We start from the raw sequence: 115,343 nt of genomic DNA, 5'->3' as shown, positions 1-115,343 counted from the left end.
GTTTAAACAGCAAACTACTTTTAGGTGCAACGTGGGAAACGCTTTACATGGTTGCGGTTGCCGGATTAGTCGGCTTTGCCGTGGGTATTCCATTAGGCGTAATCCTCCATATTACTAAGAAAGGCGGCCTACTTGAAAACACCAAACTAAATAGCAGCTTAGGCGCTGTCGTTAACATTGGTCGTTCTGTGCCATTCCTCGTCCTGATGGTTGCGATTATTCCAGTGACAAAAATGCTAGTTGGAACCTTTATCGGTACAACCGCAGCAATCGTCCCACTGACTATTGGTGCCATTCCGTTTGTTGCACGTCTTATTGAAGGTGCTTTGTTAGAGGTACCAACAGGCTTGGTGGAAGCGGCGCAGTCAATGGGGGCGACACCAACACAGATCATCACAAAAGTTCTACTACCTGAAGCAATGCCGACTATTGTTAACTCAGTAACGATCACCTTAGTCACTCTCGTTAGCTACTCGGCCATGGCGGGAACGGTAGGCGGCGGCGGCCTCGGCGACGTAGCCATCCGTTACGGTTTCCACCGCTATGATGTAACTATCATGGCCGTGACTGTCGTGATGTTGATTGTTCTAGTACAGATTATTCAGTCTATCGGTGACGCAGTGGTGCGCCGTGTAGACCACAGATAAGCATTGAAAATACAAATTATAAGGAGATAAAGATGAAATTTAGCCTTAAAGGTCTTTTGACTGTAGCAACAGCCGCTTCTGCTCTTGTTCTAGCGGGTTGTGGCGACAAAGAAGTAGACGTAAATAAAGTAAAAGTTGGCGTTATTGCTGGTGCTGAAGCACAAGTTGCCGAAGTGGCAGCTAAAGTAGCAAAAGAAAAGTACAACCTAGACGTTGAATTAGTAACATTTACCGATTACGTAACCCCAAACGCAGCTCTGGATGATGGTTCAGTAGACGCGAATGCGTTCCAACATAAACCATACCTAGACCAACAAGTGAAAGACCGCGGCTACAAACTGGCTATCGCGGGTAACTCATTCGTTTATCCGATTGCTGGCTACTCTAAGCAAGTGAAGTCAATCGATGAAATCCAAGATGGCGTACGCATCGCAGTTCCAAACGATCCAACGAACCTAGGTCGCTCACTACTACTTCTTGAGCAACAAGGTTTGATTACGCTACGTGATGGCGTTGGTCTACTCGCTACAGTACGTGACATCGTAGGCAACCCTAAAAATATCGAAATCATTGAGTTAGAAGCGCCACAACTTCCACGTTCACTGGATGACGTAACGCTATCTATCATCAACACCACTTACGCAAGTTCTATCGACCTATCGCCAGAGCGTGACGGTGTGTTTGTTGAAGATAAAGACTCACCATACGTAAACCTAATCGTCGCTCGCGAAGAAAATGTTAATGCGCAAAACGTACAAAACTTCGTAAAAGCTTACCAAACGGAAGAAGTTTACGAAGCGGCAAAAGAGCTGTTCAAAGGCGGTGTTGTGAAAGGTTGGTAATCCCACTTTTCAAAACATGACCGAAAACAACGTTCTAAACATAAAAGGGCTGATGTGAAAACATCAGCCCTTTCTATTTGTCTATCTACCCATTTAAGTAGCTTCAATTCGCTACTTAAGGTGGTCCCAAGAGATGTTCGACACGATTCGGCAGTCATCACACTTAAAATGAAATATGTCATGTAGTGGCTCATCGAGTAGCCACTCTCCACCGCATTTTGGGCACTTGCGCGCTTTCTCGCTCTCCAGCGACTGACCACCGACACGATACTGGTAATAGTACGTAGGAATCTTCGTGATGTATTCGATACGACCTCGCAAATCCCAACCGCGGCGGAACAACACGCTGTCTACATCGCAAATCTCGTGCAGCGCCGCATGCTCTGCACGGCACCCGCCAGCCATTTGGATTTCATCGCACGCTTGCCATTCTGTCTGCCATTTGATGACGGCTTTATGGTCACCATTTAGCGTCGGCTCATTGCGATACAAAGGAATCGGCAACAACGTTTCCCCACTGCGCAATGGCGAACACGTATGAACATAAGTCGTGTACAACACTTGCCAGCTAGGTGTCTCTTCTTCGGCCGCTTGTTCTGAATTTAAATCACGGCCAAGCATACGCATTTTCGGTGCAAGCAAAGACGCGTCTGACAAACGGTTCATGCACACTTTGACAAAATCTGAGTGATAACGTGGATGCAAACTGTCTTGCTCTGGGCAAACGACACGAACATAAAACTCGCCATCTCCCATCACTATCGGGAATTCACGGCCTAGTACTTGGCCGTTGTAACGCAACGCATCCATCAAGCCATTAATGGCTTTGTCTACCGCGCTGACGGTGGTGTTATCAAAACACTCAAACTGCAACTCAACAACGTACATATTTAGACAGCGGCCTCTAACTTGCTCAAGAACTCAGCCAATGAATCCGCCAGCACATCGCGTTTAGACGTACCTAAACGCTCTAAAATCACATTACCAGTGAGGTTACAAATAGAGATTACATCCATTTCCTCATCTGTCGCCGCGATAAATACCGTTGGTTTAAGTTTCAGGCGACGTTGCGTCACCAAATGACCAAGAAGATTTTCTTGTAGGCGCACAAAATCATCATCGCTCCACACTTGCAGCAGCGTCAACGAATTACCTTGCCAAGTTGCCTCCATATCAGCGCTGTATTGAGAACCATAAAAGGCTTTTACATCATCTTGCAGTGACAACTCAATCGCATTTTCCACATTAGTGAAATCGGCCATTTCATCACGTGCGACCGCTTTCCAAAGCACCTTTCCATCACGCTTCTCTTCGACACAAGGAGAAACAAGATCTGCAAGCTCTTCACTGCTTGGCAACTCATTATATTTAGCTTGCCAAGCTTGTTGGTAGCGCAGGCTGAACTCTTGTAGCGCCTGAGTAACGTTTTGGGTCATGAAGGTCTCCTCATTCCTTATTTATCAGATAGCCGTGTTTGCCGGATGGCAATTGACCAGCGGATTCAGTAAAATTCTCGCCATTCTAATCGAAAACGACCACAAAGTATGAGCAAATATTCTGACGCTAAAGAGCTTGCTGGCCTAACACTAGGTAAAAAGACCGAGTATGCGAACCAATACGACCCAAGCTTGCTGCAACCAGTTCCTCGTAGCCTAAACCGAGATGACCTTCAGTTAGGCGACAGCCTTCCTTTTATGGGCCACGACATTTGGACGCTGTACGAGCTATCTTGGTTAAATAGTAAAGGCTTACCACAAGTGGCCGTTGGCGAAGTATACATTCCAGCCACCAGTGCAAACTTGATTGAGTCGAAGTCTTTCAAACTGTACTTAAACAGCTACAACCAAACCCGTTTTTCAAGCTGGGAAGAAGTTGAAGAGCGTTTAACGCAAGACCTATCTGAATGTGCCGGTGAAAAGGTGTTGGTCGAGGTGAACCCGGTTACTCATTACACCAATCAACCTATTGTGACAATGGAAGGCGAGTGCATTGATGACCAAGACATTGACATCACCAGTTACGATTTTGATGCCGATTTGCTTGAAGGCGCTGCAGGTGAAGAGCAAGTGGAAGAAATCCTACATAGCCACCTATTGAAGTCAAACTGTTTGATCACCAATCAACCCGACTGGGGCAGTGTAGAAATTCGCTACCAAGGTGCGAAAATAGATCGCGAGAAACTGCTGCGTTACTTGGTATCTTTCCGCGAGCACAACGAATTTCACGAACAGTGTGTTGAGCGTATTTTTACGGATCTAATGAAATACTGCCAACCAAACAAACTGACCGTATTCGCCCGCTACACACGCCGTGGTGGCTTGGACATCAACCCGTACCGCTCTACGGAACAAGACAAGCCAGATCACAACCACCGCATGGCTCGTCAGTAATCGCGTTAGTGACAGAAATAAGTTCGGTAATCTAAAGGGTTACCGGACGTTTTTATTCTCCAAGCATGTTACTATATCAAATGGCTTCAACCTGCATTTAAGGGGCTTGTTGAGGTCTTTTACCGTTATCCGCCATATCTAAAAACAGTTCGAGGGAACGAAAGGATGTTTTGGGACAGTTCGCGTCTATTCAAGTTGATTGGCTTTCTTTGCTTGCTGTTTGTACAGCCGCTTCATGCGACTATTTTATCGTCCGCGTTACTCAACGAAGCACAACAATTGGCGGAAATAGAGCCATCACAAGCAAAACAAGCGGCAACCAACTACTTGTCACAACGTGAGCTAACGGAACGCAAAGAGAGTGACAGCCCTTCTGCGATGTCTCGTGACGAGACCGATCGTAGCGTTCGCACACCAAGCAGCACCATCGAAGCACACAAGATTATCGCTCAGGCAGACTACGCCATGGGTAACGTTCGTTCAGCTATCGAACACCTAAACAAAGCCGAGCGCTTAGCGCAAGAATATCAATTGCCGTACATGGATTTAGATCTCCAGCTGATGCGCAACCAAATGATTTGGATGTACGACAAAAACTACTCAAAAGCGGAAGACACGCTTAACCAAATTGAGCAGCAACTCGATGAAGCTGATGCGGTATTGCAACGTACCGACAGCGTTCGCTATCGATTAGTAATGCAAAGAGCGCTCCTCGCTTCACATAGTGGCGATCTGATTAAAGCGGAAAGTTTGTATTCTCAAGCCAAAACTATGCTTGAAGACAGCCGATCTGACTTAGCCTTGATCGACTATTACACAGCCGTCGGCGAGTTTTATCTGAATAGCAAGAAATACAATTTGGCTTTGTCGGAACTGCTTTACGGTTATTGGCAATCTATTGAGAGTGACAGTGGCGCAAGGTTAGCAAAAGTTAATCGCCTGTTGGCGAGGCTCTTCCAAGAGCGCCGAGTTTACGACAAAGCGATCGAATACTTATCTCAAGCCGCAGACTTCTATGACTCCTACCCTAGCTCTCCCATCCTAGCGGATGTCCTTGAGCAAATGGGTGACATTTATTTTTACCAAGGCAAGTTTAACCTTGCCTTGGTGCACTACTTCAACGTGCTGGACCATGAAAGCACCAGTAAGAACATTAATCGGATCATTAAGATTCGCTTAAGCTTGGCGGCTACCTATCTGCAACTCTACAATTACGCGCTAGCAGAACAATACCTAGACCGATCTAAAGAGCTTTTAGAATACACTGACATTCCTAAGCTTGAAGCAAAGGCAGCATTGCTTCAGTCAGGCCTGGCTTATCATCAAAACGACAGTAAAAACGTCATTACCAATGCAAAGCTGGCGTTAGCACTTGCTGAAAAGTCACCTGAAAATAACAACTTCATTAAGCAGCAGTCTTACCGCTTACTCGGGCTTGGTTACGAGCAGGCAGGCGAATACCAACTTTCTCTGCAGGCTTATAAGAAATACACCAACCTTGTGCGTTTAGAGCAAAAACAGCTCAACCAAATCAGTGAGGATGCATTCCGCCAACAAAAAGAGTTTGCTGAACAAACCATCCACTATATTGGTCAATCGGAACGCCTTGAGCAAGTGGAAAGGGAACACCGCAAATTCCAGAAAATCTCATTCGCATTGTTTATTACTGTGTTGGTGATGTTTTTGTTCATTATGCGCCGCGGCGTGATCATGCAGCGCCAAGCAAGTGAAATCGAAAAACTGCGCAATGATCTCTTCACTCACTCTCGTTCCCGTTTGCGTAACTTGCGTATGCTGAACGTTAAGCTGTCTCGCTCATTGAAAAAGTCGAGCGAAACTTTCGAGCAATGGCAAATGGGCGAATTGATCCACGAGCCACTTAACGATCGCCTGCGCTTTGTCATGATCGACTTGCCATTCCTACGAAGCATGTACGTCCATAACGGCTATAAGGCTGGTCTGGAACTAGAACGTGCATTTGGCGACTTCCTTGCGGAAAAAATAGAAAAACCGTCGCGTCTTTACCATTTCTCCGATGCAAACCTACTCTACATAGAACCGAACGCTGACCGTGATGCTTCTGCCGAAGTCATGTTCGAGAAATTCCAGACTTGGGTAGATGAGTTCGCTCAGCAGCACAACGTCAACCGTATTATTCGCATGGGTATCAGCGATTATCCGTTCTTACCACGAGCCTACACTGCAATTAACGACGAGGAATTACTCGATCTATTGCTGCTTGCGACTCACATTGCGCGAGAAGTCAGCTTGAAGGATAAGCAAAGCCACTGGGTTTTCTTGAAAGCCATCGATAACGCGCCCGCCGCGAGCTTTGCAACGGGTAACATAAGAACCGCCTGTCAGCATGCCATTAGCCAAGGCCTGATTAAGATCCATTCGTCCTACAAGAATGAGGACGACATCAAGAAAATATTAAAAAATGGATAATTAAACGCCTGTTAGACATAATAACTAATGACGCTATAACGTTTTTTGTTATTATCGGATAATTGTCAGTAGTACATGGACTTAACCGTAGTCACTTCATGGGAATCTTGGAATCCGATATTCAGTCGCAGCTTCATCAGCTGAGTTGTCAACTTGACCAACTCAGACTGACACATCGTGATACTTCACTCAAATTCAAACGTGAACAACAAGTTCTTAAACGCGTTGTGGCATCATTGTCTTCAGCTTGCCAGGGTTCGAATACCCAGGTATCCAATTACCTGTTTGAAATCCAACAAGAGCTGCAACATCAAAAAGATATCAGTACTCTTATCCCACGTTTAGCGGTATTAGAGAGAATGCTCAAACAGCAGTCGAAGACGATGGACAAACAGAACGGCTACTTAGACGAACAAATCAAACACAGTGGTGAAACACTCCAACGTGTCACAGGGTTACCTGCGCAGTTAAAACGTGAACTACGGAACTTAATGAGTTTCTCAGAAGCTCATGCCAGCAATAAAGCCGATCAAGCCACTAAGCTACTGAGCATTTACGAACGCGCTCTGAAAATCATCACTTCCAACTCGCGTTTGCATCTCAGTGAGTTTGAGAATAATCCTGATAAGTCTCAACTTGAGTGCTTAGCCAGCGATCTACAACATACCATCACCGAGCTGGATTTTGAGGGAGAAACGGGAGATCGATTGCTCGATATTCGGGCTAAGCTGCTTCTTGGCGTGAGTGCAGAATCTCTCATTGAGCTTACGCTCTCAACGCTGAAATTGGTTGTCGAAGCAACAAAATTCGAGCGCGAAGCGTCTAGCCAATTCCTTGATCAGTTGAACACTTCTCTCGCAAGTAACCTAAAAACCGTTCATCAGAACGTCGACCAACATCATACCTACTTTGAGCACCGCCAAGAGCTCAACACAGAAATGAACAGTCTGGTTGAATTGAGTCAACTATCGCTCGACCAAGCTCAAGATCTAGCGGATGTAAAAAAAGAAGTCGCCCCGTTACTTGCGAAAATGGCGTCGCTGACAGAGCGACTTAAAATGACGGAAGAACGAGAACAAGCGCTGCAAGAGCGTTTGAATTACAGTAAGAACCAGCTCGAAGCCGTGTTTGAAACCACCCAAGATCATCGTCGACGCTTAGATGACCAAGCTCAGCGCATGTTGCTAGACCCTCTGACTAAAGTCTATAACCGCACCGCATTTAATGATCGACTAGAGCTAGAGTATCGGCGTTGGATTCGCTCTCAACAGAATCTGCGTGTAGTGTTGTTTGACGTTGATAACTTCAAAGCGGTGAATGACAGCTATGGCTATACGGCTGGTGATAAAGCGTTGAAGATCATAGCTCGCACCATTAATAAACGCGTATCAGAAACTGAAATGGTAGCTCGCTTTGGTGGCGAAGAGTTTATTTTACTCGTTCCAGAACAATCTGAAGAATACACACTGGATCTCATTAAACATATCCAGCGTGATATTAGCCAATTACCATTTAAGTTCCGTGAGCAAAATATCATGATCACCCTAGCGGCTGTGTCGACCTCTTTTAAAGAGTCCGATACGCCAGAGTATGTACTCGATCGACTCGGCAAGATGCTTGCGGACGCTAAAAAACGTGGAACAAATCAGCTTAACTGGAGCTAGATTTCGTACAAAAAGCGAACAAACAAACCAGAATTGGCGCAATTTACGCTTTATAACCACCCATTTTCAACGAGTTATCACATTTCTTCCCTTTCAGTCTGCTAAGCTGTAAAAACCCAAGTCACTTCAAGATGATGCATTTACAGAACGCGAATGTACCATCTTGAGGTTGCTTGGGAGTCAATAACCATAAAACCAAATCGGCCAACTGCCTTTCATCAAACCATACGTATAACCCAAAAAGGTGAGTTGGTACTTTCCCTCAAAATAATGCAACACAAGGAGGCGTTATGATTACCCATATAAGCCCCGCTGGTAGCATGGACTTGCTATCTCAATTAGAAGTAGAGCGCTTAAAAAACACGGCCTCGAGTGAACTTTATCAACTGTACCGCAACTGCACGTTAGCGGTGTTGAACTCCGGCAGTCATACCGATAACTCGAAAGAGCTGCTCGATAAACACCAGTCGTTTGATGTCAACGTAGTGCGCCGCGAGCGTGGTATTAAGCTTGAGCTGACTAACCCACCTGAGCACGCCTTTGTCGATGGCGAGATAATTAAAGGTATCCAAGAGCATCTGTTCTCCGTGTTACGCGATATCGTTTATGTCAATATGCATTTAGCAGACGCACAACGACTCAACCTGACGAACCCAATTCACATCACTAACCTCGTGTTCGGTATTCTGCGTAATGCCAGAGCACTCACACCAGGTATCGAGCCAAACCTCGTCGTGTGTTGGGGTGGTCACTCTATCAATGGCGTGGAATATCAATACACACGTGAAGTCGGTAACGAGCTTGGCTTGCGTGAACTTAATATCTGCACGGGTTGTGGTCCTGGTGCGATGGAAGGGCCAATGAAAGGTGCCGCTATCGGACATGCGAAGCAGCGTTATACTCAGCAACGTTATCTTGGTTTAACCGAGCCTTCGATTATTGCAGCCGAGCCACCAAACCCAATAGTGAATGAGCTGGTTATCATGCCGGACATCGAAAAGCGTTTGGAAGCCTTTGTACGTATGGCGCATGGCATTGTGATTTTCCCTGGTGGTCCGGGCACTGCAGAAGAGTTGCTGTATATTCTTGGCATTATGATGCACCCAGACAACGCCGATCAGCCAATGCCTATCGTGTTAACAGGACCAAAAGAGAGTGAAGAGTACTTCCGCTCTATCGACGAGTTTGTTCGCGATACACTTGGCGAAGAAGGTCAAAAGCATTACGAGATCGTCATTGACGATCCGGCAGAAGTGGCACGTATCATGAAGCGCTCAATGGACTCTGTACGCCTTCACCGAAAAGAAAAAGGCGATGCTTATAGCTTTAACTGGTCATTAAAAATCGAGCCTAACTTCCAGTTACCATTCGATCCAACTCATGAGTCGATGGAGCAATTGGATTTAAGCTTAGATCAAGAACCTCAAGTCTTAGCGGCCAACCTGCGTCAAGCCTTCTCCGGTATCGTGGCTGGTAACGTAAAAGCCGAAGGCATTCGAGAAATCGAACGTCGAGGCCCTTTCACCATTCACGGTGATCCTGTGCTAATGAAAAAGCTCGATAAGTTACTACAAGACTTTGTCGAACAACACCGAATGAAATTACCTGGCGGGTCAGACTACGAACCGTGTTATCGCATCGCTCACCCAGAAATTGGTGGTCGATAGTCAGGCTAGCATTCGTTACACTAGGGGCATTACGCCCCTTTTTTATTGCTAAGTCATTATGTCTATTCATCTTGTTATTATTGATGCCCTAAACCTGATCCGCCGTGTGCACTCTGCACAACCGGATCCAACCGACATAGCAAGAACCATCACCACGACACAAAGAACCCTCACTCGCATTCTGTCAGAAGCCAACCCGACACACATCATCGCGGTTTTCGATCACCATGAACAAGACAGAGGGTGGCGAGCTGAGATTCTCCCAGACTATAAGCAAAATCGAAAACCAATGCCGGAACCACTGATGCTAGGTCTAGATGCGATTCAGCAAGCATGGTGGGAACAAGGTATTGATTCATTGCTTTCTGAAGGCGATGAAGCGGACGACTTGGTTGCGACTCTCGCGACTAAAGTGGCCAGTCATGGTGAAAAAGTCACCATCGTTTCTACGGATAAAGGCTACTGTCAGCTGCTTTCTCCTACCCTACAGATCCGTGATTACTTCCAACATCGTTGGTTAGATGAACCGTTTATCGAAAAAGAGTTCGGCGTAAAACCGAGCCAACTGGCCGATTATTGGGGGTTAACGGGGATCAGCTCTAGCCAAGTGCCGGGGGTTCCGGGCATTGGACCAAAAGCGGCGAAAGAGATTCTTACTCAGTTTGAGAATATTGAAGCAGCCTACGCCAGTGAAGACCTCGCACCGAAATACCGTAAAAAATTAGACGAGCACATTGAGTCTGCACGCCTATGTAAACGCGTCGCGGCTTTAAAGTGCGACATTGAACTCGGCTTTAACTTACAGGACATTCGCTTTACAGGACCAAATAAAGCGGAATAGTGTCTGATGATGGTTTCAAACCATAAAGCTCTCAGACAATAAAAAAGCGCCATTTGAAGGCGCTTTTTTCTATTCTCGGGACTATCCCCAAATGACTCGGAGATAAAATTAGTACGGTGAAATGTTCGATAGACACTGGATATGAATCGTGATTTCTTCACGATCATGATACAAATGCTTAGCTTGTAGTCTGAACTTTACCTTATTATCAATCAGGAACTGCTTCAGGTTTTCAAGGTCTTGCAGCACCTCGTCATAGCGGCCTTTCATTGGCAGCTTAAGGTTAAAGATTGCCTCTTTCGCCCAACCTTTTAACAGCCACTGGCCCATAAGGTGAGCAACACGAGCTGGCTTTTCTACCATGTCACAAACAATCCATGTTACGTTCTTACGGTCTGGTTCGAATTTAAAACCATCCACCATATGATGCTTGATCTGGCCGGTTTCCATCAAGCTGTCTGCCATCATGCCGTTATCGACACAGTGAACGAACATCGAGCGCTTCACCAATTGGTACGTCCAACCGCCTGGACATGCCCCTAAATCGACCCCCCACATTCCTGGAGCTAAACGCTCATCCCACTCTTCACGTGGAATAAAGACGTGAAATGCTTCTTCCAGTTTAAGCGTTGAACGACTTGGGGCGTCTGCTGGGAACTTAAGGCGAGGAATACCCATGAAGAACTGAGAGTTATTGTCTGTGTAAGAATAACCGACATAACAGTGGCCAGGCTCCACAAAACAAATGTGCAGTACTGGCTTCTTCGCGTTGTCTTTGTTCAACATTAAACCTTTACCGCGCAACGCTTGACGCATTGGGACAGTAAATTTACGGCAGAATTTCAGTAGCTCTTTCGCTTCATTCGTATCCGGAGTTTCAATTCTCAAATCCCCACAGCGAGGAAACGCTTCAATGTCTGCTAGCTCATTCAAAATTGGGCTAATGCGGTCATCACTTGGCAGCGATTGAAACTCAGCCGCTACCGCAAACATTTGGCGAGCGAAGATTAACGACTTAAAGTCCAAACCTCTAGCAAGTTTGTCCGCATCTCCATCTTGGTAACACTCGAAGACAACATAACCTGAGTTTCTCTTCACACGAGGGAAGCCATACACTTCCAACTGTGTCGCTTTGTCCTGAATTTCACCAGCACACTCTTTCTCAAAGCCAGAACGGCAATAGAGCATTAGTTGTTTCACTTGGAGACCTCTTTGATATTGAACGCAGCAAAAAAGAACAGACACCAACCAATCATGAACAGTAATCCTCCCATTGGAGTAATGGGCCCAAACCACTTAATGCCTGTCAGCGCCAGCGCGTAAAGACTGCCGCTAAAACAAAAGATGCCGATGATAAAGCAAATCGCTGCAATGAAAAAATATTTTTGTGCTTTTTGTCCCAAATTCAATAGCAATAAAACCGCACAAAACACAATCGCCAGCGTGTGAATAAATTGGTACAACACTCCGGTCTCAAATACGCCAAGCAAATACGGAGCCAGCTGAGCTTTTAACCCATGTGCAGCAAAGGCACCTAAAGCGACAGAAACCAGCCCAGACAGACCAGAAAATGAGAGTAACCACTTACTTTTCACGGTACACCTCTTTGATAAACGCCGCTAACTGCTCTACCGCGAGCTCGATGTTACCCGCCTCGGTATGGCCTGAGCTCTTGCGCGGTTTAAAGCTGTGGTCACCATCGGGTAAAAAACTCACCTTGACTTGTGATGAAAGGACAAAGTCATCGAACTCCTCACGCTTACCAAAGGTGTCTCGCTCCCCTTGCAGAATCAGCGTAGGTTTCTCGATATTCGCTAAGTGATCGCCTTTGAACTTTTCTGGCTTTCCCGGTGGGTGAAATGGAAACCCTAAACAGGCAATGCCCGCCACCAGCTCATTTTCAGCCAGTAAACTCGACATGCGGCCACCCATTGACTTACCACCAATGACAATAGGTTGAGAGGTAAAGTGAGCAATCACTTCTTCATAGGCTTCAAGCAGCTTTGGCGCACGATCTGGTGGACGCTTTTTCCCATCTTCCGCTCGCTTAATCATATACGGGAAGTTAAATCGCACCACGCGAATTCCTTGCTCAACTAATCCTTTGGCAACGGCGGCCATGAAATCATGTTCCATCCCCGCTCCAGCGCCATGGGCAAAGATAAATAGAGGACCGCTTTCAGGTCCCTCAACTATCCATTGGCTCATCTAGTACTTCCTCTTGCTCTTTTCTCGCGGTCGCTAACATCCAGTCTCTAAACGTTGCGATTCGGCCCATATCTGCCTGCTGTTCATGACACACCACGTAGAATGCATTCTTGGAGATCAACACCTCGTCGAATGGCGCGATGAGTCGTCCAGCTTCCATTTCTGGCTTGGCGAGTACGTTGTTACCAAGCGCAACCCCCTGACCATGCGCAGCAGCCTGTAGCACCATCGTCGAGTGACTGAAAATAGGACCGTGGTTTACATTGATACCTTCGATGTTGTAATGACGCGCAAACTGCTTCCAGTCTTTACGCGAAGTATCATGTAACAAAGTGTGTAATTTGAGGTCACTTAGAGATTCTAATGGTTTGTTGCCTAAAAGTAACGAAGGTGAACAAAGTGGGATCAGAAACTCTTGGTACAATTTATCCGCTCGCAAACCCGGCCAATTCCCACGGCCATAGTAGATAGCCACATCTACATCATCAGTCAGTGAACCTTCATCCATATCCACAGCTTTAATACGTACATCGATATCTGGCTCTTGAGCATTAAAATCGGCCAAACGAGGCACCAACCATTGGATAGCAAAACTCGGCGGTAGACTGATCGTCAATGCCCCTTTTTCACTACGTTCCAATACCTTATCTGTCGCCTCGGCAATCGAGGTGAAAATATCTTTGATGTCGAGAAAGTAACTTTGTCCTTCTTCTGTCAACAATAGCGAACGATTACGGCGACGAAAGAGCTTCAACGATAAGAACTCTTCGAGTGCTTTAATCTGGTGACTGACCGCGGCTTGAGTAACAAACAACTCTTCTGCCGCTCGCGTAAAACTGAGATGACGAGCAGCCGCTTCGAAGACTCGAAGCGAATTTAATGGAGGCAATCTGCGAGACATATGGGACCTCAAATAGGATTAGTTTTTTTAATCTGAAACATTATAAAATGTCCGTTGTCGAACAGCCAGATAAATTCTATATTTCACCCCGTAACACGAGCCTGAACGGCTTGATTTCTTTGGAAATCAATTGGCTTCGTTGTTGCGATGTTGTGTTTGCAAACTCGTATTTCGAGTTAGGTAGATTTCTACCATAATGTTTTGTCCACACTCCCTGTGACAAAACATATACTTCCTGTATTTATTTTTGACCTGTCTGTCAAATTTGTTACACCGCCTAAATTAGGCGGTGTTTTTTTATCTATCGAAAATCTCATCCGCATATCTGGCAGCAACATCACTTTATTACTCTTCTTTCGGATTAATTATCGTTATATCAACACAAAGTGTATGGCTTTGCGATAAGCCTCAACATTATGCTAAGTAATGATTAGCTGTAACGCGATCAAAAACAAAAAAGGCGCAAATTGATGTCTCAATTTGCGCCTTTTAACGTCTTTTTATCAGTCAACTATGGGCGGTAAACTTTTACGTTATTGAAGCCTTGCTCTTGCAAGTAAAGTGCTTGTAGACGGCTCATCACCCCACGGTCACAGTACAATAGATATGTCTTAGATTGGTCTAAATCACCAAACTGTGTACCCAACTTGTAGAATGGGATATGTTTCACATCCACACCTTCGATTTCGAGCGGGTTATCGTCTTCCTCTTCAGGACTACGAATATCTAGCACAACCGCGTGCTCTTCTACCGCTTCAACCTGCTCGACTTCTGGTGCTGCTTGCTCAGACTCTTTCGCGATATCACGAATGTCCATCATGCGTGCATCACGAACTACTTGCTCAAGAATGCTAAAGTCAAACTTCTCTTCTTCCGCTTCTAGCTTCGCTTTAATCGCTTTTACTGTCGGCTTCTTAGAAATAACACCACAATACTCTGGCATAGTCTTCGCAAAGTCTTCTGTGCCGATTTCGCGTGCTAGGTTAATGATGTCTTCTTTATCCCAGTTGATAAGTGGGCGCAGAATCAACGTGTCCGTTACGTTATCGATATGGCGGAGGTTAGTTAGCGTTTGGCTCGATACCTGACCGAGCGCTTCGCCAGTCACCAATGCTTCGATCTTCATCTTCTGAGCGATCATGCCTGCTGCACGCATGAACATACGCTTCAAGATAACCCCCATTTGGCCGTCATCGACTTTCTCTAGGATTTCCGCAACCACAGGTTCGAAATCAACTGAGATGAAACGTACTTTTGCTGAAGAGCCGTATTTGTTCCATAGGTAGTGAGAAACCTGCTTAACGCCGATTTCGTGCGCTGGACCACCTAGGTTAAAGAAACAGTAGTGTACTTTTGAGCCACGTTTGATGTGCAGATAGCTAGAAACACCAGAGTCAAAACCACCAGAGATCAAGCTCAACACGTCTTCTTGCGTGCCCAGTGGAAAGCCGCCTAAACCTTTATGACGAGCCAGCACTTGGTTTAGCTTATCATTCGAGACTTCCACCTTGATCGTCACGTCTGGGTTTTGCAGCTTAACTCTTGCGCTCTCAATAGCTTGGTTTAAACCACCGCCGACATAACGCTCTAGTTCGATAGAGGTAAAGTCGTGCTTACCGCGACGCTTCGCACGTACAACAAAGGTTTTATTTTCGAGTGCAGAGCGATTTAGCTCCAGTACTTGTTCGAAGATATCGTGCAAATCTTTAAATTCGGTCTGCTTCACTTCCAGTACGTGGTGAATGCCTGGTGTATGAGTCAAAACCTCAAGAACTTCAGCGTGGAATTCGTTACTCTCAGAGGTCACTTCAATGTGATCACGACGGTTGAATACCGCGACAGATTCCGTGCGGCTCTTAATGATGTTACGAATGTTGCACTCTAAAATCTTTGTGAAGCGCTTACGCACAGATTCACTTTTTACAAAAATTTCTGGATGGGGCTTTACAATAAATTTCATAGTCTAATTCGCAGGTTAGTTTCGCAATCAACAAAGAGTGACACTCAACTTCAATACTTCATACGCAGTAAAACCGCGTTTCAGTCACAAAAAGTAGTCTGAGCTCACTTTTAAGGCGCAAGATTATACACCCAAGCGGATTGGAAAAACAAAAAAAGCGAGCAATCTGCTCGCTTTCTTATCTCTCTACTGACTTAAAACCAAAGTCTAGTTATTGAATTACAGGCACTTCTTCACTGTATAGTGGCTCGCCTTGCATGATGCTGATTTCAACCCGCCGGTTAAGCGCGCGATTTTCATCAGAATCATTCGGCAACAATGGTTCAGTATCTGCCATGCCTCGCACTCTCAAACGTTGATGAGAGAAGCCTCTCACCTTCTCCATCTCTTGTGCAACCGATACGGCGCGCTGAGAGGAGAGATCCCAGTTAGAACGATAAAGCTCTGAGTCTAACGGTCGGTTGTCCGTATGACCAGATACTCGCACAATGCCTGGCACGTCTTTTACTAACTCTGCAATTTGTCGAACTAAAGGGCGGAATTTAGGCTGCAAGAAGGCCGAACCTTCAGGGAATGCACCTTTTTCACGCATGCGTATAACAATCTGTTGGCCAAGATTTTCAACTTCAATGGCACCTTGTTCAATCTCTCGCTCTAAGGCTTTCTTGATGCTTTCCATCAAGGTTTCCATCTCTTGCGACATCTCTTCAGATTGCTGCTGTTGCATGTCCGCTTCTGCAGATTGATTGTTTTGCGTTGACGTTTCTGGCGATTGGCCCCCCGTTAACTTGCCTTCATCACGCTTTGTGCCACCAGCTCGGTCAGACTCCCCTTCATGAAATTCGAGCGTCTGCTGAGTGATGTCCATGGTTTGCTGCATGATGACATCAATCGGCGTTGGTTCTGGTCGGCCCGGTCGAAACTCTTGAGCAATGATGCTGGTACCTTTGGGAATGTCTTTCACTTCAAGTTGATTTTGTACACCGAAGGCAAATTTCATTGATCCCGCGATCTGTTTGAACTTCAGCACGTCCATCTCAGAAAACGAGAGCAGAAGAACAAAGAAACACATCAGTAACGACATTAAGTCCGCGAATGTCCCCATCCATAACGGGAGACCAGGTGGCGGACAATCGCATTTGTTATCTTCATCATCCATCACTACTCTCCAAGTTACTCGTCAATCTCAAGAGCACGTTTACCTTCGTTGAGGTAGTTCTTCAAGTAGCTATCAATCACTCGCGGGTTTTGACCATCTTGAATCGCTAATACACCATCCATGATCAAACGGCGGTTTAGCGTTTCTTGATCACGGCGCAGAGAAAGCTTATCCGCAATAGGGAAAAACACCATGTTGGACAGGATCGCGCCATACAATGTGGTTAAGAGTGCAACCGCCATTGCTGGTCCAATCGCTTTTGGATCATCCATGTTCGAAAGCATTGCGACTAAGCCAACCAAGGTACCAATCATCCCCATTGCAGGGGCAACGTCACCAAAGGCGCGAAATACGCCAGTGCCTTGAGTATGTCGTTCATCCGTAAGCGCAATGTCTTTTTTTAAGGCCGCTCTTACCACGTCGGCATCATGGCCATCAACAAGCAAATCAATGCCTTTTTGCATAAAAGTGTTATTAATTTCCATCTCTTCAAGAGCAAGAAAACCACCTTTACGTGCCGCATCGGCCATTTCCACAATTTTTGCGATCAAGTCTTCCGGTTCATCCGCTTTAAACATGAAGGCTTTGCCTGCGATCTTTGTTGCACCAAAGAACTGTCCCATTGTGAACTTCATCAGTACTACAAATATTGAGCCACCAACGACAATAAGGATCGACGTGACATCGACAAACATGCCGATGCTGCCACCAAGCACCATCGCCATAATGACGAATGCAAAACCACCAATCAAACCTAATAGGGTTGCTAAATCCACAAAGCACTCCTCACGCTATACTCAAATACTGCCATTGGGCGGATTATTACCTGTATCGACAACTCGCGCAGAATTTTTAGAAAAATCTTAGCTAATGGATCACAAATTAGACTTAACAACCTTAACCAAAATATGGGGTTTCAGCGCTTAGGCTCGTTTAACGCTAATTTTGTGACAATTATATAAGGTTAAATTTGACCAAGTTACTAGGCTAAGGTAACTTTCGTGCATCTTCTCCAAGGCTTGATTAAGGCAGAAAAAAGATGGCGGTCAAGAAACCAGAAAACATGACCTTCGAAGCAACCATTGAAGAGCTTGATAGCTTGGTTGATCAATTAGAAAATGGCGATCTTGCCCTAGATGATGCTCTACGTAAGTTTGAACGAGGCATTGCCTTAGCTCGTGCTGGCCAAACTAAACTTAGCGACGCCGAACAGCGCGTAAGTATTCTTCTCAGCGAAGATGATGAAGCACCACTGAGTGACTTCAAACCAGATTCAGAATAACCATCAGTAGTGAGCAATGTGATGCAACAGACATTGACGTCTTTTCAACAAAGAAACAATCAGCAATTGAACTTGTGGCTCGATCAGCTTCCATATCAAGAGCAGCCATTGATTCAAGCAATGAAATACGGCCTTTTGCTAGGTGGAAAACGCGTTCGCCCTTTTCTTGTTTACATCACAGGTCAAATGCTCGGCTGTAAACCAGAAGACTTAGACACTCCTGCCGCTGCTATCGAATGTATACATGCCTACTCACTCATTCATGATGATCTGCCAGCCATGGACGATGATGAGCTGCGTCGAGGTCAACCAACTTGTCATATTAAGTTTGATGAAGCAACCGCAATACTGACAGGTGATGCACTACAAACTCTCGCCTTCACCATTATTGCCGATGGTCAATTAAACCCGACAGCCGAGACTCAACGCATCAACATGATCAAAGCGTTGGCGCATTCTTCTGGCGCCAACGGCATGTGTGTTGGACAAGCCTTAGATTTAGGCGCAGAAAATCGCCAAGTTTCTCTTGAAGAAATGGAAGAGATACACCGTAAAAAAACCGGAGCTCTGATTGATTGTGCGGTAAAATTAGGTGCATTAGCTGCTGGTGAGAAAGGTATCGAGGTTCTACCTCACTTGGAGCGCTACTCAAAAGCAATTGGTTTGGCGTTTCAGGTTCAAGACGATATTCTTGATATCATCAGTGACACAGAAACACTGGGTAAGCCTCAAGGTTCCGACCAAGGTCTGAATAAGAGCACTTATCCTTCCCTGCTGGGTTTAGAGGGAGCCATAGAGAAAGCTCACACTCTGTTACAGGAAGCACTTCAAGCATTGGAAGCTATCCCATACAATACTCAGTTACTCGAAGAGTTCGCCCGATATGTCATCGAGCGCAAAAATTAACACTATAAGCGCGCATTTATATGACTCTTGATATTTCAAAGTACCCAACACTGGCGTTAGCAAATACACCGGAAGAATTACGTCTCCTTCCGAAAGAAACATTACCAAATCTGTGTGATGAACTGCGAACGTATCTGCTAAATTCAGTGAGCCAATCAAGCGGACACTTAGCGTCTGGCTTAGGCACCGTGGAGCTAACTGTCGCTCTGCATTATGTTTACAACACCCCTATCGACAAACTGATCTGGGATGTTGGTCATCAGGCTTACCCGCATAAAATCCTCACCGGACGTCGCGATAAAATGCCAACAATTCGCCAAAAGGATGGTCTACACCCTTTCCCTTGGCGTGAAGAAAGTGAATATGACACCTTATCTGTCGGTCACTCTTCGACATCTATTAGTGCAGGTCTTGGCATGGCCATCAGCGCACAAAAAGAAGGCAAAGGTCGTAAAATCGTCAGTGTGATTGGTGATGGCGCAATTACAGCCGGCATGGCATTCGAAGCTATGAACCACGCTGGCGACGTTCATCCTGATATGTTGGTGATTTTGAACGACAACGAAATGTCTATTTCAGAAAACGTCGGCGCCCTGAATAACCACCTTGCGAAAGTACTTTCTGGCAGCTTGTACACTTCTATCCGTGAAGGCGGTAAAAAAGTGTTGTCTGGTGTTCCACCTATTAAAGAGTTGGTTCGCCGTACGGAAGAGCACCTAAAAGGCATGGTAGTGCCAGGCACTCTGTTTGAAGAGTTCGGCTTTAATTACATTGGCCCGATTGATGGACACGACGTCAATGAACTCGTCAAAACGCTAAAAAACATGCGTGAGCTCAAAGGCCCTCAATTCCTGCACATCATGACCAAGAAAGGCAAAGGTTATGAGCCTGCCGAGAAAGATCCTATCGGCTACCACGGTGTTCCTAAATTCGATCCAACGCATAACTGTCTACCGAAAAGCAGTGGCGGTAAGCCAACTTACTCAAAGATCTTTGGTGACTTTTTATGTGATATGGCGGCCCAAGATCCTAAGCTAATGGCAATTACGCCAGCAATGCGCGAAGGCTCTGGTATGGTACGTTTCTCAAAAGAATATCCAGACCAATACTTTGACGTGGCGATTGCTGAGCAACACGCTGTGACACTTGCAACAGGTATGGCAATTGCTGGCGATCATCCAATCGTAGCTATCTATTCGACTTTCTTGCAACGTGGTTATGACCAACTGATCCACGATATCGCGATCATGGATTTACCAGTAATGTTCGCTATCGATCGTGCAGGTCTCGTTGGTGCTGACGGCCAAACTCACCAAGGCGCATTCGATCTAAGCTTTATGCGCTGTATTCCGAACATGGTGATCATGGCGCCAAGTGACGAAAACGAATGTCGACAAATGCTTTACACTGGCCATAAACATACTGGCCCTAGTGCGGTTCGATACCCTCGCGGTAGCGGGATGGGCGTAGAAATCGAAACTGAGTTTACGGCTTTAGAAATCGGTAAAGGACGAATGGTTCGCCAAGGTGAAAAAGTTGCTATTCTGAACTTTGGTACTTTCTTGGGTAACGCGCTAGAAGCGGCAGAATACCTTAACGCCACTGTTGCTGATATGCGCTTTGTGAAGCCGCTCGATGAAGCATTAATTCGTCAATTAGCCGCAGATCATGATGTGCTCGTGACGTTAGAAGAAAATGTTATCGCAGGTGGTGCAGGTGCTGGTGTCGTTGAGTTCATGATGAAAGATAAAATCATTAAACCTGTGTTGAACCTAGGTTTACCAGATGAGTTTATTCATCAGGGAACACAAGATGAACTGCATGAAGAGCTTGGTCTCGATGCAAAAGGGATTGAACAATCCATCTTGGATTATTTAGCAAAATAGAATTTAAAAAGGGATGCTCATGGCATCCCTTTTTTATGTCCAACGTTTAATTCATCCAGCCTGCGTATTTTGCGACTAGAAACAGGGCAACACCGGCCATAATTCCCGCCACGATATCATCAACCATAATACCCAGCCCACCGTGAACTCGCTTATCTAGCCACCCAATTGGCCACGGTTTTACCATGTCGAAAAAACGGAACAAGATGAAACCAGTGAGCAACCACTTCCACTCGGTCAACGGAATATTTAGCGCAGGAACGATGCTCATCGTAATCCAAAAACCCGCAAATTCATCCCATACGATTGAACCATGATCATGTACTTTCATGTCTGCAGACGTCACTTGGCAGATTTGAATGCCGATCACACACGAAATCAGAACAACAATGACATACGCCGTAAATGGCAATTGCGCCAACAACAAAAAGAAGGGCACGGCCGCCAGTGTCCCCATTGTTCCTGGGATAAACGGGGATAATCCACTGCCAAAACCCGTCGCCAATAGATGCCACGGGTTCTTTAATGAAATCAGAGAAAGAGGGTTGGTCATATCCTTAAACCTATACTGCTAGTTTGGTTTCAATCGTCATGCCTGCGAGTTGCTCAATAGTAACAGGCTCTGGCTAGAGCTTAGCTCAGATCATTTAAAGTGGTCGAAGCCACTTAAGTCCCAATCAAGTGGTTGATTGTTATCATGCAGCTCGAAGGTTCCATTTGGTCGAATTTGACCAATACATGTGACCTTACAGCCAGTATGAGATAAAGCGCTTTGTAGCGAGCCTCGATTTTGCTCCGGCACGGTAAAACACAACTCGTACTCTTCGCCACTTGCTAAAGCATACTGCTGCGCGCTGATCTTATCATCTAAAAACTGGACTAATTCTGAAGAGATCGGTAGCTGAGAGACATCAATACTCACCCCAACCTGAGATCGCTGTAAAATGTGCTTAATATCAGAGATTAAACCATCTGAGATATCAATCGCCGACGAGGCTAAGCCAACCAGAGCCTGACCAGCTAGCACACGAGGCGAACTAAGGTAATGAGCGCGCTCTAGTGCTTCCGCGCCAGCTCTGCTGCGTAGAGAGCCATCTAGAATCACATCCAAGCCAGCTTTTGCATCGCCAAGGTTCCCCGTTACGTACACCCAGTCCCCTGACTTTGCTCCGGAACGTGTGAGAGCTTTACCTTCAGGCACAAAACCTTGCACCGTCAGAGTCAGACACAATGGCCCTTTTGTGGTATCACCGCCAATTAACTGAATACCATAGTAATCAGCCAATTCGAAAAATGCATCACAGAAAGGTGCAAGCCATTCTTCATCTGGCTCGGGCATCGTTAATGCAAAGCTCACCCACGCTGGCGTTGCTCCCATCGCTGCTAAATCACTGATGTTAGAAGCCAATGCTTTGTGCGCTACCCATGCGGGGTTCGCATCGGCTAAGAAATGCGTTCCCGCCACCAATGTATCCGTACTAATCGCAATCTGAACATTAGCCGGCGCTTTGACGAGTGCGCAGTCATCACCAGCCGCTAGGTGGACATCTTTACGTTGGCTCTGACGATCGACGAAGTATTTGTCTATCAGATTAAATTCACCAGACATAATTCACTTACTTTTTGATGTAAAAGCTTTTGATACAAAAAAGGTCAGCATGTGCTGACCTTTTCATTGAAGAAATCGTTATTTCTTACGAATGTGAGGTGCTGCTTTATCAAGTACACCGTTCACAAACTTGTGGCTATCTTCTGCTGCGAAGACTTTTGCAAGTTCAATCGCTTCATTGATAACAACTTTGTAAGGAACATCTTCGCGACGAGTCATCTCGTACATAGCAAGGCGAAGAAGAGCAAGTTCCATCATATCTAAATCCTGCATAGGACGAGAGATGTATGGACGAATTTTGCTATCTAGCTCAGCGTGGCTAAGTACAACACCGCTTAGTAGTTCACGGAAGTAAGCTACGTCTGTTTCTGGAGCAGCAAGCGCTGGCTCAGATGCATGAAGTTCTTCTTCATCGTATTTGTCGCCAGACAAAAACTGTTCTTCAATCTTGGCAACATTCTCTTTAGTAATTTGCCATGAGTAGATCGCCTGTAGAGCGAATTGACGTGCGTTACGACGTGCGGCTGGTTTCACACTGGCCCCCATTAGGAATCAATTTCAGATAGTACATTAATCATTTCAAGTGCGCTTAGTGCAGCCTCTGCACCTTTATTACCAGCCTTGGTTCCTGCGCGTTCAATCGCTTGATCGATCGTATCAACAGTCAAAACACCAAATGCTACTGGAATGCTGAATTCCATAGACACTTGTGCTAGACCTTTGTTCATTTCACTACAAACATAGTCAAAGTGAGGCGTTCCACCGCGAATAACAGACCCTAGAGAAACAATAGCGTCGAATTTGCCAGTTTTAGCAACACGCTGAGCTACTAGAGGTAGTTCTACGGCACCTGGACAACGCACAACCGTGATGTTGTCTTCGCTTACTTGTCCGTGACGCTTTAGTGTATCGATCGCACCAGAAAGTAGGCTTTCGTTAATAAAACTGTTGAAACGAGAAATAACGATAGCAATTTTTGCATTTGGCGCTGGGAAGCCACCCTCGATCACTTTCATAAGCTTTCCTTTAACTCTATTTATAAGTGAAATATGTTCATCAAGTGAGAATCGCCGGATTCTAGCACAAATTTGTGAGCAATATCTAATGGAAATTGGAGGCAAATCACCGGTTCCTAGCCATTGACGAGTTGAGTGCGTAAAAGACTAGGAACTTATTGTTCGGTTGTTACTCGCAGACGTACTCAACCACGTTCAGACCAAAACCACCTAATGCGTGGTACTTTTTGTTGGTCGATGACAGAAGGCGCATATCATGTACACCGAGATCCGCAAGAATCTGTGAACCCACACCAACACGGCGAGACGTGCCCTGTTTCTTAGCAAGCGTTGGGGCTTCACCTTTGTCTTGCGCTTCAAACATCTTCACGCGATGAATAAGTAGATCAGTCGATTCTTCATGGCCAAGAACAACCAGCACACCGCCTTCTTCACCAATGCGTTTCATTGCCTTATCTAGTGTCCAGCTGCGCTCTGCATTACGATCGCTACGTAGTAAGTCGGTAAAAACGTCTTGAAGATGTACGCGAACCAGTGGCGCTTTTTCTTTCAAATCGCCCTTGCACATTGCGTAGTGCACTTGGTTATCAATGGTGTCCTTGTACGTGACTAACGTGAACTCGCCAAACTCCGTCGGTAACTTGCACTCTGCCACACGTTCAATCGTTGTCTCAGTGTTATTGCGGTACTCAATTAGGTCGGCAATAGTGCCCAATTTAATACCGTGCTTCTCTGCAAAGATCTCTAGATCAGGGCGACGAGCCATGGTGCCGTCGTCATTTAAGATCTCAACAATAACCGATGCTGGCTCTAAACCAGCAAGGCGAGCCAAATCACAGCCAGCTTCAGTGTGACCTGCGCGAGTCAGTACACCGCCATCTTGGGCCGCGAGCGGGAAGATATGACCAGGCTGCACCAAATCCGCAGCTTTGGCGTTTGGCGCGACTGCCGCTTGAACCGTACGTGCGCGATCCGCGGCTGAAATACCCGTCGTTACCCCTTCTGCCGCCTCAATAGAAACGGTAAAGTTGGTTGTGTATTGCGCATTATTGTCTTGCACCATTGGTGGCAGACCTAGGCTTTCGCAACGATCTTTGGTCATGGTTAAACAAATCAAGCCACGGCCATAGGTTGCCATAAAGTTGATGGCTTCCGGCGTAATATGCTCGGCAGCCATGATCAAGTCACCTTCATTCTCGCGGTCTTCATCATCCATTAGGATGACCATTTTGCCTGCGCGAATATCATCAATAATTTCTTGTGGCGTACTGATTGGCATAGTCTGTTATCCCGTTATTCTAAATTTGTTATTGCGACAGCAATGAAAAATCATGTTGCAGTGAATGCTAGTTAGGTCAATAGTTTGAGCTTTGCACCAAGCAAGTCAATGAATCTCGCGGTGTTCTGTGAGTCTGCTCTTTATCGCATGCCTCACGCAGCCACTCCCAAGACTTATGCAAAACCGTTTTGCTGTAAAAAGTCCATCGTGATACGAGACTCGGCCTTATCTTCTTGCTGTTCTTGCAGTAAACGCTCCATATAACGCGCAAGTACATCAACTTCTAAGTTGACTTTGCGCCCCACTTGAAACTGGTCAATCGTAGTTTCTTCACTCGTATGAGGAACAATCGTCAGCTTAAAAGCATTTTTACGTAAGTCGTTGACGGTTAGGCTAATACCATCAACTGTAATCGAGCCTTTCTCTGCGACGTACTTGCTAATTTCCGCAGGCATTGCAACCCAAAACTCTATCGCGCGGCCAACTAAATTGCGTTCGACAATTTCACCAACCCCATCGACATGGCCAGAAACGATATGTCCCCCCAATCGCGTTGTTGGTAACATGGCTTTTTCTAGATTCACCTTATCGCCTACTTGGTATTCAGCAAACCCAGTTTTCTTCAAGGTTTCTAATGACAGATCAGCACTGTAATAATGGCTTCCGAAGTCAACTACCGTTAAGCAAACACCATTGGTCGCGATGCTATCGCCTAACTTAACGTCTGACATATCAAGCGTCCCCGTTTCAACTGTGACGGTGATGTCTTCGCCCTTCGGCGTAATCGCAGCTAACTTGCCAACTGCTTCTACTATTCCTGTAAACATACTATTTCTTATCTAAGTTCTTTACGTTTGATGGTGGCTGTGATGCGAATGTCTACCCCAACCATACGAACGTCTGTAATGTTTAAATCAGTGACGTCAGCCATAGCGCTTAACCCTAAAGCACCAATCAGCCCCCGACCATCGCTGCCCATGAGTTTTGGCGCAAGGTAAACAATGAGCTCATCTACAAGATTAGCCTTTATCATCGCGCTGGCTAGCGTTGCTCCAGCTTCAACCCATAAGTGATTGATGTGGTGCTCATCCGAGATACGTTTTAATGTCGTTGATAAGTCAATTTGGTCAGCGTTGTCCAATAGAGGGATACAGTCTCCATCTGGGCTAACAATAACTCGCTCTCCATCGGTGTGGAACAGCTTGAGCGCATCCGTTAAATGGTTCTGACGGTCTAAGATTACACGTACTGGTTGACGAAGTTCTTCTCGTAAATACTGCGCTTGAACACTGGTAGGTAAGTCATCCCAACGCACATTGAGTGACGCATTATCATCAATCACCGTTTTGCTGGTAGAGAGAATACCACCACTCATCGCTCGATAACGCTGCACATCTTGGCGGGCCGCTGGGGAGGTGATCCATTGGCTCTGCCCATTGCTGAGTGCGCTTTGCCCATCCAAACTGGCTGCCATTTTTAATTGAACAAACGGCATGCCTGTACGCATATACTTTATAAAACCAGGGTTAAGGGCAAGGGCATCTTGCTCTAACAAGCCGATTTGTACTTCAATTCCGGCATCACGCAACATCTGGATGCCCCGCCCCGAAACTTTAGGGTTTGGGTCTACCATTGCGCAAACCACACGTGCCACTTTGGCTTTGATTAGCCCTTCAGCACATGGCGGTGTACGGCCGTAATGAGAGCAAGGTTCGAGCGTCACATAAGCGGTTGCACCAACTGCTTTTTCACCCGCCATGCGCATCGCGTGCACTTCGGCATGCGGCTCACCAGCGCGGTGGTGATAGCCCTCACCAACAATTTCTTCATCACGAACGATGACGCACCCCACATTTGGATTTGGGGCGGTGGTATAAATGCCACGTCTCGCTAACTTAATAGCTCGTGACATCATGGCGAAATCTAAATCAGAAAACGCTCTTTCAGGAGTGTGTTGAGTCATGAGCTACTCAGTCTTCTAGGCGGGCAATCTCTTCGCCAAACTCGCGAATGTCTTCAAAACTGCGGTAAACTGAGGCGAAACGGATATAAGCGACCTTGTCGAGCTCTTTGAGTTGGTCCATGACTAAATTACCAATCATTTCACTCGGAACCTCTCGTTCACCCGTCGCACGCAGTTGTGATTTGATCATGCTGATCGCTAACTCTATAGAGTCAGCACTCACTGGGCGTTTCTCTAATGCGCGCTGAATACCGCCAACCATTTTATCTTCATCAAATGGTTCACGGTTGCCATTCGATTTGATCACTTTAGGCATCACTAACTCTGCGCTTTCAAACGTAGTAAAACGCTCGCTACACGCCAAGCACTGACGGCGACGTCGAACTTGATGGCCATCAGCCACTAAGCGGGAATCAATAACTTTGGTATCGTTCTCGGAACAAAAAGGACAATGCATATCACCTCCATATCTATACCCAAATAACCTCATGAGCAATCACGGCTAACCACGCGTTCATAGTTATGCGGACTCTATTAAAGCTATTTGGGTATAACGCTTTCAAACCGAAATAAAAGCTCATGTAGTGTAGCGGAATTGGTATGTTAGACAAAACAAAAAGGGGCGCAAAGGCCCCTTTTTCACTCAAGATCTCGTTGAATGTGTTAACTGCGTGCTAAGTAATTCGCTTTACCAACCCACTTGTAGCTAGTTAGCTCTTCTAAGCCCATTGGACCACGGGCATGTAGCTTTTGCGTGGATACTGCGACTTCTGCGCCAAGGCCAAATTGCGCACCGTCTGTAAAGCGCGTTGAAGCATTCACATAAACCGCCGCCGAACCGACAGAATTGATGAACAGTTCTGAGTTTTCCAAACTATTGGTCATGATCGCATCTGAGTGGCTCGCGTTATGAACACGCATATGATCAATGGCATCTTTCACATCAGACACGACTTTTACACCAAGGGTGTAGCTCAACCATTCCGTATCAAAGTCACCTTCAACAGCATCGCGTACTTGTTTCGCTTGCTCCATGAGTTCTTTTGCTTTTGGCTCTGCCACGAACGTCACTTTTTCGTCCATACGCTCAACGATCATTGGTAGAAACTGTTCTGCAATTTTTTCATGCACGAGCAGCGTATCTAGTGAGTTACACGCAGATGGACGTTGAACTTTAGAGTTCTCAACCACATTCAGGGATTTATCTAGATCAGCGGATTCGTCGACAAAGATATGGCTGATACCAAAGCCGCCAATAATCACCGGAATCGTGCTGTTTTCTTTACACATTTTGTGTAGGCCAGCACCACCGCGTGGAATGATCATGTCGACGTAATCGTCCAGTTTAAGCAGTTGAGAGACTAGCTCACGATCTGGCTTTTCAATGTACTGAACCGAAGCGGCAGGAAGGTTCGCCTTTGCTAGCGCAGACTGAATAACCTTCACTAATTCCATATTCGAGAAAAATGTCTCTTTGCCGCCACGCAAAATGCTTGCGTTGCCGGTTTTCAAGCACAGTGCCGCAATATCAATAGTTACGTTAGGACGCGCTTCATAAATTACGCCCACAACACCCAGTGGTACGCGGCGACGAGACAATGACATTCCATTTTCCAGTACCTTACTGTCGATTTCGCTGCCTACAGGATCGTTCAAGCTAATGACGTTGCGAACATCATTAGCAATTGCAGTCAATCGTTCTTCATTAAGCAAAAGGCGATCAAGCAGTGCATCGGTTAAACCCGCTTCACGGCCAAGTTCGATGTCTTTAGCGTTTGCCGCCAAAATAGCAACGGAGTTTGCTTCTAGCTCATCAGCGATGATGGCTAAAGCTTGGTTCTTTTGCGCAGTTGACGCTGTCGCTAATTCGAAAGCTGCATCTTTAGCAGCTTTACCCATATTCGTTAAATCCACTTTGCTTCCCTCTAATTCTATTCCTGAATGACGACCAAATCATCGCGATGAATCACCTCAGAGCCATAATCATGCCCCAAAATAGAGATGATATCTTTACTGTGCTTACCAGTAATTTTAGTTAGGTCATCACTTGAGTAGGCGCTGATGCCACGAGCCACCAACTTACCGTGAGAATTTGTTACACGCGCCACTTCGCCTCGAGCAAAGTCACCACTTACTTTGATTACCCCTTTAGCAAGTAGGCTACTGCCCTTACCGACCACAGCATTTACCGCACCGTCATCAATAATGATGTCGCCCGATGCCGCAGGTCCCGCCAGAATCCAGCGTTTACGGTTTTCTAAAGCTTCAGCGCAAGGTAGGAAGCGTGTGCCTTGTGGCTCTGCACTCAAAGAGTCAAAGATAACATTCGGTGCACTACCGGCAGCAATAATAACCTCGATACCAGCGCGGCGAGCGATGTCTGCGGCTTGCAGCTTCGTTGCCATACCGCCTGTACCCAATGTTGTACCACTTCCTCCTGCGATTTTACGCAGCGTATCGTCGATGGTTTTTACTTCCTTGATCAGCTCTGCGTTCGGGTCTTTTCGAGGGTCAGCAGTAAACAGACCTTTTTGGTCAGTTAAAAGCAAGAGCTTATCTGCGCCACACAAAATGCCCACCAAAGCGGAAAGGTTGTCGTTATCGCCCACTTTAATCTCGCTGGTCGCAACGGCATCATTTTCGTTTACGATAGGAATAATATCGTTCGCAACGAGCGCATTGATGGTGTCACGTGCGTTTAAGAATCGCTCGCGATCTTCTAAATCAGCACGAGTTAGTAGCATTTGACCAATCTTAATGCCGTAAATACCAAACAAAGACTCCCATGTTTGAATCAAGCGACTTTGACCCACCGCCGCAAGTAATTGTTTACTCGCCATCTCGTTGGGCAATGCGGGGTAACCAAGGTGCTCACGACCTGCTGCAATAGCACCAGACGAAACCATTACCACTGAATGGCCTTGTTTTTTAAGCTCAGCACACTGGCGCGCTAACTCAACCATGTGAGCACGGTCGAGTGCCAGAGTGCCGCCTGTCAGCACACTTGTACCCAGTTTCACAACGACAGTTTGTGGTTGTGAAACAACTGCATTTTGTTGATTCGTTGTCATGATGTCTTCTGAATTGAAAAACAAATAAAGAGAGGATGTTTTAACAATCAAAGAGGGAATTAACAAGAGAAAAGGTGCGTTTTCGCACCTTTTTGTTTGGTATTAAATGAAAACAACCAAATTAAGCGAAATCGAAAGACTCCGTGTGATATTCGACTTCTAATTTGAAGTGTTCTTCTAAAGTATCAACCAGCTTTTGATGGAATGTGCTCTGCGTCAGATACACTTCCTCTACCGCTTTTTTAGGCAGGGCTTCAGATACCCATTGCCCTTCTTTGTTGTACTTGCCGATATGATATTTGGCAGTAAAGCCTCCTTCGATGGATTCTAAATCCATCCACCAGCCCCAAAATTCACGCTTCTCAGGCGATTTTTTGTCGTCTACACAAACAGATAGACAATCAAAATAATAGCGCCCTTCTTGCGATTGTGGTTCGCGCAGGTAAGGCCCTATCGCCTTCAACTTTGACATCAAGCGAAAGTGAGTCGGGCCCTGAGTCGTCTCTGACATATGAATCTCCATTTTCATAGTTAAAAGTAAACACCCAAGAATGATTATTATTTTTAATTATCATGAGCTTATTTTTTGCTCAGATATATCACTCTTAACTAATTTAGGAGAATTGTCACCCTAATAATTCATCTTCTAGCCACTTTATGGCTAAATCGAGGGATTGCTCATATCCTTTTGTAATCGTTTTGGAACTGATTTTTTTCGCTCTGCCATACTGGCTAAACAGCGCGACGAGTTGGTTATCACTGTGTGGAGACACCGGATCGCCTTCAAGGCTCAAAGCTAAAATAGGTACTTTGGTTTTTCTACTGCTCAAGAAGCCCTGAACCTTCAATGACCAGGCCATCATCTGGCCCGCCATGCTATTAATATCAACCGCATTTTTTCCCAAACGGGAAGCCAAAAGATCTAAGTACATCTTCGGCATTTTTTGCAGCTTCTCAGGGGAAGTAAAAATATCATGTACGGGTGCGCCAAGGGCTACACAAGCTTTGATCTTCTCTTGCTCAACAAAAGAGAGTCGGATCATGGCATTACCACCAAAACGAAATCCAACTAACCCCACTTTGTGATGATCCACCCAAGGCAATGAATACAGCTCATTTAGTACCGCTTGGTGCAGACAGCTTGAGTTCTCAGTCAAAGGCCAGTGAGAACTGTGCCCTACCGAAGGCATGTCAACCGTCAACATCGCAATATCTCGTGGTGCAAGATGATTGCGGAACAAACGCCACATGTCGGTTTGTAACGTATCGAGACCAGCGCTCACCATCACCACAGGCAGTTGTTTGTCGGTTCTTGGCAAATGAAGGTTCGCGATGATTTTGCGATTTTGGTAAGGCACTTCAATTTGCTTGATGGTGTACTTGGTCTTCTCTGCGCCGTCAGAATACGCTTTGTTTGCCAGCACTTGAGCCTGCAAGGCCAAATTATCATTCTTCAGATGTGGGTAGCCTGCGATACTAAAACACAAAGAAGCGGTGAAGAGTTCATCGGCGGCCTCCTCACCTTGCATTTCATTTGAACGCTTCTGATGCTCCATGCCGAGCTTAATCCACTCAAATGTCCAGTTGCCGTTGTGGTACCCCATTACGGTGTCTAACCAATCATCATTGGTTCGAGAGTGGGAAGAAGAAGCGATTTTAGAAAGCACACCTTCCATCTCTATCGGAGACAACCCTTGCCAAGCCCATTGCAAGCGGCGCAAATGACGATACCAAGCACGATCATCCTGCGCCTCTCGCTCATCAAGTATTTTTTGACTGGTCGGCATATACTGGGTAAGCGCAGAGGTTTCTTTTGCTTGCTTATGTTTCACGAACAAAGTTTCGGAAAGATTTTTACTGACGTCTTCAGACATAGGAAGAACCTTAGGCTATTAGCATGAGTTGTTATGATAATAAAAAAAATGCCCCTATACAGGGGCATTTCTCAATATTCTTTAATAGCGTTTATTTTTGCTTGCGGTTTACAGGCTCAGCGTACTGGATTGACATATCCCAAGGTTGTTCAATCCAAGTGTCTTGCGCGATATCTACCACGTAATCATCTAGCAACGCTTTGCCTGAAGGTTTCGCACACACAGCGATCATCTTCGCTTTTGGATACATCTCACGTAGTTTGCGCGCCGTATCACCACTGTCTACTAGGTCTTCAACGATTAGGTAACCTTCACCATCGCCTTCAGGTGCTTTTAGTACCGTCATATCGCGCTGATGATCATGGTCGTAGCTTGAAATACAGATTGTATCAACGTAACGAATACCCAGTTCACGAGCCAAGATAGCGCCAGGAACCAAACCACCGCGGCTTACCGCCCAAATCCCTTTCCATTGCTCAGCTGGCATTTGTTTTTCAGCCAGTTCACGGCAGTAAGTCTGCATTGCATCCCAAGTGATAATGAATTTTTTACTCATTGTAATAACCTAATAATTTGAAAATATGCATCCTCAAAATCTAGCGAACTCACTCAAAAGCGGAATGCTCACTGACCTCTCCAAAACGTATGGAGATGAGGATTTCAAGCTGCGCAAACGATTATTCTACCGAAACACACCGTTAATACCAACGGTGATATCAAAATTCTCTGCCTATTCCGCAGAAAAACCGTCTGAAGTGAACAACGTGAAAAAAGAAAAAGCCAGCGTGAATAAATCCACACTGGCTTTTTGCTCGAGAAATTAACCGACGAGGTATTTGACGATGAAGATGGCAGACATCACCCACACACTCATCGACACTTCACGGCCCTTGCCGCTGAATAATTTGATCGCCGCGTACGCGATAAAGCCTAACGTAATACCCTCTGCAATCGAGAACGTTAATGGCATCACCAAACAAGTCACAACAACTGGTGATGCTTCCGTTAGGTCACGCCAATCAATGCTTACCAGCCCAGACAGCATCAAAATCGCGACATAGAACAGAGCGCCCGATGTTGCGTAAGCTGGGATCATTCCTGCTAGTGGTGAAAACAATAGAGCAAGTAGGAAGAGCACACCAACAACCACTGCTGTTAGACCAGTACGACCACCAGCCGCCACACCAGAAACACTCTCAATGTAAGATGTGGTGTTTGAGGTACCAAGTAGTGCACCTACTGACGTTGCCGTTGAGTCTGCAAGTAACGCTTTGTTTAAACGCGGGATGTTGCCATTCTCATCCGTGAGGCCTGCTTTTTGAGAAACGCCAACTAGCGTACCTGCGGTATCAAACAAATCGACAAATAGGAAAGCGAACACAACGGAAATCATGCCAACTTCAAACAAACCAGAGAAATCCAGTTGCATGAAAGTTGGTGCAATGCTTGGTGGCGTAGACATAATGCCGCTCCACTGCACATCACCAAATAGAAGGCCAAGCGCTGTAACACCAAGAATGGCGATCATCACCGCACCTTTCACACCACGGTGAACAAGCGCGATAGTAAGGAAGAAACCAATCGCAGCCAATACAGATGGCAATGATGTGATGTCTCCCATAGAAACTAATGTCGCAGGGTTATCAACGACGATGCCTGCATTTTTTAATGCGATAAATGCTAAGAAAAGACCGATACCGGCTGAAATACCAGTTCGAAGAGAATGCGGGATCGAGTTAATAATCCACTCACGGATCTTAAATATACTCAAAAGAATAAACAGCAGGCCTGAAACAAACACCGCCGCTAACGCAACTTGCCACGTATAGCCCATTCCCAACACAACAGAGTAAGTGAAAAATGCGTTCAGCCCCATTCCTGGTGCTTGTGCAATTGGGTAGTTGGCAACAAATCCCATGATGAAACAGCCGATAGCAGCCGCAAGACAAGTTGCAACAAAAATGGCACCACGGTCCATACCGGTATCCGACAGGATCGCTGGGTTTACAAAAATAATGTAAGCCATGGTTAGGAAGGTGGTAACACCTGCAATGATCTCAGTGCGCACATTTGTGCCATTGTCACTGAGCTTAAAAAGCCTCTCGAGCATGATCGAATCCTGTAAAGGTAAAAAGTAAACGGTTGCGTAATCGATTGGCGGGAATTATAAAGTTATCAAATAGCAAATTCTAGATAGAATCTTCACTCTAATGCGATTTTTTTCTTTGGATATGAAACCCATTCGCTAATTCTTAAAAGCAAAACAGAAAATATATTCTTATAAAACAACAATTAATAATTATTGCTCAGAACCCAACAACAGAATAAAAACTGAACAATGTACTAAACTTTCAAATAGAAACTGGGCGTTTTAAGCGTCATATCTAGGTGGATTTGACGGGAAAGTCGATAAAACTGAAGAACGGAGAATAGAATCCAGCCTTGATGGCAGAAAATGTGTCAGAAAGAGAAAGTGGAGATAAAAAAACGCCACCCAATTTGGGTGGCGGCGAATCATGTCAGCACTATCACTGAAAAAAAATTCCAATTTATAGGGGTGAACAAACTGTTCGAGTCACATGCGTTGACTTCACTTAGTAGCCAAAGCTTGTTGGGTATACAAAGTTGCCGGTGTAAACAGACTTGCTATTCCAGAACATTGTACTTGGTAAACCTTTCATAACTATCACCTTTTAAATCAATTAAACATTCGTTGATTTCTCGGTTCCTTGGAGGCGATAAAACGGACTCATCCTTTGAGCATTTCATTCTTCTCTCAGAAGCTGGTTACAAATATACCACCAAGAAATTTAATTACAAGCATTTTAGTGATTAAAATCACAAAAAATGTATAAATTGACCTTCATCAAAGTTTAAATGTAATTAAATTACAGTTTTGTGAATTAAAAAATAAAGCCACTTTCAGAATGTATGATAAAGAACACATAGTGCCTGTTATTGTGTTCACAAACTGTGACAGTTCTGAGAGAAATCCTTGTGCACGCGACTACTCGTACTCCTTATCTGGTGGTATGCTAAACGGCAATTTGAAGGCCAAATCGTCTAGCATTTAATGCTATCTCGACAATATTTTTACGGTATATATTTGGCAAAGCACATCAAAAGGAGTCCTCCGTGTCTGAGTTCCATTCTGAGATCAGTACCTTATCACCTGCTCCACTTTGGCAGTTTTTCGATAAGATTTGTTCTATCCCTCACCCATCTAAGCATGAAGAAGCATTAGCACAGTACATTATCAACTGGGCAACAGAGCAAGGCTTTGACGTTCGCCGTGATCCAACCGGTAACGTGTTCATCAAAAAGCCCGCGACACCTGGAATGGAAAATAAGAAGGCTGTTGTACTTCAAGCACACATCGACATGGTGCCGCAGAAAAACGAAGACACCGAACACGACTTCACCAAAGATCCAATCCAACCTTACATCGATGGCGAATGGGTAACGGCGAAAGGCACGACGCTTGGTGCAGATAACGGGATTGGTATGGCTTCTTGCCTTGCTGTATTGGCATCTAAAGACATTAAGCACGGCCCAATCGAAGTTCTGCTGACGATTGATGAAGAAGCAGGCATGACTGGCGCATTTGGTCTTGAGGCTGGTTGGTTAGAAGGTGAGATCCTTCTAAATACAGACTCTGAGCAAGAAGGCGAAGTCTACATGGGTTGCGCTGGTGGTGTTGATGGCACCATGACTTTCGATATTTCTCGAGAATCAACGCCTGCAGGTTTCGTAACACGCCAACTGACGCTGAAAGGCCTAAAAGGTGGTCACTCAGGTTGTGACATTCACACAGGTCGCGGTAATGCCAACAAATTACTTGGTCGTTTCCTCGCGGGTCATGCGCAAGAGCTTGATTTACGTTTGGTAGAATTCCGTGGTGGTAGCTTACGTAATGCAATCCCTCGCGAAGCGTTTGTCACTGTCGCGCTTCCTGCTGAAAACCAAGACAAACTTGCAGAGTTGTTCAACCACTACACTGAGCTGCTTAAAACTGAACTGGGTAAAATCGAAACAGGTATCGTAACCTTTAATGAAGTGATCACGACTGACGCGCAAGTATTTTCAATCGCCGATCAGCAACGATTCATTGCGGCACTTAACGCTTGTCCAAACGGAGTAATGCGTATGAGTGATGAGGTGGAAGGCGTTGTTGAAACTTCTCTAAATGTTGGTGTGATCAGCACAGAAGAAAATAAAGTCACCGTGCTTTGCTTGATTCGTTCTCTCATTGACTCTGGCCGTAGCCAAGTGGAAAGCATGCTGCGCTCGATTACTGAGCTAGCAGGCGCACAAATTCAGTTCTCAGGCGCTTACCCTGGCTGGAAGCCAGATGCAGATTCCGAGATCATGGCAATTTTCCGTGATATGTATGAAGGCATTTACGGTCATAAGCCGAACATCATGGTCATCCATGCTGGTCTTGAGTGTGGCCTGTTTAAAGAACCATACCCACACATGGATATGGTGTCTTTCGGTCCAACAATTAAATTCCCTCACTCACCAGATGAGAAAGTGAAGATTGATACCGTTCAGCTGTACTGGGACCAAATGGTAGCGCTTCTAGAGGCAATTCCAGAGAAAGCGTAATTCAACCACGAAAAACGACAAAGGGTGCTTTACGGCACCCTTTTTTGTTTGGCTGGACCAAATTACACGCGATTTTGCGTATAAGCAGCTAGCTCATCCATTGAGGTTTGTGCAACGACTTCGCCATCAATGTAGTAAGTAACAAACTCACCATCGCGCACACCCATGAGTGTCGCCTTCTCGCCGTTATTGTAAGTAATATCCATTTGAACAGTATTCTCATCGATTTGCTGCATTCGACCCTGCTCAATAACACGGTTATTCGCTAACGGTGCAATTGGCGCCGTCGTTAACGATTTATCTAACTGGTGGTTTACATCGATGTAAGTATCCATCTTTGTATCGAAGATATGTGGCTTACCATTTAAAGGGTTCTTACCCGTCCAAAACTCTAGAGAGTTAAACACGATGTAGTCCGCTGCGATTGCGACACCATAAACAGGTGCTAAAAGCATGTTTAGACCACCTCGAGCGTAACGGTTATCTACAGCTTTCAAGTTAAACCCCATGACATAACCTGTCACGGCATTACTGCCAACGCAACCTGAAAGTGAAACTGCTACAGCAGTCAATGCACCAATTTTAGCAATTGCCTTTTTCATCAAAACCTCTAGTTAGAAATGTTAGACCTCAAATTCGGCGCGGATATTATCGGATAAAAAGTAGGGTTAAAAGTCCGTTTTTTTGTCCCTCATTATCAGTATTATTTTTAATACAGTCACATTTTTTAAGCCTATGATTGCTCTTCCTTCCGTACCTCTCGTTATGTATTAAACTGATAGAAAAGATCATATTGAAAACAAAAACTTCACACATGCTGAGATTTCGCGCATGACGATTAAAGTAATTTGTCGTGTCGTTAATAAGAATGATTAGTGCGATTTTGCAGCAATTGTTACATTGCTGATAACGCATTTGACAGAGATGGTTTATGGCCAGAAGTAAAAAAAGCAAAGTGTTTGAGCTCTTAGGGCATCAAATACAACCAGGACAACGATTAGAGATCGAATTTGAAGCAGCGAAGCTATACACACATTCGCCTTTATCTATTCCTGTGGAAATCATCCATGGGAAACAAGAAGGGCCTGTGTTAATGGTCAATGCTGCTATCCATGGTGATGAGCTTAATGGCGTAGAAATCGTTCGTCAGATCATTAACCAACTGGATCCACAAAAACTGAAAGGCACTGTCATTGCAGTACCTATCGTTAACGTGTTTGGTTTCATCCATAAATCACGGTACTTGCCCGATCGACGAGATCTCAACCGTTGCTTTCCTGGCAGTGAAAAAGGCGCGCTTGCATCTCGAATGGCACACGGGTTCTTTAACAACATTGCCAAGCGTTGTGACTACATTTTGGATCTGCACACTGGGGCCATTCACCGCACGAACCTGCCACAGATTCGCGCAAACTTAAGCAACCCAGAAACTCTGCGTATTGCTCAGGCGTTTGCGACGCCAGTGATTGTTGATTCAGCATTGCGTGATGGCTCTTTACGCAGTGAGGCAGAAAAATGTGATATACCCGTGCTCACCTACGAGGCTGGCGAAGCATTGCGTTTTGATCCACTGTCAATCAGCGCTGGTGTACTAGGGGTTCGGCGTGTAATGCAAGCCATTGGCATGCTGCGCGCTAGCCGAAAAAAGCTGCCTGAGCCTATCATAGCGAAGTCCACCAGCTGGGTTCGTGCGTCAGGTAACGGTATTTTGCGTACTGTCGTTAATCTGGGAGACAAAGTGGAACAGGGTGAAACTCTCGCCTATATCAGCTCTCCTCTTGGACATGATGAGGTAGAGCTCAAAGCGCCAAAGCGTGGCTTGGTAATCGGTCAACAAACTTTGCCACTGGTTAATGAAGGCGATGCGATCTTCCACCTTGCTTACTTCAACCAAGGTGATGATTCGGTGGAACAAGCCGTTGAAAGTTACATTGAAGGACTGACCGAGTTCGATGTCGAGCCACTGACTACCGGACAGATCCCGTTAGAAACTCAGTAATTCCTACCAAGTACGCACTTGATTAGCTCGAAAGGAGCAACAATGCTCGCACCATCTTGTTTAAAGCCAATAAGCTCAGCGTCCATGATGCTGGGCTTTTTGTTTTCTGTAAGCTAACGATACTCATCGTAGTTTCCACGAATGGATAAAAAACTTTACAAGCCATCGCAAAAACACATTTGATAATTAATCTCATTATCATTTATTAATCGTAATAATGTTCTTATAATCCGAGCTTCATAAAAACACTATAAATCATCAATATGAAACGATTAAAAAGTCATCCATTCAAAGTAAATCTCATTTCACTGACTTTGCTCTTCCCTCTTTATTCATATGCCGAGACAACGCCAAATGAAGAGCTTGAAGTCATCGGTGTGCGTTATGCCAAACCTATTACCATTGCAGAGCCTGCGCAAACCACCATTAATTGGTCAGAGATTGAAGAGCAACAGTACTCTAATTTTGCCTCAATGATCGATGCCGTTCCCGGCGCATCATTAGATGGTGGCGGCCGTTCCGGCGGCGAACGTATTAATATACGTGGTTTTGATGATCCAAGCGATATCGCCGTGTTTGTCGATGGCGCTCCTATTGGCTTTCAACAATACCGCTACGGAACTTTCTTTTTTGATCCGTTCTTGATTGGTGAAGCAGAAATTATCAAGGGCGCGCACGACTATCGAGCACTCAACGGAAAGTTTGGTGGCTCCATTCGTATTAAAACCAAAAGTGTCGATGATCTCCTTTACGGCGACAGAAACTTTGGTGCTCGCATCTCAAGTGCATATAACAACAACGGCGATGAGAATGCCTACACGCTAACACTCTATGGTAAAAACGATGCTGGTTTTTATTTTCTAGCGAATGGCTCGGTAAAAGATTCTGATGACATTAAAGTCGGTGGTGGTGAAACGCTGGATTACTCAGGTTATGAGCAAGAAAACATGCTCGTAAAAGTCGGTTATGAAAACAACGATCACGAGTTTGAAATTAGCCACACTCGCTACAAAGATGAAGGTCGTAAACCTTGGGCTAACCGCCGCGGAAAAATGCCTAACATCACTGAGTACAACATCAAGAAATACGGATCATTAGAAAAAGCCAAATACGCATACACCGTCGATAATAAATACACGGATAACACCACGACCATCTCTTACCACTACATGCCGACTAACCCGTATATTGATTTCAATATCAAAATGGCACGTTCTGAAAACGATCGTCACTGGGTTCGCCCTGACGTGGCATTCGAGAAAATGTTCGTTTCTGTTGGCAGTTACGGTCACGAGTCTTGGTTGAGTTACGAGCGTGACTATGCTGATGTGTTTAACCAAGCGCAGTTCGGAGACCACACTCTAGTGACAGGGCTTCAATATCAAAAAACCGATAGAGACTCATTAGTATTCAACGCATCATACGACAGTAATGAAGCCAAAAACTACGGTTGGTATACCCCTTACTACGAACCATCTGGCACTCAGTCAATTTATGCGGCTTACATTGCTGATCACTATCAAGCAACAGACCGTCTAACCATCACACCTTCTCTGCGTTACGAATACATTAAGAGTGAAGGAAAAGGGAACGCTGCGCCGGATTATAATGACCCAGCCGCCGGACATGACTACGGTGAAACGACGCATAAAGGCTTTAGCCCGCGTTTGGATATCGACTTTGATGCGACCAATAATACGCGTTTAAACGCCTCCTACGCCTACGCTTTAAAAGCACCAACCGTTGATAACATCTACTCAGTGCAATATGCGCGAGCTACCGCTACGGCTACTGCTTTGAATCTGGACGTGTCTAGTATCCATGCTTATCAAGCAAGCGTTATCAACTTAACGGAAGGGCTGGTGAATACTCGCGATAACCTCGCAACAGAGTTAACTTTATTCTATAACGATGTTAGCGACACGGTTGATATACGAACGGGCGAAAACCTCGACACAAATACTACTGAGTTACAAAGCTGGAATACAAACCTAGATGGCTTTAAAAACTACGGCTTTGAGCTAATTTCACAATACCGGATTGAAGATTTCTACAGTAATTTCTCAGCAAGTTACATTCGCGGCAAAAACAAAGGCAGTCTATCTGACTCCACAGGTTCAGATGATGATCACCCTGATGTGCCACCATTAAACATTAATCTGGGTTTAGGTTACGAATGGATTCCTGGTTTACGCACTGGCTGGGAAGTCCGTTGGTATGATGCGCAAACCAAAACCAAGGCAAGCGGTAACAATTTAAAAGTGAAATCGCCAAGTGAGCAATACACGCTACAAAACGCTTACGTGGTTTGGGAAATACAACAAGTCGAAGGCTTGAGTGTTGGCGCTGTTGTGAAAAACTTAACCGATCGTTACTACGAAGCATACCTATCTAATGGCGTGCCTTCGCCTGGTCGCGAAGTCAAACTGCATCTCACTTATCAATACTAACCATACCTAAAAGATGCAGGGCAGACATTAACTGCCCTGCTGTTTCTTAACGAACAACCATAATTGCACACCGTTTTATTTATCAGTACTATCATTTCTTTTTGCTTGCATACACACTATGAACAACTTAAAAACATTGTTTCTTCTTGCTTGCTTCGTTCCAGCAAGTCAAAGCCTGGCACAGACTTCTGAGAGCATTGCTGACTACTTACAAGAGCAGAGTCAGCACCAGGTTATTGAGGATCATTACGCACAACCAACAACAAATAATCTGAATCTAGACGCCAAAGCAAACGCGTTAACTTGGCATGAAGATGGAAAGCCGGATCACTGTCGTTACGCCAAGCAGCCCAAGGACGTCGCAACACATTTCGACTACGGTGAAGCAAACGATCTATCTGACGGATTGCAACACTTTGATTTACCAGAGAGGCACTCGGCAAAGGGTAAGTCAACACATCGCACTTATGCTAATAACCCTCACCTTCTTCCTGGCAATAAACAATTTGCAGCCCCTGAAGACGGTACGTTTAGTCTGTCAGTATCTTCGGATTGTTTTTAAGTCGATACAATAAAAAATGCCCTGAGACAAAGCTCAGGGCATTTTCACTTTTTGTTTGATGGGTGACGTCACCATCTCACCGACTTGAATCTATTCTTCGTCAGCGTCTACTTCAGCGTCACGTGCTTTGCGGGCTTCTTCTTTACGAACTTTTGCCGCTAGTTGTTCGGCTTCACGCTCTTGACGTTGCGCTGCTTTACGCTCGTTACGAACCACTTGGTTTTGGATAAAACCAGCCAGTTCTTGTTCAGCCCAAGCTTGTGCTTTCTCTTCGCTGTCAAAGCCAGTTTCACGCTTTGATACTACAGTCTTACGAGATGTCACTTGGCGAGTGATTTCTGCGCTCCAGCCGTTACGTTTTTCAGTGACGCGGATAGCAAATTTTGGATTCTTAGACATTTCTTTCATTTCCTAAGGGATTTAGGGATCAATCAGGGATTCGGTCAACTTGATAACTCCATCTAAGCTGAGCTGTTTAACACCATCCCTTGGTAAGCGCGGTATTAGAGCATAAAAGTAATCTAAACGCTGCAAGTTTTTTACGCGAGATAATAGATGACAAAGAAGAGGCAGAACAAAGCAACGTTTCGCCCAGTCACGAGAAAGAGCGACGAAGAAAAAAGAGTAATAAGAAAAAAGAAAGCGCTGGTCTCTCAACCAACGCTTTACTTAAGCTAGATTAACCTTTGGTTAATTAACCGATATTCTTACGGGCATTTTGGAACATACGCATCCAAGCACCATTTTCACCCCAACCTTCCGGAACCCAAGAGTTTGCAACTGTGCGGAATACGCGCTCTGGGTGAGGCATCATGATAGTTACGCGACCGTCTGCTGTTGTTAAACCGGTAATCGCGTTTGGCGAACCGTTCGGGTTGTTCGGGTATTGTTGTGTTGGGTTACCGAGGTTATCCACGTAACGAACCGTAACCGTACCTGATGCTTCAATCGCTGCTAGGTGCTCTGCATCACGTACTTCTACACGCCCTTCACCGTGGGAAACCGCGATTGGCATGCGCGAACCAGCCATTCCGTCGAAGAATACAGAATCAGATTTCTGAACTTCAACTAGGCTAAAGCGCGCTTCAAAACGCTCAGATTCGTTACGAACAAAACGTGGCCACAAGTCTGCACCCGGGATAAGTTCTTTCAGGTTAGAAAGCATCTGACAACCGTTACATACACCTAAAGAGAACGTCTCTTTACGGTTGAAGAAGGCTTGGAACTGTTCACGGGCTTGTGCGTTAAACAGGATAGACTTAGCCCAACCCTCACCCGCACCTAGTACGTCGCCGTAAGAGAAGCCACCACAAGCTACTAGGCCATGGTATTCATCCAGTACCGCTTGACCCGTTAGGATATCGCTCATATGGATGTCGGTTGCCTCAAAGCCTGCGCGGTCAAACGCTGCTGCCATTTCGACGTGGGAGTTAACACCCTGCTCACGTAGAATCGCCATCTTAGGTTTAGCACCTTTCGCAATGTACGGTGCTGCAACGTCTTCATTTACGTCGAAGCTGAGCTTAACGTTTAGACCCGGGTCAGAGTTGTCTTTCTTAGCTTCGTGCTCTTGGTCAGCACACGCTGGGTTATCACGTAGCGCCTGCATCTTATGCGTTGTTTCAGCCCAGATAACACGTAGTTCGGTACGTGAACGTTCAAGCACAACTGCATCACCAGAAGTGATAATAAAGTCGTCTGAAGCGTTAACTGAACCAATCACATGTGAACATGCCTCTAAGCCGTTTGCCGCCAGAGTAGATAGAACTGAATCCAGATCATCATTCTTAACTTGAACAACCGCACCTAGCTCTTCGTTAAATAGAACGGCTAGCGCATCATCACCCAGCTCTGCGATGTTCGCTTTTACGCCACAATGACCCGCGAACGCCATCTCAGCCAGTGTAACAAACAGACCACCGTCGCCTTTATCGTGGTAAGCCACTAGCTTGTCATCACGTACTAACGCTTGCATTGCATCAAAGAAGCCTTTTAGCTGCTCAGCGTTATCTACGTCAGCAGGTTTGTCACCCAGCTGTTTGTATACTTGTGCCAATGCTGTCGCACCTAAGCGGTTTTTGCCGTTACCCAAGTCAACAAGAACTAGAGAAGTATCGCCTTTGTCAGTGCGTAGTTGTGGAGTCACGGTCTTACGTACGTCTTCCACACGACCAAATGCCGTGATAACTAGAGACAGTGGAGAAGTGACTTCTTTACTCTCGCCGTTCTCTTCCCACTTGGTTTTCATCGACATGGAGTCTTTACCAACTGGGATCGTCAAACCTAATGCAGGACAGAGCTCTTCACCCACCGCTTTGACTGCTTCATAAAGACCGGCATCTTCACCTGGGTGACCCGCTGGCGACATCCAGTTCGCAGACAGTTTAATGTGTTTAATATCACCGATGTCTGTTGCCGCAATGTTCGTTAGTGACTCACCAACCGCTAGGCGAGCCGATGCACCAAAGTCTAGTAATGCCACTGGCGTGCGCTCACCCATCGACATTGCTTCGCCGTGGTAAGTGTCATAGCTTGCCGCTGTTACTGCACAGTTTGCTACTGGTACCTGCCAAGGGCCAACCATTTGATCACGAGCAACCAGACCCGTTACTGTTCGGTCACCGATAGTAATTAGGAATGTTTTTTCTGCAACCGCTGGAAGACGAAGTACGCGATCCACCGCTTCATTAAGCTCAATACCATCACGAACAATGGCAGGGCTTTCCACCTTTAGTGTGGTTGCGTCGCGGTGCATCTTCGGTGGCTTACCAAGCAGTATATCCATTGGCATATCAATTGGCGTATTGTCGAAGTGAGAATCTTCTAGCGTTAGATGACGCTCTTCAGTTGCCACACCAACCACTGCATATGGTGCGCGTTCACGCTTACAGATTGCATCGAATGCTTCCATGTTTTCTGGCGCTACCGCAAGAACGTAACGTTCCTGTGATTCATTACACCAAATTTCTAGCGGACTCATGCCCGGCTCATCGTTTGGTACATCACGTAACTGGAACTTACCGCCACGCTCACCGTCGTCGACAAGTTCAGGCAATGCGTTAGAGATACCGCCAGCGCCCACATCGTGGATAAATGCGATTGGGTTGTCGTCGCCTAGCTGCCAACAACGGTCGATCACTTCCTGACAGCGACGCTCCATCTCTGGGTTTTCACGCTGTACTGAAGCAAAGTCCAGATCTTCTGCTGACTGACCAGACGCCATTGAGGACGCCGCGCCACCACCAAGACCGATGTTCATTGCCGGACCACCAAGTACGATTAAACTCGCACCCACTGGAATTTCTTTCTTCTGCACGTGTTCGTCACGAATGTTACCCATACCACCAGCAATCATGATTGGTTTGTGGTAACCACGGATTTCTTCACCCGCGTGAGAGGTCACTTTTTCTTCGTAAGTACGGAAGTAACCCAATAGATTTGGACGACCAAATTCGTTGTTGAATGCCGCGCCGCCTAGAGGACCTTCAAGCATGATGTCTAGCGCGTTAACAATACGACCTGGCTTGCCAAAGTCGGTTTCCCACGGCTGTTCAAAACCAGGAATACGTAAGTTAGAGGTTGTAAAACCAACCAGACCCGCTTTTGGCTTACCGCCGATACCCGTCGCACCTTCGTCACGGATCTCACCGCCTGAACCAGTCGATGCGCCCGGCCATGGAGAGATTGCCGTTGGGTGGTTGTGCGTCTCTACCTTCATCAAGATGTGTGCATCTTCATGGTGGTAAGTGTATTGACGAGATTTAGGGTCTGGGAAGAAACGACCCGCTTTAGAGCCCGTCATAACGGCCGCGTTGTCTTTGTATGCAGACAGCACATAGTCAGGTGTCGTTTCGAACGTGTTTTTGATCATTTTGAACAGAGACTTAGGTTGATCTACCCCGTCGATAGTCCAATCTGCGTTAAAAATTTTGTGGCGACAGTGCTCTGAGTTCGCCTGAGCAAACATCATCAATTCAATGTCGTTTGGGTTACGCCCAAGCTTAGTAAAGTTCTCTACTAAGTAATCAATTTCATCTTCTGCGAGTGCCAAGCCAAGGGAAACGTTTGCTTCTTCAAGCGCAAGACGACCGCCCGCTAAGATATCAACATGCGCCACTGGCTTAGGCTCTGCGACTGTAAACAGCGCTGACGCAGCTTCAAATTCTGTAAATACCGTTTCCATCATGCGGTCATGAATTAACGCTTTGACAGCGCCAACTTGAGCTTCTGATAGAACAACTGAAGATTCGACATAATAAGCCGTACCGCGCTCTAGACGTTTCACTTTATCCAAGCCACAGTTAACAGCGATATCGGTAGATTTAGAAGACCAAGGCGAGATAGTGCCTGGACGAGGCGTAACAAGAAGTAGAAGACCTTCTGGCTCATGCTCTTCGATGGTTGGGCCGTAAGTTAGTAACTTTTCAAGTTTTTCTAACTCTTGGTCATCAAGGTCAGACTTTAGATCGGCAAAGTGCATAAACTCGGCATAAATGCCAGTTACAGGCAGATCTTGTTCACGACAAAGTTCCAGTAGTTTATTAACACGAAACTCAGAAAGAGCTGGGGAGCCACGCAAAATTCTCATGTGCTTAGGTCTCTTATGCAATTGATTAAGGTGATATTGGAATAAATTCAGACACTTAAAATAAGCCCTGTCGAACCTATGCCGATTCCACCTCGTCATTGCGAGCGCATTATATAGCAATTGTTTTTGTGATGTAACATCAAAAGCAACCGTTTGCGTCATTTTTTTTGTCAAATTTGAATTACGACTAAAATGTCGATAAAACACACAATGTCACGCTATAAGTGTGTGATTCACTTTGCCCCATGAGCTCGCTTTGATATAAAGGCAAATAGAAATTTCCTAAGATGTACCTATTAATGCAAATAAGCCAGCTCAACCGACTCAAGCGCAGCGCCCTAATTTTTGTTTCTGTGCTACTACTCTCTGCCTGCCAGATTGAGTCGGAACCCAAAAGTGAATTCGAAAAAATTCAGGAACGTGGCGTGCTTCGTGTTGGCACGCTAAACAATCAGCTTTCCTATTATATTGGTCCCGATGGTCCCGCTGGGTTGGATTACGAATTGGCGCGTCAGTTTGCGGAGCAGCTCGGCGTCAAGCTCGAGATTAAACCTGCCTTTCGCCAAGCCGAGCTTTTTCCTGCTCTTAAGAAAGGAGATATTGATCTCATCGCTACGGGCTTAAATCAAACGTCACAAGCGGTAAAACGCTTTAGACCGGGCCCTGCTTATTATTATGTAAGCCAACAAGTTGTGTATAAAAAGGGGCAACTTCGACCACGTGATATCGAACAGCTGATTGAATACCAAGCATCGAAAGACAGCGAATCAGACGAAGATACAAATGCTGGCGCGCAAACATTAAAGATCGTCGAACAATCGCAATATGTTCCGACCCTAACCGCATTAAAGAAGCAATACCCAGAGCTGCAGTTTGAAATTGTTGGCGATGCTGACACGAGAGACTTACTTAAATATGTATCCACTGGTGAGTTGCGTTTTACTGTGACTGACTCTGTGGAGCTTTCCCTAGCTCAGCGCCTTTACCCCGATCTTGCGCTCGCGTTTGAACTTACAGAAGATCAACCAGTATCGTGGTTTACTCGACGCTCTGAAGACGAAAGTTTGTATGCGATGCTGATAGAGTTTTTCGGTAACATTAAACAATCAGGAGAACTGTCCACTCTCGAAGAGAAGTACATTGGTCATATTGAAGCATTTGACTACGTTGATACTCGCGCATTCATTCGAGCTCTGGATGACAAATTGCCTAAGTGGGCACCTTTATTCCAAAAGTACAGCGAAGAGTTCGACTGGCGCTTAATTGCAGCATTGGCGTATCAAGAATCACACTGGAAGCCAGCGGCAAAATCGCCAACGGGTGTTAGAGGGATGATGATGCTTACTCTGCCAACAGCGAAAAGCGTCGGGGTAACAAACCGTTTAGACCCTGAGCAATCTGTTCGTGGTGGTGTCGAGTACTTACGTCGCATTGTAGGTCGCGTGCCTGATAGCATCAACGAGCATGAAAAAATATGGTTTGCCCTGGCTTCATACAACATTGGCTATGGCCACATGATGGACGCACGACGACTTACTAAAGCGCAAGGTGGCGATCCAAACGCTTGGGCGGATGTAAAAGACAGATTGCCTTTACTGCGTCAGAAGCGTTACTACAGTCAAACTCGCTATGGGTACGCCAGAGGTGATGAAGCGCGTAATTACGTAGAAAATATTCGACGTTACTACCAATCCATCATTGGTCATGTCAGCCAAAGACCAGCGATTGATGAGAATAGCGATGACTTGCAAGTTATCCCGCCGCTCAACCCTGACATTTTGATATCAGGGGCTGTAGAGGCCGTCGTAGAGCAAGTATCAGGTGCTTCTGACGTCACAGTTGAAGAAGACACCGAACAAGAAAGCATTGAAGAATAAACCCGCGGTAAACTAAAAAATGACGAGCCTATGAAGCTCGTCATTTTTGTTGAGTCCTAACGAAAACTTATCTAGAATCAAATATTCTGAGTGACGCCAACCACACTCAACCATTCCTTTGGTTGGTCGCCTTTTCTTCATCGTTAGTAAAACTGATTGCTTTGTAACAGATTGCTTTGTAACCACATGGTTTAGCTCACTTGATGAAGCGGCGCCTTCGGCTACACTCTGCCGAAATAACGTCACTCCTATTATTAAGCATCGTATTGAAATTGTTTGCTGGCTCTGTGCAATGCAGAAGTCAAATGAAGAACGTTTAAACCATACAACGTTTAGTGCGATTATCGAGCCTATTGCCAAGCATCGATGAGCCGCGCTTTACTGGTATAAGTCTTGTCTGCAGGAGGTTTTGAATATGAGAAGACGTAGAGTGCAGTCAAAGCGTTTAAATAACACAGTAGCTGCTATCCGACGTAAACGTAAACTGACATGTATGAAAAAGAAAGTAAGTTCACGTAATCGTGTTTTTGTACATTTAGTCAATCACTAGTGCGTCCAAGCAAACATCTACCACGTTGTAGGTGTTTGCTAGCCCTCACCACTCCCACTACCTTGCTCGCTCTCTCGATTTTCTAATGCTTTTTGTGCTTGCTTCTTCGCTTTAATTTCCTTTCGGCGACGCTTAAAAAACGCTTGTAGCTGAGTGCGGCACTCATCTTCTAGCAGCCCCTTTTCAACTAAGGCGTAATGGTAAGCAGCTTGGCTTTCAAACAAATTAAGCACTGTTCCTGCTGCTCCAGCTTTTAAATCTGGCGCTCCAAAAACAACCCGCTTAACGCGGCTATGCAATAAGGCTCCGGCACACATTGGGCATGGCTCAAGTGTTACATATAACGTCGTATCCAGAAGGCGGTAATTTTCTAGCTTTTGGCCTGCTTTACGCAGTGTTTGGATTTCAGCATGTGCGGTAGCGTCATTAGTACCAATAGAGCGATTCCACCCCTCAGCGATAATTTCACCATCTTTGACAAGCACTGCACCGACAGGTACTTCCCCCTCAGCTTCTGCTTGCTCAGCAAGCACCATCGCTCTGCGCATAAACAATTCATCTTGAGGGGTAAACGGATGGTTAGACAAAGGAGGCTCCAAAGAAACAAAAAACGATTGAAGTCAGGAATTTTATCACCAACTTCGGTTTCACTACAGCAACACATCACGGGACAAAGTTTGCAACTCCAAAAAAAACCTAGTTACAAGACCTATCGATGTTCGTTTTACGAGAACAAAAAAGCGCAGATCGAAGACCTGCGCTTTTCGGCTGCCAATTATCGGCTTTCACACCCTAAACGTTTTTACATTGTGTAAGTGTAAGGAGCTTGAATGCCTAGCGGGATACCAACCATCCAATAAGCAACTAGGAAGATAGACCAACCGATCAGCATTGCGATCGAGAATGGCATCATTAGTGACGCAAGCGTACCGATACCAGCCGACTTCACATAACGCTGACAGTAAACCACTACAAGAGGGAAAAATACCATTAGAGGTGAAATGATGTTCGATACTGAGTCACCCACACGGTAAGCCGCTTGAGAGAGCTCAGGCGAGATACCAACCGCCATTAACATTGGCACTAAGATTGGACCAATTAAAGCCCATTTTGCCGATGCAGAACCAATAAGTAGGTTTACAGACGCAGTTAGAAGGATCATACCAATGATGGTCACTTCACCAGGTAAGTTCATCGCTTTCAGACCTTCTGCACCATATAGCGCCAGCATCGTCCCAATGTTCGATTGAGCAAACGCAGACAAGAATTGGGCACAGAAGAATGACATGACAATGTATGCGCCCATGGTCGACATAGTATCAGCCATCGCTTTGATAATGTCGTTGCTGGTCTTGAACGTTCCAGACACTTTACCGTAAACGTAACCAGGAATGATAAACAGAATAAAGATCAACGGCACGATAGACTTCATTATCGGTGCTGAGAAGGCCGTAATTTCACCTTCAGGCGAGCGAAGTGCTGATGTTTCTGGAATTAACGCTACAACAAGTAAAGCAATACCCGCCATCATTGCCCAACCTGCATAACGGAATGCTTTTGATTCCAGTTCAGTAAATGAACCTAGGTTTGGCGCAGTTTCCGCATCGTCATCAATTGGCATTTTTGACAAACGAGGCTCGATGATTTTTTCTGTCACGTACCAACCAATCGCTACAATAATGATGGAAGATAGGCCAGTAAAGAAGATGTTCGCTAATGGGTTAACCACGTATTCAGGATCAAGAACCTGCGCCGCGGTTTGCGTAAAGCCTGCTAGTAGTGGATCTATACCTGAAGGAATAAAGTTTGCAGAGAAGCCACCAGATACACCTGCAAATGCTGCCGCAATACCCGCTAGAGGGTGACGACCTGCCGCATGGAAGATAATACCGCCCAGAGGAATAACCAGAACATAGCCTGCATCTGCCGCAGTATGCGACACAATAGCAACCAAAATCAGCATTGGAGTAAGAAGCTTAGCTGGCGTGAAGTTCAGCATCTTCTTAAGACCCGTCGTAATAAAGCCCGAAGAGTCTGCAACGCCCACACCTAGCATCGCGACAAGTACGATACCCAGTGGCGCAAAGCCAGTAAACGTCGTCACCATGTTAGCAAGGAAACTTGCTAGCGCTTCGCCCGTAAGTAAATTAGTGATGGTAAGAGCTTCGCCCGTTCGAGGGTTTGGAAGATCGAATGATACATTCGATAAAAGTGCTGACGCCGCCCAAGTAATGATCAATGCCCAGAAGAACAAAATCGCAGGATCAGGAATTTTGTTACCTGTCCTCTCAATAAAGTTTAAAAAGCGCTCCATCCCGCTCGGCTTCGATGATGGTGCCTTATTTACAGCTTGGTTACTCATGGTAACTCCATAGTGAATGATGTTGGTGCCAAGGCCTATTTGAGTAATTATGACGGCCTACTATCCAACGAGTATTCTAGTAAACACTAATAGAGAAAGCACAAGGTTCTATATTTTTTTTCATAATTGGAGACATATTTTGCAAAAACACCACTTCAATTAAACATAATAAAAACAGTAGCACATCAACTCGATTAACAGTTCAAAAACCATTTATTAACCGCGACAAATCCGGTATAAAACAGGAATTACACCCGCATTTGTCTCAGCGCATGCATGCAATTGAACTTAGTTTTCGAATTCACTGTACTGTGAAATCATAGTTTTCAGCTGAACGGATTGCGTCTGCCCCATTCTATCTTCCCAACTTGTTGTGATGATGATCGTCTTTAGTGAACCTGATACAGTAGCAGGTGGCACATCCCACTCCACCGTGTACGCTCCAGTGGCGGAAGATCCTGTCACGATAGAGGCAAAACTGGCAGTAGAAATCGTAGAAAGCGCATCCGAAGCACCACGCGTCCGGAACCATTCGAGCTGGTTTTCTGCTAGACGCAATGCTTCAATACTTTTTATCGCATATTCGGATTCGCGTTCTAGATACACGTTTAGCTTCGTTAAACCTAGAGCCCCAACACCGATAAGCAGAAAAGAAATTAGAACTTCAAGAAGGTTAAAACCTTTTTGTTTAGAGATCATTCCAAGAGCCTCTCAACCACGATATTCTTTTGCGATTACTTGGGATAGAAGTAGCATCAAACTCCAAATTTAATGAACTTGAAAAAACACTTAACCCACCAACTGTATCAAACACAAAACCTCCGGTTGGCTTGAAAGCCCCTCCTGAGATAAATGTTAGCTTCGCTTTTTCTGCTGTAGATAAACTCCCTAAATGAGCGGTACCTGAGACTTCAGATGTCCATCTTGAGGACATATTCCCGACTGGAGATGTATACAAGTGATAAACCATGCCAGGAAAGGTATCGGTGCCATAAGTTGAGAGTATGCCATTCTCTACCACTAGAACTTTCGGAGAAGCACCCGCAGTTACTCCTAGCCCGTTTTCCAAATCACAATCTCCCTCCACCCAAACTTTATCATTTGAAGCAAAGGCAGCAAGAATAAGATCCTTACACGAAGTGTTTCCTGCACCAGTGCTTACTACGCTACCACTTATGACTGTAAATTCATTTTTTACAGTCGCAATTTCGCTTCGTGGATAACCAAAGAAAGATTCAAACGGATCTAGGTCAGGATCGTGTATGAAATCATGTTCAAACATCTTATTATCACCAATGTAGTCGCTATTATTTCCTACAACCTTAACTTTGTAGTCATTTATCCCTCCAGAGCCATCGCAATTAGAGTCTCCGGACACACACAAACCAGGTCTTTCCGTATCTGTTTTATATGCAGAATTACATGTATTTCCTGTAGGGTCATTCGTTACGACACCTCCATGCAGTTTAATTGATGCCTGAAACCGTACAGATATACAGTAATCAGGAGCAACAAATTCAGGCTTAAAAGTATTAGATCCCACTAACATCAAATCAGATCGGGCTTGAATCGCCCCAGTCGTTCGACTCAGAACTTTTATATTCTTTTTCAGTTTAAAATGATTGTTAGCAAAAGATTGAATTTCAAAGTAACTCGGATTGGCTGAAGATGCTGTAGCGCTGACTATCACATCGCACGTTGAATAGTCTTGGCTATCTGGTAAGACTGTTTCATTGTTTTTGTTTATTGCGAACGCACATTCCAACCCGCCCTCCGCTTTCCAGTGTGCCTGTCGCGCTTTTAGCTCGTTCTGAGCAACTTTTATTTGAAAAAAAACACCTTTTGAAGAAGCTAGGGCAACAATTAAAGCAAGAAGCAATAGAACGGAAGTGACCAACAAAGTAACATATCCAGATTGGTTGGGCTTAAACTTCATTGCCAGTTCCTCTGCTTAATAGAAAACTCCGCGACTTTACTCAGCTCTCCATCAACGGTTTGCAACCCTAAGGACACATCAGTTATGCCACTTACTTTTGTTCCATTCTTTACACTCGCTGAGCTGATTGAGAATTGAGTGACCTGAAGAATATCTTCATCGAATAGTGATCTACAGAAATCAATTCCGGCAAAAGATTTAATATCAGCTTGAGAAGCAACTGGATTTGAACAAAACTTAAGCTGATTTCCATCCCGTATATATTTAATATTTTGATAACCACTACCTTCTTTAAGATAAACAAAACCAACAGAGGCTCCTCCACTGACTGTAATAGTGTTTGTAGCTCCAGACAGCTTTAGCGAATTACCATTACCACCATCGTAACCCGCTCGCTGAATATCCTCTTTCATCAACATGAGGGTAACGTTGAGTCCTTGTAGAAGATGTAATTCTAAATTTTTTTCTCTTGCTGTTTTTTGGAGGCTAATAAATACAGAACCAATCACTCCTAATAGAACTAAGCCTATTAACGAACTTATCATAAGCTCAATTAACGACCCGCCTCTTTGGTAACGCTTACTCACACTCTGGGTAATCATATAACTTGCCTCCAGATCGGCTACATATTTTGATACGTCCCGGTGGATTGGACAGAGCGACCTCCAATATCAAGCTTGGGTTTGCCGTTGGGTAAAACTGCATTGTTCCACCACGTGGCCACCCTCTTACCTCATCAAAACTAACTCTTGCAGGGGGGGCGTAGAGTTGTTGAATGGTAAGTTCAGAGTATGATGAGCCTGACAAGTTCAGAATGATATTGCCCGCACCACTTTCCGAATCCGTAAGCTGAAATGACCACCCTCCGTTGTTGACTGGTACATTTTTATCCATTGGAAAATGTACATACAACTTTGTATTCCTCATCACCGCTTCAGACTTGCTTTGATTCAAAAACCCCACCAACTCTGTTGCAAGTCTTTGCATTTGCACAGTTTGTGAAACACGGCTAAAGCTTGGAGCTGCAAACGCCAATATAATACTCAGTACAGCCACAGTAATAAGAAGCTCCAACAACGTAAACCCGCGAGGCATTTCCCAAATTCCTATGTAAACGGCAAAAGGGCCGTAATTCATCTTGCACAGATGCTATCACCTGCCAAAAATAGGCGGAAAAGTGAAAAGGAAACTACTCGTGATGATTCGAATTTCTCGCTGTAACAGCTACAAAAAAAGATTGGGAGGGATGACATTGATCGAATTACTGATAGCCGTAGTGATTGTCGGGATCATTGCGGCTGTCGCCTACCCTTCTTACACCAATCATGTGCTCAAGTCTCATAGGACGGTTGCCTTGAGCGATCTTAGTCGAATTCAGCTAGAGCTAGAGACATCTTATGATGGTGGGTACGACTGGAGTCATATTATCTCTGGAGGCACATGCACTCTATGTGATTCAGACACAGACAGATTTTCTTTCAATATTGCGAGCTCTGCAAGTACGGCCTATACCATTACAGCAACAGCAAAATCGGCTCTGGGACAAGACGACGACGAGTGCTTGACTGGCGCTAAAACGATTACTTTAACGTCAACAAATGTCGAAGAACCAAGTGATTGCTGGAATTAGAAAGAACACCGAGATGCAAAAAGGCCTGCATTTTAGCAAGGCCTTTGTATTTGTGCTTTTCACTAACGTCTTAGCTGGTTAAATCATCAAAGAACTTTTTCACACCGTTGAAAAAGCCTTCTGATTTAGGCTTGTGCTTTGTCGCCGCTTCACCACCACAAGACTCTTCAAACTCTTTGAGCAGTTCTTTTTGGCGTGAGCTTAGGTTTACTGGTGTTTCAACAACCAACTTAACAATCAAGTCACCGATACCGCCACCGCGAACGCCTTTCACACCTTTACCACGCATGCGGAACATACGACCTGTTTGCGTTTCTGAAGGCACTTTTAGGCTTACGCGACCATCTAGAGTTGGCACTTCAACTTCACCACCTAGAGCCGCCATCGCAAAGCTTACAGGCACTTCACAGTATAGGTTGTTACCATCACGTTCGAAGATATGGTGCTCTTTCACGTGCACTTGTACATACAAGTCACCCGCTGGAGCTCCCATTTCTCCCGCTTCACCTTCGCCAGATAGACGAATACGGTCGCCAGTATCAACACCTGCAGGGATCTTAACGTTAAGTGTTTTGGTTTTCTGCTTACGGCCTTGACCATGACACTCATTACAAGGGTCTTTAATGATCTTGCCTTTACCGTGACAGGTTGGACAGGTTTGTTGCACTGCGAAGAAGCCTTGGCGCATCTGTACTTGACCATGACCATGACAGGTACCACATGTTTCAGCAGATGAGCCTTTCTTCGCGCCACTACCATCACAGGTATCACAGTGTACTAGTGTTGGTACTTCGATCTCTTTCGTTACACCACGAACCGCCTCTTCTAGCGTCAGTTCCATGTTGTAACGTAGGTCCGCACCACGTTGAGCACGGTGACCGCCACCGCCACGACGACCACCACCAAAGATGTCGCCGAATACATCGCCAAAGATGTCGCCGAAATCAGCACCGCCGCCACCAAAGCCGCCGCCACCGAAACCACCGCCGCCTTGTTCAAAAGCAGCATGACCGTACTGGTCGTACGCCGCTTTCTTTTGAGGGTCGGTCAGAACTTCGTACGCTTCTTTTACTTCTTTAAACTTGTCCGCCGCAGACTCATCACCCTGGTTTCGGTCTGGGTGGAATTTCATCGCTAGACGCTTGTACGCCTTTTTGATATCGCGCTCTGAGGCATCACGGCTTACGCCTAATACTTCGTAAAAATCACGTTTTGACATGTTCTTCGTCACCAGTTAATTACTACAAACGGCATCGATTCACCGCTTGGTGTTTGTATCGTTCTAGGTAAGTGCACTTATCCGCAACATACTTAACTAGAAAGACAGCGTTTACAAACAGACGGGCGTAAGAGTTGCCCCAAACGCCCGCACACGAAGTCTTATCGACCCCAGATGGCTTTGCAGCCATCTGGTTAAGAAATATTATTTCTTGTCGTCTTTAACTTCTTCGAACTCAGCATCTACAACGTCGTCTTCTTTAGACTGTGCATCGGCGTCAGCACCTTGTGCTTGCTGCGCTTGAGCTTGTTGTTGAGCGATTTCCATCAGTTTTTGAGAAGCGGTCATTAGTGCTTGAACTTTAGCATCGATAGCTTCTTTGTCTTCGCCTTTGCGCGCTGTTTCTAGCTCAGAAATTGCTGCTTCAATCTTCTCTTTCTCTTCTGCAGGTAGTGCTTCACCAGCTTCTTCTACTTGCTTACGAGTACCGTGAATCATTTGGTCAGCTTGGTTACGTGCAGTCGCTAGCTCTTCGAACTTTTTGTCCGCTTCTTTGTTAGCTTCTGCTTCTTGAACCATTTTCTCGATGTCTTCATCGCTTAGACCGCCAGAAGCTTGGATAGTGATCTTCTGCTCTTTACCAGTCTGCTTGTCTTTCGCTGACACGTGTAGGATACCGTCCGCATCAAGGTCAAAAGTAACCTCGATTTGTGGCATACCACGTGGTGCAGGCTGGATGCCTTCTAGGTTGAATTGACCTAGAGACTTGTTGTACATCGCTTGCTTACGCTCACCTTGTAGAACGTGGATAGTAACCGCGCTCTGGTTGTCTTCCGCTGTAGAGAAAACTTGGTTCGCTTTAGTTGGGATAGTTGTGTTCTTCTCAACTAACTTAGTCATTACGCCACCCATTGTCTCGATACCTAGAGACAGTGGAGTTACGTCTAGTAGTAGTACGTCTTTAACGTCACCAGCAAGTACACCACCTTGAACTGCAGCACCCATTGCTACTGCTTCGTCAGGGTTTACGTCACGGCGCGCTTCTTTACCAAAGAACTCAGCAACTTTCGCTTGAACCATTGGCATACGAGTCTGACCACCAACTAGGATTACGTCAGTGATGTCGTTTACTGATAGATCAGCGTCAGCTAGAGCTACTTTTAGTGGCTCAAGAGAGCGTTGTACTAGGTCTTCAACTAGAGATTCTAGTTTTGCACGAGTCACTTTAATGTTCATGTGCTTAGGACCAGTTGCATCTGCAGTAACGTAAGGTAGGTTTACGTCAGTTTGAGAAGTAGAAGAAAGCTCGATTTTCGCTTTTTCTGCTGCTTCTTTAACACGCTGCATTGCTAGTGGATCGTTCTTAAGATCGATACCTTGCTCTTTCTTAAACTCGTCTACTAAGTAGTTGATTAGGCGGTTATCAAAGTCTTCACCACCAAGGTGAGTATCACCGTTAGTCGCTAGAACTTCGAATGTTTTCTCGCCTTCAACTTCATCGATTTCGATGATAGAGATATCGAATGTACCACCACCAAGGTCGTATACCGCGATAGTGCGATCGCCGCCTTTCTTATCAAGACCGTAAGCTAGCGCTGCTGCTGTTGGTTCGTTGATGATACGTTTAACTTCTAGACCTGCGATACGGCCAGCATCTTTTGTAGCTTGACGCTGAGCATCGTTAAAGTAAGCAGGTACTGTGATAACTGCGCCAGTTACTTCCTCACCAAGGAAATCTTCAGCAGTTTTCTTCATTTTCTTAAGAACTTCAGCAGAAACTTGAGGAGCCGCCATTTTTTGGCCTTTTGCTTCTACCCAAGCGTCACCGTTGTCAGCCTTAACAATTTTGTAAGGCATGATTTGGATGTCACGCTGAACTTCTTCGTCTTCAAAACGACGACCGATTAGACGCTTAATTGCAAATAGCGTGTTTTCTGGGTTAGTTACTGCTTGACGTTTCGCAGGTTGACCTACTAGCGTCTCACCGTCAGTGTAAGCAATAACCGATGCAGTAGTACGTTCGCCCTCTGCGTTTTCAATTACACGTGGTTTGTCGCCGTCTAATACAGCAACACATGAGTTAGTAGTACCTAAGTCAATACCAATGATTTTACCCATCTGGCTATCTCCGAATAAATTCTATTTTCGTTTGGTTATAACCCCAATGTGGGGGGAGGAGAATCGGGTTTCAACCCTTGCTCACAAACAAAAATAATCAATGTTTGCTTCTCTATGCCACATAGATAAGGGCGGCAAAATGCTTTTCAAGGGCAGAATTAAAAAAAAGCGTCTTTTTTCGAAATTTATGTGTTTCTTTCTGATTAGTTGGGAACTCGTCACACTGCTGTAGCGCAACAAAACACCATTTCTCAGGTAAATGTATTTATGCCCGACTCTTCCTAAACAAAAAAACGAGCTCATAAGAGCTCGTTTCAATATTAGGGTTAAAATAAATGATTCAAGACATTAAGCGTTCGCTTGAGCAGGCTCAGCGTCAACGCCTTCTTCTTTACCAATCTCACCTTCTGTTTTTGCAACAATGGTGTTTACCGCCGTGTCGCCCACAACGTTTGAAGACGTACAGAACATGTCATTAATACGGTCAACCGCAGCAATAATTGCCAAGCCTTCAGGTGGTAAGCCTAGTTGGTGAAGCAAAACGCCTACCATTACTACGCCGCCTCCAGGAACGCCACCAGCACCAATAGATAATAGAAGAATAGTTAAACCAAGCGTGAAGATGTCTGCGGTGTTAATTGGCTGGCCAAAAGCGTTCGCAACAAACATCGTTGCTAGAGCAATATAGATAGACACACCAGACATGTTCATCGTTGCGCCCAGTGGTACACCGAAGCCAGCAACCGATTTAGAGACCTGAAGCTTTTCTGTCAGTGTACGCATCGTTACCGGGATAGTCGCGTTTGAGCTCGCGGTAGATAGAGAGAACAGAATCTGCTCACGAGTTGCACGTAGGAAAGTCTTTGGAGAGGTCCCTGTCGCAAGACTTACTGCCATTGGATAGAAGAAGAAGATCCAGAACACCAACATCGCAACCACCAAGGCCACATAACCAGCCACGGACATCAATGTATTGGCGTTTAGCGTTGCACCTAGTTGAATCATTAGTGCGAACACACCATATGGTGCAAGACTCATCACTAATCCAACCAGTTTCATCATGATTTCATTTGCCATTTTGAACGTGCGGATGGCAGGACCACCACGAGAATCCAAAGCTTGAATTGCAAGACCTGTCAGAATTGCCATGAAGATAATTTGCAGCATGTCACCGTTAGCAAACGCTTGTACTGGATTGCTAGGAACAATGTTAACAACTAGAGAGAAAATGTCCGGCGTTTCTGTCGTCGTCAGCTGTACGGCCTCAGATACCGTTCCTGCCAGATTAGCACCAGCTCCTGGCTGGAAAATCAAACCAACAGTCAAAGCCGCCGTAATCGCAATGATGGTGTTAAGAATGTAGAGGGTAAAAGTTTTTCCACCAAGACGACCAAATGCACTGATGTCTTTCAAGTCAACAATGCCGCATACGATTGAAACGTAAACTAAAGGAACAACAAGCAATTTGATCAGCGAGACAAACATGCCGCCAACGCCTTCTGCTGCTCCAAGTAGGTATGTATCAAAAATCGCAATACCGCTAAATAAGTACTGAATTGCTGTTCCCAGCACAAGGCCGGCAAACAAGCCTATAAAAATCTTACTAGAAAGCGATTTATCCATTGTAAATCTCCGATATGTTGTGTTTGCTATTTACATCTTTATAGTTATATATGCTTACTTTTAAAGCATTAGTCGCAAATCATACACACCGAAGTTACAAAATAAAGTGACAATTTACATTTTTGTTAACGAAATTATTTTAGAAAAAATGACTATATTTACATTCCTATGCAGAACAAACATTCACACAACGAATGATTACAATCACTTATAGCCCTTTCTGTTAATAAACACGCAGCGAGATGAGAAGAAATCTCCTATAGGAAAATAATTAACCAATAGGAAAAAACATGAAGGGGATCAAACTTCCATTTTATCGATATACAATGAAGCTCATTACAACAACTTACGTTTAAAACAAAAAAGCGCCCATCAAAAAATGATGGGCGCTTTATATTTGAAAACAGGCAGTTAAGGTTATTTAGCAACCATTACCATTGCCGGACGAATCACACGGCCGTTTAGTTCGTAGCCTTTTTGCATAACAAACATAACTGTGTTTGATTCATGATCAGGGCTTTCCTGAATCGACATCGCTTGATGGAACTCTGGGTTAAATGCTTCACCTTCAGGGTTGATTGCTTTCAAGCCAAATTTCGCCACAACGTCGACAAACGTTTTGTGTGTTAACTCAACACCTTCTAGGAACGGCTTAACCGTTTCATTCTCTGTATCTGCCGCTTGAATTGCACGCTCTAGGTTATCAATAACAGGAAGCAACTCTTCGGCAAACTTGTTCAACGCAAACTTACGTGCTTTATCGATTTCTTGCTCGGTACGACGACGCATGTTTTCTACTTCAGCTTTAGAACGCAACACCGCATCTTGCTGCTCTTTTACTTTTGCCTCGCTAGACAATAGTGCCGCTTCTAGTTGAGCAATCTTAGCGTCTGTCTCATCACCAATTTCTTCAAGCTCAGCTTCAACTTCTTGTGCTTCAGCTTCTACTTTTTCAGCCTCTTCGATGATTTGATCCAGCTCTTCTTCTGTAACTTTGTTTTCTTCGTTGCTCATGATATCTCCAGAATTCAACATAATGCCCTTAAAGCCATGCGCGTTTTTGCGGGCTTTAACCACATAAAAATTCGCATATTTAGGTGACTTGCCATTATTATGGGGATGAAGATTCCTGATTCAAGCCTCTTTAATGCGGAAATGCTATGAAAAATCCATGTAACGTGATCGCGATTATCGGAAAACCAAGAGATCAACAAGCAATTCAAACTCATAAAGAGTTGTACCAATGGCTGACCTCTGAAGGCTATAAAGTATTTATTGACGATCGCCTTGCCGCAATACTGGATGATATCCCGCAAAGTCAATTTGCCAGTTTAGTTGAACTAGGAAAAAATGCCGATCTAGCCATTGTGGTTGGTGGGGATGGCAACATGCTAGGCGCGGCAAGAATTTTATCCCGATTTGATGTACCAGTCATAGGGGTGAACCGTGGAAACCTGGGCTTCTTAACTGACTTAAACCCAGACGAGTTCCAAGCGTCTCTGCAAGCGGTACTCGACGGTGAGTATATTGAAGAAGAGCGCTTTCTCTTAGAAGCGGAAGTACACCGTCACGGGCAAATTAAAAGCCACAACGCTGCGCTAAATGAAGCTGTACTTCACCCAGGGCAAATTGCCCATATGATTGAATTTGAAGTGTACATCGATGAAAGCTTCGCCTTCTCTTTACGAGCCGATGGTTTGATTGTTTCCACACCAACGGGCTCGACTGCATATTCGCTTTCTGGCGGTGGTCCAATTCTTTCGCCTAGCTTGAATGCCATTTCACTCGTGCCAATGTTCCCTCATACCTTGTCGAGTCGACCTTTGGTGGTTGATGGAAAGCGTCGAATTAAATTGGTGGTGTCACCAGAGAACCGAGGAACACAAGAAGTTAGCTGTGATGGACAAGTGTCTCTCCCTGTTTCTCCAGGCGACGAAATCCACATCTATCAAAGTCCAAATGTGCTCAAACTCATCCATCCCAAAGACTACAGCTACTATCACGTTTTACGTAACAAGCTTGGTTGGTCTAGTAAATTGTTCTAACACTTGTTACTCAGGGAAATGACTTCAATAAAAAAGCCAGCAGCTTAATTGCCACTGGCTTTTGGCTTTCTTAGACAAGAAATAGACACAAAGTAGTGAGGCGACACGATATTTGCTGTCATTAAAGAGAAGTTTATAAATTTTGATCCTGTGGGCAAAGTTTACACAAAAGATAGAAAAGCAAATTCAATGATCTATGTCCGGTGATATTCTCACCATGAATAGAGTATTAACTCTATTTCATAAAATCAATAAAGGACATATTATGAAGAAAACCATCATTCTGTCTGTTCTCAGTACATTAGCACTTATTGGCTGCCAATCAGAGGAAACGCAAGTCAACAGTGTATCCAACGCAAAAGCGGAAGATATCACTAAGACGAAGCGTGCCCTCGCTCAACAATTGAGTGAGAACTATGCTGCCATTGAACCCATGTTGAGAAGAGATATTACTCCACAACAGACTAGCGTCTCTGTATCAGCATTTGTTCAACAAAACCCCAACTCCGAGTTTAGCCGTCAGCTTGTACAAGCTGACACTCAAATTCGTAGCTGGAAAGGTATTTCTGAATACTCAGATCAGTTGCTGGAAGTTCGTTTAGCGAATGAGAGCATGATAACAGCATGGCAAAGTGGCGAGGTCGAGCCATTATTTGCATTTGAACCAAGTGGTGATGATGAGAATTGGCAATACATCGAAGCATTTGATGTGTATGGCAACATCCATCAACTCGATGTTTACCAGCTCCCTGATGTACCTGTACTTGTCGTTGATAACAACAGCTCTGCAGAGCTAAAGGCTGGCTTGCAAGCTATGCAGGCTGAAATGAAAAAACTCGGTCAGCCAACTTTAGTTCAACCATACGTTGCTGATGAACAACGCCAAAATGCACCGCTATTGTCAAGTAGCACTATGGGCGAAGCGGCTCCAATTCAAACAACGCAGTTGAAAAAGATCCGTCTAGCCGATGACAAAGAACCTTGGATCTCTGGCAAGGCAGAAATCTACGCTATCGTAACGGGCGTCAATCCAAGTCGTGATGAACCTACTCTCGATTTAGTAGAGCTTCCATACTTAGACTACGATAACCAAGATTACTACCCAAATCAGATCATTATTCACTGGTCTCGTTACCGTTGGGGCGCTGCGGACATCGTGCTCATGGAACAAGATGATGGTACAGACTATAAACAGTTGGCAAAACTCCTTGTTCAAGTTGCCGAAGAAGTATTGAAAGCGATTCCAGATCCAGAAGTTCAGGCTTACGCGATTATTCCGCAAATCACGAATAAGATCATCGACACGATCCCTGACGGCGTCCTAACGAATGATGATGACTTCGTCGACGTTTACTACACACTAATGCAAGACACATCATACGTGGATCATCCAGGTGCTGGTGTGAATGCAGTAGTCACATTAGAGCCGCTCACGATTAACCCAACTCGTCCGTAACCTGTTCAATTTTAATGAGTCGTTGTAATCACTTCGGCTCATTTTTCCCACTTCATCACAAAAAAGCACCCCACACAGAAATTTTTTCTCACCTGTCTTTACTGTATAAAGAAACAGTATATACTGTTCTCTTATACAGTATTGTTCAGTTATACAGGTAAATAAAAATGCTGGCTCATCTAAGTGTTAATAATTTTGCGATTGTTAAGTCTTTACAACTCGAGCTGTCTAAGGGCATGACCACCATCACAGGTGAAACAGGCGCGGGTAAATCCATTGCTATCGATGCACTTGGGCTCTGCTTAGGCGGACGAGCCGAAGCTGGCATGGTTCGACAAGGTGAAGAAAAAACCGAAGTTAGTGCCGCTTTTTTACTGGACAACAACCTACATGCAACGCGTTGGCTAGAAGATAACGATCTGCTTGATGGCAGTGAATGTATTTTGCGTCGCATCATCACAAAAGAAGGTCGCTCAAGAGCCTTCATTAATGGCAGTCCTGTCCCACTATCACAACTCAAATCTCTAGGGCAACTGCTGATCAATATCCATGGGCAACACGCTCATCATCAATTGATGAAAAACGAACACCAAATGGCCATGCTCGACCAATATGCAGGTCATCTAAACCTACTAAAAAGCACACGAAGTGCTTACCAGCATTGGCGTCAGGCAGACAATAACCTCAAGCAACTAAAAGAAAATAGCCAGCAAAACCAGGCGCAAAAACAGTTGCTTGAATACCAAATCAAAGAACTAAATGAGTTATCGCTAGGTGAAGAAGAATTTGCAGAGCTCGAGCAAGAGCACAAACGACTATCCAATAGTGGTGAACTCGCCACTACCTGTCAGCAAGCCATCGAACTTATTTACGAAGGTGAAGAAGTCAATGCGCTTGGTATTTTGCAATCGGCCAATCACTCCCTAATTCAACTAGCAGAGTTAGATGAAAAGCTATCTGAGCTACCCAACATGTTGTCAGAAGCGATGATTCAACTAGAAGAAACGAAGAACGAATTACGCAGTTATCTAGATGGCATCGATGTGGATCCTGCTCGTATGGCTTATGTAGAAGAACGTTTTTCTAAAGTGATGTCTGTTGCTCGCAAACACCACGTGATGCCAGAAGAGCTATACCAACATCACCAAGATCTTCTGGCCCAAGTAGAAGCGTTAGATTGCTCTGATGAACGTTTAGATGAACTCGCGCAAGAAGTGGAACAAAAGTACCAAAGCTTCCTAAACCAAGCAGAAAAACTACACAAATCACGCAGCCGTTACGCTAAAGAGCTGAATAAGCTGATCACGCAAAGCATGCACGAATTGAGCATGGAAAAAGCGGTATTCAATATCGAAGTCAGCAATGAAAACACGCACCCATCACCACTTGGCATGGACAGTGTGTGCTTCTTAGTATCGACCAACCCAGGACAGCCATTGCAACCTATAGCAAAAGTTGCGTCAGGCGGTGAGCTATCACGCATCTCATTAGCTATCCAAGTGATTACCGCTCAGAAAGTGGATACACCAAGCTTGATCTTCGATGAGGTGGATGTCGGTATTAGTGGTCCAACAGCAGCTGTAGTCGGCAAAATGCTACGCAAGCTTGGCGAGTCTACTCAGGTATTATGTGTCACTCACCTCCCTCAAGTTGCGGGGTGTGGCCATCAACAAATGTTCGTGGCTAAACAAACAAAAGCTGGCCAAACCGAAACACAAATGCACGCATTAGATGAACAACAACGTGTGGCAGAATTAGCTCGCCTACTTGGAGGTAGCCAAATTACAGATTCTACCCTTGCAAACGCCAAAGAGCTCCTCATCGCCGCTTAGCCATGCTCTTTCAAAGATAGAGTCACGAACACTACTCCGTGACTCTACCTCCCCCATCACCATATCAAAGTGCTTGGGTGCTGATTCCCTTTCGAAATAATGGTCAGTGCCACCCCATAGCTCAATAACTTGGCTATTTGTCATTAGTTACCGCTTAAACTGGATAGAAAACCGCTCATCGACATAAACATACATGTGAGAGAATCAATAAATGCAACTCAACTCAAAATTCGTTGTCAGATTTCCTATCATACGACGCATAGCTTTTTACATCTGCGTCGAGCTTGTTTATTATCAGCGCAGTATTTTAAAGGTTACTAAGAAATTATTATGCAATTAAAGAAGTGGTTAGTTGCCGTACCATTAGCAATGACATTGCTGACAGGATGTTCGGTATTGGAAAAACTGGTTTATCGCATTGATATCAACCAAGGCAACTATGTAGAACAAAGTGCGGTAGATAAATTAAAGTTTGGGATGACTAAAGCACAGGTTCGCTTCGTACTAGGGTCGCCAATGCTTATTGAAAACGGCTACCCAAACACTTGGTACTACATTTATCACCATACTCCTGGTCACGGTGATCCAGTGCAAAAAGACCTGATCGTTAACTTTAACGATCAAGGCACACTCGCAGATATCAGTGGTGACTTCCCAAAAAGTGACGCTTTTTACGAGCAGATTCAGTAAACGACTTTTGCAAAAAACCTCTCACATGAGAGGTTTTTTATTATCTAGATATCGCGCAATCACACTTTGAATCAATGACGCCATCCATTGGGATTGATATCAAGTCTACTTATTCTTACGTACAGAGCTAGGCTTACCACCGGTGACTGGGTCTGCATTCCCCTCGGCTTTAGCCTGCTCCGCCCGCTTACGACGAATCTCTTTCGGGTCTGCGAGTAACGGACGATATATCTCTATTCGATCTCGATCTCGAACGGTCGCATCTAACTTCACATTACGACTAAACACACCCACTTTATTCTTAGATAAATCAATTTCAGGGTATAACTCTAACACGCCAGATTGTCGAATGATCTCTTCTACCGTTGCGTGATTATTCACCACTAAATTAAATACACGCTGTTCATGAGGAAGAGCATAGACAACCTCTACGTGAATCATATCTGACTCAATACTCATAACACTCGTAGACCTGTTTTGCGCGTTTAGTGAATGCATTTACCATGTTACTGGTAAGCTCGTTAAAAACCTTACCGAAGGCCATCTCAATCATTTTACTTGAGAATTCAAACTCAAGCTTTAGCTCAACCTTGCAAGCTTGCTCATCTAGCGCGGTAAAAATCCAACCACCACGCAATGTCTTAAACGGACCATCCACCAAGTTCATCATAATTGCTTGGCCTGGGATCAGCTCATTTGAAGTAGTAAACGTTTTGCTGATACCAGCCTTCGCCACATCGACAGAAGCCACCATACCATTACCCGAAGACTCAATGATTCTAGAGCCCGAGCAACCAGGCAGAAACTCAGGGTATTTAGCAACATCGTTAACCAGATTGAACATCTGTTCAGCACTAAAAGACACAAGCGCAGAACGGCTGACTTGCTTCATACATACTCCTATCGATACATGTACAGATTTAAAGCTCCTGCCAATTTTACTTTTATTCCACGATTGCGCAAATAAAAGGATTTCCTATCCGATATCCAACCCGTATAATGTCGCTATTATGGCAAAGAAAAAAACGAAACAAAAAGCGGGTAGCAATACTATCGCGCTGAATAAAAAAGCTCGCCACGAGTATTTCATCGATGATGAAATCGAAGCTGGCTTGGAGCTCCAAGGTTGGGAAGTGAAAGCCCTTCGCCAAGGTAAAGCCAATATTTCTGAAAGTTACGTATTTATGCGTGACGGTGAAGCCTTTGTGAGTGGCATGACAATCACTCCTTTAAATCAGGCATCGACACACGTAGTGGCGAACCCCACACGTGTGCGTAAACTACTAATGAGTCGTCGTGAACTAGACAACCTATTCGGACGAGTGAACCGTGAAGGTATGACATTAACGGCGCTCTCTCTGTACTGGTCTCGCTCTTGGGTGAAACTAAAAATTGGCGTAGCAAAAGGTAAAAAGCTGCACGATAAACGTACGGATTTAAAAGAAAAAGACTGGGCAAGAGAGAAAGCACGCGTAATGAAGAGTACACTGCGTTAATCTTGACCACTTAAACGCATAGTACTGGACAGCCAATGCTTTTCTGTTACTATGCGAATATTACCTGGGGCTGATTTAGGATTCGACGGGAATTCAGAAGTCTGAGGTGCATGCCGAGGTGCGGTAGGCCTCGTTAACAAACCGCAAAAAAATAGTCGCAAACGACGAAAACTACGCACTAGCAGCTTAATAACCTGCTCAGAGCTCTCTCGCCCTAGCTTCCGCACGTAAGACGGGGAATAACGAGGGATCAAACCCAAACGCGCTAGCCCGGATTCTCCCGCCTGAGAGATGAACGGCGAATTTTAATTCAGGCTAGTCATTCATTAGCGTGTCGGTTCGCAGGTGGGTGGCGAAATTAAAGATCGACTAAGCATGTAGTACCAATGATGAACGGTTTTCGGACGCGGGTTCAACTCCCGCCAGCTCCACCAAACGTTTGGAAAAGGCCACCTTCGGGTGGCCTTTTTTGTATCAACAACCCACTATCCACATTGTCTTCTTTTCTCACGCACTCATGCTACCTGATAACTTTTCACTAGCATAACTCTGAACGTACGCCGATTTAAAAACTCGTTGAGTATTAAGTAACAGACGATACGCTCATAAATACACCACCAAAAACACATGGAAGTTCAGAAGAACTCACTCAAGGACAAAAAGTGTGTACTATATGCTCTTCGATTTAAAGTGCTCTAAGTCTTTTGGGGTATCAACAACTACGAGCGCTAAATCTAAGTTATAGAATTATGATGGGTTAAAGTTGAACAATTTGGGTTTATCACTAACCATCAAAAGATACTCAATAAGCCTTTTCTTTTGTTCTTGGTTATCACAATTGGTGGAAATATAAATTATCAATTCAATCTAGCATTACGATGTAAATTAATAAAAACACCTCTTGACCAAGCGACTAATTAACTATTTTTAATACGATTTCATTGTCTTAAACCTAGTATTTATAGAGCTCTTTACCATTCGATAGCTCTCGTTTATTTTGCTTCCACATTACCTGATGAAAGCCTCAAAAATCCAATACAATATAACTACCTAAGATTAGCGCAGACTGAGTGTTCCAGATTTAAACTTTATTAATGCTAATAAAAAGCGGTCAAGTAGATAAACATAAATCTAAAAATGTAATTTTCAAATTCACAAGTTACAAGGACAATGCAGTACGAATCACATAGTTAACATTAAATATTGTAAAAACACACAATACATATATGTTTATAGATTTTTAAATGAAAAAAGTCGATGTGAGAAATTACTTAGTTGGATTTATTACAATCATATTGTTGAGCATTAATATGAGTTTTGGAGAGAGTATATTGAATAGCGATAAAGTTAACCAATACACACCACAAATCAATGGTGTGCTAACAAAAAAAGGGAAGCCGATTAATAACCAAAAGGTTAGTCTTAGTATTGGTTTAAGCGCTTCAGGAAAATCAATAGACTTATCAACATTTACTGACAGCAGTGGTCGGTTTGAATTTTCTCCTGTGTATGAGGACAAAGAGAGCGTTAAGATCCCGCTTATTGAACATTATGTAACTATTGTTTTAACCACAGAACTAGATATTGATGAAAGCGTTATTATTTGGGAAGGTTCGTTCGATGGCTATGAAATAGAGGATTACGTAAAAAACAATATGGCTAATCTAGTCTGTGATGCAGCAAACCCTCTTAAGTACTTTGCTTTTTCAATTGATGATGACGAAAACGATGACTACTACGTAAATAGTCAATGTGATTTATTTGGATATATTGACTCTGACTTATATGGAAATTAAAGAATGCAATCACTCTCACCAAAGCTATCATCTAGAATCGCAGAAATCCCTTATTCTGTATTCGCAACTAATGTTCGTAACGTTAGTGGTTATATAGCAAAGTTTTTTACATTTGATCTAAGGAATGATGTCAAAAAAGGAACGACAAGTGGCTTTATGGGATTTGGTGGAATGACATCAGATTTTGTAGCGATAGGTCGAGGTAAGGGCGAGTTTGCCGATACTTTAGTATTTTCCTTCCGAGGCACTCAAGCAAACATCGGCGACATTATGACCGATGGAAACATTGGGATATCAGGTACCTCATCCGGTTACAGGGTACATGCAGGTTTTGTAAATCTCTTCAATACGATAAAGCCACAACTTGCAGCATACATCGCTGGTTATTCGAAAAAGAACATGAAAGCACCGAAGGCAGTACACTGTGTAGGTCATAGTTTAGGTGGTGCTCTTGCTTCATTAGCGGCAGATTGGGTGAAGAGTCAGTACGGCTATAGCGTACACCTATATACTTTTGGCGCACCAAAAGTTGGCTTTAAACCATACGCAAGAAGGGAGTTAGATTCTTCATATCGCTGCACTCATGGTGCAGATCCAGTTCCGATGTCTCCTCTTTGGCCATTTACTCACGGTGGTATTGAGTATCGGCTAGATGGAAGTTCTGGCATCTACTTCTGCGCTCATGGACTAGGAAAAAAATCTGTTCCGGGTTATGTCAATACCGCTACAAGTAATGAGTGGTCGGCACTACAACCCAAATCTCAAACTTACCTAGAACGCAACGTATTTCTTGACTTCAACAATAGATATAATGCTCGAATGACTGATGGTTGGGTAAGTAAAATAGTCTCTTCAATTTTGACCTTACTAAGAATTTCAGGTCTGGGTCATATAATACAACAAATAGCAACCGTAGGCCTTACTGCTTGGGATCAACTAGCTAAAGCTATGGCGTACATTTCAAAACTAAAAAACGAGTATACAGAACACGTCCGCGGTATTTTAGGTCACATGAATGTCATGTCAGGTAGCGCAGCGATCGACCTATCGAGTATTACTTATAGAGTGATAAAACTTTGTTTTTCGAGACTAGTAAGAAGGTTAGACAGTCATGTTAGAAATGCTCTAAATATAGTAGAGTGACAGTAAAAGATACTAACAATTATTCTAAAAACAGCTCTATTAGCCTCAACTAGATTGAGCTCAAAAAAGCGAAGCTATTTAGGCTTCGCTTTTTATTAGGGCTTAGAGTTGTTAACAATATTAAAATCTATATTCCACACCTAGCGATGCTTGGTTAAAATCAGTTTTTGTGTTTGCACCATTCGCTACGTTCTCTGCATTCAGTTCTACGTCGTACCACATATATTCTGCGTTAACTAAGAAGTTATCAGTAACTTTAAAACCAACACCGGCACCAGCGAATACACCTTCGTCATCTTTGTTGCCTTGGAAGCCCGCAACGTTGTAATCCGTCGAGTACCACATTTGACCGCCTTTTGCGTAAAGATCGACACGATCAGCAATAGGGGCTGTAACTTTTAGTGCTGCGGTGTAACCGTCCGTTTCGGCATTTGCTAAGTTATTACCATAGCTACCAAAATCAATGTAACCGCCCTCTAACGCTAAGTAAGGGTTAAAACGGTAACCAACCAAACCTTGAATAGCATCACTGTCATCATCAAAGTCATCTTGTCCATCAACTTTTAAGTAACCATAATTGGCGCCGACATAAACACCATGATCTTTGGAGTCCGCTGCGTGAGATAAAGTACTAAACGTTGCTAAAGAAAAAAGGCCAATCAAAGTAACAACATTGCTTTTCATTTCGTTCTCCTAATATAAGTGCCATTGAAAGTTCGAATTATACAAAGCAAATGCAATGCCAATTTTAATTTAATAAAAAACACTTTCTACTTTATAAAAAATTGACATTATTTTGAAATTAGAACAACAAAACTAAAAGTTATACTGTTTTATTTACCTTGAGAAAACAATATTAGATTTGTGTAAATACTAATGATGTAAAACATTCTATTTTATTTGTAGTTTTTTCAAAAGATAGGAGAAATCAATAAACAAACCCCAATCATCAATTATTTACACACCCATTATATTTAGGATTCTTAATTTTTGGTCTGGATTCTTTATGAACGAGTAAGGAAGGTAATCACACATCGGCTTTTTCTCTCTTTGCTTCAATAGGTAAATCTCCTACTCTGTGAAGAGGCTATCTCCATGGGACTGAAGTATGTTAAAAGGCAGTGAGTACCCTTCTATCCGAGCATTAAGGACGTTTGTCGCGGTTGCAAATTACCTCAGCTTCTCTAAAGCGGCGGATGCCCTATGCATTACACCAAAGCGCAGTAAGCAAACAAATCGCCGCGCTTGAACAACTAGTGGGTTTACCTTTAATACAAAGAGACTCGAATGGTATTGAGTTAACTGAGGAAGGAAAACGCTACCTACCGCAAGTCACAGAAGCACTAGAACTTATTCAGAATGCAACCGCCAACTTAATCCAATCAGATTCAAAGCAAGAATTGCTCACCGTGGATGTTACTCCTTCTTTCGCTAGCCTTTGGCTGGTGCCTCATATTGATGACTTCCACCAGCGACATCCCAATATCCGTGTAAGAATCTGTACCGGAGATGGGAACGTCAAAAGTTCAAGCGGTGAAAGCGACTTGCATATTCGTTGTCTTCCATTGTCCACACATTATGAATACAGCCACTTACTATGCGAAGAAATACTGCTATTGGTCGGTTGCACTAATACTCCTGCACTCAAGAGTGTGCAAGCTGTTAGCGACTATCCGTTGATAACTCAAATCACTCGTCCTCAGTTGTGGGAGCAATTTAAGGCTGCACATGCAGTAGAATCAATCGTTACCTATCACTCTGTAGGCTTTGAACATTTTTACCTAGCTTACGAAGCCGTCAAAATGGGAAAAGGACTCGCCTTACTTCCTGATTTTATGGCGCAGAATTCTATTTTAAGAGGGGATATCCAACGTATTCTTAACCTATCTTTACAGAGTGGTTATGGTTATTACGTGATGATCCCGAATTATCGCCTATCGGCTAAGAAAGTGGCGGCGTTTTACGAATGGTTGAAGAGCAAACTAAGCTAATATTGTTTTCTTGAAATGCTTTTGGTAACCCAAAACAACTCAAAGACTTCAGTATCTGTCTGCTCCAAATTGTGGCATTCTCATTAACACTGTTTCAAAAGGATAAATGGATTGAAAGATATGGACAGCAATTCGCCCAAACTCTCATTACGTACCATTGAGCCAACGGATTACCCTGAGCTTGCAGAACTAATGGACTTAGTGTTTCCTGATGTTGGCGGCTCATGGCCACGGCTGACGATTATGGATCTCATTCATCAGTTTCCTGATGGCCAAATCTGTATTGAAGATAACGGCAAAATAGTCGGTGCAGCATTAACCATTAAAGTGGACTACAACCGCTTTTCTCTTCCTCACTTGTATACCGACATCATTACCGAAAACAACGTCATACAGAATCAAGTAACCGGTGATGCAATGTATGGTCTCGATGTATTTGTCCACCCAGACTATCGAGGGCTACGTTTAGGTCGACGTTTATATGATGCACGTAAAGAGCTTTGCCGTAGTAAGAACTTCAAAGCCATTTTAGCCGGTGGTCGCATTCCTAATTACCACCAATACGCAGATGAACTGAGCGTTGCAGAGTACATCGACAAAGTAAAACGCCGTGAGCTTCATGACCCTATTTTGTCTTTTCAGCTTGCTAACGACTTCGATGTAAAACGTATCATGCGCGGCTACTTGCCAGAGGACAGTGCTTCTAAAGGTTACGCGACACTGCTGGAGTGGGATAACTTTTTCTACGAAGAGGATATTCAATCCGTACACGATGTAGAAAAGACACTGATTCGGATTGGTGTCGTACAGTGGCAAATGCGCGCGATGAATGACCTGGAGGATTTGCTCGATCAGGCTGAGTTCTTCATCTCTTCTCTTGCGAACTATAAAGCCGATTTCGCCCTATTCCCTGAGTTCTTTAACGCACCGCTGATGGGCTTGCAAAACGACAAAAATTCCGTTGAAGCAATCCGCTTTTTGGCTAGCTTTACAGAAGAGATCAAAAACCGTTTCTCGCAGATGGCGGTCACCTACAACATCAACATTATTGCAGGCAGTATGCCCGTTATCGAAGATGGCAAACTGTATAATGTGGCCTACTTGCTGCAACGAGATGGTGAAATTAACGCTCAATATAAAATCCACATCACGCCTCATGAACAAAGAGACTGGGTGATTGACGGTGGTGACAATGTTCAAGTGTTCGAAACCGATGCGGGCAAAGTCGGCATACTGATTTGTTATGACAGCGAATTCCCTGAATTGGGAAGAATGTTAGCAGAACAAGGCGCACAAATTGTATTCGTTCCTTTCTGGACGGACACAAAAAATGGCTATCAACGAGTACGAATTTGTTCCCAATCGCGTGCCATTGAAAACGAATGCTATGTTGCAATTGGTGGTAGTGTTGGTAACTTACCTCGTGTTGATAACGTGGACATCCAGTACGCACAATCTGCCGTATTCTCACCGTCGGATATCTACTTCCCGCACGATGCGACCTTGACAGAAGCAAGCGCCAACACCGAAATGATGATCTTCGCCGATGTTGATTTGACTAAGTTGAAGCAACTTAATACCGAGGGTTCAGTAACCAACTTACGGCACCGACGCCTTGATTTGTATGGCGCATTTACTAAAGCTAAAGAGTCATAATGGTGTGCCTTATTCGCCGCCACACGGGAGCGTGGCGGCGAATAAAACAAGCAGCAGATTGATTCCGCACAATAATCAGAGGCATGTCAGTTTTTCTCAGCGGTGAGAAACAAGAATTGACCCAGTAGGACATTCGGAGTATCACTCCAACTTCGTTCCGCTTTTATTAGGGGAAAGCTTTTGGAACACATTAACGAACTTCTCATGTCAATGAAGCCTTTGCTCGAGCAATACGGCTACTTGGCGCTGATTGTCAGTATATTTCTAGAAGGGATAGGTGTACCGATGCCTGGTCAATCGCTGATGATCGCGGCATCTTTGCTCTCTTCAGAACAAGTCATGAACCTAAGTATGGTTATGATGGTATCGTGGCTAAGCTGCTTTTTTGGGAATACCTGTGGTTACCTAATCGGTTATTACTTTGAAGGCTGGTTGGATAAAAAAGGCTATATCTCTGGCCCGAAGATGCAAACACTTCAACTGACTATCCAGAAATACGGCCCTACGTGCTTGGTCGTCAGTCGCTTTATTGAAGGAATGAAGCAATTTATGCCTCTTGCATGCGGTATCGCGAAAATGCCACGTAGAGAGTTTTTGCTCGGTAACGCCCTCGCGGCGACGGTTTGGGTATTGGTATTCAGCTTGTTAACTCACTTTGCATTTGAACATTTAAGCGTGTTGAGCAACCTGTACACCGAATACAAATACCTGGTATGGGCATTTGCTGCTGTCTTATTTACGTGGATGGTTTTAGGTATTGTTAAACGCAAAAAAGCCAAATCAATGCAATAACGACAGTCCCTTCATTAGTGCATAACTAAAGCTCGTGGTATCAGTGAGATACGTAATACGAGCTTTTATCTTTTTCTTTACGTGCAAAATTTAAACAGCCATTTAGACGTCTAGACGTTGACAATGCGTAAATGTGATATTAGTCTGCTCTTCTCTCTTATTATTAACATTGTCGTTTACATGTCCGGTTCCCAACAAACAACTAAAACAGTTGCACCTTCTGCGGTCGCACTGATCCCATTGATTGTATTCCTTGCGCTGTTTATTGGCGTAGGCACTTACTTATCTTTGCAAGGCGTTGAATTTGCCTTCTACCAGCTGCCTGCACCCATCGCGGTATTACCAGCCATCATCATTGCGTTTCTTTTAAGTAAAGAGAAACTTAACCGCTCAATCGAACACTTCATGCGTGGTGTTGGCCACCCAGACATCATCGCAATGTGTATGATCTATCTGCTTGCTGGTGCTTTTGCTGCGGTAGCAAAAGCCTCTGGCGGTGTTGATGCAACGGTGAACCTTGGTTTATCCGCAATTCCAACCAGCATGATTTTGCCGGGCATTTTTCTGATTTCTGCTTTTATCGCAACAGCGATGGGCACTTCGATGGGTACCATCGCAGCCGTTGCCCCCGTAGCGTTGGGGATTGCTGAATCAGCAGGAATGAGCTTACCGTTAACCGCAGGCGTTGTGCTGAGCGGCGCTATGTTTGGTGACAACCTTTCTATCATCTCTGACACCACCATCGCGGCGACACGCTCTCAAGGTTGTGAGATGAAAGACAAGTTTAAAGAGAACATTCGTATTGCTTTACCTGCGGCGTTGATCGCGATTGCAGTGTTCGCTTTCAACAGTACAGCGACTCAAGTGCCTGCAACTGGCGATATTGAGTGGCTAAAGGTCTTGCCGTACATCACTATTTTGATCCTAGCGGTATCTGGTGTGAATGTGTTTGTGGTTCTGTCGATTGGTATCCTTTTGGCTGGCGGCGTGAGCTTGGCATCGATTGACAATTACGGACTAACTAATCTAGCCCAAGACGTTTACAAAGGCTTTGGTAACATGCAAGAGATCTTCTTGTTGTCCATGCTAATTGGTGGTTTGAGTGAATTGATGCGTCGTCAAGGCGGTCTTGCTTTCCTAACCAACTTAGTGAGCAGCATGATCCACGCGTTTGGCTCTAGCCATTCAAAACACGCGAACAGCCGCGCAAGTGAGCTAGGTATCGCGGGTTTGGTTTCTATGGTGAATGGTTGCACGGCAAATAATACGGTCGCCATCATCGTATCGGGTAGCGTGGCGCGCCAGTTGGCGGAAGAGAACAATGTCTCTCCTCGTCGCTCAGCAAGCTTGTTGGATATTTTCTCGTGCGTGGTACAAGGCATTTTGCCTTACGGCGCGCAAGTATTGTTGCTAGGCTCAGTATTTAACCTTTCTCCATTAGAAGTGGTTGCCAACTCTTACTACTGTTTCGCGCTGGCAATTGCAGCTATTGTGGCGGTGTTTATCAAACACCCAGCTCGCCAACCCGCAGTGCAAACCGAAAACTAACGACAAATACCGAAAAGGCTCCGATGGAGCCTTTTTGCTTTCCGTTCTTCTTTATTTTCCTGGCTTCAAACAGATTCACTTTAAAACTGAACGCAAACTTTGCGCACTGTATAAAGGAATCGCGAAGCGATGCGCCACATCGCGTAGAGCTTCCACCTGAGCCGCGTTGCTGATTGCTAATTCGCCTGCCACATCGAAGTGGTTATTTTCAAACCCAACTCTCACATCGAATCCAAGTAACATCGCACTCGCTAAACAGTCTTGCTCTCGCGCGCCAAAAGCACAAATGGCACATCGAATTTCTTCCTCGACAAAACGCGCCAAATTCAAGCCTCGTAAATCCCATGGTGAAGGCTGCTGAGCTTGGTGATAACGCCCTAACACCACTAATGCATGTTGATGCGTTTTAGGTAACACGCCCGCATCACGCAGTTGAAGATAACGTTCAATGTCGGTTGCATCGTAGAGAATAATTTGGCTCACGATGCTGTTCTCTGCCAACCAATGGAAAAAGGCATGCCCTTCTTTCTCACTTGCTCGATCGGGGATTAATTCCCTCAATGCGAAAGAAGCCGCTTCTGGTTTCACAGCTTTAACTAACGCCCGCTGTTGTGGCGGAGAATATAAACCCACCGCCTCTGTGGTGAGCTGAACCATCATGGTTTCTCCCACCGCTTCTTTCACGGCATGGTAAATTGCCATGTTGTCGTCGATGTCTAGTGAATGACGTCCGTTAGCGTCCCTAGCATGCAAATGGATCATGGCAGCCCCTGCTGTTTGACAAGCGATAGCCTCTGCAACCAGTTCGTCTGTTGTCATGGGTAAGTTGACGTGATCGTGCTTGGTTTTTCTTGCGCCGTTTGGAGCCACGATAATAGCGATAGGTTCTCGCAAATATTGGTTTGCTACTTCCATGTCTCCGCCACCTCTTTTAACGTCAGTGAGAGTTTACCGACTAGTTCATCAATATGATGAGACTGAATAATGAATGGCGGTGCGAGCAAAATATGGTGCCCATTAACGCCATCAATCGTTCCGCCCATTGGATAGCACATTAAGCCATTTTCCATTGCTCGCTGTTTGATGCGTTTGTCTGCCAATGTGGCTTTACTCAGAGGCGCCTTGCTTTCTTTATCCGCCACCAACTCAATGCCCAAAAACAAACCTTTACCACGAATGTCGCCAATGTATGGTAAATGGGCCAATGCAGAAGTAAGCTCTTTACGCAGCAAAACACTTTGCTGATTCACCGCTGCTAATAAATCATCTTGGAAGATGGTTTCAATGGTTGCCACGGCGGCAGCGCACGCCACAGGGTGCGCCATAAAAGTATGACCGTGTTGGAAAAAACCACTTCCATCAGCAATAGCTTGATAGACTCGATCATTCGCAACCACCGCGCCAATAGGTTGATAACCCGCACCAAGCCCTTTAGCCATGCAAACCAGATCGGGCTCTGCCTCTTCTTGCTCAAACGCAAAAAAACTGCCACTGCGCCCAACGCCACACATGACTTCATCCAAGATCAATAACACATCGTATTGGTCGCATATTTCGCGAATACGTTTAAAGTAACCTTGAGTCGCAGGTACAGCTCCAGCGGTGGCTCCCACAATAGGCTCGGCGACAAAAGCCATGACATTCTCAGCCCCCAACTCAAGAATTTTTGCCTCAAGTTCATTCGCCGTTCGTAATGAGTAATCCAATTCCGACTCATGAGTCTGCTGATACCGATAAGCATAGCAAGGGGCAATGTGATGGCTCGGATGCAAGATGGGTTTGAACGGTTCACGTCGCCATTCATTACCACCGACCGCTAGAGCTCCCAACGTATTGCCGTGATAACTTTGCTGACGCGCGATGAATTGCTTCTTCTCTGGCTTACCTGATTCCACAAAATGCTGCCGCGCCATTTTTAGTGCCGACTCCACCGCTTCTGACCCGCCACTGACTAAATACACATGGTTGAACTGCTCAGGCATGTACTGACAAATCAATTCCGCTAGTCGCTCACCGCTGTCACTAGTAAAAAATCCAGTATGAGCAAACGGCACTCGCTCGAGCTGTTCCAACATGGCTTTTTTAACGGCTTGATGACTGTGGCCAAGGTTTGATACCGCAGCGCCGCCACAAGCATCGAGATACTGTTTCCCTTGTTTATCGAATAGATAAACACCCTCACCTTTATCGATGATTGGTAGCGTGGCATGGCAATGACGGTGAAATACGTAAGACATTTGAGTCCCTTCCAATGTGTAATATTTGCACACATCATCAGGAACAACCCCAAACGTGACAAGGGAATAAATCTCATCCTCTATGAGCTTTTGGAATACCACAACCCAAAAGCACTAAAGCTTTTGATATTTAAACAATAAAACAAAAACGGGCCAGCTTTTTTAAAGGCTGGCCTATAGGTAACCAAAAGCTAAAAACAGAATCGTCTTACGCGTTTAGCGCCTGCTCTAAATCGGCTAGAATATCGTCAATGTGTTCAATACCCACAGACAAACGAATCATCTCTGGTGATACACCAGCTTGTTTTTGTTCTGCTTCGCTCAACTGACGATGGGTCGTCGAGGCGGGATGGCAAGCCAGTGATTTTGCATCGCCAATATTCACCAAACGCTTAAAGATTTTCAGAGCGTCATAAAAACGCACACCTGCGTCATAACCGTCTTTTAAACCAAACGACAAAATCGCAGAAGGCTTACCTTTCATGTATTTTTCGGCGAGATGGAAGTGCTCAGAACTTGGCAATCCGGCATAACTCACCCAGCTGACTTTGTCATTCTGTTCCAAGAACTCAGCCACTTTGAGAGTGTTCTCGGTATGGCGCTCCATACGCAGCGGTAACGTTTCTAGCCCTTGCATAAGCATAAATGCATTCATCGGTGATAATGCCGATCCGGTATTACGCAATGGTACGGTACGCGCGCGCCCGATAAATGCCGCCTCACCAAACGCTTCGGTATACACCACGCCGTGGTAAGAAGGTTCTGGTTGGTTGAACACTGGAAAGCGGTCTTTGTGCTGCGCCCAAGGGAATTTACCGGAATCCACAATCACGCCACCTAATGTGGTGCCGTGTCCACCAACGTACTTAGTGAGGGAGTGAACGACGATATCCGCACCGAATTCGATGGGTTTGCACAGTACTGGTGTCGCGACGGTGTTATCCACAATCACAGGTACGCCTTGTGCGTGAGCAAGCTCCGCTACGCGTTCTAAATCAATGATATTACCGGCTGGGTTACCAATGCTCTCGCAGTACACCGCTTTGGTATTTTCATCAATTAACTCGGCCAAGCTTTCTGGCTTGTCATCTTTAGCAAACTTCACCTGAATACCTTGATTTGGCAGCATGTGCGCAAACAAGGTGTAAGTACCGCCATAAAGTTGCGGCGTAGAAACGATGTTATCGCCCGCTTGCGCTAAGGTCAGAATCGCATAGTTAATCGCTGCACTCCCCGCACTCACGACCAACCCGGCAATGCCGCCTTCTAACGCCGCCATGCGTTTTTCCAGAACATCGTTAGTCGGATTCATGATGCGAGTGTAGATATTCCCCGGTACTTCCAAGTTAAACAGATCAGCGCCGTGCTGCGCGTTATCAAACTCGTACGCGACCGTTTGATAAATCGGTGTCGCGACAGATTTAGTGGTAGGGTCAGTTTCGTAACCAAAATGGATGGATAGCGTTTCGTCTTTCATGTTCTTCCTTGAGCGTCATCGAGATAAATCGTGGACTTATCATGCCGACTTTTTAACCACAGAACCTCGTTATGGGTCACATTGCCCAAGTCCAGAAACGTTTATGAAATGGGAAAAGGTAACATTTTTGATATTCATCGATAGGTATAACTTGCGCTTGATTGAAAGTCTTTAATCTTGTTGATAATCCTCCTTCAATATGAACTAAAGTGAATTTGACCTATTGAGTTCTCAAACTCATTGAGATGGGAGCAATAGGCAAAAAACTTACTCTGTATGGAGATGACCGATGAACAAAAACTGGATCCCTATTGCCCTCTCTGGGCTTGCTTTAACGGGGTGTTTTTCTGAAGAAGCGAAAGAAGCCGTCGCCGAGCCACTCAAAGTAACTGCCGCAGACAAAATTTATTATGGTGGCGATATCCTAACCATGGCTAGCGATAAGCCAGAGTACGCCGAAGCCGTCGCAACATTAGGCGAGAAAATCATTTATGTCGGCAGCAAAGATGGAGCGATGGAGCACAAGTTCGGTAAAACACAGTTGGTCGACTTAAAAGGCAAAACTATGTTACCTGGCTTTGTTGATCCACACAGTCATGTGTATGGCGTTGGTCTACAAGCCATGGTCGCAAACGTGCTGCCATCTCCTGATGGCGAAGCCGATACCGTGGCGAAAATCATCGAAACTCTAAAAAATGCCGCGAACAATGATACGCAACGCCTATTCATTGAGAAAACGGGTTGGATTTTAGGTTTTGGTTACGACGACGCCCAACTGGATTACTACCCTACCAAAGCGGATCTCGATAAAGTCAGCACAGATAAGCCTGTATTAATCATCCATACTTCGGGGCATTTGAGTGTCGCAAACAGTAAAGCGTTAGAGCTAGCAGGCATCACATCAGAATCGGAAGATCCAAAAGGTGGCATTATCCGCCGAATGGAAAACAGCCAAGAACCAAATGGGGTCCTAGAAGAAAACGCGCACTTTGCAATGCTGTTCAACCTCAATAAGTTGATTGATTCAGAACTTCAAGATCGCATGTTAGAAGCCTCGCAAGGTATGTACGCGAAATATGGCTATACCACGGCTCAAGAAGGACGAGCAACATCAGAAGGTTATGAAGCGATGAAACGCGCGTCGAAAAACGACAAGTTGATGATCGACTTGGTTGCGTACGCCGATATGGTATCGAGCAGCGATTTTATGGACTCGGAATACAACACGCCAGAGTACACAAACCATTTCCGCATCGGTGGCGTAAAGCTGAACTTTGATGGCTCTCCACAAGGTAAAACGGCATGGCTAAGTCAGCCTTACTTCCACCCTCCACATGGACAAGATAAAGACTACGCTGGCTACCCAACCTTTGAAGATCAACAAGCTTACGATTACGTAGAAACGGCCTTTAAAAATGAATGGCAAGTGCTGACGCATGCCAATGGTGACGCTGCGATCGAGCAATTTATCAATGCGGTAACCAAAGCAAATGAAAAGCTAGGAAAGCAAGACCGCCGACCTGTACTCATTCACGGCCAAACCATGCTCCAAGACCAAGTGGATCGCTTAGCTGCGCAAGGCATCTTCCCTTCTCTATTCCCAATGCATACTTTCTATTGGGGTGACTGGCATGTGGACTCGGTACTCGGCCATCCTCGTGCCGATTTCATTTCACCAACCCAAGCGGTGAGAAAGGCGGGGTTAAAATTCAGTACACACCATGACGCACCTGTGGCGCTGCCAAGTTCATTCCGAGTATTGGATGCGACCGTCAATCGCACCACCAGAACCGATAAAGTACTGGGGCCAGATCAGCGCGTTGACACGTATACCGCACTGCAAGCCATGACGATTTGGCCGGCTTACCAACACTTTGAGGAGTCGTATAAAGGTTCTATCGAGGTGGGTAAGAATGCGGATTTAATCATCCTCGATAACAACCCGATGAAGATTGAACCTAAGGCGCTAAAAGACCTAAACGTGGAAGAAACCATCAGCCGAGGCGAATCGGTTTATCAACGACAGTAATCCAAAATAAAACACCGCCGTTATCGAGGCGGTGTTTTCTATCTGACTCACCAAGCACTTTATCTATTTGTTCGCCACTTGCTGTAATAACCAAGTACGAAACTTGTTTGTGGACTGGCTTCGTGTGTTCATGATCAAGTAGTACCCTGCATTGGCTGGAACCGGCTGAAAGGGAGAAACTAAACGCTCTGTCGTCAATTCATCCTCAATCAGTGCCATTCGTGCCATCGCAATCCCAACTCCTGCTTCCGCTGCAGACATCGCCATATCCGTTCGATTAAAAAAGTGTCCAACATCGGTTTTAAAGTCTAATCCCATTGCTGACGCCCAATATAGCCACTCATAGTCACGCGTCGCTTTTTCCCATGGCATCGCATCGTGTAGTAGCGTCGCCTCCTGCCATTTCTTCACTGACATTGAGGATTCTTGTTCATCAAAAGGCACTTTTAGCCAACCATGATCCTCAAGGTACTTCGGACTCATTACGGGCAGCAGTTGCTCATCCAAAATCAACTCCGCGTTAGCATTTCGGTAAGGATGAAGACCATAGTCTATCGCGACGTCATAATCTTTTATCTCACTATTCACTAACGCCCCTTCCGCGAAGATTTGCACTTGGATATCCGGGTTCTCGTGATGAAAACTTTCCAGCTTTGGGACTAACCATTTAAAAGCAAAAGAAGGCGTTAATTTTAAGCGGATCTCATTGGTGTGCTTTTCTACTTTGAGCTCATCAAGCAGTTTGCTCAGCTCAGAAAAGTGAAACTGCGTTGCTTGGTGTAACTGAGTGCCTTTAGCGGTTAAACGAATACCGCGGGAATGGCGTTCAAATAAAGTAAAACCTAATAACTCTTCCAAATGAATAATTTGTTGGCTCACGGCTCCCGTAGTGAGGTGCAAAAACTTAGCCGCGCCAGTAAAGCTGCTGTGTTCCGCGACTTGGCTAAACAGACACAAGCCACTTATTAAATTACTTCTCATCCTTGAGCCTATAGTTTTTCTAAACGCTGTATGTAATTTATATCGATTGTTAACAAAAGGTAAAGAAAAGAAACTAACCACTCAGATAAATGTGTGGAGTACATCAATGGAAGTCATCGTATTAGGCAGCGGCGTCATCGGCTTAACCTCTGCTTGGTATTTATCTCAAGCAGGCTATCAAGTTACTGTTATTGACCGTCAACCAAGCAGTGCAATGGAAACAAGTTTCGCCAATGCTGGGCAGATCTCGTACGGCTATTCTTCGCCTTGGGCTGCGCCTGGTGTTCCTGTTAAAGCCATAAAGTGGTTAATGGAAGAGCATGCTCCACTCAAAATCAAACCAACCCTCAATGCCGATATGATCAGTTGGGCAAGTAAGATGGTGGCCAACTGCACCCTGTCTCGCTACCAAGTCAACAAAGCTCGCATGCTTTCGATAGCTAACCACAGTCGTATGTGTCTGGAACAATTACGTCAAGAACATGCCATTGAATATCAAGGTCGCCAGTTCGGCACCTTGCAAGTATTTCGAACGCCTCAACAGCTGCAAGCCATTGAAAAGGATATGCAGCTTCTAGAGCAAAGCGGGACTCGGTTTGAGTTGATGGACGTAGAACGCTGCATTGAACAAGAACCTGGACTGGATCTTGTGAAAGATAAACTGGTTGGTGGCTTGCACCTGCCAGATGACGAAACAGGCGATTGCTATCAGTTTTGCCAACAACTAACAGAACTCGCTAAGGCCCATGGCGTGAGGTTCGAGTTCGACACCGAAGTAAGCAATTGGGTTACAGTAGGCAAAAAGATCATAGGTGTCCAAACGAATCGAGGACAGTTTAAAGCGGACCAATATGTGGTTGCCTCTGGCAGCTATTCTACAGCGCTACTCAAGCAAATCGACATTGAGATTCCTGTCTATCCAGTAAAAGGCTATTCGCTCACCATCCCAATGGAAGATGAGCACTTCTCTCCTCGCTCTACTGTGATGGATGAAACCTATAAAGTCGCCATGACTCGGTTTGATGACAGAATTCGCGTAGCGGGCACCGCAGAATTAGCAGGGTTTGATGCCTCCCTTCCGCAAAAACGAAAAAACACCATCGAAATGGTCATCCGTGATCTTTTCCCTCGCTGCGGCGACTTTAGCCAAGCCGAGTTTTGGAGTGGCTTTAGACCAATGACGCCTGATGGCACACCGATTATTGGCGCAACTAAATACGATAACCTTTTTACTAACACCGGACACGGCACTCTGGGTTGGACTATGGCTTGTGGTTCTGGTCAATTACTAGCGAGCATTATGACTGGTGAAAAAGCGAAAGTGATGGATGACACAGAGCTTAACCTTTGCCGTTATGCATAAGGACATATCTGCATAAAAAACAAACAGGCCTTTACTCTACAAAATGCATAATATTTAGCATTTTTAACTCATCAAATATGCAGCACATTTTAATGACAATGTGCTGCATATTTAATCATCAGACAAATCTTCTACCTCAAAGGAGTAAATAAGCAACAAGAACTAAATTTTAACAATCACTCTCCATTCTGTGTTCACCATCACGCTACAAAGGATTTATAGCCAAAAAAGTTAACATTTGCATTACATAAAGGGTAATGTATTGTGTGAAAAACAACCACAAACACAACTAACAGGGAAAATACTCATGCAGTCATTAGTTGATTTTCTGAATGGAATTATTTGGAGCCCGGTACTGATCTATCTGTGCCTTGGCGCAGGTTTGTTCTATTCAATCATGACGCGTTTTGTACAAATTCGTCACTTCTTTGAGATGTGGCGCTTATTACTTTCAGGGAAGAGTTCAACAAAAGGGATATCGTCATTTCAGGCACTTGCCGTTTCACTATCTGGCCGTGTAGGTACAGGTAACATTGCTGGTGTTGCTGCCGCTATCGGTTTCGGTGGACCAGGCGCCGTATTCTGGATGTGGGTCGTTGCCTTCTTTGGCGCTGCAACCGCATACGCAGAGTCGACACTTGCGCAAATCTATAAAGAAGAAGACGAAGGTGAATTCCGTGGTGGTCCTGCTTACTACATTGAAAAAGCAATGGGACAAAAATGGTACGCTTGGATCTTCGCTATCGCGACCATCTTTGCATGTGGTGTTCTACTTCCTGGCGTTCAATCGAACAGCATCGGTAACGCAGTAGAAGCAGCATTTGGCTCAGGTGACATGATTGAAACCGCTATTGGTACCTTCAGTTTTGCTAAAATTTTCACTGGTACGGTTGTCTGTGTCATTCTGGCCTTCATCATCTTCGGTGGCGTAAAACGTATTGCGAACTTTACCCAAGTCGTTGTGCCATTTATGGCGCTGGCTTACATCATCACTGCATTTGTCATCATCCTTCTAAACATTGGTGAGGTTCCACGCATTTTCGGCATGATCATTGGTGACGCGTTCACACCAATGGCAGGTGTTGGTGCGGCAATCGGTTGGGGTGTAAAACGTGGCGTTTACTCCAACGAAGCAGGTCAAGGTACTGGTCCTCACGCTGCAGCTGCAGCGAGTGTTGATCACCCAGCTCAGCAAGGTCTTGTTCAATCTTTCTCTATTTACATCGATACACTACTTGTGTGTTCAGCAACCGCGTTTATGATTCTTATCACTGGCGCGTACAACGTAAATGGTGCAGTTGAAGGTACGTTCCTAATTCAAAACCTACCGGCTGATATTGGTGCGAATGGTCCTGTATTTACGCAAATGGCGATCGAAAGTGCGCTACCTGGTGTGGGTAAGCCATTCATCGCAATCGCACTCTTCTTCTTTGCGTTTACGACCATTCTGGCTTACTACTACATTGCAGAAACGAACATTGCTTACATTCGTCGTACATTCAAAGTAAATGGGCTGATGTTTATTCTGAAAGTCATCATTATTTCATCCGTGTTCTACGGAACCGTGAAAACCGCCAACTTAGCCTGGGCGATGGGTGATGTAGGTGTAGGTCTAATGGCATGGCTTAACATCGTCGGTATTTTGATCATCTTCTTTATGTCGAAACCAGCTCTCAAAGCATTGAACGATTACGAAGAACAACAAAAACGTGGTGTGACCGACTTTACATTCAACCCTGTAGCGCTAGGCATTAAAGGCGCAGATTACTGGGAAGATAAGTACAAGCGTAAAACGGGTAAGGCACCAACGGCAGACAACAGTACTACAGAAACTGTTGAACAACCATCAACATAGCCTTAACGCATAAACAAGAAAAAGCAGTGGTCCGTTTAAGGGCATAAAAAAGGGGATTAACCATTGGTTAATCCCCTTTTCTGCATTATGTGTAAAGGATTAAGCAGCGACAGCTTCAACTTTACGAGCGATTTTTGCTTTACCTACAGGTAGAACTTCACGACCAAATTCGTTGTTTAGTACTTGTGCCATTGCGAAGTAAATCGCGCTTGCACCACAGAAGATACCTTCGAAACCAGCGATAGCACCGATCACTTCACTACCAGTAAAGTCACGAGCTGCGAGTAGGAAGAACAAGATAGTTAGAGAACCAAATACCACTTGCTTCGCTGTTGGGTAGCATAGAGAACCAATGAACATGAAACCAGTGAAGATGCCCCAAAGCGCTAGGTACCAACCCATAAAGCTTGCTGGGCTTGCAGGAAGACCCATGTGAGGCATTACGATCAAGCCTACTAGTGTTAGCCAAAATAGACCGTAAGAAGTAAACGCAGTTGTGCCGAACGTGTCGCCGCGTTTAAAGCACATGATGCCAACGATTACTTGGCTAAGGCCACCGTAAAAGATGCCCATCGCTAGAATCATAGAGTCAATTGGGAAAAATCCTGCGTTATGAATATTGAGCAGAATAGTGGTCATACCGAAACCCATTAGACCTAGCGGTGCTGGGTTAGCCAGTTTTGTCGACATGTACAAATACCTTTTTTCAAAAATGTTGATAAAAAATGCGCGCGAATTTTAATGGGCCCCAGAACAAAAGAGAAAAACTGTTATTGAAAACTTAGATTCCATAAATAAGCAACCGCTCAAATAAAAAAAGACCCCGCTAAAAAGCAGAGTCTTTATAGATGGTTAGACTACTTTTCAATCAACTACAGGCAAGAGATCTCGTCCCAGAACCAGTTACTTTGCGTTGGGCTTTCCCACACTCCAGGGCCGTTTTTTGCGACAAAGCATTTGTTTTGGTACGTCACTTTATCGCCGTTAGCGACTTGCGTTACGCCCGGCTCCCACTGAATAAAATTACCTGTCACTGGTGGTTCTGGCTCGGTTACTGGTGGCTCCGGTTCTGTGACGGGCGGCTCTGGCTCAGTCACTGGTGGTTCAGGTTCCGTTGTAGGCGGCTCTGTCGGAGTGCCTGAGACCAGCTTCCACGGGTCGCCTTTCGTTGGCTCATTACCTTGTGACCACCATTTCGCTTCGTAAACAGCACCTTGGTAAGAGACTTGATCACCAGTGTTGTACACTTTGCTTGCATCCCAAGCTGCCACGCCACCTACAGGCGGATCGACCGGATCTACAGGATCTAACTTGTCAACCACACGAACTTCAGGCCAACCCGCATGAGATTGGTAAAAGTTAGTTACGCACTTCTCGTAATCACCCGCAACTAGCGCAGAGTAAGCCGTTTGGAAACCAACCAACTCACATTCAAACGAATGGCCTCCAGGGCGATCTGAGTAGTATTTCCAGTTACCATCCCAGTTGGTGTAAAGCACGTCTGTCGCACCATTTAGGTTCAGACTGCCGTAAGGCGTCTGCTGCCAACAAGTGTTTGTTTCATCAGCTTCAATTGGAATTTGATAATGGGCGGCAAGACCTTCCCAATAACGAATACGGTTAACAGGTTGACCTTTATCCTTGTTTTGCTCACCACACTCAATACCACCATTGATCACGTTGATGGTGGTACCAAAGCCGTAACCAATACCAGCATCAAGCTCACGCTGTGAAGGCACCCAAGTACGGTCAATCACATGTAGCATTGCAGGTTTCGGTGCTTGTGGAGTTAGGAAGAACCAGATAGCCGATGCTAAGTTCAACCATGAATCCGCAACCAAGCCTGGATTTTTTAGCAATACAGATGCATCACCATCAAACATCACTTCAGAGAACGCGCCATAGTTAAAATGGTAAGAAAGCTGTTTAGCACCACGTCCAAAGTAACCTTGTCCTGGTTCACATGGCCAACGCTTGTTTTGCCAGTCATTCTGACCACAACCTGTCGTGTAACCTTCTTGACCTTCTGACCAGCCCATTTCACGCACATGAACCAAAGCTTGCTGCCACTCTTCCAATCCAAGAGGGTTATCTGATACGTTATCAATCGAAATATGACCACCAGTTTCCTGCGCAAAGTGAGCAAAGGCCGTCACGATCGATTTTTTACAAATCGCATCCGAATCTCGACCATCCGTGTACTCACCACAGAATGCAGGGAACTTACCAATTGCACGTAGGAAACGCGTGTAAGTGTATTCAGGTGCCGCCATTTGAGTCAGGAAGTCCCACTCACTTTCAGGGAACACACGCTCTACACGCTTCACGTTTTCTGGATTGGTTGCCGCTCCAGGAACAATCGCCTCCACCACTGAGTTCGGGCGCGTCTCTAATGCTTGTGACCAAATGGCATACATAGGGTCAGAGGTTTTGCTTTGCTCTACGGCTTGAACGTCACCACGAGCAATGACATAGCCGTTTGGATTCTGCGGATCGGGCTGGATATTCATACTCGCATTCGCTTGTGCAGCTAGGACACAACTCAATGCAAGAGGAAGATGTTTGAGTGCAAACATGTCTAGTCTCCGGGTTTCAACAATACAATATACAAGGAATAACTAGACATATAGTGGATCATATATACAAAACACCGAGCTAAGTGCGTTGATTCTGCGAGACAAAATGAATAAATAAGTCCTCGCACACATTTTGTCACAAGAAAAATGTTACCTTGACTCAAAAGAAAAGCGGAGGCCCAATGAGCCTCCGCTTTATGATATTTCTATCTTTATTGTTCTGCCGAAACCACGTCTAGCTTCGCGGTTGATTTTTGTTTAGACAACACAAAATAAACCACACACTGGGCAACAATGGCGGCAAGCACAATCACTGGCGAGGCGTTGATTCCAGCTAAAAGGAAACACCCTAATGCAATCATTCCATTGAGTAATGCGTAAGGTAACTGAGTTCGGAAGTGCTCATACTGCTCACACCCAGCTCCTGTTGACGACAAAATCGTCGTTTCAGAGATTGGCGAGCAGTGATCGCCAAACAGGCCACCAGATAACACGGCACCAATACAAACTAACAAAGGAGCATCAATCGCGACGGCCGTTGGGATCACCAATGGCATCATGATGGCGAATGTCCCCCAAGATGATCCCGTAGCGAACGAGATAATACCTGCAAGCAAAAAGGCGACTGCTGGCAATAGCCAATACGGGAAACCGGCTTGAGCTTGTTCAGCAATGTATGCAGCTGCACCTAATTCTTTCCCAACCGAGCTAAGTGCCCAAGCCAATACCAAAATCACGGCTACAGACATCATGTTCGACATCCCTTTTAGGTAAACCTGAATGCCATCAGAGAGTTTTCTTACGCCATAAAACGCCATCAGCGCAATTAAAGTAAAGGCTGCGAAGAAATATGCCGAAGAAAGTGCAGCCCTAAACGTTGAGCCCGCCACTTTTTGAAAAGGAAAACCGTGTGGTACGAGGATGGTACATAGGACCACCAGCATAACGAGCAAAGGCGCCCAGACAAAACTGGATTTTGCATTTTTATGCGTAAATACATTCATCGATTCCTGAACTTTTCCAAAGTCGGAACCTTGTTCAGCTAACCGTTCGGCCTTCGCCATCGGGCCGAAGTCCAACTTGAAGAAAGAGACAATCGGTACAATCGCAATCGCTAGAAAGGCGTAAAACTGGTACGGAATGGCACCAATGAAAGCATCCCAATCACTCATCGTGACATTTAGAGCCGTAAACTCCTTTTGAATCAAACCCATGATGTAAACGCCCCACCCGATAAAAGGGATCAAGATTGCGACGGGAGAGGATGTGGAATCGATAATAAAAGCTAATTTTTGGCGTGATACTTTTAACTTATCAAATAAAGGGCGAAAAACAGGGCCAACAATCAGTGGTGTACCAAGGTCTGAGAAGAAAATAACAACACCACCGAACCATGCGGACAGTTGAGCTTGGCACTTACTCGCCACCCATTGAGTGACCTTTTTAGCAAACGCCACACCACCGCCAGATTTCTCCATCAAGGCAACAAAGCCACCAATAAAGACCAAGAGCAAAATGACGCCCGCATTGTAGCTGTCAGTTAATTGCGGCAGTAGATAGCTTTTCATCAATGCACTAAACGAGTCTAGTGGCCCTTTTTCGACAAATGTCCCTTCAAGCATAGCGACACCACTCACCACACCGGCGAATAAACCAACAACGACATTTCTTGTGGTCAGCGCGAGGAAAAGAGTAATAAGGATGGGAATGAGAGAGGTAACGTCAGCCTGTTCCATAGCAATACCATTTATAATATTCAAACAATTAAAATGAATATATATTTAATTTTACCGCATGTATATATCTCCTGTAAAAAATTGAGTCCCCTATTCACAAATTTGAAGCACAAAAAAACCAGCCCGGAGGCTGGTTCTTATAAACTCAACAGTCTAGAGGAAAATTATTCCCACTCGAACATCAACGAGAAGAAAATGCATCTATATAACAGCTAGTTAGAAAGGTACTTTATCTCAATACCATCATCTATACCATGCGCAGAATTTTTTTAATTTTTTGCTGATTGTCGACGTATTTCATAACATTCCAAACTTATACCATAGTAGCTTGTTCCGTAGGTCCTAACTACTCACAACCAATGAAGCGAGACTTAGCAGCGTAATTAATGAAGCTGATGAATAAAGCGTATTGATATTCCCATGTTCTAAAACTCCTGCTTCTAATACGGCGCCGACACCAACAGCAGCATTGAAGATGGCAAACGCCAGCCAGCATCAGTCCGGCTAACAATAGCCGATGGGGAAATGGCTGCTCATCATGACTGAAATCAAAGCGGCAGCGCGCCAAGCCATGCATACAAAGTAACAACTAACCCTGTCGAGCCCACACTCTGCCGCATGTCCTGTACAATTGCAGATCACATACTTATTGGTGCTAACTCAGTAGCAACAAACGTAAGTGATACAATATCAAGGCAGCTAGAAAACTTTTACTCGATGAGTGAAATCCTGATCTTAGAGCCTCGTCATCAGCAATCCATTCCTCGAATGGTAAAGAAAAAGCCAAGTCGATATCCTAGAAAAACAATGCCGCTCACCTTAAGTGAACGGCATTCGAGCCGGAGCTCTCTTTATTGTTGGGTTGGTTACATCCGTTTAACGACCGTGATTAATCTTCTTGTCGTAGAACTTTTGCCAATAAAGATAACGCCGCTGCTAACAATACAATGTCTTTTAGGAGGAATTGACCCGGCACGACAGAAATTGCTGGGAAGCCACCTAAACTTGCTTCGCTGATTGGTGCGGTAAACAGAAAGCTTGTGGTAACGGCGAAGATGACCGTTGCACTAGCAGCACCGACAAGTGCAAACGCACGGTGCACTGGTGCGAGCAACAAAGCAATCGCAGTTACCACTTCCACCAAACCAATGAGGTTAGAAGCACCTTGCAAGCTGAAGATACTGTATAACCAACTGGTCAGTGGGCTCGATGCCACAAGACCTTGGATTGCATTGGCTTCGTAACTGGTAAACTTCATTGCCCCAATCCATGCTAGGACGATGATGATAGAAAAACGTACCGCTTGGTCAGCAATGTTGGTCAGTGATCGAGTGCCTGCTACTCGGTGATTGGCTGTGCTATTGATAGTTGTCATGGTCTTTCTCCTTAATCAATTCTCTGTGTTATTTGGCGGTATGCGTGACGCCTTGGCGCTCTAAGATCTGTTCAAAATCACCACTTCTGATGCTGGCGACTAAATCATCGTTTCCGCCAACGTGGTGGTTGCCGACAAAAATCTGCGGAACAGTTCGTCGTTGGCTACGGCTCTTCATCTCGTTGAGTCGCGTTGGGTTATCACTGACTTCGATTTCTCGATACGCTAAACCTAAACGCTTTAAAGTGTGTTTTGCGGCTTTGCAATGAGGGCAGTAGTGTTTGGTATAAATTTCGATTTTTGCCATGGTCTTTCTCCGCTTGTTGTCTGTAGGGTTAATTTAGCTGTTGCGGTGAATACCATCTATGCGTGATAATCTTGATTTAATACATAGATCGTCTAGTTAAGGATGAAGCTAAATATGGAAGTGATGAGCGATATGCTGCGCGCGATTCGTGTCGTCGGCAGCGTCTATTTTTGCAGTCAGGTGGAAGCGCCGTGGAGTAAAACCTTTAACGACCTAGACCACGCCAGTTTTCATTTGATTCGACGTGGTGGTTGCTGGGCGATTATTGACGGTCAAGTAGAACGATTGGAAGCGGGAGATTTGATCTTCTTAGGACCGGGACAAGACCATGTATTGTCGAGTCAATCTCCGGATAAAGACAAGCCTGACCTAGAAGAACCAACACTGTTACTTTGTGGCTCTTTTAGCTATACGCGTACAGTGACGACGCCATTATTGGAGATCTTTCCTCGGGTGACGATCGTTCGCGATAAAGACTTGGCACACTACCCTTGGTTGCGAAGTACCTTTGACCAGTTGAGTTCAGAGTACCTATCTCAAGGACCCGGTTCGGAACTTATCGTCAATAAGCTGACCGAAATCATCTTGGTCGAACTGATCCGAATTAACTTTGGTCGAGAGCAAAAAAGCCCGTTTTTAGAAGCGCTGAACGACAAACGTATTTCTCGCGCTCTGCAACTGTTGCATGACCATCCTGACAAGAGTTGGACGTTGGAGTTGGTTGCAGGCGAGATTGGCATGTCGCGCGCCGCGTTTGCTAGCCGCTTTTCCGCTTTGGTTGGACAACCGATGTTTGAATACTTAACTAATCTCAGGATGGGAAGGGCACAGGAACTATTGCGTGAATCGTTGTTGTCGATTGATGACGTGGCTGAGCAAGTTGGCTATGAATCGGAGCGCGCTTTTACGCTCACCTTTAAAAAGCACACAGGCACAACCCCCAAGCGCTTTAGAGCGCAGCAATAACTTCGTGATGCTTGATGTTTAGACATTAGAAAGAGAGCTGAAGATCTAACTCCGAGCAGTTTAGATAATCAATTTTAGATCAATTGAACCATCCTAACAATATAAAAAGTCCGATAAACACTGTTTATCGGACTTTTTATACGCATCTCGCAAGCACTCGACATTATCAACAACTGGAAACCAAATACTGTAGATACTCTGCGGACCTCATTTCCATTTCTTTGATTGAAGAAACCTACCAACTAAATGATAGAGTCACATTACGAGAGAGGGAACTCACTCTTAAATCAATGGCAGATATTGTAAATATGCTCGAGATTGTAGATCGAGAAGTTAAGGCATGCGTTGCCCCTAGTGCCTTAATACAAAGAAGGAAAACGTTAGGGGGTGACGCAGCTATAGCCTTGTTCGAGTGCATTAAAAACACTAGTTCAATCAAAGTCAGCTACCAAACTAGCATGGGCTCACACTGCTAGGTATCGATGGTGAGCTATGGCGTACAGAATATTCACAAGAGAATGCCAAGGCCTTTTCTAATCCGACTAATCATGGTGGCGAAGAAAACAGTACCCACAAGTTCGAATGGTACGCCAAATAGATCTCAGCAGTCATTTCATACCAGTGGTTCCCAGCGACAAGCAGGAGTTTATTCCTCTTCCAGAATAACAATAGACACGATACCCGTTGCTCTGGTAAAGGCCAGAGCAACGCTTTTTTGCATCTAGGGCAAACCTTCAGCCGAAATGCCAACCAGTGCTAGACATGACCGGCCAGTACTGGTCACTCCCACTCGAATATCAATGAGAATAAAATATACCTATATAACAGCTAGTTAGAAATGTGGTCATTATCGATACCATCATCTATACCATGCGCAGAATTTTTTTGATTTTTTGCGGCTCGTCGACGTTTTAGTTCGGCTTTGGCCCAGGCTGAGGATTCTTGCATATCACGACGAAGCTCTTGTATCTCTTCAACACTAAGCCGTCGCGGACCCGAGGTAATTCTATCCATCTTGTGCCTCCAACTTATAGCAGTACACTTTAAATGCATCAAGACATGAGTTACCAGTAAGAAACCTTGGGGATATTTTTAGATTGTTTTTCATACACATCTTGAAAACCATCAATACTGCCCAAAGATTGTACAACGAGGAATAACCTCGTTAAATAAAAGGATCAAATCATGGGTTTGAAACCAGGGCCAAAACCAATAGCCAAGTCGACCGGCAAACCAGATCAACGTAGACGTGACAACAAAAAAACTCCAGGAAACACTCCGGGCTTAAAGCCGAGCAAATCCTCGACCAAGTAACGCCCCAATATCGAGTCAGAGTAAGCGGTACTGACTCTTGTTGCTAAAAACCAAAACACACTTTTGCCCCAAACAGTGTTAAGTCAGTTAATGATCATTAAAGCGGTTTCTATTAGTTTCCCTCAATTTATCGAATAACAACCAATACCAAGGACAAGTTTTGTCCCAATAGTATCCTTATGTGTCCTTTAAGCCACTTTTGAGCGTCTATCCTATTGCATAAAATGACTCCATTACAGCACAGCACAGCACAGCACAGCACAGCACAGCACAGCACAGCAATACTGGAGCACAATTATGAAAATCACACAAATTCGAAATGCAACACAAATCATCGATTATGCAGGTAAAACATTTCTTATTGACCCAATGTTAGCGCCAAAAGGCACTTACCCTGGATTTGAAGGAACAGCAAATTCACACTTACGCAATCCAACAGTTGAATTGCCTTTGCCTATTGAAAGCATCATCAATGTGGACGCAGTTTTGCTAACTCATACTCACCCAGACCACTGGGATGAAACAGCAGTAAATGTGATACCTAAAGATAAATTGATTTTTGTACAACACGAAGGTGATGAAGCTATTCTTCTATCACAAGGTTTTACCAACGTTAAAATTTTCTCTGAAGAGACTGAATATCACGGTATTTCATTTACACGTACAGTCTGCCAGCATGGCCCAGAAGCTGCTTTCCAGCATGAACAAATGGCAGAAATTTTGGGTGAAGTGACGGGCGTTATCTTCTCTCATGCCGATGAAGAAAAATTGTACGTGGTTGGTGATACGATTTGGATCCCAAGTGTAGAAGAAACCATGAAAAAAGAACAACCTGGTGTCGTTATTCTCAATACTGGCTGGGCGCATGTACTGGGCTTTGGACCTATTATCATGGGTAAAGAAGATGTACTAAAAACACACCAAGTACTTCCTAAAGCAAAAATCGTTGCGACTCATATGGGCGCAGTTAACCATGTATTGGTAACGACTCAAGAAATGCGCGAATACGCAGTTGCAAATATGATTAGCGATTTTGTGTTTGTTCCAGAAGATGGTGAAACAGTAACACTTTAGTTTGATGTTAGGAGTATGCTGGTAATGACATCTGAGACAAATATTGAGCTAGTGAAGTCTTTCTACAGGGCTATAGAGGGCAATGATTATGATGCAGTAGCTTCAATGTGCCATGAGCAATTCACTTTCTACTCACAAGTAGATACACCATTAGATATCAACGGTTTCCTTACTCAGGAAAAGGGAAATATGGACGGTTTTCCTGGCTTTGTTTTCCGTATACATGACATCTTCGCTCATGATGATAAAGTAGCTTGTTATATGATATTTGAAGGCGTTCATTCGGCACCTATGCATAATTTGAAGCCAACAGGGAAGAAGGTTCGATTTTCATTGATGATGCAGCTAAAGATTAAAGACGGCAAAATCATCGAAAAACGAGCGCACTTCAATGAGGTTGATATTATGAAGCAACTACAGAGTTAGAGTTGATAACGGCACAGAGTGATTCATTGACATTGCTCTGTGCATTTTACTTTGGAAACGAACTATGTATCTCAATGAAAACCATAAAATTCCTTCCGTTGCTGTTGTTGTTTTCAATCGCTTTAGCCCGTTTCATATTTCTGTCCCTAGCATTGTGTTTGGAAGAGATACCCTTAATGAAGCTTTTTTCGAGCTTAAATTTGTCGCTGGAGAGGAAGGACCGATTTTATCTGATATCGGTATGGAAATTCATACCGAGGCGCAGCTTGATTTCCTAGAGTATTGCGACATCATCGTTGTACCTTATTGGAGAACAATTGACGAGCGCCCTAATGAAAAGTTGCTCAATGCTCTTTGTCGTGCTCATGCCCGAGGCGCATTGGTTGTCGGTTTATGTCTTGGTGGTTATGTTCTCGCTTATGCTGGCTTATTAGCGGGGAAACGAGCTGCGACACATTGGGAATTAGAACAGGATTTTAGTCAACGCTTTCCAGAAGTTTCGCTCGATACGAATGCCTTATATGTTGAAGATAGCGGGGTGATAACCTCAGCAGGTACTGCCGCAGGTATCGATTGCTGTCTGTATGTTTTCCGAAAATACTACAGCAGTACGATTGCGAACCGAGTAGCAAGAAGAATGGTTGTGCCTCCATACAGAGATGGTGGGCAAGCTCAGTTTATCGATCAACCTATACCTGTGACGACATCTGATTCACGTATCAATGCATTAATGGACAATATCAGGCGTGATATCAATCAAAAATATTCACTGGATGAGCTAGCAGATTCAGTGATGATGTCCCGCCGAACTTTTACGAGAAAATTTAATAGAGCTACAGGTATGTCATTTGGAGAATGGCTGACGGCTGAGCGACTAAACTTGGCTCAGGATCTACTTGAATCTACAGATTTGTCTATTGAACAGATTGTTGCAAAAACAGGGTTTAGCTCAGTTCTCATTTTCAGAGATAAATTTAAAGAGCGTTATGAGGTAACCCCTAACCGATGGAGGAAAACGTTCCACCAACAGCCTTAGACAAATATTCAGCGTTCCAACTAAGGTTTGCCATACATTTCCTCATGTCAATTCCGATTATTAGGGAGGTTAGCGTAGCTCATTAATGTCCAGAGATGTGCTGACGGATCATGTAACACAAAAATGCCCCAAAACCATTTAGATCTTATGCCCATTACACCTTCTGAAAATTGTACATGCCCCAGTTTTTATAATGAGTCAGAAATAGAAGGACATTGAATGTGAAAGGCTGCTAGCTAGACACATATAGTCATCACGCTATCGAGTCGCGACGGCATTGTCCTGGTGTTACGCCAAATCTTTTCTTGAAAATCTTGCATAGATAGCTGATGTCCCGAACGCCCACTTCATCTCCAAGTTGGGCAAGGTCATGATTAGAATGCTTCAATCGCCAGTAAACATGTTGTAAACGTAACTCTTGCCAATAATGACGCGCTGAGATGCTGAGCTTTTGCTGAAATAAGCGGTCTAATTGTCGTCGACTAATCCCGATGAGCACAGCAACCTGTTCTACGCTTATTCTCTGTTCTAAGTTTTCTTGCATCAAAGAAATCGCTCTGTCCATATGACGATTCCCGTATAGTCTTTGCTCTGACGACTTCAGGCGGTGTTGCATACTGCGATTTTCATCAACCAGCATATCCGCTAGCCCTTTTTCTGCCTTCGTTTGCCCGACATGCTTTTGCAAAATTGCCACCGCAAGGTCTATAGTGGCACTTCCGCCAGTGCAACTGATTAGCTTTTTATCAAAATGATAAAGCTGTTCATCTCTTACGATCACTTTAGGGTAGGTTGCTTTGAACTCACTATGATGCCGCCAATGAACCACAGTTTGATGACGGTTAAGTAGCCCTAACTCAGCTAAAGTAAAGCAAGCGTTATCAATGCTGACGATTGGTATTCCATTGGCAACGACATTTCGAACAAAAGAGCGGTAATAAGCGGCTTGCTGCTGAGATTCAGATGCAGTGCGGCTACCAAAGAAAACCACATAGTCAAAATCCGCAGGTTTAACGTCACTAAAATCGATATCTACTCTAATGGGGATCCCACTACTAGAAATGACTAATCCTTTGTTGTGCGACAAAACTTTCCATGAGCAATATCGTTGTTGACTGTGATCCGCTTCATCTGCCGAGAATCGGAGCTTATCTAAGAAGCCACCAAACGGAAGCATGTTGAAGTTATTTAGAGGTATCAATAAAAATCGGACACCATTATTTTCATTCATTTGTATTGAACCTTTGTCTAAATATTCATGTTTTACGTCCAGAATATACCATAGATAAATTGAGAACTGAGAGATACTAATCTCCCTTGAGTTCTCAATTTGCTGGTTGGTTATGACGTTTGAAATTTGGTGTGTCTTTGCTTTGTCTGCACTGGGTCTTGCTTGTGTTCCCGGTCCTAACTCGCTTTTAGCTCTTAGCCACGGTGCACGATATGGCTATAAGAAGACAATTTGGACAATATGCGGTGGCGTGAGTGGCTTTTTCATCTTGATTACGGTAGCTATGCTGGGGTTAGGTACCATCCTAGAAGCAAAACCTGAGTTGATGATTGGTCTTCAATGGTTGGGGGCTTTATATCTTGCATGGCTGGGTTTCAAACTGTTCTTCGCGTCTGCAATTAGTATTGAGCAAACAACAACTGTAGTGTCTGTTTTGCCTAAAGAACTATTTAAGCAAGGTTATTTCGCTGCTTTGTCTAACCCGAAAGTCTTACTATTTTTCACTGCTTTTTTAGCTCAGTTTATTAACCCCGACGAGGGGTTTATCCCCCAATTTCTGGTGATAACATTCAGCTTTCTTTGTATTGAATTCGCCGTAGAGTATATCGTGGCCAGATTGGCTGATAAGGTTAAAACAGTGCTTTTAGCCAATGGGCGAATTTTCAATCAATGTTGTGGTACAGTTTTTTTGCTGTTAGCTGCGGTAGCTGTTGTAAAAAGCCTAGTCTAACTGAATAACTAAGCTGTTCTTTGGGACCTTAATATTGGGGGGAATGCGCTTACTTAAATCGTAACACCTTTGCCTGCTTCTCTTTCTGTCTGACTATACTTCCCACTAACAGGTATATTAGGCAATGACCATATCAGGCTGTGGCAGCAGTACTTTGCCCAAATTCATATTATCCGAAGTTGATGACTTCGAGCATTAGCTCCAACACATTTATGTCCGTGCGACCTGAAGTCGTATGAAGCGTTGTTCACCACGATAAGAGTGAACCATCTGTATCACCAGATGACCCTAGGATCCTGAATAAAGCAGCGGATCCGACAATGTAACGAAACTCGGTTGTTAGACCGAGTGGGAACTGAATCGTGAGAGGACGTTCTTCCTGATAACCACAAATCGGGTAAGTGCTAGGGTGTCAGTATGATGAACGTAAGTGAATCCACGCAAGGCGCGTTATATGATGAAGCAGCGGAAGTGGTTAATACGCTGTGGCCAAAATGGCAATGAGAGTCGGAAAGAAGTTGGACAGTACTCTTTCGTGATCGATGTACTCTCCGCACTATAGTGGGCATCTAAGCTGATATTTTGCGCGACATACGGAACAGGGTAAGCCTGTATATCTCCCATTGGGAAAGCAGTCTGCGAAGATTGCCGATAGGTGTGCAGGTAAAGGAGGTTAGAAAAAGCAAAGGCCGCTTTGTAATGAAGTGGATACAGGTTTATATCTGGCGCGAAAGCGAGCTGACTTCTAACTGGTCTCCCGTTGCAAGATGATTTGAAGAACTTTATTCAAGGAGAAACGCAAATGGTGGCTTCATCAGAAGTTAGTGCCTCTCCTAATGGCACTCAATGGCAATCCATCGATTGGAAAGCTGTCGAGTCGCACGTGTTAAAGCTTCAAATGCGCATTGCAAAAGCAACTCGAGAGGGAAAACACAGTAAAGCGAAGGCTTTGCAGTGGATCTTAACCCACTCCAGATCAGCGAAATTACTTGCTGTGAAGCGGGTGTCCCAAAACAAAGGCAGTAACACTCCAGGAATCGATGGTGTCATTTGGAATACGGATGCCCGTCGAATGACCGCAGTGGACCAATTGAATCGCAAAGGCTACCGAGCTAAACCGCTCAGACGTATCTACATCCCGAAAAAGAATGGCAAACTTAGACCCCTCGGCATTCCATGCATGATAGACCGAGCGCAACAAGCGCTTTATCTGCTCGCTTTGGAACCGATATCGGAAACGATAGCAGATCCAAATAGCTACGGTTTTCGCCCTAATCGCAGTACGGCTGACGCAATAGCACAATGCTTCAAATGCTTGTGTCTTAAGCGCTCAGGTCGCTGGGTTTTGGAGGGGGATATTAAAGCTTGCTTTGACAAGATTGGGCATGAATGGCTACTTGAACATGTTCAAATAGACAAAAGGATGCTGAAGCAGTGGTTAGGCTCTGGCTATATCGATAAGGGCTTGTTCTACCGAACGTCGGAGGGAACTCCGCAAGGAGGAATTATCTCTCCAACGCTTATGTTACTGACGCTTGCGGGCCTAGAAAAGCTCGTGAAAGAAGTCGCTAAGAAATCGGGAGAACGAGTTAACTTTATCGGTTATGCGGATGATTTTGTGATAACAGGCTCGTCAAAAGATGTTCTTGTTAACGAAGTCAAACCAAGGGTGATTGATTTTCTAAAAGAAAGAGGGTTGACACTCTCTGAAGAGAAAACACACATTACTCATATAGATGATGGCTTTGATTTTCTGGGCTTTAACCTCAGGAAGTACAAAGGCAAACTACTCATCAAACCGAGTAAGAGCAACGTTCTCTCTTTCTTGGGTAACTTGCGTGAACTCATCAAGAAGCACGCAACAATGCCAGTCAATGATCTCATTAGATTACTGAACCCTAAGCTGAAAGGTTGGGCGAACTATTATCGCCACTGCGTTGCAAAGCGCACTTTCGGTTACCTCGGTCATCAAATTTTCTGGTTACTGTGGCGATGGGCGGTTAGACGTCATCCCACTAAACCAAAAGACTGGGTAAGGCGAAAATACTACATGAACAGAAGTGGTGGATGGCAATTTCACGGTTGGCAGAAAATCGCCAATATGGACTGTCACTACAACCTAATTCAAATAGCGAAAACGCCGATCAAAAGGCATGTGAAAATTAGAAGTGCAGCAACCCCATTCGATCCGCTTTACCAAGATTACTTGGCAAAGAGGAAGCCGAAAAAGGAAAGTCGTCACTCTTGGTTTGACCCTGCCTTAACTGCTATCTAGGTTGCTGGGTAACGTAATACGCCTTAGCGGAGGCTTGAGCCGTATGCAGTGAAAGTTGCACGTACGGTTCTTAGGAGGGCGGCATCTGGTAACAGGTGTCGCCTATCCGACAAAAACGAGTTACAGCTTCACCATAATCGGTTTGATGTATGTGAAAATGCGAGCCGGTGCACCATCACCGGCCCGACTGCTTTCTAACTACTTGCGTCGGCCAAACGGCCAGCGTCTCATGCTGTCGATTTGATCAACCGTTTTCGTCACGTCCTTGTAGGCACGCCCGGCCAGCTTGTTTTGGAATACTTCCATTTTATCGGCAATGGTTGTCATCTTAGGGCTGTGTCCAGTGCTGTGTAGCCACTGTCCTAAAAAATAGAAGGCCAGCATCACAATGAACATCACTGCGAAGAAACCAAATACCTCCGCAAGGTTTTGAGGTGGAAAGTTAAACTCCATAATCAGTAATCCTTATCTAGTTCGGCCGAACGGCCTTTATTGACAAAGCTAGCAACCTCTTCATTGCGTTCCTGGGCATACGAAACGTAGTCCTCAACGTCGAAGGTGTGCTTTTCCGGGTCACGCTCTTGCCACTCAGCGTGTGCTTGGCGAGCTTCTTCCTGGTCATCACTGGATAGGTCATCAAAGCCGCTGGTTTGATTCGTCCAGCCAGTAACGACACCGCCTAAGTTGTCGTTGTCAAATGCAGGAGAAGCGCCGTCAGTCACCCTCCTTATCATCTTCCTCGTCCCCTTTCATGTTGTTTCGTACTGAGCTGGCTAAACGACCTCCAGCGGTTTGGCTTATACGCTCCCCGGCCATATCTCCCACTCCCTTAATCAAATTAGCGCCAGTATCCGCTGCAACGCGGCCCGCTTTTGCAACACTATCCTTAAAGCCGCCAGAGGATTCGCCATTACTAGAAGATTGGTCGGAAGCTTGGGAGAAGGAGCCAGCCTCGTCAGAGTCACCGCTACCGCTAAATGCACTGCTAAGGCTCGACATAACGTCAGTATTGTTCGCTACGTTCTCACCTGCTTTTGTAAATGCAGCCTGAATAGCAGACGCACCGCCGGCGGTAGCCATTGCTGCACCAGCAGCCATACCACCAGTGGCAACAGTCGCTCCGGCCACCGCCCCAGCACTTATGCTGCCAGCACCCGCCGCCGCGCCACCTCCGGGAACTAGGCTAGCAACCACATTGGGAACAGAGTGAATAAGCATTACGAGAACCAGTGAAACGACAAAGATCACCAGCAGTTCACGCATAGGAGCATCATTGGATAGCTCAGCATAAAAACCGTCCATTATCGACATGGCGATGCCAATGAGCAAAGTCATTGTCATCAACTTCAAAGCGACACCCAATACGCTTTTGAAGTAGTTGATTGCTATATCTGAAGTCCAACGCGAACCACCAAACCCCAGCACGAAAACACCGGCATATATCAATATCCAAGCAGTTACCAAGGCCAACAACACATTAGCCGCCACAACCGCCATACATGCCAAAATTGCTAGCGTGATTAAGAAAAGAGACAAGTTATCTATAGGGCTTGTGATGCTGTAATACTCACCTGCTTTAACAATAATGTCGAAAGCAATGCTGATAGGCTCTGAGGGGGTTAGGTCTCTCGGAAGGCCACCGGCTTGAGCACCGATCGTTCTCAACGAGTCGATGATTGACGTCGCAAAGTCTGGGCCGTTTCTGAGTAACCAGAGGAAAAAACCAAACGTCAGGATAAAGCGCATAAACTCGGCAAAGAACTCCCTTATATCCGCTTGTTTAAGGATCAAAGTACCGCCAGTCCAAACAAGAGATATAGTACCCAGCGTCCAAAACAGCCACACGGCATGGTTTGTAATTACCGTGCTCCAAGTAGCACTAGCGGTCATGAAGCGCACGGCTACCTCATCCAAGACACCATTAGGCTCAATGGCCGCCGACGCAGTTTGCGAGGTCAGTAACACAGCTAGTAGCATCACAAGTCGAATGAATATCTTACTCATAATTAGAACCCCTTATTCTTGGAGCGTTCCGTGCGTTCGCCCATATCCCAAAGACAGTTCCCTTCTTCCCTCAGATCTTTCGTCAGGTTCGGGTTATTACAGTTGATCGTTGTAGGCTTTGGCCCTCCATCCTCACCACACCCTACCAGAACGAAAGATGCCAACACGCTGACGATAAAAACTCGAATGATATTCTGCATGATTAGAACCCCCTATTTTTTGAACGGTCGGTAGGCTCTCCCATATCAAATAACCTTTCACGGGACGCTTGATATTGAGCTTCGCGGTCGGCTTCCGCCTGCATTCGAGAACCAACAGCATTCTGCTGAGCAATTAACAAACTACGGATTTGAAGGAGTTGGTTGACCTGGTTACTAGCGAGCTGGTTGGCATAGCCAATAGCAGCTAACTGACCATCTGCTCCCTGAGCTGCTGACTGTAATCGGTGCAGCTGACGAGCGTCAGCCTACAAGTTTTTATGCTGTAGCTTCAAGCCTTCAAAGAGAGCATCGTTGGCTGTTTTCTGGGATTCGGACGCCAAGCGACGGTTTTCTTCCATCTTCGCTTGTTCTGCAGGCGTACAACCTCCAGATCCATTGAAGCAAGGTGAACTGCGGTAGTAGGCCACATCCTGGAATTTGCTTAGGTAAGCATCAAGGCTACCAAGCTGGTTTTGATAATAAGCAAGCGTATTGGTGGCATGAGTTAAATCATCAATCGTCGATTGTGCCTGGTCCCAAATATAAGCCACTGGGGCCATAGTGTTTTGCAGCTGGTTTTCATACTGCTGCAACTGAGTTTGGTACTGTTGGATCTGTTTGGCTGTTTGAGTGACAGACTCCATTGCTGACATAATATTTTGTGTCAGGTTCGTTCCATCAACAACCGGAATCCCAGCTACTACCGGTATGGGAGAGATAAATGCTAATGAAATAGCGGCCGTAGTTATTTTAGCCGCTAAAATACGTACGTTGTTCATAATTGAGTGCCCTTAGTATTGTCGTGACTAAGTTGCACCCACCAACCTGTATCGGCCCAAAATCTATAGATATGAGCCTTTACCCCTACTGAAAATCAGCGGTGAATGTGGACCTCTACAAAGATAGGTTGTCACTTTCTATCCTGGCGTCCGACCTGCGCGACACCTGAAAAACGCGCGGCCTCAGATCTTTGAAACATAGGTGTCATTCCCCTTAAAGCTGGTTAGGAGTTCCAAGGGTTAAAGTCGATAATTAGAGACCTCGTAGAGCAGGATACCGTTGAGCCCGAAGGTGCGAATAAGTAGTGAGTGAAATAGGAACCATCAACTTGTTGGTGGGCCTACTTCACCTATCCTGCCCGCACTTCGGCCCTGTTTTCACCACTAAAACACCTGCATTGGTCCTTGCAATTATCTGTAATGTTCTGCTTAAACTTGCAGAACAATAACTATCCTTTAAAAACAAAGAATTAAAGCAAAAAAACGGCGTATTTATAGTCATAAAATAGCGTTTAACTCGATTATTTTTCTCCAGTCACTAAATAGAAAGCTCAAATTTCCTATCCCCCTCCTTGTTTAAGCAAGTGACCGCCCCCCAAATGTCAATGAAAATTGAGATCGACACAACCAAATCACCACACCTCCTTTAATTTCAATTAGTTAAATAGAGGCAAAGACTGCTTACCCCCTTTCATTGACACTTTCAGCCAATCCACATGTTAGAATATTTTAAGTATTATCTCCCTTCGGTCGGTTTGTACTCCAAGAAAGAAGAGCTCTTTAGAATCTCGCGCCTTCACCTCTTGGCGTTAAACCAACGGCCTATGGCCGTTCGATAAAGCCATAGGGCTTTATCACTTGAAGGTGTAAAGCCCGTATAAAACGGGCGGTTACACCGCCTGAATATCCTGAGATATACTGAATATCCTGACCAAGAGACAAAAAATCGGGCCTCTGTGAGTCATAAACGGGCCGCTGCGAGGACCTTCCGGGCCGCTGTGAGGTGCTATCGGGCCGCTGCGAGTCGTTTAACCCGATTTTCGGCATTGATCTCTATGCCGATGCAACGCAACTTATCTATATCTTCTTTTATCCTCGTCCGGTGATTGCTCATAGTCTTACTGCTTACTTGATCACCGCTCACTGCCTTGATAAGCGTGTCTAGATGCCAACCTCCGGCGGGATCGCACTTATGTGTGAGTACAAAGCGAGCAACAGCTTGGCTAATCCCATATTGCAACCTAGCAATAAGTGTTGGCTCATAATAAAGAAACAAGTCCTGTTCCAGCAGCATTACCAAAGCTACTCCTAACCGGACACGCCACAGATTCCGCTGGCCTCCAGTCAGCGGGTTATGTCGAGTCATAGAAGACGGAACAACATGGTCAACTAAACCGCCAATGATACGCTCTCCCGTCAACTCCAGCTTCGGAGTAACAATTTCAACAGTAGCGGCTCGCAATTCACAAACTAGTTTTTTTAGTCGGTTATCACTGTATTGATGCTCGGACAAAATTCGACGCAACTTTGCTGGATCAACCAGCAGCTCGACACCGCCGTCTGAAATATCGCGTCGACGCTCAGCCAAGTACAGCATGGACTCAACAATATCCGCATGGCGCTGCCCTAACCTACCTGTAACCCGACAGCGACCAAATCGGGTTTCCATCCATTCACCCTTACGCTGTAATGGCTTTCGGCTAGGCTGATAGATCATAACTCGAGCCTGTAACACCGTGCTGGTAGGTGCAACCTTGTTACCAGTTGTCATCAACATTCCCTACCACAGTTTTATGCTTTATCGCTGGCTGCCTTTTTCTCCGTTCCAGAACAGCAGGTTTAAGTACACCGCCATCATGTCGTCTAAACCAACACTCAGAAAATTGGTCACCGTAATTAGCTTTACTCACCCCAAAACGGACAAAATATTTTCTCTGGATGCTCTCAACACCCAATTTTTCTGCTTCAGCGGGAGTCATACTTGCGAGATAGGCTTGCCAGCGGATATTGTCGACTAACACTGACGATCCTCGGCTGGCTTGCTGATGGTCTCCAGCCCCCATCATCACCGCTCCTTTGTTGGAATGATGTAGAAACACAATGGAGCAATCCGTTTCAGCGGCAATAGTCTCCATTCGCCCGATTACCTGTGCCATAGGTCCACTGGCATTCTCTTCTTCAATATGGAAGCGACGCAAAGTATCCAGAATCAAGAGTCGCCTCCCCTCAGCAACCTGCCTGATGCCTTCGAACCATTCTGAAGTCATTATGTCAGGACACCTACCAATTAATGGCTCAATAAGCAGACTTTGGGCTACCATTTGTTTTTGTGTGGGAGAGAGGTATGTTCCCAAAACGTGTAATCTATGATGAATAGCAGTAGTCGGGTCCTCGGCAGGCAAATAGGCCACTGAGCCATTAGCCAAATCACCTATGCCCAGCAAATCCGGCCCTCCCGCTATCTGTGCTGCCAATTGAAGGGCCAGCATTGATTTACCTACGCCGCCAGGAGAAACAATGGATCCTACGGTTCCCGCTGCCATATTGGGCAGCACGTAATCAATCGGTGGAGGCAGTTCATTAAATGCAGACATCAGATCAAGTCCCATATTTTTAGCCTCCTATAAAATACCCAGGTCTCTTAGCCTGAATTCGAGATCTTCTACGTTCTTCAATCCATTTCTCAACTTCAGCTAAATCCCAGGCTACATTTCTACTTGTGAGAACAATACGGCGTGGAAATTCACCCCGTTTCTCCAAGTTGTAAATAGTCCGGTCTGAGAGTGGAATCATTTCCAGAAGTGCTTTCCTATTAATTAGTGTTTTATGTGCCAGTGTTTGCATTTATTTGCCTCCTAATACCAGAAGAGACTTTAATAATAACAACAAAATTAAATTTTAAAACATAAAATAAACACCAATAAATTAAAAACAAAAATATCATTTACGATAATCACGATATATCGAAATTAAATAACCAATATATCGAAAATAAAGAAACAAATTAAAAAACAGTAATCATAAGTATTTATTGAAAATGAATTTTAGCGGCTAAAATCAAACCTAAAACTATTCCATTTGAAGTTCACATCATTAACCAAATTCACATTTTAAGTTAAGAGGTAACTCTTATGGAAAAGTTATCAAAAAATTTAGCGGCTAAAATTTTTATAAGGCAGCCTCAGCGGTGGTTACAAGGATGGAGTCAGTATCTTTAGAAGTAATCCAGTGATTTTAAGCTAGTACATCTCATGCCGACTCAACACATATCTCTTTACATTTGATAATTAAATGTTCGTTAAAACGGTATAGAGAAAAGTAGCTGGTTTATTCCATCGCTAGTAGCTCAACTTTGACTAACAATTAAATATACATTCAGTTCTAATGATATATTAGGAATCTTAACGGCCATCTTTTAAAATCACAAAAATTTTGAATCACCTTCCTTTTAAAAGGACATAAACACACAATGTATTTGTATCCTTTTTATCAGTGGAATATTAGAATCGATTTTTATTTAAATAAGAAAATTCTTAACTCGAAAAGTAAAAACTCAGAATACCTCAATACTTCATAACCTAAGAAATGGTGGAAATTTTGGTAATAATACTTAACCGTAGCTAAGAGCTTTAAACTGTTCTGCCATATAAGTTACGTTAAAAATGGTTTAATACTCAACATAACTCAAATTAGGCCCAACCAGAACTAGCGATATAAAACCCTTTACATCCCACTACTAACATAAAATTTAAAAATTATTATCTACAAAGACGCAATAAAATAGAAAACAATTAAAAATTTTGACCGGTCCACTCATCTATCATATCAGCCCAGTCCTGTAGCATTGATGCTCTTTGTTCTCAATACTCAGCTTTGTTGTAAACAGCCCTGACCCCTTTCTGTTCATGCGCCAGGCATTTCTCTATCCAGTCTGTATTGTATCCGGCTTCATGTAGCAAAGTACTCGCTGTTCGACGCAGGTCATGCGGACCGAACTTACTCAGTGACTGGCCCTCCTTCTGAGCGGCCTTATGTGTCAAATCCATTACTCGGTTCATCGTCGCACTACTCATTGGAGCATCAGAGTCATAACGGGAAGGAAGAATGTACTCAGAACCACCGGCAAATGTCTTCAAAGCGATTAGAATGTCCATAACCTGGTGTGACAAAAATACCAGGTGCGGGTTACGTCGTTTCATCCTTTCTTTAGGAATCGTCCACAATGCTTCGCTAAAGTTAATTTCGGCCCAGGTTGCATTGGTTAACTCGCTTTTGCGTACCATAGTCAGCAACAGCAGCTTTACCGCAGCACGAATCGAAGGCGTCGTTCCTACTTTTTCCATGTAGCGGTACATCAAACCGATCTCAGCCGGTGTTAATGTTCGGTCTCTTGGTTCAAATCGAGCGATACTCGCGGGCCTCACCAAGTCTGCCGGGTTATCAACTTTCTGCCCTCTCTCAATCGCCCATCGATACACCTGGAGTACAATGTCACGCGTATGCACAGCTGTTGCCGGAGCTCCCCGCTCTACTATCGCGTCAGTCAGTGCTCGTAGATCTTCATGAGTGATTTCTGTGAGCTTCTGATTGCCAAATTTTCCCTCTAACTCTCGGGCATAGACTGAACGACGCATATCCCGGGTAGAGTCGGCCATCTGATAGCCACGAAGCCATTTCTGAGCCCAGATACCAAAGGTTTCAGCATCTTTCGTTCTCGCCTTAGCACGGGCTTTCTCTTTGGCAGGAGATTTTCCATCAGTAACCATTCGCTTCGCTTCATTGAGACGCTCACGTGCTTCAGCTAACGTGATACCTCCTACTCCGTAGCGACCAAAGGTAATGGTTTCTTGCCTTCCATTGATCGAGTAGTTGTAGCGAAAAGAGATAGAGCCTGCGGTAGTGACAGCAACATAGAGGCCATCACGGTCATTGACTTTGTAAAGTTTATCTTTGGGTTTGAGATTGCGTAGCTTTGTATCAGTCAGCATGTTTCGACCTATTATTCTTGTTTGATACCATGCTGAAAAACCTCTAAAAAACTAGAGGTTAATCCATACAAAACAGATAGATATATAAATTTAATACCATGCCCCATCAAAAACACTCAGCATGGTATCGGGCGTAATCCATGGCATTACCGATGAATCATACCCACCAAAATACCACGGTCAAACCGTGCTTGGCGTTGCCAGACATTGCCAAAAATGACTAACCCAAAAACAAAAAAAGTCCGCAATTACGCGGACTTAAGTATGATTTGGTGCCTGTTAATGCCAGACCTTTCTTAAAGGAGCATTATTCCCACTCGATTGTCGCTGGTGGCTTACCTGAAATATCGTAAACAACACGTGAGATGCCATCAACTTCGTTGATAATACGGTTAGATACCTTACCTAGGAAGTCGTATGGTAGATGCGCCCAGTGTGCCGTCATAAAGTCGATGGTTTCTACTGCACGCAGTGATACAACCCAGTCGTATTTACGGCCATCACCCATTACACCTACAGAGCGAACAGGTAGGAATACCGTGAACGCTTGAGATACTTTGTCATAAAGGTCTGCAGCGTGAAGCTCTTCAATGAAGATAGCATCAGCGCGACGTAGCAAGTCACAGTATTCTTTCTTGATTTCACCAAGAACACGAACACCTAGACCAGGACCTGGGAATGGATGGCGGTAAAGCATGTTGTATGGTAGACCTAGCTCTAGACCAATCTTACGAACTTCATCTTTGAACAGCTCACGTAGTGGCTCAACAAGACCCATTTCCATTTCATCTGGTAGACCGCCCACATTGTGGTGTGATTTGATCACGTGCGCTTTACCAGTCTTAGATGCCGCAGACTCGATTACGTCTGGGTAGATGGTACCTTGCGCTAGCCATTTTGCATTTTTTAGCTTTTTCGACTCTTCATCGAATACATCTACGAATACGTGGCCGATTGTCTTACGCTTCTCTTCTGGGTCAGACTTGCCTTTCAGTGCTTCAAGGAAACGATCTTCTGCATCAACTTTGATGATGTTTAGGCCGAACTTATCGCCAAACATATCCATCACTTGTTGGCCTTCGTTTAAACGAAGTAGACCGTTATCGACAAATACACACGTTAGCTTGTCGCCAATTGCGCGGTGCACCAGCATCGCAACAACAGATGAATCCACACCACCAGATAAGCCTAGGATAACTTCGTCGTCACCCACTTGCTCTTTAATGCGAGCAACCGCGTCTTCGATGATAGATTCCGATGTCCATAGACGCTCACAGCCACATACGCCAAGAACAAAGTTCTCAAGCATTTGTAGGCCTCCTTTTGTGTGTGTCACTTCTGGGTGGAACTGAACGCCGTAGTATTTCTTCTCTTCGTTCGCCATCGCAGCATAAGGACAAGTGTCTGTCTCACCAACTTTTACGAAATCGGCTGGGATCTCTACTACTTTGTCGCCGTGGCTCATCCAAACGTCTTGAGTTGCTTCAAGATCTTTAAATAGGGCACATTCACCAGAAACTTTAACCTGAGCGTAGCCAAACTCACGTTCGTTAGAGCCTGCTACTTTGCCACCTAGTTGTTCCGCCATAGTTTGCATGCCGTAACATACGCCAAGTAAAGGAACACCAGAATCAAACACATATTGAGGCGCGCGTGGAGAGTTCTCTTCCGTTACGCTTTCTGGACCACCAGATAGGATAATGCCATCTGGGTTGAATTCGCGAATATCCGCTTCTTCTACATCCCAGCTCCATAGTTCACAGTAAACGCCGATTTCACGTACGCGGCGTGCTACTAATTGAGTGTACTGAGAACCGAAGTCCAAGATCAGAATACGTTGGTCATGGATATTTTTAGTCATTTTGAGCAGTCTTTTTAAGGCTAAGTGATTAAAACCGAGGCGAGTGTACTCGCCTCTTCTTAATGCTTCAAGGAAAAAGCAAACGTTTTCGTTGGGTAATTAGTTCCCTAGACGGTAGTTCGGTGCTTCCTTAGTAATTTGAACATCGTGTACATGAGACTCTTGCATACCAGCACCAGAGATACGTACAAATTCAGCTTTCGTACGCATATCTTCGATAGTTGCAGAACCAGTTAGACCCATGCTTGAACGTAGACCACCCATTTGTTGGTGTACGATCTCTTTTAGACGGCCTTTGTATGCGATACGACCTTCGATACCTTCTGGTACTAGCTTGTCCGCTGCGTTGTCAGACTGGAAGTAACGGTCAGAAGAACCTTGAGACATTGCACCAAGAGAACCCATGCCACGGTAAGACTTGTAAGAACGGCCGTTGTATAGAATCACTTCACCCGGCGCTTCTTCAGTACCTGCAAACATAGAACCAACCATCACACATGATGCGCCCGCTACGATTGCTTTACAGATATCACCTGAGAAACGGATACCACCGTCAGCGATAACTGGAATACCATAATCATTAGCCACTTCTGCCGCATCTGCGATTGCAGTGATTTGTGGAACCCCCACACCCGTTACAATACGAGTTGTACAGATAGAACCAGGGCCGATACCAACTTTCACTGCGCTTACGCCAGCTTCGATTAGTGCTTTAGCACCAGCACCTGTTGCTACGTTACCACCGATGATGTCTAGATCTGGGTAAGCTGCACGTGTTTCACGAATGCGGCTTAGAACACCTTCAGAATGACCGTGTGAAGAGTCGATAAGTAGAACGTCAACGCCAGCTTCAACAAGTGCCGCAACACGCTCTTCGTTACCAGCACCAGCACCAACTGCTGCGCCAACACGTAGGCGACCACGCTCATCTTTACATGCGTTTGGTTTACGTTCTGCTTTGTGGAAGTCTTTCGCAGTAATCATACCGGTTAGTTGGAACTCATCATTCACAACCAATACTTTCTCTACGCGAGCTTCGTGCATTTTCTCTTGCACTTCTTCTCGTGTTGCACCTTCTTTAACCGCTGCCAACTTCTCTTTTGGCGTCATTACTGAAGATACTTTCTTAGAAAGGTCCGTCACAAAACGAACGTCACGACCAGTGATAATACCAACAAGCTCATTGCTCTCAGTGACAACAGGGAAACCTGCAAAACCATGCTTTTCAGTGAGTGCAACAACATCAGCGATGGTCGCGTCAGGGTTTACAGTAACCGCGTCAGTTACCATACCAGCTTCGAATTTCTTAACTTTACGAACTTCGGCTGCCTGCTGCTCAATAGACATGTTCTTGTGGATAAAGCCAATGCCACCCTCTTGCGCTAGCGCGATCGCTAGACGAGCTTCAGTAACAGTGTCCATAGACGCTGAAATCATTGGGATGTTTAGGGTGATGTTCTTAGTTAGCTGAGTGCGAAGATCAGCTGTGTTTGGGAGAACGGTGGAGTGTGCTGGCACAAGTAGTACGTCATCGAATGTCAGCGCTTCTTTGGCAATTCTTAGCATTTGCAATATCTCACAATTAGAGGAGTAAAAAGAACAATCCAATCTCATCGTTTCGCATAATGAGGGTAACCTGTGTTAGCAACAAGCTACATTTGGATTAGATATTGCGGAGGGATTATACGGTTAACGCAATCGCTTGACCACAAATTTTTTAATTTTTTTCTTGCAATTACCCCCTTGCTATGTATTATATTGCCGCTAATTTCCATACTCACGTCTAAGAGATTAGCTGTGCTCTCCAAGACCAATCAAAACATCTTTACTGTTTCTCGTCTCAACGCAGAAGTTCGTTTACTCCTTGAAAACGAAATGGGGATCGTTTGGCTCGTCGGAGAGATATCCAACTTTTCAGCTCCAGTCTCTGGTCACTGGTACCTCACTCTTAAAGACTCTCGCGCTCAAGTTAAATGTGCCATGTTTCGTGGTAACAATCGCCGCGTTACTTTCAAGCCCGCTAACGGTAATCAAGTCCTAGTAAAAGCTCGTCTTTCTCTTTATGAGCCTCGCGGTGACTACCAATTGATCATCGAAAGCATGCAACCGGAAGGTGACGGCCGTCTTCAGCAAGAGTTTGAAGAGCTGAAAATCAAGCTTGCCGCAGAAGGGTTGTTCGCTCAAACCAATAAGCAACCTTTGCCTGAACACCCAAAACGTGTTGGCGTCATCACATCGAAAACTGGTGCCGCGCTTTACGATATCTTAGACGTATTGAAACGTCGTGATCCTTCCCTACCCGTTGTGATTTATCCGACAGTGGTACAAGGTGAAGATGCAGCCATTCAAATCGCACAAGCCATTGGTCGCGCTAACAGCCGTGATGAATGTGATGTGCTAATTGTGGGCCGAGGTGGTGGTTCATTGGAAGACTTATGGTGCTTTAACAACGAGATATTAGCTCGCACGATTGCAGCAAGCCAAATTCCTATTATTAGCGCCGTTGGACATGAAGTCGACGTGACAATAGCTGATTTTGTCGCCGACGTACGCGCGCCTACTCCATCAGCAGCAGCTGAGCTAGTAAGCCGTGATAACAGCCACAAAGATCAAGCTTTAGTTACCCGCCAGCATAAGTTAGCGAGCGCGATGCGTTACTACCTAGCACAACAAAAGCAGCAATCTGCGCAATTAGTGCACCGTCTAGAGAGACAGCACCCAAGCTATCGCTTGCAGCGTCAGACGCAACAGTTAGATGAGTTGGACATGCGCTTACAGCGAGCGATGAGTCGTTTTATTGCCTTGCGTCAACAGCGAATCGAGCGTCAACATTATCGGCTGCAATTAAATTCTCCTGTAACACGCCTTGCCGAGCAGAAGTCGAAGCTAGAACGTGTTGAGCAAAAGCTCATGGATGCAATGGATCGCAAGTTACTGACTATGCGCCATCAACTCGCGATTGCTGCAGAGAAGTTAGACACCGTCAGCCCACTAGCGACATTGAAACGAGGTTACTCAATTACTCAAACTGAGCAAGGTAAAGTAATTACGCAATCTTCAGATGTAAAGTCGGGAGATGTATTGATTACCCGGTTAGCCGAAGGCGACGTTCGTTCTACCGTTAACTGAATACAAACTCTGGTTAACTGACTTTCTGGAACTCAAATCGGACACGTGATTTTGATTTGAGTTCATTACACACATTACAAAAGTAACTCGCAGCACCGCATGCTTGCAGCTTCTCCAGCTCCGCCTCACAATCAGGGCAAAAACCTACCTTTTTAAAATCCGATTCACACTGTGCACAATGGTATTGTCCTGTCCATTCCAGTTCGACATTGCAAGTCGGGCAAATGTTCTGCTGCATATCCCGTTCCTCTCTCTAAACTAAGCAATTTCGAGTAACGCATGCTACTCAAAATAACGAACAAGTATGTTGATCTTCATCACCGCCCCAACAAGTTTCACGAGGCGTTAACCATACTTGATACGTAGGATCTTATACTGATCGTCTGATATTTACTCCTTGATCAGCGATCACCCCTTAAAAGAATATTTATATAACCACACACCGAAAGCATAAGTTACATATTCTGCATTCCAATTTAAGATAGAATAAAAAACCATAGAGAGATTTAATTAAACGAAAAATCAGAATTTAATAAAAAGATCTTATTCAAAAAGCAGTGTTTACATTGGTGTGCATTTCGATAGTTTGAGCGTCGAGCTTAACGAGTTTAACTTGGATAAAAGCAAACTCATTTAAATGGCTCGCATGCGTTCCACCACAAGGGATTACCGCTAATTGACCTTCCCCTAAATCGCACTTCCAATAGCGAGAATCCGTTAATCTATCGCCGTGGCATTCCATGGTGATCATCGCATCTCTTTGAAGCCATTCAACCAGTTGGCCATTCACTTTTTCTGCAATCGCCTGGAGGTCATTCAGCATATCTGCACTGTTTAATCCTCTTTTACGGAGTGTTTTGCCTAAACGGTACGTATCGAGGCACTTGTCTGGAGTGACATAACTAGTAACTTGCGCATAGCTATTAAAGTCATAATAACCATGTGGGTCTTTGCGGTCTGCGTCTTTTCGCCAATAGTCTTCCGATAGTACTTTATTCAACGCCAAATACGCTAAGTGTCCTGCAGTGTGGCCTCGACTCAAAGCATTTTGATAGTCTTTATCTACCGCTAATGTTACCAAGTCATTAATTGCAAATGATTCCGTACGTGATAAAACATGCACGACGACAAACACCCAACCTTCAGCATCACGCTTTACAGGGATGTCACTACCCACATACAAAGCACCACTCTCCCGCTCCACTGCTCCAACTTGGCAATCTACTACGTCATGCTCAGCCCCATTCACCTTCAACGTTCCTTTGTCTGCAGGGTGATCCGGCCATATGTGACTAACGGGATGGAACGGAGTGACATCTGTAATAACGTAAGTCACTTCTTCCGTAGATTGAACGAGCTGTATTTGTGCTTCTAATTGCCATGTTTGATGACAAAAACGAGTCTTTGTTGCTGTGATAGTCATTTTTACGATTACTTTTGATAAAAAAATACCCAAGTAGAAACTTGGGTATTCGAATTTCATTATTTATTGCGGTTTTTCACCATCGACATCATACGTTTGCGTTTACGCTCTTGTGATAGCGTAAGCTTATTCGTACGGTTCTCGTATGGGTTATCACTGTTGTGGAAGTTAATGCGAATCGGTGTTCCCATAATTTCCAGAGACTTACGGAAGTAGTTCATCAGATAACGTTTATACGAATCTGGCAATTCACGAACCATGTTACCGTGGATAACAACGATCGGTGGGTTGTAACCACCTGCGTGTGCGTATTTGAGTTTGATACGACGACCACGAACCATTGGCGGCTGGTGATCATCCACTGCCATCTTCATGATACGCGTCAGTACTG

General features: G+C 44.8%; 96 protein-coding genes, 1 other RNA gene and 4 pseudogenes (2 of these 101 only partly in view). 39 read left to right on the top strand and 62 right to left on the bottom strand.

The window, feature by feature from the left end; translation table 11 throughout:
• A protein-coding gene (locus ACZ5ZC_RS11365) for a methionine ABC transporter permease (protein ID WP_005391355.1) crosses the window boundary here: on the top strand, window positions 1-647 show its 3' portion. Its footprint begins 31 nt before the window's first position; 647 of the gene's 678 nt are visible here — the last part of the coding sequence; the start codon falls outside the window, past its left edge; it ends in the stop codon at window positions 645-647.
• Window positions 648-679: 32 nt separating this feature from the next.
• Window positions 680-1,489 carry a MetQ/NlpA family lipoprotein gene (locus ACZ5ZC_RS11360; RefSeq protein WP_464931929.1) on the top strand — a complete coding sequence of 270 codons (810 nt, stop codon included), beginning with the start codon at window positions 680-682 and terminating at the stop codon, window positions 1,487-1,489.
• Between the two features lie 111 nt (window positions 1,490-1,600).
• Here the strand turns inward: ACZ5ZC_RS11360 and ACZ5ZC_RS11355 are convergent, their stop codons facing one another.
• The gene (locus ACZ5ZC_RS11355; RefSeq protein WP_053808746.1) at window positions 1,601-2,377 is read right to left on the bottom strand and encodes a Zn-ribbon-containing protein; all 777 of its coding nucleotides are present in this window, start codon (window positions 2,375-2,377) and stop codon (window positions 1,601-1,603) included.
• A gap of 2 nt (window positions 2,378-2,379) precedes the next feature.
• A complete protein-coding gene (syd, locus tag ACZ5ZC_RS11350) occupies window positions 2,380-2,925 on the bottom strand; it encodes a SecY-interacting protein (protein WP_054867901.1) in 546 nt (181 codons plus the stop codon).
• A 108-nt stretch (window positions 2,926-3,033) separates the two neighbouring features.
• Between syd and queF the strand changes: the two genes are divergently transcribed.
• From queF to xni, 5 genes are all read left to right on the top strand, one after another.
• Window positions 3,034-3,879: an NADPH-dependent 7-cyano-7-deazaguanine reductase QueF gene (gene queF / locus ACZ5ZC_RS11345; protein ID WP_006743208.1), complete on the top strand. Its 846-nt coding sequence runs from the start codon at window positions 3,034-3,036 to the stop codon at window positions 3,877-3,879.
• A 165-nt stretch (window positions 3,880-4,044) separates the two neighbouring features.
• Window positions 4,045-6,327, top strand: a complete 2,283-nt coding sequence (locus ACZ5ZC_RS11340; RefSeq protein WP_005391368.1) for a tetratricopeptide repeat protein — start codon at window positions 4,045-4,047, stop codon at window positions 6,325-6,327.
• Window positions 6,328-6,425: 98 nt separating this feature from the next.
• Window positions 6,426-7,991 (top strand): GGDEF domain-containing protein, encoded by a 1,566-nt coding sequence (locus tag ACZ5ZC_RS11335; protein WP_464931928.1) that lies wholly within the window; start codon window positions 6,426-6,428, stop codon window positions 7,989-7,991.
• 290 nt (window positions 7,992-8,281) lie between these two features.
• The gene (ppnN, locus tag ACZ5ZC_RS11330) at window positions 8,282-9,658 is read left to right on the top strand and encodes a nucleotide 5'-monophosphate nucleosidase PpnN (protein ID WP_005391372.1); all 1,377 of its coding nucleotides are present in this window, start codon (window positions 8,282-8,284) and stop codon (window positions 9,656-9,658) included.
• A 58-nt stretch (window positions 9,659-9,716) separates the two neighbouring features.
• Entirely contained in the window at window positions 9,717-10,499 is a 783-nt protein-coding gene (gene xni, locus ACZ5ZC_RS11325) for a flap endonuclease Xni (protein WP_114323816.1), read from the top strand.
• 108 nt (window positions 10,500-10,607) lie between these two features.
• Here the strand turns inward: xni and rlmM are convergent, their stop codons facing one another.
• The 7 genes from rlmM to pomA all read right to left on the bottom strand — a co-directional run bounded on the left by rlmM (window position 10,608) and on the right by pomA (window position 17,503).
• A complete protein-coding gene (rlmM, locus tag ACZ5ZC_RS11320; RefSeq protein WP_005391375.1) occupies window positions 10,608-11,699 on the bottom strand; it encodes a 23S rRNA (cytidine(2498)-2'-O)-methyltransferase RlmM in 1,092 nt (363 codons plus the stop codon).
• Window positions 11,696-12,094, bottom strand: a complete 399-nt coding sequence (locus ACZ5ZC_RS11315) for a DUF423 domain-containing protein (RefSeq protein ID WP_005391376.1) — start codon at window positions 12,092-12,094, stop codon at window positions 11,696-11,698. Before ACZ5ZC_RS11315 ends, rlmM begins: the two co-directional genes overlap by 4 nt.
• Window positions 12,084-12,707 (bottom strand): alpha/beta fold hydrolase, encoded by a 624-nt coding sequence (locus tag ACZ5ZC_RS11310; protein WP_065645098.1) that lies wholly within the window; start codon window positions 12,705-12,707, stop codon window positions 12,084-12,086. The genes ACZ5ZC_RS11315 and ACZ5ZC_RS11310 overlap by 11 nt, the downstream gene beginning before the upstream one ends.
• Window positions 12,688-13,608, bottom strand: coding sequence for a transcriptional regulator GcvA (locus ACZ5ZC_RS11305; RefSeq protein ID WP_005391378.1), 921 nt, complete (start codon window positions 13,606-13,608; stop codon window positions 12,688-12,690). The genes ACZ5ZC_RS11310 and ACZ5ZC_RS11305 overlap by 20 nt, the downstream gene beginning before the upstream one ends.
• A 511-nt stretch (window positions 13,609-14,119) precedes the next feature.
• Complete coding sequence (gene thiI, locus ACZ5ZC_RS11300) at window positions 14,120-15,568, bottom strand: tRNA uracil 4-sulfurtransferase ThiI (RefSeq protein WP_031780206.1); 1,449 nt, start codon at window positions 15,566-15,568, stop codon at window positions 14,120-14,122.
• 211 nt (window positions 15,569-15,779) lie between these two features.
• A complete protein-coding gene (locus ACZ5ZC_RS11295; protein ID WP_006741833.1) occupies window positions 15,780-16,727 on the bottom strand; it encodes a flagellar motor protein MotB in 948 nt (315 codons plus the stop codon).
• A 14-nt stretch (window positions 16,728-16,741) separates the two neighbouring features.
• Complete coding sequence (gene pomA / locus ACZ5ZC_RS11290) at window positions 16,742-17,503, bottom strand: flagellar motor protein PomA (RefSeq protein WP_005381564.1); 762 nt, start codon at window positions 17,501-17,503, stop codon at window positions 16,742-16,744.
• A gap of 263 nt (window positions 17,504-17,766) precedes the next feature.
• Between pomA and xseB the strand changes: the two genes are divergently transcribed.
• Genes xseB through dxs form a run of 3 tightly spaced genes read left to right on the top strand, consistent with a single transcriptional unit; the run spans window position 17,767 to window position 20,801 of the window.
• The gene (xseB, locus tag ACZ5ZC_RS11285; protein WP_005381566.1) at window positions 17,767-18,009 is read left to right on the top strand and encodes an exodeoxyribonuclease VII small subunit; all 243 of its coding nucleotides are present in this window, start codon (window positions 17,767-17,769) and stop codon (window positions 18,007-18,009) included.
• A gap of 21 nt (window positions 18,010-18,030) precedes the next feature.
• Window positions 18,031-18,915, top strand: a complete 885-nt coding sequence (gene ispA / locus ACZ5ZC_RS11280; RefSeq protein ID WP_054867896.1) for a (2E,6E)-farnesyl diphosphate synthase — start codon at window positions 18,031-18,033, stop codon at window positions 18,913-18,915.
• Window positions 18,916-18,935: 20 nt separating this feature from the next.
• Complete coding sequence (gene dxs / locus ACZ5ZC_RS11275) at window positions 18,936-20,801, top strand: 1-deoxy-D-xylulose-5-phosphate synthase (protein ID WP_048626092.1); 1,866 nt, start codon at window positions 18,936-18,938, stop codon at window positions 20,799-20,801.
• Window positions 20,802-20,847: 46 nt separating this feature from the next.
• On the opposite strand, the gene pgpA is transcribed toward dxs, so the two are convergent.
• The 14 genes from pgpA to ACZ5ZC_RS11205 all read right to left on the bottom strand — a co-directional run bounded on the left by pgpA (window position 20,848) and on the right by ACZ5ZC_RS11205 (window position 33,723).
• Window positions 20,848-21,354 carry a phosphatidylglycerophosphatase A gene (pgpA, locus tag ACZ5ZC_RS11270; protein WP_150916388.1) on the bottom strand — a complete coding sequence of 169 codons (507 nt, stop codon included), beginning with the start codon at window positions 21,352-21,354 and terminating at the stop codon, window positions 20,848-20,850.
• Between the two features lie 90 nt (window positions 21,355-21,444).
• Complete coding sequence (thiL, locus tag ACZ5ZC_RS11265) at window positions 21,445-22,410, bottom strand: thiamine-phosphate kinase (protein ID WP_253658727.1); 966 nt, start codon at window positions 22,408-22,410, stop codon at window positions 21,445-21,447.
• 78 nt (window positions 22,411-22,488) lie between these two features.
• Entirely contained in the window at window positions 22,489-22,956 is a 468-nt protein-coding gene (gene nusB, locus ACZ5ZC_RS11260; protein WP_005381571.1) for a transcription antitermination factor NusB, read from the bottom strand.
• Window positions 22,956-23,426: a 6,7-dimethyl-8-ribityllumazine synthase gene (ribH, locus tag ACZ5ZC_RS11255; protein ID WP_005381572.1), complete on the bottom strand. Its 471-nt coding sequence runs from the start codon at window positions 23,424-23,426 to the stop codon at window positions 22,956-22,958. The genes nusB and ribH overlap by 1 nt, the downstream gene beginning before the upstream one ends.
• Window positions 23,427-23,595: 169 nt before the next feature.
• On the bottom strand, window positions 23,596-24,705 hold the full coding sequence (gene ribBA / locus ACZ5ZC_RS11250; protein ID WP_005381573.1) for a bifunctional 3,4-dihydroxy-2-butanone-4-phosphate synthase/GTP cyclohydrolase II: 1,110 nt from the start codon (window positions 24,703-24,705) through the stop codon (window positions 23,596-23,598).
• A gap of 173 nt (window positions 24,706-24,878) precedes the next feature.
• Window positions 24,879-25,532 carry a riboflavin synthase gene (locus ACZ5ZC_RS11245; RefSeq protein ID WP_464931927.1) on the bottom strand — a complete coding sequence of 218 codons (654 nt, stop codon included), beginning with the start codon at window positions 25,530-25,532 and terminating at the stop codon, window positions 24,879-24,881.
• An 8-nt stretch (window positions 25,533-25,540) separates the two neighbouring features.
• Complete coding sequence (gene ribD / locus ACZ5ZC_RS11240; RefSeq protein ID WP_464931926.1) at window positions 25,541-26,668, bottom strand: bifunctional diaminohydroxyphosphoribosylaminopyrimidine deaminase/5-amino-6-(5-phosphoribosylamino)uracil reductase RibD; 1,128 nt, start codon at window positions 26,666-26,668, stop codon at window positions 25,541-25,543.
• Window positions 26,669-26,675: 7 nt separating this feature from the next.
• Window positions 26,676-27,125: a transcriptional regulator NrdR gene (gene nrdR / locus ACZ5ZC_RS11235; RefSeq protein ID WP_005381578.1), complete on the bottom strand. Its 450-nt coding sequence runs from the start codon at window positions 27,123-27,125 to the stop codon at window positions 26,676-26,678.
• A 206-nt stretch (window positions 27,126-27,331) separates the two neighbouring features.
• Window positions 27,332-28,582: a glutamate-5-semialdehyde dehydrogenase gene (locus ACZ5ZC_RS11230; RefSeq protein ID WP_054867891.1), complete on the bottom strand. Its 1,251-nt coding sequence runs from the start codon at window positions 28,580-28,582 to the stop codon at window positions 27,332-27,334.
• A 17-nt stretch (window positions 28,583-28,599) separates the two neighbouring features.
• Window positions 28,600-29,739 (bottom strand): glutamate 5-kinase, encoded by a 1,140-nt coding sequence (gene proB, locus ACZ5ZC_RS11225; RefSeq protein WP_005391413.1) that lies wholly within the window; start codon window positions 29,737-29,739, stop codon window positions 28,600-28,602.
• 121 nt (window positions 29,740-29,860) lie between these two features.
• A complete protein-coding gene (crl, locus tag ACZ5ZC_RS11220; RefSeq protein WP_005391414.1) occupies window positions 29,861-30,250 on the bottom strand; it encodes a sigma factor-binding protein Crl in 390 nt (129 codons plus the stop codon).
• A 115-nt stretch (window positions 30,251-30,365) separates the two neighbouring features.
• Complete coding sequence (gene frsA, locus ACZ5ZC_RS11215; protein WP_464931925.1) at window positions 30,366-31,613, bottom strand: esterase FrsA; 1,248 nt, start codon at window positions 31,611-31,613, stop codon at window positions 30,366-30,368.
• A gap of 91 nt (window positions 31,614-31,704) precedes the next feature.
• Entirely contained in the window at window positions 31,705-32,169 is a 465-nt protein-coding gene (gene gpt / locus ACZ5ZC_RS11210) for a xanthine phosphoribosyltransferase (protein ID WP_005391418.1), read from the bottom strand.
• A 264-nt stretch (window positions 32,170-32,433) separates the two neighbouring features.
• Window positions 32,434-33,723 carry an NCS2 family permease gene (locus tag ACZ5ZC_RS11205; protein ID WP_054867890.1) on the bottom strand — a complete coding sequence of 430 codons (1,290 nt, stop codon included), beginning with the start codon at window positions 33,721-33,723 and terminating at the stop codon, window positions 32,434-32,436.
• 1,025 nt (window positions 33,724-34,748) lie between these two features.
• Here ACZ5ZC_RS11205 and ACZ5ZC_RS11200 point away from each other — a divergent pair.
• A complete protein-coding gene (locus ACZ5ZC_RS11200) occupies window positions 34,749-36,221 on the top strand; it encodes an aminoacyl-histidine dipeptidase (protein WP_464931924.1) in 1,473 nt (490 codons plus the stop codon).
• A 62-nt stretch (window positions 36,222-36,283) separates the two neighbouring features.
• Here ACZ5ZC_RS11200 and ACZ5ZC_RS11195 read toward each other — a convergent pair whose 3' ends face one another.
• A complete protein-coding gene (locus ACZ5ZC_RS11195) occupies window positions 36,284-36,823 on the bottom strand; it encodes a DUF3332 domain-containing protein (RefSeq protein ID WP_047010162.1) in 540 nt (179 codons plus the stop codon).
• 329 nt (window positions 36,824-37,152) lie between these two features.
• Between ACZ5ZC_RS11195 and ACZ5ZC_RS11190 the strand changes: the two genes are divergently transcribed.
• The 3 genes from ACZ5ZC_RS11190 (at window position 37,153) to ACZ5ZC_RS11180 (ending at window position 41,232) form a co-directional block, all read left to right on the top strand.
• Complete coding sequence (locus ACZ5ZC_RS11190) at window positions 37,153-38,220, top strand: succinylglutamate desuccinylase/aspartoacylase family protein (protein WP_005391426.1); 1,068 nt, start codon at window positions 37,153-37,155, stop codon at window positions 38,218-38,220.
• Window positions 38,221-38,483: 263 nt separating this feature from the next.
• Window positions 38,484-40,670: a TonB-dependent receptor domain-containing protein gene (locus ACZ5ZC_RS11185; protein ID WP_464931923.1), complete on the top strand. Its 2,187-nt coding sequence runs from the start codon at window positions 38,484-38,486 to the stop codon at window positions 40,668-40,670.
• A 118-nt stretch (window positions 40,671-40,788) separates the two neighbouring features.
• Entirely contained in the window at window positions 40,789-41,232 is a 444-nt protein-coding gene (locus ACZ5ZC_RS11180) for a hypothetical protein (protein WP_047010164.1), read from the top strand.
• 90 nt (window positions 41,233-41,322) lie between these two features.
• Here ACZ5ZC_RS11180 and ACZ5ZC_RS11175 read toward each other — a convergent pair whose 3' ends face one another.
• Entirely contained in the window at window positions 41,323-41,631 is a 309-nt protein-coding gene (locus ACZ5ZC_RS11175) for a DUF3622 domain-containing protein (RefSeq protein WP_005391432.1), read from the bottom strand.
• Window positions 41,632-41,926: 295 nt separating this feature from the next.
• Complete coding sequence (purL, locus tag ACZ5ZC_RS11170) at window positions 41,927-45,820, bottom strand: phosphoribosylformylglycinamidine synthase (RefSeq protein WP_464932135.1); 3,894 nt, start codon at window positions 45,818-45,820, stop codon at window positions 41,927-41,929.
• Between the two features lie 299 nt (window positions 45,821-46,119).
• Here purL and mltF point away from each other — a divergent pair, with 299 nt between their 5' ends.
• Window positions 46,120-47,697 (top strand): membrane-bound lytic murein transglycosylase MltF, encoded by a 1,578-nt coding sequence (gene mltF / locus ACZ5ZC_RS11165; protein ID WP_282150442.1) that lies wholly within the window; start codon window positions 46,120-46,122, stop codon window positions 47,695-47,697.
• Between the two features lie 588 nt (window positions 47,698-48,285).
• Here the strand turns inward: mltF and tadA are convergent.
• From tadA to ACZ5ZC_RS11135, 6 genes are all read right to left on the bottom strand, one after another.
• Window positions 48,286-48,795, bottom strand: a complete 510-nt coding sequence (gene tadA, locus ACZ5ZC_RS11160) for a tRNA adenosine(34) deaminase TadA (RefSeq protein WP_425597797.1) — start codon at window positions 48,793-48,795, stop codon at window positions 48,286-48,288.
• A 254-nt stretch (window positions 48,796-49,049) separates the two neighbouring features.
• Window positions 49,050-50,609: an AbgT family transporter gene (locus tag ACZ5ZC_RS11155; RefSeq protein ID WP_054867886.1), complete on the bottom strand. Its 1,560-nt coding sequence runs from the start codon at window positions 50,607-50,609 to the stop codon at window positions 49,050-49,052.
• A gap of 288 nt (window positions 50,610-50,897) precedes the next feature.
• Complete coding sequence (locus ACZ5ZC_RS11150; protein WP_053350260.1) at window positions 50,898-51,308, bottom strand: type IV pilus modification PilV family protein; 411 nt, start codon at window positions 51,306-51,308, stop codon at window positions 50,898-50,900.
• The gene (locus tag ACZ5ZC_RS11145) at window positions 51,298-52,545 is read right to left on the bottom strand and encodes a hypothetical protein (RefSeq protein WP_464931922.1); all 1,248 of its coding nucleotides are present in this window, start codon (window positions 52,543-52,545) and stop codon (window positions 51,298-51,300) included. Before ACZ5ZC_RS11145 ends, ACZ5ZC_RS11150 begins: the two co-directional genes overlap by 11 nt.
• Complete coding sequence (locus ACZ5ZC_RS11140; RefSeq protein WP_054867885.1) at window positions 52,542-53,147, bottom strand: PilW family protein; 606 nt, start codon at window positions 53,145-53,147, stop codon at window positions 52,542-52,544. Before ACZ5ZC_RS11140 ends, ACZ5ZC_RS11145 begins: the two co-directional genes overlap by 4 nt.
• Window positions 53,125-53,640, bottom strand: a complete 516-nt coding sequence (locus ACZ5ZC_RS11135) for a GspH/FimT family pseudopilin (protein WP_464931921.1) — start codon at window positions 53,638-53,640, stop codon at window positions 53,125-53,127. The genes ACZ5ZC_RS11140 and ACZ5ZC_RS11135 overlap by 23 nt, the downstream gene beginning before the upstream one ends.
• 103 nt (window positions 53,641-53,743) lie before the next feature.
• Between ACZ5ZC_RS11135 and ACZ5ZC_RS11130 the strand changes: the two genes are divergently transcribed.
• Window positions 53,744-54,175 carry a type IV pilin protein gene (locus ACZ5ZC_RS11130; protein ID WP_054867884.1) on the top strand — a complete coding sequence of 144 codons (432 nt, stop codon included), beginning with the start codon at window positions 53,744-53,746 and terminating at the stop codon, window positions 54,173-54,175.
• Between the two features lie 70 nt (window positions 54,176-54,245).
• Here the strand turns inward: ACZ5ZC_RS11130 and dnaJ are convergent, their stop codons facing one another.
• The 4 genes from dnaJ to grpE all read right to left on the bottom strand — a co-directional run bounded on the left by dnaJ (window position 54,246) and on the right by grpE (window position 60,149).
• A complete protein-coding gene (gene dnaJ / locus ACZ5ZC_RS11125) occupies window positions 54,246-55,394 on the bottom strand; it encodes a molecular chaperone DnaJ (protein ID WP_005391453.1) in 1,149 nt (382 codons plus the stop codon).
• Between the two features lie 204 nt (window positions 55,395-55,598).
• Window positions 55,599-57,512 carry a molecular chaperone DnaK gene (gene dnaK / locus ACZ5ZC_RS11120; protein ID WP_005391455.1) on the bottom strand — a complete coding sequence of 638 codons (1,914 nt, stop codon included), beginning with the start codon at window positions 57,510-57,512 and terminating at the stop codon, window positions 55,599-55,601.
• Between the two features lie 348 nt (window positions 57,513-57,860).
• Window positions 57,861-59,135 carry a dicarboxylate/amino acid:cation symporter gene (locus tag ACZ5ZC_RS11115; protein WP_012842090.1) on the bottom strand — a complete coding sequence of 425 codons (1,275 nt, stop codon included), beginning with the start codon at window positions 59,133-59,135 and terminating at the stop codon, window positions 57,861-57,863.
• A 417-nt stretch (window positions 59,136-59,552) separates the two neighbouring features.
• The gene (gene grpE, locus ACZ5ZC_RS11110) at window positions 59,553-60,149 is read right to left on the bottom strand and encodes a nucleotide exchange factor GrpE (RefSeq protein WP_012842091.1); all 597 of its coding nucleotides are present in this window, start codon (window positions 60,147-60,149) and stop codon (window positions 59,553-59,555) included.
• A gap of 146 nt (window positions 60,150-60,295) precedes the next feature.
• Between grpE and nadK the strand changes: the two genes are divergently transcribed.
• The 4 genes from nadK to bamE all read left to right on the top strand — a co-directional run bounded on the left by nadK (window position 60,296) and on the right by bamE (window position 65,158).
• Window positions 60,296-61,180: an NAD(+) kinase gene (gene nadK, locus ACZ5ZC_RS11105; RefSeq protein WP_005391462.1), complete on the top strand. Its 885-nt coding sequence runs from the start codon at window positions 60,296-60,298 to the stop codon at window positions 61,178-61,180.
• Window positions 61,181-61,445: 265 nt separating this feature from the next.
• Entirely contained in the window at window positions 61,446-62,636 is a 1,191-nt protein-coding gene (locus ACZ5ZC_RS11100; RefSeq protein ID WP_301949815.1) for a DUF3103 domain-containing protein, read from the top strand.
• A 167-nt stretch (window positions 62,637-62,803) separates the two neighbouring features.
• Window positions 62,804-64,468 carry a DNA repair protein RecN gene (gene recN / locus ACZ5ZC_RS11095; protein WP_048626075.1) on the top strand — a complete coding sequence of 555 codons (1,665 nt, stop codon included), beginning with the start codon at window positions 62,804-62,806 and terminating at the stop codon, window positions 64,466-64,468.
• A gap of 330 nt (window positions 64,469-64,798) precedes the next feature.
• Entirely contained in the window at window positions 64,799-65,158 is a 360-nt protein-coding gene (gene bamE, locus ACZ5ZC_RS11090) for an outer membrane protein assembly factor BamE (protein ID WP_005391468.1), read from the top strand.
• 105 nt (window positions 65,159-65,263) lie between these two features.
• On the opposite strand, the gene ACZ5ZC_RS11085 is transcribed toward bamE, so the two are convergent.
• Together ACZ5ZC_RS11085 and ACZ5ZC_RS11080 are read right to left on the bottom strand one after the other, a co-directional pair.
• Complete coding sequence (locus ACZ5ZC_RS11085; RefSeq protein WP_005391471.1) at window positions 65,264-65,617, bottom strand: RnfH family protein; 354 nt, start codon at window positions 65,615-65,617, stop codon at window positions 65,264-65,266.
• The gene (locus ACZ5ZC_RS11080; RefSeq protein ID WP_005391473.1) at window positions 65,607-66,050 is read right to left on the bottom strand and encodes an SRPBCC family protein; all 444 of its coding nucleotides are present in this window, start codon (window positions 66,048-66,050) and stop codon (window positions 65,607-65,609) included. Before ACZ5ZC_RS11080 ends, ACZ5ZC_RS11085 begins: the two co-directional genes overlap by 11 nt.
• A 118-nt stretch (window positions 66,051-66,168) precedes the next feature.
• Here ACZ5ZC_RS11080 and smpB point away from each other — a divergent pair, with 118 nt between their 5' ends.
• The 4 genes from smpB (at window position 66,169) to ACZ5ZC_RS11060 (ending at window position 69,593) form a co-directional block, all read left to right on the top strand.
• Window positions 66,169-66,654, top strand: a complete 486-nt coding sequence (smpB, locus tag ACZ5ZC_RS11075; protein ID WP_005391476.1) for an SsrA-binding protein SmpB — start codon at window positions 66,169-66,171, stop codon at window positions 66,652-66,654.
• Window positions 66,655-66,720: 66 nt separating this feature from the next.
• Window positions 66,721-67,088, top strand: a transfer-messenger RNA (tmRNA) gene (ssrA, locus tag ACZ5ZC_RS11070).
• A gap of 810 nt (window positions 67,089-67,898) precedes the next feature.
• Window positions 67,899-68,450 (top strand): DUF6795 domain-containing protein, encoded by a 552-nt coding sequence (locus ACZ5ZC_RS11065; RefSeq protein WP_268979780.1) that lies wholly within the window; start codon window positions 67,899-67,901, stop codon window positions 68,448-68,450.
• A 3-nt stretch (window positions 68,451-68,453) separates the two neighbouring features.
• Window positions 68,454-69,593: a lipase family protein gene (locus ACZ5ZC_RS11060; RefSeq protein WP_005391480.1), complete on the top strand. Its 1,140-nt coding sequence runs from the start codon at window positions 68,454-68,456 to the stop codon at window positions 69,591-69,593.
• Between the two features lie 120 nt (window positions 69,594-69,713).
• On the opposite strand, the gene ACZ5ZC_RS11055 is transcribed toward ACZ5ZC_RS11060, so the two are convergent.
• A complete protein-coding gene (locus ACZ5ZC_RS11055) occupies window positions 69,714-70,277 on the bottom strand; it encodes a porin family protein (RefSeq protein WP_005391484.1) in 564 nt (187 codons plus the stop codon).
• Between the two features lie 424 nt (window positions 70,278-70,701).
• Between ACZ5ZC_RS11055 and ACZ5ZC_RS11050 the strand changes: the two are divergent.
• The 4 genes and pseudogenes from ACZ5ZC_RS11050 (at window position 70,702) to ACZ5ZC_RS11035 (ending at window position 75,580) form a co-directional block, all read left to right on the top strand.
• Window positions 70,702-71,584 (top strand): annotated as a pseudogene (locus ACZ5ZC_RS11050) (LysR family transcriptional regulator).
• Window positions 71,585-71,704: 120 nt separating this feature from the next.
• A complete protein-coding gene (locus ACZ5ZC_RS11045; protein ID WP_005391488.1) occupies window positions 71,705-73,240 on the top strand; it encodes a bifunctional GNAT family N-acetyltransferase/carbon-nitrogen hydrolase family protein in 1,536 nt (511 codons plus the stop codon).
• A gap of 204 nt (window positions 73,241-73,444) precedes the next feature.
• Complete coding sequence (locus ACZ5ZC_RS11040; protein WP_005391489.1) at window positions 73,445-74,032, top strand: DedA family protein; 588 nt, start codon at window positions 73,445-73,447, stop codon at window positions 74,030-74,032.
• A 180-nt stretch (window positions 74,033-74,212) separates the two neighbouring features.
• The gene (locus ACZ5ZC_RS11035) at window positions 74,213-75,580 is read left to right on the top strand and encodes a Na+/H+ antiporter NhaC family protein (protein WP_464932134.1); all 1,368 of its coding nucleotides are present in this window, start codon (window positions 74,213-74,215) and stop codon (window positions 75,578-75,580) included.
• 75 nt (window positions 75,581-75,655) lie between these two features.
• Here ACZ5ZC_RS11035 and ACZ5ZC_RS11030 read toward each other — a convergent pair whose 3' ends face one another.
• The 3 genes from ACZ5ZC_RS11030 to ACZ5ZC_RS11020 form a co-directional block, all read right to left on the bottom strand.
• Window positions 75,656-76,495 (bottom strand): beta-keto acid cleavage family enzyme, encoded by an 840-nt coding sequence (locus ACZ5ZC_RS11030; protein ID WP_054867879.1) that lies wholly within the window; start codon window positions 76,493-76,495, stop codon window positions 75,656-75,658.
• Entirely contained in the window at window positions 76,486-77,817 is a 1,332-nt protein-coding gene (locus tag ACZ5ZC_RS11025; protein ID WP_464931920.1) for an aspartate aminotransferase family protein, read from the bottom strand. Before ACZ5ZC_RS11025 ends, ACZ5ZC_RS11030 begins: the two co-directional genes overlap by 10 nt.
• Before the next feature lie 208 nt (window positions 77,818-78,025).
• Window positions 78,026-79,294, bottom strand: a complete 1,269-nt coding sequence (locus tag ACZ5ZC_RS11020; RefSeq protein ID WP_005391505.1) for an O-acetylhomoserine aminocarboxypropyltransferase/cysteine synthase family protein — start codon at window positions 79,292-79,294, stop codon at window positions 78,026-78,028.
• Window positions 79,295-79,583: 289 nt separating this feature from the next.
• Between ACZ5ZC_RS11020 and ACZ5ZC_RS11015 the strand changes: the two genes are divergently transcribed.
• Window positions 79,584-81,323, top strand: coding sequence for an amidohydrolase (locus ACZ5ZC_RS11015; protein ID WP_464931919.1), 1,740 nt, complete (start codon window positions 79,584-79,586; stop codon window positions 81,321-81,323).
• Between the two features lie 63 nt (window positions 81,324-81,386).
• On the opposite strand, the gene ACZ5ZC_RS11010 is transcribed toward ACZ5ZC_RS11015, so the two are convergent.
• A complete protein-coding gene (locus tag ACZ5ZC_RS11010; RefSeq protein ID WP_065646315.1) occupies window positions 81,387-82,304 on the bottom strand; it encodes a LysR substrate-binding domain-containing protein in 918 nt (305 codons plus the stop codon).
• 106 nt (window positions 82,305-82,410) lie between these two features.
• On the opposite strand from ACZ5ZC_RS11010, the gene ACZ5ZC_RS11005 reads away from it, so the two are divergent.
• Both ACZ5ZC_RS11005 and ACZ5ZC_RS11000 read left to right on the top strand, forming a co-directional pair.
• Complete coding sequence (locus ACZ5ZC_RS11005) at window positions 82,411-83,667, top strand: D-amino acid dehydrogenase (protein ID WP_104971314.1); 1,257 nt, start codon at window positions 82,411-82,413, stop codon at window positions 83,665-83,667.
• Window positions 83,668-83,974: 307 nt separating this feature from the next.
• Window positions 83,975-85,522 carry an alanine/glycine:cation symporter family protein gene (locus tag ACZ5ZC_RS11000; RefSeq protein WP_395208460.1) on the top strand — a complete coding sequence of 516 codons (1,548 nt, stop codon included), beginning with the start codon at window positions 83,975-83,977 and terminating at the stop codon, window positions 85,520-85,522.
• A 99-nt stretch (window positions 85,523-85,621) separates the two neighbouring features.
• Here ACZ5ZC_RS11000 and ACZ5ZC_RS10995 read toward each other — a convergent pair whose 3' ends face one another.
• The 3 genes from ACZ5ZC_RS10995 to ACZ5ZC_RS10985 all read right to left on the bottom strand — a co-directional run bounded on the left by ACZ5ZC_RS10995 (window position 85,622) and on the right by ACZ5ZC_RS10985 (window position 89,834).
• Window positions 85,622-86,212 (bottom strand): acetate uptake transporter, encoded by a 591-nt coding sequence (locus ACZ5ZC_RS10995; protein WP_005391518.1) that lies wholly within the window; start codon window positions 86,210-86,212, stop codon window positions 85,622-85,624.
• 182 nt (window positions 86,213-86,394) lie between these two features.
• Window positions 86,395-88,098, bottom strand: coding sequence for a chitinase (locus ACZ5ZC_RS10990; RefSeq protein WP_046874333.1), 1,704 nt, complete (start codon window positions 88,096-88,098; stop codon window positions 86,395-86,397).
• Between the two features lie 212 nt (window positions 88,099-88,310).
• Window positions 88,311-89,834, bottom strand: coding sequence for a Na+/H+ antiporter NhaC family protein (locus tag ACZ5ZC_RS10985; protein WP_085343028.1), 1,524 nt, complete (start codon window positions 89,832-89,834; stop codon window positions 88,311-88,313).
• A gap of 687 nt (window positions 89,835-90,521) precedes the next feature.
• Between ACZ5ZC_RS10985 and ACZ5ZC_RS10980 the strand changes: the two are divergent.
• Window positions 90,522-90,661: pseudogene (locus tag ACZ5ZC_RS10980) on the top strand (IS4 family transposase); the annotation flags it as partial.
• A 62-nt stretch (window positions 90,662-90,723) separates the two neighbouring features.
• On the opposite strand, the gene ACZ5ZC_RS10975 reads toward ACZ5ZC_RS10980, so the two are convergent.
• Window positions 90,724-91,209 (bottom strand): YkgB family protein, encoded by a 486-nt coding sequence (locus ACZ5ZC_RS10975; RefSeq protein WP_464931918.1) that lies wholly within the window; start codon window positions 91,207-91,209, stop codon window positions 90,724-90,726.
• A 28-nt stretch (window positions 91,210-91,237) separates the two neighbouring features.
• The gene (gene grxC, locus ACZ5ZC_RS10970; protein ID WP_464931917.1) at window positions 91,238-91,516 is read right to left on the bottom strand and encodes a glutaredoxin 3; all 279 of its coding nucleotides are present in this window, start codon (window positions 91,514-91,516) and stop codon (window positions 91,238-91,240) included.
• Window positions 91,517-91,630: 114 nt separating this feature from the next.
• On the opposite strand from grxC, the gene ACZ5ZC_RS10965 reads away from it, so the two are divergent.
• From ACZ5ZC_RS10965 to ACZ5ZC_RS10950, 4 genes are all read left to right on the top strand, one after another.
• Complete coding sequence (locus ACZ5ZC_RS10965) at window positions 91,631-92,482, top strand: AraC family transcriptional regulator (RefSeq protein WP_464931916.1); 852 nt, start codon at window positions 91,631-91,633, stop codon at window positions 92,480-92,482.
• A 1,611-nt stretch (window positions 92,483-94,093) separates the two neighbouring features.
• Window positions 94,094-94,870: an MBL fold metallo-hydrolase gene (locus ACZ5ZC_RS10960; protein ID WP_029843842.1), complete on the top strand. Its 777-nt coding sequence runs from the start codon at window positions 94,094-94,096 to the stop codon at window positions 94,868-94,870.
• A gap of 24 nt (window positions 94,871-94,894) precedes the next feature.
• Window positions 94,895-95,296 (top strand): ester cyclase, encoded by a 402-nt coding sequence (locus ACZ5ZC_RS10955; protein WP_054867876.1) that lies wholly within the window; start codon window positions 94,895-94,897, stop codon window positions 95,294-95,296.
• A 64-nt stretch (window positions 95,297-95,360) separates the two neighbouring features.
• Window positions 95,361-96,332 carry a GlxA family transcriptional regulator gene (locus tag ACZ5ZC_RS10950; protein ID WP_047009328.1) on the top strand — a complete coding sequence of 324 codons (972 nt, stop codon included), beginning with the start codon at window positions 95,361-95,363 and terminating at the stop codon, window positions 96,330-96,332.
• 253 nt (window positions 96,333-96,585) lie between these two features.
• Here ACZ5ZC_RS10950 and ACZ5ZC_RS10945 read toward each other — a convergent pair whose 3' ends face one another.
• Window positions 96,586-97,563, bottom strand: a complete 978-nt coding sequence (locus ACZ5ZC_RS10945; protein WP_464931915.1) for a GlxA family transcriptional regulator — start codon at window positions 97,561-97,563, stop codon at window positions 96,586-96,588.
• A 112-nt stretch (window positions 97,564-97,675) separates the two neighbouring features.
• Between ACZ5ZC_RS10945 and ACZ5ZC_RS10940 the strand changes: the two genes are divergently transcribed.
• Together ACZ5ZC_RS10940 and ltrA are read left to right on the top strand one after the other, a co-directional pair.
• The gene (locus ACZ5ZC_RS10940; protein WP_118121022.1) at window positions 97,676-98,293 is read left to right on the top strand and encodes a LysE family translocator; all 618 of its coding nucleotides are present in this window, start codon (window positions 97,676-97,678) and stop codon (window positions 98,291-98,293) included.
• An 802-nt stretch (window positions 98,294-99,095) separates the two neighbouring features.
• Entirely contained in the window at window positions 99,096-100,568 is a 1,473-nt protein-coding gene (gene ltrA / locus ACZ5ZC_RS10935) for a group II intron reverse transcriptase/maturase (protein WP_031820039.1), read from the top strand.
• A 198-nt stretch (window positions 100,569-100,766) separates the two neighbouring features.
• Here ltrA and ACZ5ZC_RS10930 read toward each other — a convergent pair whose 3' ends face one another.
• From ACZ5ZC_RS10930 to guaB, 10 genes and pseudogenes are all read right to left on the bottom strand, one after another.
• Window positions 100,767-101,021 carry a hypothetical protein gene (locus ACZ5ZC_RS10930; RefSeq protein ID WP_054868187.1) on the bottom strand — a complete coding sequence of 85 codons (255 nt, stop codon included), beginning with the start codon at window positions 101,019-101,021 and terminating at the stop codon, window positions 100,767-100,769.
• A 2-nt stretch (window positions 101,022-101,023) separates the two neighbouring features.
• Window positions 101,024-101,302, bottom strand: coding sequence for a hypothetical protein (locus tag ACZ5ZC_RS10925; RefSeq protein WP_054868186.1), 279 nt, complete (start codon window positions 101,300-101,302; stop codon window positions 101,024-101,026).
• Entirely contained in the window at window positions 101,283-102,572 is a 1,290-nt protein-coding gene (gene trbL / locus ACZ5ZC_RS10920) for a P-type conjugative transfer protein TrbL (protein ID WP_250156011.1), read from the bottom strand. Before trbL ends, ACZ5ZC_RS10925 begins: the two co-directional genes overlap by 20 nt.
• Window positions 102,573-102,774: 202 nt before the next feature.
• Window positions 102,775-103,551: pseudogene (gene trbJ, locus ACZ5ZC_RS10915) on the bottom strand (P-type conjugative transfer protein TrbJ).
• A gap of 1,006 nt (window positions 103,552-104,557) precedes the next feature.
• A complete protein-coding gene (locus ACZ5ZC_RS10910; protein WP_017056219.1) occupies window positions 104,558-105,322 on the bottom strand; it encodes a hypothetical protein in 765 nt (254 codons plus the stop codon).
• Window positions 105,309-106,160, bottom strand: a complete 852-nt coding sequence (locus ACZ5ZC_RS10905; RefSeq protein WP_213916390.1) for a helicase RepA family protein — start codon at window positions 106,158-106,160, stop codon at window positions 105,309-105,311. The genes ACZ5ZC_RS10910 and ACZ5ZC_RS10905 overlap by 14 nt, the downstream gene beginning before the upstream one ends.
• 4 nt (window positions 106,161-106,164) lie before the next feature.
• A complete protein-coding gene (locus ACZ5ZC_RS10900; RefSeq protein ID WP_025594422.1) occupies window positions 106,165-106,395 on the bottom strand; it encodes a helix-turn-helix transcriptional regulator in 231 nt (76 codons plus the stop codon).
• 1,019 nt (window positions 106,396-107,414) lie between these two features.
• Window positions 107,415-108,539: pseudogene (locus tag ACZ5ZC_RS10895) on the bottom strand (tyrosine-type recombinase/integrase); the annotation flags it as partial.
• 307 nt (window positions 108,540-108,846) lie between these two features.
• Window positions 108,847-110,400: a glutamine-hydrolyzing GMP synthase gene (gene guaA / locus ACZ5ZC_RS10890; protein WP_005391523.1), complete on the bottom strand. Its 1,554-nt coding sequence runs from the start codon at window positions 110,398-110,400 to the stop codon at window positions 108,847-108,849.
• A 99-nt stretch (window positions 110,401-110,499) separates the two neighbouring features.
• The gene (gene guaB / locus ACZ5ZC_RS10885; protein WP_005391524.1) at window positions 110,500-111,966 is read right to left on the bottom strand and encodes an IMP dehydrogenase; all 1,467 of its coding nucleotides are present in this window, start codon (window positions 111,964-111,966) and stop codon (window positions 110,500-110,502) included.
• A gap of 231 nt (window positions 111,967-112,197) precedes the next feature.
• Here guaB and xseA point away from each other — a divergent pair, with 231 nt between their 5' ends.
• Window positions 112,198-113,529: an exodeoxyribonuclease VII large subunit gene (gene xseA, locus ACZ5ZC_RS10880; protein ID WP_054868182.1), complete on the top strand. Its 1,332-nt coding sequence runs from the start codon at window positions 112,198-112,200 to the stop codon at window positions 113,527-113,529.
• 13 nt (window positions 113,530-113,542) lie between these two features.
• On the opposite strand, the gene ACZ5ZC_RS10875 is transcribed toward xseA, so the two are convergent.
• The 3 genes from ACZ5ZC_RS10875 to der all read right to left on the bottom strand — a co-directional run.
• Window positions 113,543-113,767, bottom strand: a complete 225-nt coding sequence (locus ACZ5ZC_RS10875; protein ID WP_005381691.1) for a zinc ribbon domain-containing protein — start codon at window positions 113,765-113,767, stop codon at window positions 113,543-113,545.
• Between the two features lie 309 nt (window positions 113,768-114,076).
• A complete protein-coding gene (locus ACZ5ZC_RS10870; RefSeq protein ID WP_464931914.1) occupies window positions 114,077-114,952 on the bottom strand; it encodes an alanyl-tRNA editing protein in 876 nt (291 codons plus the stop codon).
• Window positions 114,953-115,011: 59 nt separating this feature from the next.
• On the bottom strand, window positions 115,012-115,343 hold the final stretch of the coding sequence (gene der / locus ACZ5ZC_RS10865) for a ribosome biogenesis GTPase Der (protein WP_005381694.1). Its footprint extends 1,165 nt past the window's final position; only the last 332 of its 1,497 coding nucleotides appear in the window; its start codon lies beyond the right edge, outside the window; the stop codon is at window positions 115,012-115,014.

The organism is Vibrio sp. JCM 18905 (assembly GCF_055393305.1).
The sequence above is the reverse complement of the archived record's forward strand: the minus strand, read 5'-3'. Positions and strand labels throughout refer to the sequence as shown.

Bases quoted from the DNA above. Each gene is read 5' to 3' on its own strand.
- ACZ5ZC_RS11185 (WP_464931923.1), top strand. From the start codon at position 38,484: ATGAAACGATTAAAAAGTCATCCATTCAAAGTAAATCTCATTTCACTG.
- dnaJ (WP_005391453.1), bottom strand. From the start codon at position 55,394: ATGTCAAAACGTGATTTTTACGAAGTATTAGGCGTAAGCCGTGATGCC.
- tadA (WP_425597797.1), bottom strand. From the start codon at position 48,795: ATGCGCAGAGCGATGGTGCTTGCTGAGCAAGCAGAAGCTGAGGGGGAA.
- pgpA (WP_150916388.1), bottom strand. From the start codon at position 21,354: ATGACCAACCCTCTTTCTCTGATTTCATTAAAGAACCCGTGGCATCTA.
- ACZ5ZC_RS10875 (WP_005381691.1), bottom strand. From the start codon at position 113,767: ATGCAGCAGAACATTTGCCCGACTTGCAATGTCGAACTGGAATGGACA.
- ACZ5ZC_RS11030 (WP_054867879.1), bottom strand. From the start codon at position 76,495: ATGGAAGTAGCAAACCAATATTTGCGAGAACCTATCGCTATTATCGTG.
- ACZ5ZC_RS11135 (WP_464931921.1), bottom strand. From the start codon at position 53,640: ATGCCTCGCGGGTTTACGTTGTTGGAGCTTCTTATTACTGTGGCTGTA.
- ltrA (WP_031820039.1), top strand. From the start codon at position 99,096: ATGGTGGCTTCATCAGAAGTTAGTGCCTCTCCTAATGGCACTCAATGG.
- ACZ5ZC_RS11055 (WP_005391484.1), bottom strand. From the start codon at position 70,277: ATGAAAAGCAATGTTGTTACTTTGATTGGCCTTTTTTCTTTAGCAACG.
- ACZ5ZC_RS11305 (WP_005391378.1), bottom strand. From the start codon at position 13,608: ATGTCTCGCAGATTGCCTCCATTAAATTCGCTTCGAGTCTTCGAAGCG.
- ACZ5ZC_RS11035 (WP_464932134.1), top strand. From the start codon at position 74,213: ATGTCCGGTTCCCAACAAACAACTAAAACAGTTGCACCTTCTGCGGTC.
- ACZ5ZC_RS11020 (WP_005391505.1), bottom strand. From the start codon at position 79,294: ATGAAAGACGAAACGCTATCCATCCATTTTGGTTACGAAACTGACCCT.
- ACZ5ZC_RS11155 (WP_054867886.1), bottom strand. From the start codon at position 50,609: ATGAGTAACCAAGCTGTAAATAAGGCACCATCATCGAAGCCGAGCGGG.
- trbL (WP_250156011.1), bottom strand. From the start codon at position 102,572: ATGAGTAAGATATTCATTCGACTTGTGATGCTACTAGCTGTGTTACTG.
- ACZ5ZC_RS10945 (WP_464931915.1), bottom strand. From the start codon at position 97,563: ATGAATGAAAATAATGGTGTCCGATTTTTATTGATACCTCTAAATAAC.
- xni (WP_114323816.1), top strand. From the start codon at position 9,717: ATGTCTATTCATCTTGTTATTATTGATGCCCTAAACCTGATCCGCCGT.
- ACZ5ZC_RS11340 (WP_005391368.1), top strand. From the start codon at position 4,045: ATGTTTTGGGACAGTTCGCGTCTATTCAAGTTGATTGGCTTTCTTTGC.
- ribBA (WP_005381573.1), bottom strand. From the start codon at position 24,705: ATGCCAATCAGTACGCCACAAGAAATTATTGATGATATTCGCGCAGGC.
- ACZ5ZC_RS11000 (WP_395208460.1), top strand. From the start codon at position 83,975: ATGCAGTCATTAGTTGATTTTCTGAATGGAATTATTTGGAGCCCGGTA.
- ACZ5ZC_RS11355 (WP_053808746.1), bottom strand. From the start codon at position 2,377: ATGTACGTTGTTGAGTTGCAGTTTGAGTGTTTTGATAACACCACCGTC.
- queF (WP_006743208.1), top strand. From the start codon at position 3,034: ATGAGCAAATATTCTGACGCTAAAGAGCTTGCTGGCCTAACACTAGGT.
- purL (WP_464932135.1), bottom strand. From the start codon at position 45,820: ATGAGAATTTTGCGTGGCTCCCCAGCTCTTTCTGAGTTTCGTGTTAAT.
- ACZ5ZC_RS10955 (WP_054867876.1), top strand. From the start codon at position 94,895: ATGACATCTGAGACAAATATTGAGCTAGTGAAGTCTTTCTACAGGGCT.
- ACZ5ZC_RS11190 (WP_005391426.1), top strand. From the start codon at position 37,153: ATGGCCAGAAGTAAAAAAAGCAAAGTGTTTGAGCTCTTAGGGCATCAA.
- ACZ5ZC_RS11295 (WP_006741833.1), bottom strand. From the start codon at position 16,727: ATGGATGATGAAGATAACAAATGCGATTGTCCGCCACCTGGTCTCCCG.
- bamE (WP_005391468.1), top strand. From the start codon at position 64,799: ATGCAATTAAAGAAGTGGTTAGTTGCCGTACCATTAGCAATGACATTG.
- mltF (WP_282150442.1), top strand. From the start codon at position 46,120: ATGCAAATAAGCCAGCTCAACCGACTCAAGCGCAGCGCCCTAATTTTT.
- ispA (WP_054867896.1), top strand. From the start codon at position 18,031: ATGCAACAGACATTGACGTCTTTTCAACAAAGAAACAATCAGCAATTG.
- ACZ5ZC_RS11080 (WP_005391473.1), bottom strand. From the start codon at position 66,050: ATGAAGCAAGTCAGCCGTTCTGCGCTTGTGTCTTTTAGTGCTGAACAG.
- ACZ5ZC_RS11100 (WP_301949815.1), top strand. From the start codon at position 61,446: ATGAAGAAAACCATCATTCTGTCTGTTCTCAGTACATTAGCACTTATT.
- ACZ5ZC_RS11360 (WP_464931929.1), top strand. From the start codon at position 680: ATGAAATTTAGCCTTAAAGGTCTTTTGACTGTAGCAACAGCCGCTTCT.
- ACZ5ZC_RS11065 (WP_268979780.1), top strand. From the start codon at position 67,899: ATGAAAAAAGTCGATGTGAGAAATTACTTAGTTGGATTTATTACAATC.
- ACZ5ZC_RS10985 (WP_085343028.1), bottom strand. From the start codon at position 89,834: ATGGAACAGGCTGACGTTACCTCTCTCATTCCCATCCTTATTACTCTT.
- nrdR (WP_005381578.1), bottom strand. From the start codon at position 27,125: ATGCATTGTCCTTTTTGTTCCGAGAACGATACCAAAGTTATTGATTCC.
- ACZ5ZC_RS11195 (WP_047010162.1), bottom strand. From the start codon at position 36,823: ATGAAAAAGGCAATTGCTAAAATTGGTGCATTGACTGCTGTAGCAGTT.
- thiL (WP_253658727.1), bottom strand. From the start codon at position 22,410: ATGTCTGGTGAATTTAATCTGATAGACAAATACTTCGTCGATCGTCAG.
- xseB (WP_005381566.1), top strand. From the start codon at position 17,767: ATGGCGGTCAAGAAACCAGAAAACATGACCTTCGAAGCAACCATTGAA.
- dnaK (WP_005391455.1), bottom strand. From the start codon at position 57,512: ATGGGTAAAATCATTGGTATTGACTTAGGTACTACTAACTCATGTGTT.
- ppnN (WP_005391372.1), top strand. From the start codon at position 8,282: ATGATTACCCATATAAGCCCCGCTGGTAGCATGGACTTGCTATCTCAA.
- ACZ5ZC_RS11015 (WP_464931919.1), top strand. From the start codon at position 79,584: ATGAACAAAAACTGGATCCCTATTGCCCTCTCTGGGCTTGCTTTAACG.
- ACZ5ZC_RS10870 (WP_464931914.1), bottom strand. From the start codon at position 114,952: ATGACTATCACAGCAACAAAGACTCGTTTTTGTCATCAAACATGGCAA.
- ACZ5ZC_RS11310 (WP_065645098.1), bottom strand. From the start codon at position 12,707: ATGAGCCAATGGATAGTTGAGGGACCTGAAAGCGGTCCTCTATTTATC.
- thiI (WP_031780206.1), bottom strand. From the start codon at position 15,568: ATGAAATTTATTGTAAAGCCCCATCCAGAAATTTTTGTAAAAAGTGAA.
- ACZ5ZC_RS11180 (WP_047010164.1), top strand. From the start codon at position 40,789: ATGAACAACTTAAAAACATTGTTTCTTCTTGCTTGCTTCGTTCCAGCA.
- grpE (WP_012842091.1), bottom strand. From the start codon at position 60,149: ATGAGCAACGAAGAAAACAAAGTTACAGAAGAAGAGCTGGATCAAATC.
- ACZ5ZC_RS10995 (WP_005391518.1), bottom strand. From the start codon at position 86,212: ATGTCGACAAAACTGGCTAACCCAGCACCGCTAGGTCTAATGGGTTTC.
- guaA (WP_005391523.1), bottom strand. From the start codon at position 110,400: ATGACTAAAAATATCCATGACCAACGTATTCTGATCTTGGACTTCGGT.
- ACZ5ZC_RS11025 (WP_464931920.1), bottom strand. From the start codon at position 77,817: ATGTCTTACGTATTTCACCGTCATTGCCATGCCACGCTACCAATCATC.
- ACZ5ZC_RS10925 (WP_054868186.1), bottom strand. From the start codon at position 101,302: ATGATAAGGAGGGTGACTGACGGCGCTTCTCCTGCATTTGACAACGAC.
- ACZ5ZC_RS11040 (WP_005391489.1), top strand. From the start codon at position 73,445: ATGTCAATGAAGCCTTTGCTCGAGCAATACGGCTACTTGGCGCTGATT.
- ACZ5ZC_RS11115 (WP_012842090.1), bottom strand. From the start codon at position 59,135: ATGGATAAATCGCTTTCTAGTAAGATTTTTATAGGCTTGTTTGCCGGC.
- ribD (WP_464931926.1), bottom strand. From the start codon at position 26,668: ATGACTCAACACACTCCTGAAAGAGCGTTTTCTGATTTAGATTTCGCC.
- ACZ5ZC_RS10990 (WP_046874333.1), bottom strand. From the start codon at position 88,098: ATGTTTGCACTCAAACATCTTCCTCTTGCATTGAGTTGTGTCCTAGCT.
- ACZ5ZC_RS10900 (WP_025594422.1), bottom strand. From the start codon at position 106,395: ATGCAAACACTGGCACATAAAACACTAATTAATAGGAAAGCACTTCTG.
- ACZ5ZC_RS11130 (WP_054867884.1), top strand. From the start codon at position 53,744: ATGATTCGAATTTCTCGCTGTAACAGCTACAAAAAAAGATTGGGAGGG.
- recN (WP_048626075.1), top strand. From the start codon at position 62,804: ATGCTGGCTCATCTAAGTGTTAATAATTTTGCGATTGTTAAGTCTTTA.
- guaB (WP_005391524.1), bottom strand. From the start codon at position 111,966: ATGCTAAGAATTGCCAAAGAAGCGCTGACATTCGATGACGTACTACTT.
- ACZ5ZC_RS11140 (WP_054867885.1), bottom strand. From the start codon at position 53,147: ATGATTACCCAGAGTGTGAGTAAGCGTTACCAAAGAGGCGGGTCGTTA.
- nadK (WP_005391462.1), top strand. From the start codon at position 60,296: ATGAAAAATCCATGTAACGTGATCGCGATTATCGGAAAACCAAGAGAT.
- ACZ5ZC_RS10950 (WP_047009328.1), top strand. From the start codon at position 95,361: ATGTATCTCAATGAAAACCATAAAATTCCTTCCGTTGCTGTTGTTGTT.
- ACZ5ZC_RS11150 (WP_053350260.1), bottom strand. From the start codon at position 51,308: ATGATCTCTAAACAAAAAGGTTTTAACCTTCTTGAAGTTCTAATTTCT.
- ACZ5ZC_RS11205 (WP_054867890.1), bottom strand. From the start codon at position 33,723: ATGCTCGAGAGGCTTTTTAAGCTCAGTGACAATGGCACAAATGTGCGC.
- ACZ5ZC_RS10975 (WP_464931918.1), bottom strand. From the start codon at position 91,209: ATGACAACTATCAATAGCACAGCCAATCACCGAGTAGCAGGCACTCGA.
- ACZ5ZC_RS10910 (WP_017056219.1), bottom strand. From the start codon at position 105,322: ATGACAACTGGTAACAAGGTTGCACCTACCAGCACGGTGTTACAGGCT.
- ACZ5ZC_RS11145 (WP_464931922.1), bottom strand. From the start codon at position 52,545: ATGAAGTTTAAGCCCAACCAATCTGGATATGTTACTTTGTTGGTCACT.
- grxC (WP_464931917.1), bottom strand. From the start codon at position 91,516: ATGGCAAAAATCGAAATTTATACCAAACACTACTGCCCTCATTGCAAA.
- ACZ5ZC_RS10960 (WP_029843842.1), top strand. From the start codon at position 94,094: ATGAAAATCACACAAATTCGAAATGCAACACAAATCATCGATTATGCA.
- proB (WP_005391413.1), bottom strand. From the start codon at position 29,739: ATGACAACGAATCAACAAAATGCAGTTGTTTCACAACCACAAACTGTC.
- frsA (WP_464931925.1), bottom strand. From the start codon at position 31,613: ATGTCTGAAGACGTCAGTAAAAATCTTTCCGAAACTTTGTTCGTGAAA.
- smpB (WP_005391476.1), top strand. From the start codon at position 66,169: ATGGCAAAGAAAAAAACGAAACAAAAAGCGGGTAGCAATACTATCGCG.
- ACZ5ZC_RS10930 (WP_054868187.1), bottom strand. From the start codon at position 101,021: ATGGAGTTTAACTTTCCACCTCAAAACCTTGCGGAGGTATTTGGTTTC.
- ACZ5ZC_RS11085 (WP_005391471.1), bottom strand. From the start codon at position 65,617: ATGAGTATTGAGTCAGATATGATTCACGTAGAGGTTGTCTATGCTCTT.
- ribH (WP_005381572.1), bottom strand. From the start codon at position 23,426: ATGAAAGTGATCGAGGGTGGCTTCCCAGCGCCAAATGCAAAAATTGCT.
- ACZ5ZC_RS11005 (WP_104971314.1), top strand. From the start codon at position 82,411: ATGGAAGTCATCGTATTAGGCAGCGGCGTCATCGGCTTAACCTCTGCT.
- ACZ5ZC_RS10965 (WP_464931916.1), top strand. From the start codon at position 91,631: ATGGAAGTGATGAGCGATATGCTGCGCGCGATTCGTGTCGTCGGCAGC.
- ACZ5ZC_RS10905 (WP_213916390.1), bottom strand. From the start codon at position 106,160: ATGGGACTTGATCTGATGTCTGCATTTAATGAACTGCCTCCACCGATT.
- crl (WP_005391414.1), bottom strand. From the start codon at position 30,250: ATGTCAGAGACGACTCAGGGCCCGACTCACTTTCGCTTGATGTCAAAG.
- ACZ5ZC_RS11175 (WP_005391432.1), bottom strand. From the start codon at position 41,631: ATGTCTAAGAATCCAAAATTTGCTATCCGCGTCACTGAAAAACGTAAC.
- gpt (WP_005391418.1), bottom strand. From the start codon at position 32,169: ATGAGTAAAAAATTCATTATCACTTGGGATGCAATGCAGACTTACTGC.
- nusB (WP_005381571.1), bottom strand. From the start codon at position 22,956: ATGGGGGCCAGTGTGAAACCAGCCGCACGTCGTAACGCACGTCAATTC.
- ACZ5ZC_RS11060 (WP_005391480.1), top strand. From the start codon at position 68,454: ATGCAATCACTCTCACCAAAGCTATCATCTAGAATCGCAGAAATCCCT.
- ACZ5ZC_RS10940 (WP_118121022.1), top strand. From the start codon at position 97,676: ATGACGTTTGAAATTTGGTGTGTCTTTGCTTTGTCTGCACTGGGTCTT.
- dxs (WP_048626092.1), top strand. From the start codon at position 18,936: ATGACTCTTGATATTTCAAAGTACCCAACACTGGCGTTAGCAAATACA.
- syd (WP_054867901.1), bottom strand. From the start codon at position 2,925: ATGACCCAAAACGTTACTCAGGCGCTACAAGAGTTCAGCCTGCGCTAC.
- ACZ5ZC_RS11045 (WP_005391488.1), top strand. From the start codon at position 71,705: ATGGACAGCAATTCGCCCAAACTCTCATTACGTACCATTGAGCCAACG.
- ACZ5ZC_RS11245 (WP_464931927.1), bottom strand. From the start codon at position 25,532: ATGTTTACAGGAATAGTAGAAGCAGTTGGCAAGTTAGCTGCGATTACG.
- ACZ5ZC_RS11010 (WP_065646315.1), bottom strand. From the start codon at position 82,304: ATGAGAAGTAATTTAATAAGTGGCTTGTGTCTGTTTAGCCAAGTCGCG.
- ACZ5ZC_RS11335 (WP_464931928.1), top strand. From the start codon at position 6,426: ATGGGAATCTTGGAATCCGATATTCAGTCGCAGCTTCATCAGCTGAGT.